The 86900-nt window shown below is 62.8% G+C and carries 73 protein-coding genes and 6 pseudogenes; 37 read left to right on the top strand and 42 right to left on the bottom strand.

Annotated elements, in window-relative coordinates; translation table 11 throughout:
• Positions 1-76 precede the first annotated feature (76 nt).
• From EXZ48_RS25845 to EXZ48_RS25835, 3 genes and pseudogenes are all read left to right on the top strand, one after another.
• A pseudogene (locus EXZ48_RS25845) lies at positions 77-718 on the top strand (hypothetical protein); the annotation flags it as partial.
• Between the two features lie 58 nt (positions 719-776).
• Positions 777-1136, top strand: coding sequence for a type II toxin-antitoxin system RelE/ParE family toxin (locus EXZ48_RS25840; protein ID WP_024270704.1), 360 nt, complete (start codon positions 777-779; stop codon positions 1134-1136).
• On the top strand, positions 1126-1449 hold the full coding sequence (locus EXZ48_RS25835; protein WP_024270705.1) for a DNA-binding transcriptional regulator: 324 nt from the start codon (positions 1126-1128) through the stop codon (positions 1447-1449). The genes EXZ48_RS25840 and EXZ48_RS25835 overlap by 11 nt, the downstream gene beginning before the upstream one ends.
• A gap of 169 nt (positions 1450-1618) precedes the next feature.
• On the opposite strand, the gene EXZ48_RS25830 is transcribed toward EXZ48_RS25835, so the two are convergent.
• Both EXZ48_RS25830 and EXZ48_RS25825 read right to left on the bottom strand, forming a co-directional pair.
• Entirely contained in the window at positions 1619-2380 is a 762-nt protein-coding gene (locus EXZ48_RS25830) for an NYN domain-containing protein (RefSeq protein ID WP_130519322.1), read from the bottom strand.
• Between the two features lie 238 nt (positions 2381-2618).
• Positions 2619-3500: a TetR/AcrR family transcriptional regulator gene (locus EXZ48_RS25825; RefSeq protein ID WP_245462359.1), complete on the bottom strand. Its 882-nt coding sequence runs from the start codon at positions 3498-3500 to the stop codon at positions 2619-2621.
• On the opposite strand from EXZ48_RS25825, the gene EXZ48_RS25820 reads away from it, so the two are divergent.
• A complete protein-coding gene (locus EXZ48_RS25820) occupies positions 3499-3996 on the top strand; it encodes a hypothetical protein (RefSeq protein ID WP_024270708.1) in 498 nt (165 codons plus the stop codon). The genes EXZ48_RS25825 and EXZ48_RS25820 overlap by 2 nt on opposite strands.
• Before the next feature lie 33 nt (positions 3997-4029).
• On the opposite strand, the pseudogene EXZ48_RS25815 reads toward EXZ48_RS25820, so the two are convergent.
• The 14 genes and pseudogenes from EXZ48_RS25815 to EXZ48_RS25750 form a co-directional block, all read right to left on the bottom strand.
• A pseudogene (locus EXZ48_RS25815) lies at positions 4030-4685 on the bottom strand (SMC-Scp complex subunit ScpB).
• Between the two features lie 34 nt (positions 4686-4719).
• Positions 4720-4921, bottom strand: a pseudogene (locus EXZ48_RS35970) (DUF1403 family protein).
• Positions 4854-5111 (bottom strand): DUF1403 family protein, encoded by a 258-nt coding sequence (locus tag EXZ48_RS35965; protein ID WP_371687679.1) that lies wholly within the window; start codon positions 5109-5111, stop codon positions 4854-4856. Before EXZ48_RS35965 ends, EXZ48_RS35970 begins: the two are co-directional and overlap by 68 nt.
• Positions 5072-5629, bottom strand: a pseudogene (locus EXZ48_RS35960) (DUF1403 family protein). The gene EXZ48_RS35965 and the pseudogene EXZ48_RS35960 overlap by 40 nt, the downstream one beginning before the upstream one ends.
• 250 nt (positions 5630-5879) lie before the next feature.
• Positions 5880-6443: a hypothetical protein gene (locus EXZ48_RS25795; RefSeq protein ID WP_024270710.1), complete on the bottom strand. Its 564-nt coding sequence runs from the start codon at positions 6441-6443 to the stop codon at positions 5880-5882.
• A 178-nt stretch (positions 6444-6621) separates the two neighbouring features.
• Positions 6622-7572 carry an omptin family outer membrane protease gene (locus EXZ48_RS25790; RefSeq protein ID WP_165909422.1) on the bottom strand — a complete coding sequence of 317 codons (951 nt, stop codon included), beginning with the start codon at positions 7570-7572 and terminating at the stop codon, positions 6622-6624.
• A gap of 150 nt (positions 7573-7722) precedes the next feature.
• On the bottom strand, positions 7723-8940 hold the full coding sequence (gene repC / locus EXZ48_RS25785; RefSeq protein ID WP_037407691.1) for a plasmid replication protein RepC: 1218 nt from the start codon (positions 8938-8940) through the stop codon (positions 7723-7725).
• Positions 8941-9141: 201 nt separating this feature from the next.
• The gene (gene repB / locus EXZ48_RS25780; RefSeq protein WP_024270712.1) at positions 9142-10143 is read right to left on the bottom strand and encodes a plasmid partitioning protein RepB; all 1002 of its coding nucleotides are present in this window, start codon (positions 10141-10143) and stop codon (positions 9142-9144) included.
• Positions 10140-11354 (bottom strand): plasmid partitioning protein RepA, encoded by a 1215-nt coding sequence (gene repA / locus EXZ48_RS25775; protein ID WP_024270713.1) that lies wholly within the window; start codon positions 11352-11354, stop codon positions 10140-10142. Before repA ends, repB begins: the two co-directional genes overlap by 4 nt.
• A 742-nt stretch (positions 11355-12096) precedes the next feature.
• Complete coding sequence (locus EXZ48_RS25770; protein WP_130519314.1) at positions 12097-12534, bottom strand: pseudoazurin; 438 nt, start codon at positions 12532-12534, stop codon at positions 12097-12099.
• Positions 12535-12608: 74 nt separating this feature from the next.
• Positions 12609-14798, bottom strand: a complete 2190-nt coding sequence (locus EXZ48_RS25765) for a PAS-domain containing protein (RefSeq protein WP_130519313.1) — start codon at positions 14796-14798, stop codon at positions 12609-12611.
• Positions 14795-15946 carry an FIST N-terminal domain-containing protein gene (locus EXZ48_RS25760; protein WP_207900497.1) on the bottom strand — a complete coding sequence of 384 codons (1152 nt, stop codon included), beginning with the start codon at positions 15944-15946 and terminating at the stop codon, positions 14795-14797. Before EXZ48_RS25760 ends, EXZ48_RS25765 begins: the two co-directional genes overlap by 4 nt.
• A 187-nt stretch (positions 15947-16133) precedes the next feature.
• A complete protein-coding gene (locus EXZ48_RS25755; RefSeq protein WP_245462358.1) occupies positions 16134-16820 on the bottom strand; it encodes a response regulator transcription factor in 687 nt (228 codons plus the stop codon).
• Between the two features lie 113 nt (positions 16821-16933).
• Positions 16934-18700 (bottom strand): PQQ-dependent methanol/ethanol family dehydrogenase, encoded by a 1767-nt coding sequence (locus EXZ48_RS25750; RefSeq protein ID WP_130519307.1) that lies wholly within the window; start codon positions 18698-18700, stop codon positions 16934-16936.
• 203 nt (positions 18701-18903) lie between these two features.
• Between EXZ48_RS25750 and EXZ48_RS25745 the strand changes: the two genes are divergently transcribed.
• On the top strand, positions 18904-19878 hold the full coding sequence (locus EXZ48_RS25745; RefSeq protein ID WP_130519305.1) for an ABC transporter substrate-binding protein: 975 nt from the start codon (positions 18904-18906) through the stop codon (positions 19876-19878).
• Positions 19850-20530, top strand: coding sequence for an ABC transporter ATP-binding protein (locus EXZ48_RS25740; RefSeq protein ID WP_130519303.1), 681 nt, complete (start codon positions 19850-19852; stop codon positions 20528-20530). The genes EXZ48_RS25745 and EXZ48_RS25740 overlap by 29 nt, the downstream gene beginning before the upstream one ends.
• On the opposite strand, the gene EXZ48_RS25735 is transcribed toward EXZ48_RS25740, so the two are convergent.
• The 6 genes from EXZ48_RS25735 to EXZ48_RS25710 are packed head-to-tail and all read right to left on the bottom strand — an operon-like array spanning position 20470 to position 25226.
• On the bottom strand, positions 20470-21018 hold the full coding sequence (locus EXZ48_RS25735) for a tetratricopeptide repeat protein (protein WP_130519301.1): 549 nt from the start codon (positions 21016-21018) through the stop codon (positions 20470-20472). The genes EXZ48_RS25740 and EXZ48_RS25735 overlap by 61 nt on opposite strands.
• A 14-nt stretch (positions 21019-21032) precedes the next feature.
• Positions 21033-21875, bottom strand: coding sequence for an ABC transporter permease (locus tag EXZ48_RS25730; RefSeq protein ID WP_130519299.1), 843 nt, complete (start codon positions 21873-21875; stop codon positions 21033-21035).
• Positions 21872-22585, bottom strand: a complete 714-nt coding sequence (locus EXZ48_RS25725) for an ABC transporter ATP-binding protein (protein WP_130519296.1) — start codon at positions 22583-22585, stop codon at positions 21872-21874. Before EXZ48_RS25725 ends, EXZ48_RS25730 begins: the two co-directional genes overlap by 4 nt.
• A 6-nt stretch (positions 22586-22591) precedes the next feature.
• Positions 22592-23050 (bottom strand): hypothetical protein, encoded by a 459-nt coding sequence (locus EXZ48_RS25720; protein WP_023512726.1) that lies wholly within the window; start codon positions 23048-23050, stop codon positions 22592-22594.
• A 21-nt stretch (positions 23051-23071) separates the two neighbouring features.
• The gene (locus EXZ48_RS25715) at positions 23072-24037 is read right to left on the bottom strand and encodes a YVTN family beta-propeller repeat protein (RefSeq protein ID WP_024270717.1); all 966 of its coding nucleotides are present in this window, start codon (positions 24035-24037) and stop codon (positions 23072-23074) included.
• A gap of 1 nt (position 24038) precedes the next feature.
• The gene (locus EXZ48_RS25710; protein WP_023513586.1) at positions 24039-25226 is read right to left on the bottom strand and encodes an ABC transporter substrate-binding protein; all 1188 of its coding nucleotides are present in this window, start codon (positions 25224-25226) and stop codon (positions 24039-24041) included.
• 150 nt (positions 25227-25376) lie between these two features.
• Between EXZ48_RS25710 and pedF the strand changes: the two genes are divergently transcribed.
• Together pedF and EXZ48_RS25700 are read left to right on the top strand one after the other, a co-directional pair.
• Complete coding sequence (gene pedF, locus EXZ48_RS25705) at positions 25377-26063, top strand: cytochrome c-550 PedF (RefSeq protein WP_023513585.1); 687 nt, start codon at positions 25377-25379, stop codon at positions 26061-26063.
• A 5-nt stretch (positions 26064-26068) separates the two neighbouring features.
• Positions 26069-26965: an ABC transporter substrate-binding protein gene (locus EXZ48_RS25700; protein ID WP_130519294.1), complete on the top strand. Its 897-nt coding sequence runs from the start codon at positions 26069-26071 to the stop codon at positions 26963-26965.
• 3 nt (positions 26966-26968) lie between these two features.
• On the opposite strand, the gene EXZ48_RS25695 is transcribed toward EXZ48_RS25700, so the two are convergent.
• Both EXZ48_RS25695 and EXZ48_RS25690 read right to left on the bottom strand, forming a co-directional pair.
• Entirely contained in the window at positions 26969-27847 is an 879-nt protein-coding gene (locus tag EXZ48_RS25695) for an FAD:protein FMN transferase (RefSeq protein ID WP_130519292.1), read from the bottom strand.
• A complete protein-coding gene (locus EXZ48_RS25690; protein ID WP_130519290.1) occupies positions 27844-29940 on the bottom strand; it encodes a 4Fe-4S binding protein in 2097 nt (698 codons plus the stop codon). The genes EXZ48_RS25695 and EXZ48_RS25690 overlap by 4 nt, the downstream gene beginning before the upstream one ends.
• Positions 29941-30052: 112 nt before the next feature.
• Between EXZ48_RS25690 and EXZ48_RS25685 the strand changes: the two genes are divergently transcribed.
• From EXZ48_RS25685 to EXZ48_RS25675, 3 genes are all read left to right on the top strand, one after another.
• Positions 30053-30823, top strand: coding sequence for an ABC transporter permease (locus EXZ48_RS25685; protein WP_130519288.1), 771 nt, complete (start codon positions 30053-30055; stop codon positions 30821-30823).
• 135 nt (positions 30824-30958) lie between these two features.
• Positions 30959-31624, top strand: a complete 666-nt coding sequence (locus tag EXZ48_RS25680; protein WP_130519286.1) for a DUF2161 domain-containing phosphodiesterase — start codon at positions 30959-30961, stop codon at positions 31622-31624.
• Positions 31625-32161: 537 nt separating this feature from the next.
• Complete coding sequence (locus tag EXZ48_RS25675) at positions 32162-34951, top strand: bifunctional aconitate hydratase 2/2-methylisocitrate dehydratase (protein ID WP_130519283.1); 2790 nt, start codon at positions 32162-32164, stop codon at positions 34949-34951.
• Between the two features lie 239 nt (positions 34952-35190).
• On the opposite strand, the gene EXZ48_RS25670 is transcribed toward EXZ48_RS25675, so the two are convergent.
• Together EXZ48_RS25670 and EXZ48_RS25665 are read right to left on the bottom strand one after the other, a co-directional pair.
• Positions 35191-36939, bottom strand: coding sequence for a sulfite reductase subunit alpha (locus EXZ48_RS25670; protein WP_130519281.1), 1749 nt, complete (start codon positions 36937-36939; stop codon positions 35191-35193).
• Between the two features lie 10 nt (positions 36940-36949).
• Positions 36950-42433, bottom strand: coding sequence for a glutamate synthase-related protein (locus EXZ48_RS25665; RefSeq protein ID WP_130519279.1), 5484 nt, complete (start codon positions 42431-42433; stop codon positions 36950-36952).
• Between the two features lie 179 nt (positions 42434-42612).
• Between EXZ48_RS25665 and EXZ48_RS35955 the strand changes: the two are divergent.
• The 6 genes and pseudogenes from EXZ48_RS35955 to bioB all read left to right on the top strand — a co-directional run.
• Positions 42613-43491, top strand: a pseudogene (locus EXZ48_RS35955) (prolyl oligopeptidase family serine peptidase); the annotation flags it as partial.
• Between the two features lie 40 nt (positions 43492-43531).
• A complete protein-coding gene (locus EXZ48_RS35535) occupies positions 43532-43834 on the top strand; it encodes a hypothetical protein (protein ID WP_245462357.1) in 303 nt (100 codons plus the stop codon).
• Positions 43835-43973: 139 nt separating this feature from the next.
• Positions 43974-44408, top strand: a complete 435-nt coding sequence (locus EXZ48_RS35530) for a hypothetical protein (protein WP_245462356.1) — start codon at positions 43974-43976, stop codon at positions 44406-44408.
• A gap of 69 nt (positions 44409-44477) precedes the next feature.
• On the top strand, positions 44478-45146 hold the full coding sequence (locus EXZ48_RS25655; protein ID WP_130519275.1) for a GntR family transcriptional regulator: 669 nt from the start codon (positions 44478-44480) through the stop codon (positions 45144-45146).
• Positions 45147-45229: 83 nt separating this feature from the next.
• The gene (locus EXZ48_RS25650) at positions 45230-45784 is read left to right on the top strand and encodes a biotin transporter BioY (protein WP_130519274.1); all 555 of its coding nucleotides are present in this window, start codon (positions 45230-45232) and stop codon (positions 45782-45784) included.
• Positions 45784-46773 carry a biotin synthase BioB gene (gene bioB, locus EXZ48_RS25645; RefSeq protein ID WP_130519272.1) on the top strand — a complete coding sequence of 330 codons (990 nt, stop codon included), beginning with the start codon at positions 45784-45786 and terminating at the stop codon, positions 46771-46773. Before EXZ48_RS25650 ends, bioB begins: the two co-directional genes overlap by 1 nt.
• Positions 46774-46899: 126 nt before the next feature.
• Here bioB and EXZ48_RS25640 read toward each other — a convergent pair whose 3' ends face one another.
• A complete protein-coding gene (locus EXZ48_RS25640; RefSeq protein ID WP_130519270.1) occupies positions 46900-47091 on the bottom strand; it encodes a cupin domain-containing protein in 192 nt (63 codons plus the stop codon).
• A 164-nt stretch (positions 47092-47255) separates the two neighbouring features.
• Here EXZ48_RS25640 and EXZ48_RS25635 point away from each other — a divergent pair, with 164 nt between their 5' ends.
• Positions 47256-48872 (top strand): GMC family oxidoreductase, encoded by a 1617-nt coding sequence (locus tag EXZ48_RS25635; RefSeq protein WP_130519267.1) that lies wholly within the window; start codon positions 47256-47258, stop codon positions 48870-48872.
• Between the two features lie 15 nt (positions 48873-48887).
• On the opposite strand, the gene EXZ48_RS25630 is transcribed toward EXZ48_RS25635, so the two are convergent.
• The gene (locus EXZ48_RS25630) at positions 48888-50408 is read right to left on the bottom strand and encodes a PLP-dependent aminotransferase family protein (protein ID WP_130519265.1); all 1521 of its coding nucleotides are present in this window, start codon (positions 50406-50408) and stop codon (positions 48888-48890) included.
• 161 nt (positions 50409-50569) lie between these two features.
• On the opposite strand from EXZ48_RS25630, the gene EXZ48_RS25625 reads away from it, so the two are divergent.
• From EXZ48_RS25625 to EXZ48_RS25600, 6 genes are all read left to right on the top strand, one after another.
• Entirely contained in the window at positions 50570-51673 is a 1104-nt protein-coding gene (locus EXZ48_RS25625; RefSeq protein ID WP_130519263.1) for a mandelate racemase/muconate lactonizing enzyme family protein, read from the top strand.
• 1 nt (position 51674) lies between these two features.
• The gene (locus tag EXZ48_RS25620) at positions 51675-53162 is read left to right on the top strand and encodes an aldehyde dehydrogenase family protein (protein ID WP_130519261.1); all 1488 of its coding nucleotides are present in this window, start codon (positions 51675-51677) and stop codon (positions 53160-53162) included.
• Positions 53163-53344: 182 nt separating this feature from the next.
• Positions 53345-54418, top strand: coding sequence for an extracellular solute-binding protein (locus EXZ48_RS25615; protein WP_130519259.1), 1074 nt, complete (start codon positions 53345-53347; stop codon positions 54416-54418).
• A gap of 93 nt (positions 54419-54511) precedes the next feature.
• On the top strand, positions 54512-55585 hold the full coding sequence (locus EXZ48_RS25610) for an ABC transporter ATP-binding protein (RefSeq protein ID WP_130519257.1): 1074 nt from the start codon (positions 54512-54514) through the stop codon (positions 55583-55585).
• A 5-nt stretch (positions 55586-55590) separates the two neighbouring features.
• Positions 55591-56460, top strand: a complete 870-nt coding sequence (locus EXZ48_RS25605) for an ABC transporter permease (protein WP_130519254.1) — start codon at positions 55591-55593, stop codon at positions 56458-56460.
• 2 nt (positions 56461-56462) lie between these two features.
• Entirely contained in the window at positions 56463-57320 is an 858-nt protein-coding gene (locus tag EXZ48_RS25600; RefSeq protein ID WP_023513130.1) for an ABC transporter permease, read from the top strand.
• A 5-nt stretch (positions 57321-57325) separates the two neighbouring features.
• On the opposite strand, the gene EXZ48_RS25595 is transcribed toward EXZ48_RS25600, so the two are convergent.
• The 6 genes from EXZ48_RS25595 to EXZ48_RS25570 all read right to left on the bottom strand — a co-directional run bounded on the left by EXZ48_RS25595 (position 57326) and on the right by EXZ48_RS25570 (position 64024).
• On the bottom strand, positions 57326-58222 hold the full coding sequence (locus EXZ48_RS25595; protein WP_130519252.1) for a sugar phosphate isomerase/epimerase: 897 nt from the start codon (positions 58220-58222) through the stop codon (positions 57326-57328).
• Between the two features lie 85 nt (positions 58223-58307).
• On the bottom strand, positions 58308-59246 hold the full coding sequence (locus tag EXZ48_RS25590) for an ABC transporter substrate-binding protein (protein ID WP_130519250.1): 939 nt from the start codon (positions 59244-59246) through the stop codon (positions 58308-58310).
• Between the two features lie 65 nt (positions 59247-59311).
• Positions 59312-60295: a ribose ABC transporter permease gene (locus EXZ48_RS25585; RefSeq protein WP_130519248.1), complete on the bottom strand. Its 984-nt coding sequence runs from the start codon at positions 60293-60295 to the stop codon at positions 59312-59314.
• Between the two features lie 35 nt (positions 60296-60330).
• Positions 60331-61857, bottom strand: a complete 1527-nt coding sequence (locus EXZ48_RS25580; protein WP_130519246.1) for a sugar ABC transporter ATP-binding protein — start codon at positions 61855-61857, stop codon at positions 60331-60333.
• Positions 61854-63248 carry a carbohydrate kinase gene (locus EXZ48_RS25575; RefSeq protein WP_130519244.1) on the bottom strand — a complete coding sequence of 465 codons (1395 nt, stop codon included), beginning with the start codon at positions 63246-63248 and terminating at the stop codon, positions 61854-61856. The genes EXZ48_RS25580 and EXZ48_RS25575 overlap by 4 nt, the downstream gene beginning before the upstream one ends.
• Complete coding sequence (locus tag EXZ48_RS25570) at positions 63245-64024, bottom strand: DeoR/GlpR family DNA-binding transcription regulator (protein WP_130519242.1); 780 nt, start codon at positions 64022-64024, stop codon at positions 63245-63247. Before EXZ48_RS25570 ends, EXZ48_RS25575 begins: the two co-directional genes overlap by 4 nt.
• Positions 64025-64214: 190 nt before the next feature.
• On the opposite strand from EXZ48_RS25570, the gene EXZ48_RS25565 reads away from it, so the two are divergent.
• Genes EXZ48_RS25565 through EXZ48_RS25555 form a run of 3 tightly spaced genes read left to right on the top strand, consistent with a single transcriptional unit; the run spans position 64215 to position 67410 of the window.
• Positions 64215-65297 carry a class II aldolase/adducin family protein gene (locus EXZ48_RS25565; RefSeq protein ID WP_130519241.1) on the top strand — a complete coding sequence of 361 codons (1083 nt, stop codon included), beginning with the start codon at positions 64215-64217 and terminating at the stop codon, positions 65295-65297.
• Complete coding sequence (locus EXZ48_RS25560) at positions 65294-66571, top strand: FGGY-family carbohydrate kinase (RefSeq protein ID WP_130519239.1); 1278 nt, start codon at positions 65294-65296, stop codon at positions 66569-66571. Before EXZ48_RS25565 ends, EXZ48_RS25560 begins: the two co-directional genes overlap by 4 nt.
• Positions 66568-67410 (top strand): TIGR01459 family HAD-type hydrolase, encoded by an 843-nt coding sequence (locus EXZ48_RS25555; RefSeq protein ID WP_130519237.1) that lies wholly within the window; start codon positions 66568-66570, stop codon positions 67408-67410. Before EXZ48_RS25560 ends, EXZ48_RS25555 begins: the two co-directional genes overlap by 4 nt.
• A 207-nt stretch (positions 67411-67617) precedes the next feature.
• Here the strand turns inward: EXZ48_RS25555 and EXZ48_RS25550 are convergent, their stop codons facing one another.
• The 5 genes from EXZ48_RS25550 to EXZ48_RS25530 all read right to left on the bottom strand — a co-directional run bounded on the left by EXZ48_RS25550 (position 67618) and on the right by EXZ48_RS25530 (position 74020).
• Positions 67618-67917: a CcdB family protein gene (locus EXZ48_RS25550; RefSeq protein WP_130519235.1), complete on the bottom strand. Its 300-nt coding sequence runs from the start codon at positions 67915-67917 to the stop codon at positions 67618-67620.
• The gene (locus EXZ48_RS25545; RefSeq protein ID WP_050745958.1) at positions 67917-68153 is read right to left on the bottom strand and encodes a type II toxin-antitoxin system CcdA family antitoxin; all 237 of its coding nucleotides are present in this window, start codon (positions 68151-68153) and stop codon (positions 67917-67919) included. Before EXZ48_RS25545 ends, EXZ48_RS25550 begins: the two co-directional genes overlap by 1 nt.
• A gap of 433 nt (positions 68154-68586) precedes the next feature.
• Positions 68587-69744 (bottom strand): sensor histidine kinase, encoded by a 1158-nt coding sequence (locus tag EXZ48_RS25540; RefSeq protein ID WP_130519233.1) that lies wholly within the window; start codon positions 69742-69744, stop codon positions 68587-68589.
• Between the two features lie 347 nt (positions 69745-70091).
• On the bottom strand, positions 70092-71621 hold the full coding sequence (adiC, locus tag EXZ48_RS25535) for an arginine/agmatine antiporter (protein WP_130519231.1): 1530 nt from the start codon (positions 71619-71621) through the stop codon (positions 70092-70094).
• Between the two features lie 14 nt (positions 71622-71635).
• A complete protein-coding gene (locus EXZ48_RS25530) occupies positions 71636-74020 on the bottom strand; it encodes an Orn/Lys/Arg decarboxylase N-terminal domain-containing protein (RefSeq protein WP_207900495.1) in 2385 nt (794 codons plus the stop codon).
• Positions 74021-74393: 373 nt separating this feature from the next.
• On the opposite strand from EXZ48_RS25530, the pseudogene EXZ48_RS25525 reads away from it, so the two are divergent.
• From EXZ48_RS25525 to EXZ48_RS25495, 7 genes and pseudogenes are all read left to right on the top strand, one after another.
• Positions 74394-74756, top strand: a pseudogene (locus tag EXZ48_RS25525) (4Fe-4S dicluster domain-containing protein); the annotation flags it as partial.
• Positions 74757-74943: 187 nt separating this feature from the next.
• Positions 74944-76335: a cache domain-containing protein gene (locus EXZ48_RS25520; RefSeq protein WP_130519229.1), complete on the top strand. Its 1392-nt coding sequence runs from the start codon at positions 74944-74946 to the stop codon at positions 76333-76335.
• Positions 76332-76976, top strand: a complete 645-nt coding sequence (locus EXZ48_RS25515) for a response regulator transcription factor (protein ID WP_130519227.1) — start codon at positions 76332-76334, stop codon at positions 76974-76976. The genes EXZ48_RS25520 and EXZ48_RS25515 overlap by 4 nt, the downstream gene beginning before the upstream one ends.
• A gap of 130 nt (positions 76977-77106) precedes the next feature.
• Positions 77107-77655 carry a TRAP transporter small permease subunit gene (locus tag EXZ48_RS25510; protein WP_130519225.1) on the top strand — a complete coding sequence of 183 codons (549 nt, stop codon included), beginning with the start codon at positions 77107-77109 and terminating at the stop codon, positions 77653-77655.
• Positions 77656-77673: 18 nt separating this feature from the next.
• Entirely contained in the window at positions 77674-79245 is a 1572-nt protein-coding gene (locus tag EXZ48_RS25505; protein WP_130519223.1) for a TRAP transporter large permease subunit, read from the top strand.
• 66 nt (positions 79246-79311) lie between these two features.
• On the top strand, positions 79312-80427 hold the full coding sequence (locus tag EXZ48_RS25500; RefSeq protein ID WP_130519221.1) for a TRAP transporter substrate-binding protein: 1116 nt from the start codon (positions 79312-79314) through the stop codon (positions 80425-80427).
• 403 nt (positions 80428-80830) lie between these two features.
• A complete protein-coding gene (locus EXZ48_RS25495; protein WP_130519219.1) occupies positions 80831-81700 on the top strand; it encodes a bile acid:sodium symporter family protein in 870 nt (289 codons plus the stop codon).
• 25 nt (positions 81701-81725) lie between these two features.
• Here EXZ48_RS25495 and EXZ48_RS25490 read toward each other — a convergent pair whose 3' ends face one another.
• A complete protein-coding gene (locus EXZ48_RS25490) occupies positions 81726-82547 on the bottom strand; it encodes a helix-turn-helix domain-containing protein (protein ID WP_130519217.1) in 822 nt (273 codons plus the stop codon).
• Between the two features lie 63 nt (positions 82548-82610).
• Between EXZ48_RS25490 and EXZ48_RS25485 the strand changes: the two genes are divergently transcribed.
• Genes EXZ48_RS25485 through EXZ48_RS25475 form a run of 3 tightly spaced genes read left to right on the top strand, consistent with a single transcriptional unit; the run spans position 82611 to position 85523 of the window.
• Positions 82611-83588, top strand: a complete 978-nt coding sequence (locus EXZ48_RS25485) for a DMT family transporter (protein ID WP_050745903.1) — start codon at positions 82611-82613, stop codon at positions 83586-83588.
• Positions 83585-83806, top strand: coding sequence for a hypothetical protein (locus tag EXZ48_RS25480; protein ID WP_130519215.1), 222 nt, complete (start codon positions 83585-83587; stop codon positions 83804-83806). Before EXZ48_RS25485 ends, EXZ48_RS25480 begins: the two co-directional genes overlap by 4 nt.
• Positions 83799-85523: an ABC transporter ATP-binding protein gene (locus EXZ48_RS25475; protein WP_130519213.1), complete on the top strand. Its 1725-nt coding sequence runs from the start codon at positions 83799-83801 to the stop codon at positions 85521-85523. The genes EXZ48_RS25480 and EXZ48_RS25475 overlap by 8 nt, the downstream gene beginning before the upstream one ends.
• Before the next feature lie 24 nt (positions 85524-85547).
• Here the strand turns inward: EXZ48_RS25475 and EXZ48_RS25470 are convergent, their stop codons facing one another.
• Both EXZ48_RS25470 and EXZ48_RS25465 read right to left on the bottom strand, forming a co-directional pair.
• Entirely contained in the window at positions 85548-86171 is a 624-nt protein-coding gene (locus tag EXZ48_RS25470; RefSeq protein WP_130519211.1) for a DoxX family protein, read from the bottom strand.
• An 82-nt stretch (positions 86172-86253) separates the two neighbouring features.
• Entirely contained in the window at positions 86254-86874 is a 621-nt protein-coding gene (locus tag EXZ48_RS25465) for an amidohydrolase family protein (protein ID WP_245462360.1), read from the bottom strand.
• Between the last annotated feature and the right edge of the window lie 26 nt (positions 86875-86900).

Genomic DNA, 86900 nt, shown 5'->3' with positions numbered 1-86900 from the left:
CGGCGGTCTCAGGCCGGCGCCGCAGTGGCCGACTTTTGCTCCGCCCCGTGGCCGGTTTTTACTCCGCCGTTGACACCTGTCCGGCGTCGTCGATGCGCCACCACGGCTCGCAATGGAAATGGCCGACTTGATCCGGTTCAAGACCTCGACACTGACGGCGATCGGTTTCCAGCGGAACGGGGTCTGGGGCGAGGAAACCGCCTCGCAGAAGATCGAGCATCTCGGCCTGATGTTCGGCGCACTGGCCGCCTCCCCCGCCGGCGTCGTCAAAGGCCGCGGCGTGCCGCTTAGCCAATTGACTTTCGGCCTTCTAATCTTCCCCGGCGTCTGGGACTGATATCTGCAATGGCGAGAGCAGCGTCGTGGCTTCTACACCAAATGGGAAGAAGACATGCTGATGGTCGCCCAGGCCCTCACCCGCTCCGAGGTTGGCTGGATCCGCCAGCATCCCGAGCTCTTGAAGAATGTGCGACCGATCGAAGGGCTCATTGCACCGGAGGAGATCGAGTTTGCTGCTCGCGATTGGCATGGCGCCTGCAATGCGTTTCATCGGCATGCCGCCAACCGCTCGAAGGAGATCCAGCGGGTGATGCGTGTGCATCGCGACCCCTTCGAACCGATCATCTGTGTTCTGGAGGCCGACAGTCCGCTGGCGGAATATCGCAAGATCACCGACGAGATCTTGAACCGCATGCCGGATGAGGACCGCTATGGGAGGCGGCATAGATCTCCTATTAAAATCTTGATGGATGTAGCACCTAGTGCTATATAGACCGATGTCAGAACGAGTGTTCAAAACAGCGTGGTTTGCCAAGGCGGCAAAGAAAGCGCGCATCTCCGACAAGGCTTTGTCGAAGGCAATCGATCAGGTTGCCCTTGGACAGGCCGACGATCTTGGCGGTGGCGTCTTCAAGAAGCGCCTCAACGACAACATGCATCGTTCAATTGTTCTGGCGAAGGCCGGGGAGTTCTGGGTGTTCGCCTATCTCTTCGCCAAGAAGGATCGGGCGAACATCGACGACGACGAGCTTCTAGCGTTCCGGAAACTCGCAGACCTCTACCGTGCCAAGTCGAAAGCCGACCTCGAAGCGGAACTCGAGATTGGCGCCTTACTGGAGATTGATCATGGCGACTAAACGCAAGTTCAAGAGCGATGCGTTCGAGGCAATCCATAGCGCTGTCGAAGGCATGCTTGCGGCTGGGACTATCGACAAGGAAACGATGCGGACCTTCGATGAGGATTGCCTTGTGATCCCGCAGGAACTGTCACCTGGCGAGATCAAGGCGCTCCGCGAGGACAACCATGTCAGCCAGCCGGTCTTTGCCCGTTATCTGAACACGAGCCAGTCGACGGTTCAAAAGTGGGAAACCGGTGCCAAGCGCCCAAGCGGGCCAGCGCTCAAGCTCCTGTCGCTCGTGCAAAAGCACGGGCTGCAGATGCTCGCGTAACCCGATCTCCCCTGCATGGGTAGCATTCGAACGTTGAGAAAGTCCGAATAGACCTATACCGTCCGCATCATTCGAGTTTCCTGGGCTTCCAGATGACAAAGCGCCTTGGCCACCAGAGCGTGCGTGAACGAGACGCACAAAGCTGCCGTGTTCGCGCGATTAAACCAAGTCAACTCGTCGACGCAGCCGCATTCGGTTTCTTGCTGGGCTGCGGTTTGATGCGGATTTTGAGCACACCACCTTGAGGATGGTCGATATCGAAGGCGTTCGTTTTTCGCACGAGATCACTCAGTTTGCGGAAACCATAGGTGCGCGGGTCAAAGTCGGAGGCAATATTCGCAAGGTTTGCACCGATGGCGCCGAGCGGAACCCAGCCATCTTCGCTCTCTATCTGCATGATGACTGTCCGGATAATGGGAATAGCGGCTGATGGCGGCTGCAGCGGTATTGCATTGAGTGTTGTTTCCGGCGCGTTACCGGGCGCGCCGGGCAACAGATTTTCTGTGTAGACGAACCGTCGGCATGCCTGACGGAAACTCTCGGGCGTCTTCTGTTCGCCAAACCCGAACACATCGATGCCCTGCTCGCGGATTCGGGCAGCAAGTCTCGTAAAATCGCTATCGGACGACACCAGGCAGAAACCATCGAAACGTCCGCTGTGGAGCAGATCCATGGCATCGATCACAAGCGTGATATCGGATGCGTTTTTGCCCGTCGTATAGGCAAACTGTTGCTGAGGGATGATAGCGTGCTTCGAAAGCACATCAGCCCATCCCTTGGATCGAACGCTGGAGAAGTCACCGTAGATGCGACGAACACTCGCTTCACCTATCCTCGCGATTTCCTCAAAAAGACCATCCGCGATCTTCGCCGACGCGTTATCGGCATCAATGAGAACGGCTAAGCGGGGTGAGCGAGGCTCCGATGGCATGTGTCATCCCTCATCAGACTGTCCTGGACCCGAGGATACAGTAGGTATCTCAATTGCGACCTACCGGCCCTTGGTACCTTCGTCGAGTTCGAGCACAACATGCCCAAATACGCTTTTTGCAATGCCTAAATGCTAGCATTCTACCCGGCTTCTTCCTCCATAGGTTTACGGAGCTCCAAGACGGAATTCAACAACTTGACGTTCACTATCCAGCCTCTCTCAAACCCGACAATGACCGTCAAGGCGTGGCTTGGCGACTACCAATCATGTCGATGAACAGGTCTACCGCCTCTGACATTGCATCCTGGGCCGGCTTCTCGACGCGCCATTCGGTAAAATGACCATCGATCCACATGCGGCACAGACCGTAGATGAAGGCGCGCGCTGAGAGCATCAGCGCGTCCGGGGCGATCGCCGATGCAATCTGTCCATCTGCCTGTCCGCGGGCGATCAGGTCGAGCATGATCAGCCGGATCGCCTCTGTTTCGCCTGTCAGCTTGAGCGAGCCGTGAAAGTCGATCAGCGTGCGCGAGGCGATCACGTTGAAGTGCGTCGGATTGGCGAGCGCCCAGCCGAGATAGCCACGTGCGATGGCGCGAAGCGCTTCCACCGGATCGGCGTCACCAGTCGATGTGAGTTCGGCCTGCACTCGCTCGGTGAGCCGCCCCATCGCCTGTTCGGCCACGGCCGTCATCAAGGCCGTCTTATTGGCGAAATGACGGAAGGGTGCAGCCGGAGAGACCCCGGCCCGCTTGGCTGCCTCGCGCACCGAAACGGCATCGACCCCCTTCTCCTCGATCAGGGCGATCGTAGCGGTGACAAGCTCCTCGACGAGGTTGCCGTGATGATAAGGCGTGCGTGATGTCGATGATTTTGCCATCGCCTTTGATAGCGGCTCCCGCGCTTCGATGTAAGCGGCGTAAACATTCACTTGACAGTTTTCCCAAGATGCATGTAAACACCGCTTACATTGGAGGGAAATCACGCAGCAAACCCTGAGAAACCGATCTACCCGATCTCTCGAAAGCTGGGCGGTGACGGGCTGGCTATGCGCCGCAGTCGCTGTAGCCTGCTTTAGCGTGACGGCATTCGCTACAGATCCGACCGAGGCAGCACGCATGGCGATCCGCTTGACGGCTCGCACATCGCTATTGCTGTTCCTGTTGGCCTTTTGCGCCTCAAGTCTGGATTTTCTCTGGCCGTCAGCAGCAACGCGCTGGATAAAGGCGAACAGGCGGAGCTTTGGACTGGCGTTTGCCTTTTCGCACCTGCTGCATGCAGTTGCGATCGTGGCGCTCTCGCAGTTCAATCCGGTTCTGTTCGACGAGTTGACCGCACCGGCGGCCTTTGTTGCTGGCGGAACGGCCTATTTCGTCATCATCTTGATGACCTTGACGTCGTTCGACCGCGTCTCGGAAATCGTTGGGGCTAGGATTCGCGGTATCATCCACAGTGGTGGTATCTGGTTTCTTCTGCTGTCTTTCGTCATCAATTTCGGCCGCCGCGCCGTGATGACCCCGGAAATGTACTGGCCCTACATGGCGCTGCTTGCCGCCGCGATTGTTGTCCGGATCGCCGCCCACGTCCTGAGGCGAACGGCGCGAACGTTGGCTTGAACCGTCGTAGTTTAACCCCGAGCCTGGCCAGGTTTACTCCGCCTCCTCACCATCCACATCGGCCAAGAGTTGCTCTTTCTGAACCGCCTGCCGGCTGAGCAGCCCCGCATCCTGCAACGCATCGATATCCGGCAGATCACGCAGCGTCTGCAGGCCGAAGGCCGAAAGGAACTGCTTTGTCGTGACCTAGGTATACGGCGCCCCGGCGTCGGGCTGCGCGGGCCGGAGGCGAGGAAGTTGGCGTTGCGCAGGGTGGCGGTCGTGTCTCGGCTGATCTCCTTGCCGAAGGTCTTTGACAGGTCGCTGCGGGTGATCGGTTGGAAGTAGGCGATGACCATCAGGATCATGGCCTCGAATTCGGGCACCGCAGGTGCCCCTCCCCGTGTCGGGGCCTTTGACGCCCGGATCGCGGATGCGAAAGCCGAACGGCTTCGGTGCTGCCAGCCGCCGGCGACGGCGACGATCTCGTAGAGGCGGGAACGAAGTTCTTTCTGCGGGTCGTCGATCAAGAGGTCGATACTGCAATCCCTACCGACGACGCGCGCGAGCGTCTCGCGGCTGACCGGCTCGGCCGAGGCAAAGATTACGACGTCGACCCGCAGCATCCATCCGCGCCAGCGCAGCTCCGGCGGCAGATCCCCCAGCTCCCGATCCAACAAGCGTTCGCTTGCGTCCATCGTCCGAGACATCCGTGTTTTGCCGGGGCATCCGGTTCCGCCATCGTCACAATCCATAGATCCGAAAGGCGCTGCGGCCGGACAACTCGCGTACCGCATCAAATGCCTCCAGCCGGTCGAACAGCCGGATCGCTGCCCAGCGAGAGAGAGGTGCCGGGCGCCGAGGCAGCCACCGCATCCTCATTTAGCAGGGCCTGGATGACAGCGCCGGCGCCTTTCGTCCGAACCTTTGGCACCGCAGCGCGCAGCGCGCAGCGTCTCGGCGCGGCGCGCGATCTCGCCGGCGGTGCGCAGGGCCGCGCCCCTTCCCTCGATGAGGGCAAGGCAGACAGCGCGGGCAAAGGCTGGCTCGCCAGGGCGCACACGGCCCCTGCCACAAGCGTCTTGAAGGCCGGCCCTTAGCGTTCCGCCATCAGCAGCGGCACGGCATAATCCCATTTCAGCTGCGCGGCGATCAGCAGGTCGCCCAGCATCCAGGCGAGCGATTCGGCGTCCGGGCGCGCCGCCTGGATGGACGTGACCAGGTCCGCCGCAGCCAGCGGCTCCGAGCGGCCGGACTGCAGTACATCATTGGCATGGTCGACCGCCGTCGCCATCCAATCGTCCAAGGCCAGCCCCAACAGATCGGCAAGCTCGGCCACCGCTTTCGACGAGAAGGCGGGTTTTCAGGTGGAAAGCCTTTTGGTCGCCAAAAACACCTTTCCAGCCAGGCTGGGATCGCCGCCCGCGGCCGTCAGAAGAACGGCGTCGCGCAGTGCTACCTCGTCCTCGCTGCGGCCCATCAGTCGGACGGCGACGGCAGCACATTTGAGGGCTGGCACGCGCGCCAGCAGCCGGCACCAGATGGGTGCGGAGCGGACAAGATCGTCCGGCTCGCGGCCGCGCGGCAGGGCCCAGCCGGGCAAGCCGGCCGGGAGTACCGGCGAGGCGACGAGAGGGGTGACGGGCGAATCCATGGCCGCCATCCTATAGTGAGTGTGCGGTTTATGCTATAGATTCATATAATAATCGCACGGCCTGCCATTCTCGTTAAAATGGCGGATAAGATTGCCTTATCGGTCATTCTATCAAATTTAAGGCAGATACGGCAAAATCGGTGTTGAAGCTTCCCTCGCAGCTGCCGATGTTAAACATCGGCTCGCCCATATAACGTTAATCGGCTGACCGGAGAAAGAAGTATTTCTCAAGCCGAGAGCCGAGTGCGGCTCATGCAAAGATCGCCGTTGCGCCAAGGACGAAGGCTATTGCGGTGCCGAGCGCGCATCCGACGACCGTCTTGCTTCTCGCCAGGGCGGCCGTGCAAAGCAGCGTATAATAGGTCAGGTTCAGGCTGGCCCAGAGGGCGATATCCACCGGGGGCCACGGCGTCGTGAAGGCCAAGGTGGCGGGCGGGATCTGGGTTAGCAGGTTGCTCGCCAGGACGCAGAAGGCGACCTCCCGTCGGTGCGCCATGATATGGGCATCAAGCGTGTCCGTCTCCGTGGCCTTCGGGAAAACCTGCGTGGCAGCAAAGTAGTAAAGCAGTGCGACGAGAGTTACGGCGAACGCTACCGGATAGCTGATTTCAGGGAGCTGACGGTATGCCCAGGCATTCATCCAGAACGTAATCAGATCGACGAGAAGAAGGATCCCGAACAAGGGAGCAACGAAACCAAGCTTGCGGGTGTGGCGTTCGTCATAGGCCCGCGAGAAGCCTGATACCACTTCGGCGACCGCAAAGCCGAGCAACAGTCCGTAGAAACCGAACATGAAACCGAAAGCGTCGCTCATTCAATGTTCCCCGGTGGCCTGGAAAAGTCGTGTTGGCGCCCTCTAAGGGCATTCTGAAACAGTTTTGCCATGCTGCTGGGCCGTATGCTTGTCTTGCTACCTGACAAAGAAGCCCCTCCTCCAGGTGCTCCTTACGAGAGCAAGGCAATTCCGTTGAACTGGCCTCCGCTCGGCCACTCTAGAAGCGGGCGCGAAGCCCCATCTGGAACGACATGGTTCTCAACGAGGCACCGGCGGCATTCCTGTAGAGGGTTGCGGTTCCGCTCGCTGTTTCCGTCGAATTCAAGTCCCCCTTCCTGCGAAAAAAGTTCTCGAAATTGCCAGCGATATAGAAGGACGCCGTATCCGTGAGCTGATAATCGACTGCGACATTGAGCATCAGGACCGGCGCCACCTTCATATCACCGAAGAATCGGGTCCCGGTCAGCCAGTGATCATCCTGATCGTTGATGCCTGTCGTCAGGCCACCCTTGATACTACCCGCAAGGGTCAGACGGTCGAAGCGTGTTGAACCGTCGATTCCGACAAAGACTGTCGGGATTTCTTGTTTGTAGGAAATGGCGTTTACGCCTGCGGGAAGGTCGCCAATGTCGTTGCGCAGACCACCGTCGCTGTAGATATACGAACCGCCAAAGGCTTCCCAGCGGACCTCGGTATACTTGAAACCGCCGCCAAGGCTGACATTGGTGCTTTCATCCGCGAAGATATCCCGGCCGATTTCGAGCGTACCGCTGAAATAGTAGTCGAGACGGGTATCAGGGTGAACGGAACGATCACTCCAACCGTTCATGCTCTGGTCAATGGCAAAGCCCGGGACCCAGTCGTAGTCGACCATGTGGCCGTCACCGCCAAAACCAAGGTCTACCCTCCCCTTGACGTGCCAATTTCCCTCAAGTTCAGCCCCGGCAGCTGCCGTATAGACCACCACTCCGTCCGTATCCCAGTCCAGCTGGCTGGCCTTGTCGTTCCCGAGATAGACATATTCACGCGCTTCGATCGACATGAGGCCGACACTCCCGGACAGCCAGAAGGTTCCGTCTGTAGCGCGGGCGATCAGATCGTTGGCTCGTGCACTGGATATGCCGAACACCAGGGCAATCAAGGCGTATTGAAGTGTTTGAATTTTCATCAACGATCCCTCCGGCATGGCCGGTCTACTACTGGCGACAGACGAACTCTTTCTCAACGACTTCGTCTCACGAACCTCAAGAAGACGAAGCAGCGTTGCAGATTTGCACAGGATTTTCGGCGCCACCCTCTCGAACAGAGGCGATACTTGTCATGCTCTCAGCCTTTCATCGGCGGTATTTGCCTTGAGCGCCGCCATGACCATTGGGCCAAGACCGAACTCGCCGCGTGCCGCCTTTTTCGTCAAGTCTCGAAGATAACCCCCGGCAGAGTTGATGTGCTCTGCTCGCTCAAGGATACAGGCCATGGCGATAGCTGCATTTTCCGCCCCCATCACCTGACATGCCGCTTGATAGGCAGATGGGCTGACGCCCAGCATGGAGCGAACGACGACTGCTGCCGCCATCAGATCCCGCCAATGGGCTATCTGGCCGGTCGGGGTGTAGTTGGCCAGTTGGGGGCAGGCCTTTAGCACCAATGCCAAAGGAAACGTCCTCAACGGCTCGGCAGACCGTTGCGGTTTGCGCGCTGTGATTTCGTCCAGCTCTTTTCCAAAGCGTGGTTCAAGTTCATGAGTAGAGTCAGGATCTGAATTCTGTATGTGGCATCCATTATGGATATCATTGGCGTCTATATTTCCTACATTTAGCTGTATTTCCAACCGGTTGACGATTTCCTCGCGAAGTTTTTCCATCTTGTCGAGAACGGCTTGGATCTGTTCATGGCGAGGCGAGCGTGGAAGGCTTGCTACGAGCCCGAGGAAGATGTTCTCCATTGTGGCCCAATCGCCATCGGCCCCCTCCTCCATGGCAGCCGATATGAGCTTGCGGATGTCGCGCCGGCAAAGCGTCAGCGCCTCCCTGGTGCGCTTGAACCGGAGACGTTCTGCGGCGACCCGTTGAGCATAGGCAGCGAGCTCGGCGGTGCGCGCGAGCAGGGGCGCAAGGCTGAAACCGAACGCGGCTTCGATCTCCCCTCCTCTGCCCCTGTGGGCGTAGCGTTTGCCATTTGGGCTGTCCCGGCGCTCGATCAAGCCGGCATTAACGAGCGCGGAAAGATGCCTGCGCAGCGTCGTCCCCGCGATTCCATGGGCACGGATGGATAGCTGGGCGTTTGATGGGAACACCACCAGTCCGCTTCCCTCATTGGAGAGGGTAGAACCCGGATAGAAGCTGAGCAATGCATGGAGCACGGCTAGCGACCGGTCTTGGAGGTCGAAGATATCCTTCGCCTCGCAGACGTCCCGGAAGATTTTCCACTTATCAGCCGTCTTGTTGGGGCTGCATTCGGCTGTCGCAAGCTGGTTTTTCACCAGGGCAAGCGTCATCGACCGCCGCCCGAAAGGCGTCGTCACATGTCCACTCTGCATTTCCTTCACCTTTCTACAGGCAAAAGGAAACCGCTCGCCAAAACGGCGCCAAAAACTCTTGACTGTGATTCGTGGAAATGCGATTCTCAGGATGCTACTACTGAGGAGGGCTTCCACGACGGCAACGTTTGGGGGCCTTTTCCTTTTGTGCTGGTCTCTCCTTTTCGACCGTTTTGGTCTGGTTGCTCCTTCCGCGCCCTCTTACGAAGGGTCGGAAAATTCTCCGTATTCATGCATCAGCGCCGGCATTCGTTTGGCCAACCAATGCGCAAATGCCTTCTCCTTTTTGGGGATCGTGAGCGTCATTCCCGACGCTGCATTCTTCATCCGGCCAAAAACCCGTGCGCCAAGGGTGAAATCGATCGTTTCGTCCGCTTCCACCACATCAGGCGTCACCGGCATGCTGCTTGCAGCACGCATCGCCTGGGCAATTCGCTCTAGGTTGTCCGCCTTGCGGAACTCGGGAGCCCGAACCACCTTCCGTACGGCTTCAAGCCGTCCCGGTTCCTTCAGAAGCTCCGCAAACGCCGTCCATTTTGGACGGCCAACACCCCTTGCCCTGCCGATTGCAAGGATGACATCGTCCGGTACAACGGCTGTAACCCGGAAGAGATGGGATACAGCCGCTTCGGAAAGACCCAAGATTGGGCATATCGCTCGATGCGAGAGACCGGCGCCTTTCAGCTGGACGGCCCACATCGCCTGTTCGATCCAGGTGAGGTTCTCGCGCACGCCATTTTCGAGGGACTGTTCCTCGATCAGCTGGCGATCGGTCAGATCACGCACATAGGCCTTTATCTTGATCGTCTCCGGTCGTTCGGCATCTCCCATGATCGCTTTGATTGCCGCCCATCGACGATATCCGTAGGCCAGCTGATACTGGCCGGGCTTTGTCGGATGTGGCCGGACAAGAACCGGTATCTTCTGACCTTCGCTGGCGATCGATATCTTGAGAGCCTCAAGCGCCTGATCGGCCTCCTCGTCATTGTCGAAGCGATCCTTGAACGGGGACCGCTCAACCTTGTCGGGGTCGAGCGAGATGATGCTGTCCTCGGTCAATTGGGTGAGGACCCGGCCGACATTGGAAATGACGGGCGACGAATGTCGGCGGGATGGCAACATCTTCTCCTGCGCGTCCGACGCCGGTACCGCATCTCCGCGGTTTTCGGCATCGGTCATTCGTTGAAGAATGCTCTTCTTCATGCGCTACGCCCCCATACCTTTTGGACCAGACCGAGGATTTCAAAGTTCACGCGGTCAGCGCTCTCGATGGCGCGCTTGAGCGCCTCGCGACCCACCTCCCCCGCCTCGAGTTCGTACAGTGTTTTCTTGGCAACTGCCGCGCCGGCGATTGCGGTCGATTCCAATGCTTCGGCGACAAGCACGTCGTCCCCGAACAGCCTGCGCATCACGCCGGACATGTATTTCTGTGGCCCGTCGTTGGGGTTCACACGGGTCAGCAGGAAGCGGAAGAAGTCATGCTCGAACCGTGCACCGAACTGCCCGAGAACTTCGGAGAGATCGGAGATCATGATGAGGAACTGGTTGCAGGACGCCACATCGAGCATGGCAGGATGAACGGTGATGATCAGTGAGGTGGCTGCATAGAGGGCCGCAAGCGTTGAATAGCCCAATGATGGCGGCGTATCGAGAATGACGATGTCGTAGCGATTTTCGACATGCGAGAGGGCATTGCTCATGCGCTCGAAAAAGAGGCCAAGATCATCACGGTTCCGCGAGGTCAGGTAGGACGGTGTGTCAAACTCAAAATCCATGAGCTCGAGGTTGCCCGGGACGAGATCGACACCCGGGAAATAGGTCGGGCGGATGACATCGGCCAGCGAACGGCGCTCGTTGTCATATCGAATGGCGGCGTAGGCCGTTTCGTTTTCACCCAGATCAAATTCGGGCTGGATACCGAAGAGTGCGGTCATCGATGCCTGGGGGTCCAGATCGATGCATAGGACCCGATAGCCCTGAAGACCCAGGAAGTGCGCCAAGTGGATCGACGTGGTGGTCTTCGAGCTGCCGCCCTTGAAATTCGCAGTGGCGATGACTTGCAGCTTTTCCCCGTTGCGCCGCTGGGGAAGAAGCTCCTTGGCCTCATCCGGACGAAGTGCGGCGAGAAACGTGCGGAGCTCCTTCACCTGTTCCACGGTGTAGGTCCGCCTGTTGTTTTCGGCTCTTTCCGGCTGGGGCCCCTTTCCTTCGATCGTCAGCTGTCGGAGAGTGCTCTCCGGAACTTTGAGAAGGCGAGCGAGGTCGGTGGTTGAGAATGTCCGCGCGAAGGTCTTTCTTGCCGTTGGAAAATAGGCGGTCTCGCGCATATCATGCAGTTCGGCCGAAAGCTTTGCTGTGTAGCCCTCGATCTTCGATGCGGTATCTCTGACGTTGTGAGAAGCCGAGTGAAGCATTCAATCCTCTTGACGGTTGTGGGCGCTGTGCGGACCCATTTCCGTCACGATAGGCAGAGACTTGCCGATTCTACAAGGCGTTTTTCCTTAACGAGACGTTAGTGTTCCGGCTCGGAGCTCAAGCTTTACAGTTGTAAAGTCCGCCGTGCCGGGCAGAGGACTTTACAATTGTAAAGTTCCAATTTGCCTGATCGCCGCCGGCGTCGGGAATGCGAAGGCTGCGACGGAGAAATGATGCGTGGTGTATTTCATCGACCGTGTCAGTGCGGGTGGTCGGTTGGTGGCGGCTTATTGGCCGTTCGAGTGCTGCTGTCGGTCGCTAGAGGAGCGCCGCGCAGAGCGTGCGGGAAGGGATGCCCGCTCCGTCGCCTGACCCGGATTGATGGAGTGAGATCCGAGTGGGTGCGCTGGCTATAGGGGCCAGGCAACCGTAGCTCAACGCATTCTGTCGCGCCTCCGCCAGGGGTGGTAGCCTAGGTGGAGCCCTGCGGGAGGTCGCGCCCCACGAATATGCGGGGCATTTCCTTCAGTCGATAGCGCGCCCGATGCGTGCGGCGACGCGCCATGGAATGGATCCGGCGCTTGGCGGCAGGAGATGTGGTCCTTGCACATTCAAACGCGCCGACCAGCCGCCTCGAGATCATTCCCCGAGGGCGGTCCGGTGGAGTTAGGCTATGGCGCATTTGAGAATGCCGGCGATCGTCGGCTCCAAGAGCCGGCTTGTGGCCCAGCTTTTCGCGGACTACTGCGCCGCCAGCGTCTCAAAGGCGACCTTCATTCGTTCGCCGGCCTTCGCGGGAAGCTTGACCGATTTTGCGGTGTCGAGATTGGCGGATCCGTCGCCCACGCGAATGAGGGCGACCATGCCCATGCTGTAGTGCGGCGAGCACTTGATGCCGTAGTAGCCGGGCTCGGCGACCGTCAGTACATACTCTTCGTTGACTTTGCTCCTGAAGGGTTTGACGTCTTCGGGAAGCATGCCTTTGATACCTTCGACATTGTGGCTCTTGTCGGAGGGGATGAAGCGAACCGTGTCGCCTGGCTCTGCAGCGATGGCGGCGGGCTCGAAAACCATGGCGCCACTTTCGCCCTTGTTCAGCATCTTGACTGCATGCTCTGCGGCTTGGGCTGCGCCGCCTGCAAGAACCATCAGGGCCGTCATGGCCAAAAGTCTCGTCATTACATCCTCCTCCAGATCGGATGGAGGGATGTCCCATGGTGTGAGTAGTGTCGCAATGCGACCTTGGTGCCGGATCAGCCGGCAAGCACGAAGGCTTCCAGCGCATCGGCAGCAATCGGCTTGTACATGATCTCGATGCCGGCAGCTTCTGCTGCCAGCCGCGTTTGCGGCTTGCGATCGGCCGTCAGGATGCGGGTAGGGCGCGCACCATGTTGGGCGTGCAAAGCCTCTACCGTCTCGATGCCGGTAAGCGCGCCATCGAGTTGCTGGTCGATGAGGTAGAGGTCGGGCACGATGCCGATTTCGTCGAGCAGCGAAAGCGCCTCCTCGCCACTGGCCGCCTCCAGCACGCTGACACCGCGCCGTTCCAGGAGCAAGGCAATGGCCCTGCGCAAACCCACATCGTTTTCGACGAGAAGTGCGATCCGGTCGCTGTTGTCGCCGGGTTCTTCCGGTATGACAGGCGTTGCTTCGCGGTAGATGGGGTTAGCCCGGGATGCCATGCGGGCGAGGTCGACGGAAAAACAGGTGCCGCGACCGGGTGTGGAGCGCAGATCAAGGCGGTGGCCGAGAAGAGCGCAAGCCCTCTCCACGATGGCGAGGCCAAGCCCCATGCCTTCGGAGGCTGAGGCTGATCCCTGAACCCTGTGGAATTCACGAAAGATCGCCTGCTGCTGGTCCGCCGCGATGCCCGGTCCCGTATCGTGGACCTCGACACGCACATGACCGTTCACACGACGCGGGCCAACGAGGATGCGGCCGCTCGCGGTGTACCGTATCGCATTGCTGATCAGATTCTGCAGGATGCGGCGTAGATACGTCGGGTCGCTCGAAACCGTAAGGCCACAAGGCAGGATATCGAGCCTCAGTCCCTTGCGGGCCGCGATCGGGGCGAATTCGTCTGTAAGCTGCCGAAGAAGCAGGGAGAGGGGAACCGGCCCTATATCGACCGCCGTCCCGCCAGCCTCCAGCCGGGAGATATCGAGCAGGGCGCCGAGAATACCCTCTACGCTGACGAGGGCGTTGTGCGCTTTTTCGAGTGTCCCACGCATCGGGGTCGCTTCCGCGTCATCCCTTGCGGCGGCAACGAAAAGCTTCGCGGCGGAAAGCGGCTGCAGGAGGTCATGGCTTGCCGCGGCGACGAAGCGCACGCGGGCTGAGTTGGCACGCTCGGCTTCGGCTAGGGCGGCCGCAAGGTCGCCGGTGCGTGCTGCCACGCGCGCTTCCAACGAGTTGTTGGCGCGGATCATGGCGTGGATGGCGAGCCGCTCGCGCGTGACATCGGCAAAGGACATGACAAAGCCGCGCCCCGGCACTTCCTGCGCGAAGACATCGAGGATGATGCCGGAGGCATGAGTGATCTCAAAGGATAGAGGCCCGCGCGGTAGCCGGCCATCGATCCACTGACGCAAGGTGTCACCGGAAAAACCATCGCCAAGGGTGATGGCGTCGGCGATGTAGTCTGCCAGCAGCTCGAAGGGTATTCCTCGCCGTAGGAGGCGTGGCGGAATGTCGAACAGCTGCGCGACCCGGCTGTTCCATCCCACCAGTCGGCGGTTGGCGTCGAAAATGCCGACGCCCTGATTTATGTGCTCCAGCGTGGCCCGGATCATACGGGCCTGGTCATCGAGCAGCTTGCCACGTTCGGAGCGCTCCATGCGGATCAGGTCAGTAATGTCGGTCTGGAGAATGACAGTGCCGCCATCGGCTGTTCGTTGCTCGCTGACCTGAAGCCAGCGGTCACCACTAAGCCCGACATTGAAGACCTGCCGTGCCCGGTGCAGGCGCATGCGCTCGGCTACCCAGGATTTGGGGGTCACGCCGCGGGGGAGGGCGAGGTACGTGGAGCGGCTGGCGGTTTCCACATAGTCGGCAAAGGTAATGCCGGGAGCAAGTTTCTCGTGAATGTCCACGAGGTCCCGACAGAAGCGGGAATTGCAGAGCACGAGCACTTCAGCCGGATCGAAGAGCGCAAACCCTTCCTCGATGGCCTCGATCGCCTGGGACAGGTCACGGCGCGCGCGCTCCGTGGCGCTGTTGGCCTCGTTGAGCAGTTTCAGCGTCGCTTCGAGATCCCGCGTACGTTGACGAACCCTTTCTTCGAGCATGGCCGCACGCCGGAACTGCTCGAAGGCGGCGCCACGGTCGCCGGTATTCTGCTCGACATGGCGCATCAGCGCGTCAGCGATGACAAGCATTTTCTCGAGGTTGCGGCTATCGCCATCGGCCGGATCAAACAGGCCGTCGGAAATCCGGGTGCTCATGAGCCACCTTCCGAAACGACGGTGCCGGGTGGGTAGAAGGCGAAGCCGGTCATCGTATGGTTTATGTGCATGGGGCCGATCTGCTCACCGTAGGTGGAAAAGCCAATGACGCCGTGCTGGCGCAGAAGTTCGGAGACAGGACCTGTCATCTGCCGCTCCTGTGCCTCGATGCGCCGCAGAATGCAGTCGAAGGCGAGAACTGCGACGGGATCGGCCGGATCCTTCAACGCCTGCAGCTCTGTTGAAAGATGCCCTACCAGATCGTGCGGCTCGGCGATGGTAAGCACCATGCCCTCGTCGATCGCTGAGAAGAACAGCAGCTCGCCGGATGGCAGTACCCGCTGAATGGCGCGGACGTGGTGACGGTCTCCCATCCGCACGGTCAGCGGATGAATGGCGAAGGTGAGGGTGTTGACGCTCTCCGGCTCCATGCCGATCAGGCGGGCATATTCCCGTACCGCCGGCTCGCCATTGATACACCGCACGATGCGGGCTGCGGGATTTGCCTCGGTTACGACCATCCGTCGCTCCGTCGGCTTGATGTGATCCATCTTGAACGGGCGCAACGGACAGTCGCCACGGATCACCGAGATGACCGCAGCATTGGGGAGAAGCCGCTCGCCCTCAAAGACGAGCGTTTCCCGGAAATGGACGCCGTCTCCCGCCGAACCGCCGATCAAAGGCATCGCACCCGTAGCGGCGGCGAGTGCGGAGGCGAGTTCGTCTTCGCGCGCTGAAAGCCCGTCGACGAGGAGGAGGGCGAACTCTTGCGCCAAATGGCCGTGATCGCGGGCAAGGGTCTGGCGGATGTGTAGCAGAGTATTGGACAGCGTGTCGGCGGCAAGCGTGGAGAGGTTCTGGATCAAAAATGTTTCGGCAGCGAAATGATTTGCACGAAACCCGACTGCGACAATGCTCTCCTCCTCATAGCCCGCCCCGGAAATTTCTCCGGCCGTGGTGCAGCCGGCGATCCTGGCACCCGGCCAAGCTCTGGAGCTCTCCGAAACGACGGCCGCGACATCGGCTTCGGGTGAAACAAAGAGCAGGACAAGCGCAAACGGGCCGGGGCCAAGACCCGCAGCCAGGCGCGCAACCGGACAGCTCTCATGCGCCGATACGAGCGCACGGGTAACGAAGTGTTCATCCACGGGCGATGGCCTCCTCCGCCGTTCCCCCGTCTCTATCTTAAGCATCCGCCGCGGGGCCGCGCCAGCGGGGAATGAAGCCGTTAGCCGATGGTCTTAGTATCCGCCAGAAAATCCCGACGAATTGGCCGATCGACACGTTCACGCACCGCCATGCCCGAAGTCCCGCACTGGCCTTCCAAAATCACCTTCAGGTGTCAGTAACCATGATTGCAAAGCTTGCTTCCTGCGCGAACAGCACCGCCTGCATGCGTGTCTGCACACCGAGCTTGCGCATAATGGCGGTGACATGCGCTTTCACCGTCGTCTCGGCGATGGAAAGCTCGTAGGCGATCTGCTTGTTCATGCGGCCAGCACAGACAAGCTGCAGGATGCGGGCCTGCTGGCGCGTCAGCAATGCAAGCCGCTTGACCGCCTCTTCCGAGGGGCTCGGTACGGATCCTTCCAGTGCCAGACGGCTTGCGTGGATCTCCCCGCGTGCGATGACGGCGAAGGCTTCGCGGAATTCTTCGCGCGAAGCATGTTTTGGCACGAAGGCATTGATGCCGGCCTTCAGGGCCGCCCGCACGATACGAACCTCATCGAGCGACGAGACGACGACGATCGGCGTCTTCGGCGCTGCCTGGCGCAGGCGCACCACGCCATCGAGGCCGTTGACGTCGGGCAGGTTGAGATCGAGCACGACAACGTCCGGCGACGGCCCGCTGGCAAGCCGCGTCAGCGCCGCTTCCAGCGTGCCGACGGCTTCGACATCCGGAATGCCCACCGGTCCCGTCAGCGTCATCGACAATGCATCGCAGAACAACGGATGATCGTCGACAATCAGCGCCGACCGCAGCATGCGAAGAGGTTTTTCCGGCACTAGAACTGGTATCATGCGAAATTCCCGATAGGGCTGGCGGTAGCTTAGCATCAAATTCGTCCGTCTTCATCGGCCTTTCGGCCAGCGCCAAAGCAACAAAGCCGGGCGTTTCCGCCCGGCTCTTCATCTCAGTCCAGCGAGGCCAGTTGTTTTGGCAGGCGGAAGGTCCAGACTGTGCCGCCCTGATTGAGGTAGTTGACCTTCTTCGCGACCTCTCCGCCCCACAGCGGAACGGCGCCGCCCCAACCCGAAATCACGGACACATACTGCTCGCCGTCCTGCTCCCAGGTCACTGGTTGGCCGACGATGCCCGAGCCCGTCTGGAATTTCCACAATTCCTCGCCGGTCTCGTTGTTAAGCGCGACGAAGTCGCCTTCCGGAGTACCGAAGAACACGAGGCCGCCGGCCGTTGCCATCGCGCCACCCCATAGCGGAGCACTGTTCTTGTATTCCCACTTGATTTCGCCGGTGCTCGGGTCGATTGCCTTGAGGCTGCCGATATGGTCCTCGAAGAGCGGTTTGATGGTAAAACCGGCACCGAGGTAAGCCGCGCCCTTCTTGTAGCTGATGGGCTCATTCCAGATGTCCATGCCCCATTCGTTGGAAGGCACGTAGAACAGGCCCGTCTTCGGGCTGTAGGCCATTGGCATCCAGTTCTTGCCGCCGAGGAACGAGGGCACGGCAAAGACCTGCTGGCCTTTCGCGCCGTCAGCGGCCGCGGCCGCATCGCCCGGACGGTTGTCCTCGTTGTAGATCGGCCTGCCGGTCTCATCGATACCCTTGGCCCACGTGATGTTCTTCACGAAGGGATGGGCGGCGACGAATTTCCCGTCCTTGCGGTTCAGCACGTAGAAGAAGCCGTTACGGTCGGCAGTGGCGAAGCGCTTGTTCCCGTCCTTGTCGACGAAAGGAACGACCTCGTTCACGCCGTCGAAATCCCAGCCTTCGCGGGGTGTCGTCTGGAAGTGCCACTTGATCTCGCCGTTTTCGGGGTCGATACCGAGGCGCGAGGCGGCATAAAGGTTGTCGCCCTTGTTGCCTTCCACAGGCTTGCCAGCATTGCGCAGATGGCTGTTCCACGGAGCCGGATTGCCCGCGCCGAAGATCAATGTCTTGGTGTCCTCGTCATAGGAACCGCCAAGCCAGGTCGCTCCCCCGCCCGTCTTCCACAGGTCGCCCGGCCAGGTCGCGTTGAGCGTCCCGGTCATCGTGCTTTCCTTGCCCTTGAAGGTTCCCATATGCCCTTCGATGACGGGACGGGTCCAGACGAGTTCGCCGGTCTCGGCATTGCGCGCCTGCACCTCGCCGACGACGCCGAACTCACCGCCCGAATTGCCCGTCACGACGAGACCGTTCACGATCAGCGGGGCGGCGGTGTAGCTGTAGCCTTCCTTGTAGTCTGCAATCTTCTTGTTCCAGACCACGTCGCCTGTCTTGCGGTTCAGCGCGACGATGCGCGCGTCGAGCGTGCCGAAATAGATGTTGTCACCGAAGATCGCCGCGCCACGGTTGACCACGTCGCAGCAGGGGAGGATACCCTCGGGCAAGCGCGCGTCATACTGCCAGACTTCCTTGCCTGTCTTGATGTCGATGGCATAGAGTCGGCTGTAGGAGCCGGTAATGTACATCATGCCGTCATAGATGATCGGCTGGCTTTCCTGGCCGCGTTGCTTCTCACCGCCAAGCGAGAAGGCCCAGGCCGGCACGAGATTCTTGACGTTCTTGGTGTTCAGCGTCTCCATCGGCGAAAACCGTTGCAGGCCGCGGCCCATGCCGTTGGTCAAGACGTCGCCGACGGTTTCGGCGTCTTTGGCAAGATCGTCCTCGGTCACGCCGGCATAAGCGGCGCTCGAACAGGCGATGGCCGCAATCGCGGCCAATACGAGTTTCCTCATGGCATCCTCCCACTCCATGCCCGCAGCAGGACGCGGGCTCCACGAGGGGGATCATCGGTGCTGTTCGGGAAGGGTTGAATTGGACCTTGGTCGTAAAATGCCCGTTGCGGCGGGTTTCCGGCCTCTTTGCCCCCCGTCAATAGGTCGTATATCGAGCGATAGGGCAGGGGGGTAGCATCTCGGGACCAAGGGGAGGAGAGCCCATGACGATCCTGAAATCGCTTGCCGGCGCGGTTGCGGCCGCGCTCCTGTCATTTACGCCGGCACTCGCCGAGACGCCCGTCGTGCGCGCCGCGCTGCAGCTTTCGGGCACGGTGAACTGGGAAGCCGACACGATCCGTCACTACGGCTTCGACAAGGCAAATGGCTTTGCCCTCGATGTGAGTGATGTTGCCGGTGCGCCGGCGGCGCAAATCGCGCTCGTCGCCGGCGAAGTGGACATGATCGTTTCCGACTGGCTCTGGGTGGCGCGCGAGCGCGCTGCCGGTCGCGATCTTGTCTTCATCCCCTATTCGCGCGCCGTCGGCGCCCTTATGGTCGCGGCCGACAGTCCGGCCAAAACGCTTGCGGATCTCAAAGGCCAGAAGATCGGTGTTGCGGGAAGCCCCATCGACAAGAGCTGGCTGATCCTGCGCGCCTATGCGCAGAAAGTGGAGGGCTTCGATATTTCCGGGACGACCGAGCAGATCTTTGGCGCTCCACCACTCGTCTACAAGGCAGCGCTCGACGGCGAAGTACAGGGTGCGCTGAATTTCTGGAATTTCGGCGCCCGCATGCAGGCGGCGGGCATGCGTCCGCTGATGACCGTCGATAAGGCAGCCGAGGCGCTCGGCCTCGACCCGCAAACACCGCTCGTCGGCTATGTGGTGCGCGGTGAACTGTTGAAGGCCAATCCGGGTCTTGGTGGAGCGATCGCCGCGGCCTCACATGCCGCCAAGACAAAGCTGACGTCCGATCCGGCTGCCTGGGCGCGTATCCGCCCGATGATGAAGGCGGCGAACGATGCCGAATTCGAGGCGCTGAAGGCGGGCTTCCTTGCTGGTACGCCGAAGGCGGGTGCCGTTGACGAAAAGGCTGCCGCCCGCATGCTTGCCCTCATGACCGAGCTCGGCGGCGCCGACCTCGTGGGCGACCTGAAAGAACTGCCCGATGGCGTTTTCCATCATCCCGGCAGCTGAGCCGGTCCTGCGGCTCGATCTGGAGAAAGGCGGGCCGGGCCGTGTGCTTGGCCCGATTGCGCTTTCGCTCGTGCCGGGTGAAACCGTCGCGCTGACCGGCCCCTCAGGCGCCGGCAAGACGTCGCTGCTGCGCATCGTTGCCGGGCTCGACAGGCGTTTCGAAGGACGACTGGAAGCAACGGAACGCGTCGCGATGGTCTTCCAGGAGCCGGTTCTCCTGCCCTGGCGCACGGCTCTGCAGAACCTCACCATCGTCGCGCGTGTCAGCGAAATCGAGGCACGGCACTGGATGGAGGAGGTTGGGCTAGCAGGGCTTGGCGGGCGCTTTCCGGGCATGCTTTCACTGGGCCAGCAGCGGCGCCTCTCGCTGGCACGGGCCTTCGCTTCCAGACCGGATCTCCTGCTGATGGATGAGCCGTTCGTCAGCCTCGACCCGGTGCTGGCCGATGAAATGATGAGCCTGTTCGAGCGACTGATTACCGCGCGGCCCTGTGCGACGCTGCTCGTCACCCATGTCCGGGCCGAGGCTCAGCGGCTTGCCGGCCGTATCCTTCGCCTGGAGGGCCGGCCGGCACGGCTTGTCGAGGAGGATCAGAAAGCCGGAGCGTATTTCCAGTTGTCGGCGTCGGGCGTCACGACGTCGAGGTCATAGCCGGCCCCCTTGAGGCGCCTTGCTGACGGAAGGCCGTTGTCGGCCGCCTCGTCGATGTAGCGGCGGCCGAGTGCCTTGTTTTCCACGACGCCGCGCCCGCGCATGAGGTCGAGTCCATAGTTGAACTTGCCGACAGGATCGCCGGCTTCGGCCGCACGGCGGTCCCATTCTGCAGCGGCATCGGGGTTTTCAGGACCGCCGAGGCCATTGTCATCGAGCTGCGACATCCAGGTCATTGCTCCAGTCCAGCCGGCCTCGGCACAGCGCTCGAAGAGTTCGCGCGCCATCTCATGCCGGCCGGACTTGGTGATGTAGTAGCCGGTCGCGCAGATTGTCATGCTGGTGCGCCCCTCGGCGATATCCTTCATGACGCGGTTCAGCGTCAGTTCCTCCGGATTGAGCGTGCCGCCGGCGCCGGCATCCGCCTGCGACAGGGTCGTGTTGGCAGAAAGGAACAACAGGCTCGCGGTAACGATGACAAGACGCATGGTGGGTCTCCAGTTCAGGCCTTTCGCGCCGTCAGGCCACGGGCGGGGTCGTAACCCCAGATGGCGATGAGGCCGAACACGGCGAAGGCGGCGAGGGTGACGGCGAGCGCCGTAAGATTGCCCTTGGCGTAGAGGGAAAAGCGGATCAGCTCGACGGCATGGGTAAAGGGATTGAGCGCACACAGGTCCCGCAGGCGCGGCGAGGCTTCGGCCATCTTCCAGAGCGGATAGAGCGCCGAGGAGAGGAAGAACATCGGAAAGATCACGAAGTTCATCACACCTGCGAAATTCTCCAGCTGTCGGATGAAGGAGGAGAGCAGGAGACCGAGCGCGCCGAGCATCATCGCGGCGACCGCCATGGCTGGGGCGGCGGCAAGATAACCCAGCAAGGGAAAGCGAATCCCGTAAAGCGCGGCGATGGCGAGGAAGGTATAGGCCTGCAGCACGGCGATCAGGCTGCCGGCCAGCAACCGGCAGAACAGCAGCCACCAGCGTGGCAGCGGCGCGGTCAGGAGAAGCCGCATCGATCCCATCTCCCGATCATAGACGAGGCTGAGGGACGATTGCATCCCGCTGAACAGCAGGATCATGCCAACCAGCCCCGGTACGATGTAGATTTCGTAGGTGATGTAGGTCTGGTAAGGCGGCGTGATGGAAAGGCCAAGCGCCGCGCGAAAGCCGGTGGCGAAGACGAAGAGCCAGACCAACGGTCGTACCAGCGCCGCGACAAGCCGCCCGCGCTGGCCGAGAAACCGCAACGCTTCCCGATAGAGGATTGCCCGAAGCGCGGTGAGGGGACGGGAACGCCGTACGCCGCCAGTTTGCGGTTCAGCTCCGTCCAGAGCCTCCGTCGTCATGCCCGTTCTCCCGTCAGTGCAAGGAAGCGGGCCGTGAGATCCGCACCGCCGATTTCTCCAGCCTCGCCGTCGGCAAGCACGCTGCCACGATGGAGGATGACAAGCCGATCGGTCTTGCGCACCTCGTCCACCAGGTGGGTCGCCCAAAGCACGGTCAGCCCGTCCGCCGAGAGGTCGTGCACGTGGGCGGTGATGGCAGTGCGTGCGGCCGCGTCGAGGCCGACCGTCGGCTCATCCAGCAGCAGCACCTGCGGCCTATGCAGGAGGGCGCGGGCGATTTCCATCCGCCTGCGGTGGCCGCCGTTGAGTTTTGCGACTTTCTCCCCTGCACGCTCTGCCATGCCGAGCCGCTCAAGTGCTGCAATCGTGCGCATCTCCGCCTCGCGCCCCGAAAGGCCATGCAGCGCGGCGAAGTAGAGGAGGTTGTGCCGGACGGTGAGATCCGGATCGAGCGTGGAGGCCTGGAAGACGGCGCCCATGCGGGCGAGGGCGGCGCGTGGCGCGCGCGCCATGTCAAAACCCGCCATCACGATCCGGCCGGCACGCGGCGTGAAAAGCCGCGTGAGCATTCCGAACAGTGTCGACTTCCCGGCACCGTTCGGCCCGAGCAGGGCGCAAAAGCGGCCGGGTTCGACGGAAAACGACACGTCATCGAGCGCGCGGCGCGCGCCCCAATCATGACTGATGCCCTCCACCGTCAAACCGCCCATGGTCGACTACTCTATGGTGATTGCGACCTGTTGGCTGTCGCCTGTGCTACCGGGAACCTTCAGGTGGTAGCTGCCCGGCTTGATCGCAACGAAGCTGATTTCCGCCTCGCCCGCCTCGTCGAATTCGATGGAATCGATGCCGAGGGGACGGATCTCGATACCCTCAATGACGATCTCGTTGATCCACACTGCCCTGAAGAACCCGGCTCCTTCCAGCGCCAGCTCCTGGCTGCCATCCGCTTCGATCTTCACCGTGTAGTACTTCCCCGATTTCAGCGTCAGCGGCGCCTTGGAAACCGGCTGCCCAGCCGAGAGCGTGATGTTTGGCAGGCTCTGGCGGTTGGATTTCGACAAGAGGCCGGCGAGCCCCAGGCCCGCCTCGGGTTTGGCGTCGTCTTCGTCATCCGCCTGCGCGGCGAAGGGTATGGCGGCGAGTATGATTGCGGCCAGAATTGCTTTCTTCATCTTATCCTCCCTCTCAAAAAGTCATGGACGGGTCGCCGCACCCCAGGGGAAACGGCCGACCTTGATGGATTTCACGGGTTCCAGCGTGGCGACATCGACCACGGTGACGTCCCCTGAAACACCGTTGGTGGTGAAGAGCTGCGTGTGGTCGGGCGAAAACGCGAGGTGCCAGACACGACGGCCGACAAGCACGTATTTCTGGACCACAAACGTATCGGCATCGATCACCGCCACGTGATTGGACGGTCCGAGCGCGACGAACGCCGTCTTGCCATCGGGCGTGAACTCGAAGCCGACGGGCTGGATGAGGTCGGCGTTGACACCCGTGATCTCGAAGCGGATCTTCGCCTTTTCCGCCTGTGTGGCGACATCGAAAACGGTAATCGTTCCGCCAATCTCCGAGGAGACCCACAGTTCCGCACCTTCCCTGGCGAATTCGGCATGACGCGGGCGGGAATCCACCAGTGTGTTGGCGAAGATCGCCTTCTTCTCCGTGTCGATCCAATGGGCCATATTCGTCGTTTCCGAGGTGGTGATGACGATCTTGCCGTCCGGTGAGACAGCCATGCCCTCGGGCTCGATGCCGACATTGATCTGGCCTACGACCTTGCGCGTCTCGACATCGACGACGGTCGTCACCGCGTCGTCCTCATTGGCGATCCACAGATGCCTGTCGTCCGGCGCGAGAACGAATTGCTCGGGATCCTCCCCGGAGGGAAGGTCATGCAGGATCTCGCCGGTTGCCGGATCCATCACCTGGACCGTGTCGCTGTCGGACGCACAAATGTAGACGCGGCTGTGGTCGGAATTGAACGTGATGCCGCGGGGTCGCTCACCGGTCTTGATAGTACGCACGACCTCGAGGGTCGCCGTGTCGATTACGGAGATCGTATCGTCCTTCTCATTCGTCACCCAAATCTCGCCGGCCAGAGCCTGGAGCGGGGCAGCGACCAGAAGCGGGGCGATCAACAGGACCGGAAATCTCATTTCATCCTCCAAAGGCAGTGCAGGCGCTTTCGGGCCGGTCGAGGCCCAGCGTGTCCATTTCGTTGGTCTGGTGCAGATAGCCGTCGAGCGGTGTCAACTCGACCAAGGCGCGGGCATTGACGACCGCCATGGGTTGGCGGAGTTGCCCGTTCCAGGCGCGATAACTGAGGCTGCGGCCCTTGAAGCCGTCGAGGGCGAATTTGTCCGAGAGGATGAAGCCGCGGATCACCGCGGGATCCGCGGTGTTGGTGCGTGTCACCGCTTCGCCGATGCTGCGCAGCGCCGTCCAGGCCGCGTAGTCGCGGGAGCCCATCTCGCGCCCGGCAGCCTTCTCGAACCGGTTCTGCAACTGCACGGCCGCCCATTGCTCGAGCACCGGTGCCCAGCCTTCGCCGCGAAGTCCGTCCGAGCCTGCGACGGGACGGGGCAGCCAGGTGTTGTCAGCGACATAGCGGGCAAAATCATCTGCCTCGTCGGCGATCAAAAGCACGTCGTGATCGGGAAAATCCTGGGTGAAGAGCGGAATTTCCTGCCCGGCAGCGCGACGCAGGTCCGTATCGAAGGACCACTCCTTCGAGGCGAGGATTTCGACGCCGAATTTTTGCGCCGAGGCGCGCAGGGTCTCGGCGAAGGCGCGATCCTCCGGTTTCGGGCCGGCGATCATCACCGTCCGTGTCCACCGGCGGGCTTTCAGCACCTGCATAAGGGCGTCGCTACGCATGGCATCTTCGGTCATGGTATGCAGCAGGTTGGGGCGGCACTCGACATCGCGCAGTCGCCGTTCGCCCGAGGCGACGTTGAAGAGAAGGGCGTTCCGGGCCTCCGGCAAGTCCGCGACTGCAAGAATGCCTTCCGGCGTGGCATCGAGGAACAGGATTTTGGAGGCCGAAAGTGCCTTGCGAGCCGCGTCGAGAAAATCGCCGCCGGGTTCCACAGAGATGACGGAGAGGCTGTAGTCGTGACCCATGAAGCTGCCGGTCGTCTTCGTATCGGTCAGAGCAACCTGCGCGCCCGCAATGCCACGATCCTCCGGGATGGGGTCGAGATTGGAGAGCACCGGCGGTGCCGCCACCTCCTGCCGAAGATAGGTCATCGGTATGGCGATCGTGGCTGCAGCCGACGAAGCGCAAAAGACGAACGCGGCCGCAAGGCAAAGCCCCTCGCGGCGCAGCATGAAGCGTACCGGCATGTCTCATCCTCCTGAAGGCGAGCATGGCGGCAGCGCATGAACCCCGAAATACGACCTTGGTGCCATGGGGCGGGGCGACCTAGGTCGCATATCGCCGCGGCCGGGGCTTACCGTAGAAAAATGGCAGTAAGAAATGCGAGGGAGGACCGCATGTCGGCCAATATCATTCGCGGCGGGATCGCTGCTTTCATCCTCTTGGCGACGACGAGCATCGTGATCGCCCATGGCGACGTGGCGCCGCAGCCGGTCAACACGGATGCCCTGCCTGACGTGGGCGAGGAATGGCTGACCGAGAATCCCTATCGCGAGGCGGCGATCGGTCACGAGGCCTGGCTGAAGGCGGTGGAGATCGGCGCTTCGGGCTTCAACCAGAACTGTGCACGCTGTCATGGCCTCGGCGCGGTTTCGGGCGGGCTTGCGCCGGACCTGCGCTTCCTTGAGGCCGAGGAAGCCGGCGACGAGTGGTTCATGGAACGCTTCCGCCACGGCTACACCCAGGACGGCACGACGAAGATGCCGGCTTTCGGCGACATTCTTGGCCAGAAAGCAGCCTGGGCGATCCGCACCTATGTGGAAACCCGGCCAGAGGATGGGGCGCTCGACAACCATGCCCAGCGCCTGCATGAGATCCGCGACGAACTGGGCAGCGGCAAGGTGGCTGATACGGCAGCGCTCAGGAAGGAACTGGAGACGATCGCGTCCGAAGTAAAGACCGCGTCCGGCGCTCCCGTGGCCGACAGCGTGACCTACGAGGCAGCACGCATTCTTTCCGAAACGCCGGAAAGCTGGAAGAAGGCGGCGGAAGTGCTGACGGTCGGCCTTTCCGCCACGCAGTAACGCACATGCTCCGCCGTGCTCTTCTGGCCCTTGTCCTCGGCGTTGCCCTCCCGGGCGGCGCTTTTGCGCGTTGCGAGGACTACAAGCCTCAACCCAAACCGCATAACACTTTCGCGCAGGATGTCGGTCGCGATTTCGACCGGATTCTTGAAGAAGGCTGGATAGAATTCGCCGTCTATGCGGACTATGCGCCTTGGTCCTATGAGGAAAAGGGCAAAGCAGTCGGTGTCGACGTCGAGATCGGGCGGCTGATCGCCAAGGGCCTTGGTGTCGAGGCGAAATTCCGCCTCGTTGCCGCCGGGGAAAACCTGGAGGCGGACCTCCTGAACTATGTCTGGAAGGGCGCGACCGTCGGCGGCCGCGTCAGCGACGTGATGCTGCATGTGCCCTATGACAGTGCCCTCGTCTGCCGTATCGAGCAGGTTACCTTCACCGGACAATATGCCACGGAAAGCATCGCGATCGCCTATCGTGCGGCTGACTATGCGGAGAAAGGGCCGACGCCGCCCTTCTTCCGCTTCGATCCGGTTGCCGTCGAGAACGATTCCATCGCCGATTTCTACCTCACTTCCCTGATTGGCCCCGTCGACAAGATCCATCGGTACCGGTCGGTGGCTGCGGCAATGGATGGGCTGGCGGAGGGCGTAACCAAGGCTGCGATGGGTCCGCGTGCGGAGCTGGAAGCCGGGCTCGTGCGCCATCCGGAAAGCGGGTTGACGGTGCACGCCCCACCGCTTGTCGGCTTTGCCCGGGGAAGCTGGACGGTCGGCATCGGCATCAACTTCCAGCACAAGGACCTCGCCTATGCCGTCGACGAAGCTATCGCGGCGGCGCTCGCCGACGGTGAGATCGCGCGTATCTTTGCGGCCCACGGCCTGACCTTCACCCCGCCCACGCGCTAAGGTTCAGAACGTCGAAACATCGCCGGCGAAATCCACTGCCGTTACCCGCGTCACCGCAGGGCAGCGGTGGAGCGCGGCGCGTATCGCCTCGCGGGGCATCAGGCAAAAGGCCGTTGAGAAGCCATCGGCCAGTGCGGCGTTCTCTGCCTCCACCGAAACTGTCGACCAGCCCGGCGTTTCACCACGTGGGCCGAGGATATGGAAGCCGCCCCCGATCCGCATCGCCGTCGGGCTTGACGTGGCAACGGCATTGCCCGAAAGGCGGCGGGTGGCGATTCCGCCGAGGGCTGGATCTTCGATGGAAATGTGGAACGGCCCACCGAGTGCCGCGAACTCCCCCATATCGACGAGCGCATCGCGATAGCCTGCCTCCTGCAGCAATCCACGCACCTGGTCGGCGGCATAGCCCTGCGCGATACCGTTGAAGGTCAATGCCTGTCCCTTGTCGAGCCGGATCGGCGGGCCGACCTGTACCCGTGCCAGGCCGATCGCGGCGTGCGCGGGCGCGGGGTCGCGCCCTTCCGCCAGAGCACGCCAAAGTGGCTGGACCGTCGGATCGAAACGTCCGTCCGTCATCGCATGCATCTCCCCGGAAAGGCGCATCAGGTCGAGAAGGATAGGGGGCGGATCGTCGAGCCGTCCTGCGGCATTTAAGCGGCTGAGGGCGGAATCGGAATTGAAGAGGCTTGCTGCAGCCTCCACCTCCGCGATTGCCGCGCCGATCCGGGTGGCGACATCCTGCGCAAGATCACGCGGGCCCCGCAGATCGACGCGCACCGTGCCGCCGAGCATGTCTGCCTGCCAGCGCGTGAACCCGGCGCGGGCGGCGCCGGGAAAGGCGGCCACCGCGGCGGTTATCAGGAGAAAGCGGCGTCGGTTCATGCCCGTGCCGCCCGCGGGCTTGGTGCACTCTTCCGGCGGGCCAGCACGAGCGGCACGCATTGCGCGCCGTCATCGTGGATCGAGACGCAGTCGAGGCATTGGAAACATTGCGAATAGGCGATCTCGCCTGTCTTGCGGATGGCGCCATAGGGGCAGCGTACGCGGCAAAGCTGGCAGGGCGAACCGCATTCTGCACGGCGGGGAATCCATCGGCGCAGCCGCAGCAGGCCACCGATGGCCATGAGCGCCCCCAGCGGACAGACATAACGGCAGAAGCCTTTGAAGGTGACCATGGCAAGCAGCAGCCAGAATCCGGCATAGGCGACATAGTACCATTCACGTTGGAACAAGGTGGTGATTGCCGTCTTGAAGGGTTCGATCTCGGCGGCCGTCTCAGCCTTTTCCGGCGCGAGCACCGCGACCGCGAGGAGGCCGGCAAGCGCAAGCCACGCGCCGGCCTTCAACCGGCTGTCCCAGACAGGGGAGGGGTTCCACTGCGGCAGCCGCAGCAGCCTGCCAACATGGTGGGCGAATTCCTGCATGGCACCGAAGGGGCAGAGCCAGCCGCAGAAAAGGCCGCGCCCCCACAGCACGAAACCAAGAATGGCAGCCCCCCAGATCAGCAGCGAGAAGGGATCGTAGAGCAACACGGTGAGACTGCCGCCATCGACCGCCGTCCGCAGCACGGCGAGCGGCGTGACGATCGAAAGCTGGCCTTGCCCCCACCAGCCGACGAACACGACGACAAGCGCCAGGAGGGCGAGCCGTGCCGGACGCAGCGTGGCGGGTTGAGCGAGACGATGCATGCCGGGGCCGACCGCCGCCAGCAGCCCTGTCAGAAGCACGCCGAGCGCGGCGAGATCCCATTTCCGATCGGCCAGTGCCGCCTGCCATGGCGCCAACGCAGCCGCAACCACCGGACGGCTGAAGAAGGCGGGGTCAGCCCTGAGGACGAGCGGGAAATGGACGGAGCCGACCTCCGGCTTCAGCATGCCATGCATGCGCACGGCCTGTGCGGAGAGCGTCCAGTCCCGCGTCGGGTCGAAGCCAAGGCGACGGTCGATACGCAGAAGCATCGTCGTGCCCAGCGGCACGCCCGTCCGTGTCTCTACCGCAAGGTCGGCATCGCGCAGCGCGACGGGCAGGCCGTCCTGCTCTGCCGCCAGGCGGTCCGGTGCCGTGTTGCGCACGAAATCCGGCGACACGAGGCCATGGCGCCCAGCTTCGATGAGGAGGATGGGCTCGTCATCGGGAGAGATGCGCGCAAGGCGCTGGAGGTCGGCAAGGCTTTCATCATCCAGCACAGCGCGCGCGATGGCCGGCGGACCGATGTCGACCGCCCAGAGATCAAGGAAAAGCCCCTCTGGATCCGCTGCTGCCTCCGGGTCGTCATGCGCCCAGATCGTCTTGCCGAACGCCGCATCGAGCGCAGCGTTGGTAACCGTGAGGTTCCGGACGAGGCCGCGCTCGACCAGCGTCGGCCAGTCAAGCACCTCGTCGACTGCCGGATCGGGGTGTACCGGCGGGCCGCTCACCACGCCCTGCATCTTCTCGCGCACCACGTCGAGCGTTGCGGCGAGGATCGATTCATGGGCGATGCGCACCGACGCCGTCGCCTTGGTTACGCCGTCGAGATAGACGAGATCGGAGCCATTGCCGGCCTCGCCATAGGGTGTGCCGACGACCAGCGGCTCGCGGATCGAATGCCCGCGATACTGTTCGAGAAAGGCGCGCAAGGGCGCCTCTCCCAGGCCGGAAACGAAGATGGGCTCGTTGTGCGAAAGGAGCCTGATGTCAAGAAAGCGGCCATCCCGGTCGATTGTCACAAGCATGTTGATCGGCGCGCCTGAAAAGCCGGGCAGCGGTGCGAGCGGCCCCGTCTCGAAGACGTAGCCGGCCTCCGCCCCACCGGAGTTGAGCAGCGTCCAGACGCCCTTGTCGTTGATCGGCTCTCCCAGCGCATAGGGTGGCACGATCATGCCGGCTAGCGCCTGGTGGTCGAGCACGGCCGCCGGCGCGTTCCGGCCACACAGAAGAAGGCCGAGGATAAAAATGCTCAGCAGCAGGCCGCATCGCGCCAAGCCTCTTTCCATCGCCGGATCCTCCCGTCCCGATTTCTATGCACCTGTCGGAAGGCCGCCATACGACCAAGGTCGCGGATCGGCGGCATGGTTCGGCGGCTATAGTCGGGGTGGGAGATTTCCGATGACGCAGATCCATGCCGAAGACCGCCCGTCGGTTGGCGTCTTCTTTCTATCCCTCGGCCTCTTTGGCCTGTTCTGGGCGGCGCTTGCCGGCCTGAAGGCCGACCCGACGGTCTTGCCGGGGCCTGTCGACGTGGCGCGGGTCTTCTGGTCGGAAACCATCGCAGGGCGCCTGCCGCGCGAGCTTTTTGCAACGCTGCTGCGCGTTGTCGTTTCCTTCACGCTCGCCATGGCGGCCGGCAGCCTGCTCGGCTTCCTTCTCGGACGCTATCGGGCCCTCAACCGCTGGGCCGACCCCTGGGTCACGATCTTCATGAACCTGCCGGCGCTCGTGCTGATCGTGCTTTGCTATCTCTGGATCGGGCTCAACGAACTGGCAGCTATCGTCGCGGTGACCCTCAACAAGACGGCCATGGTGATGATCACCGTGCGGCAGGGCGTGCGTACCTTCGATCCGGCGCTGGAGGACCTTGCCGCCGTCGCCCGCCTGTCCGGTCGCGAGCGCCTTCGCCATCTTGTGCTGCCGCAGCTTGCACCCTGGCTCGCGGTCGCCGCGCGCAACGGCATCGCCGTGATCTGGAAGATTGTTCTCGTCGTCGAATTCCTCGGCCGGTCGAATGGCATAGGCTTTCGCATCCACCTCTATTTCCAGCAGTTCGAGACCACCCATGTGCTGGTCTATTCCCTCGCATTCGTCGCCGTCATGCTGGTCGTCGAACACGGGATCATCCAGCGCTGGGAAGCCCGTGCAGCTCATTGGAAAAACCGATAGAAAGCGAGCGACGGTCACTCCATCGGGAAGAGGGGTAGACATATCGTGCGGTGCGTAGGAGACGGGGTGTCCCATCCCGGCGGTTCAATGTAGCCTGCTGGGCGATTCTCCGCTTCGTCACCGCTCCGCAGGCCTATGGAAACCTCACTCTATCTGCCCGTCAAAGACTTCCTCGAAAAGGCCGGCTATGTCGTCAAGGGGGAAATCGGCGGCTGCGATCTCGTCGGGCTGAGCAACGACGATCCGCCCGTCATCGTGATCTGCGAGCTGAAGCTGACCTTCAACCTGGAGCTCATCCTCCAGGCCGTAGACCGGGCTGCCGTCTCGGACGAGGTCTGGATCGCCGCAAGGGTCTCGGCGAGGGGCAGGGGGCGGGAATCCGACAAGCGCTACCGCGACCTCTGCCGCCGGCTCGGCATCGGCATGCTCGGCGTTTCCGATGCCGATGACGTCAGCGTCATCGTCGGTTCCATATCCCCCATGCCGCGAACCAATCCGAAGCGCCGGTCGCGGCTGATGCGGGAGCACCAGAAGCGGCGCGGCGATCCGGCCCGCGGCGGCAGCACCCGTGCACCGGTCATGACAGCCTACCGCCAGCAGGCGCTCGGCTGCGCCGCGGCGCTTGCCGGTGGGCCGCTGCCCGTACGCGCTGTGCGCGCCAATGTGCCGGACGCCGGTAAAATCCTGCTTTCCAATGTCTACGGCTGGTTCGAGCGCCTCGACAGGGGCGTCTATGGCCTGACGGATACCGGGCGAGACGCGCTGCAGCGGTGGCCGCAGCCGGACACCTTGTCGCCTTAACGGCGACGGTTATCGCGTTTCAATGATCGCTACATAGAAAACGGAACGGCGGCTTCACGCACCACGACCCTCATCAAATTGCGCGCTATGCTTGAAATGACGTTCGTACCAAAAGCCATGATAGCCGAGGCACGGGTTCTGTTGCACGCTGAGGATGACGACAACCTGTCGTCCGCCTTTCGATCTTTAGCCCGGAGAGGTGATCATAGCCAGATCGCGTCATCTGCTATTGGAATGTTTGACACATGGTTTTGAGAAGGTGCTGAGCGAACCGCGTTAGCTGAGGCAATGCGTCGCCAGTTGTCTGATGAGAACAGCCGGGTGGGGTAAAACGGTCTTTCCATTCGGCACGCTCGCTACGAGCATCTTTATTCAGATAAACATGAATTGAAAGCACCACTTTTTTACTAAAATACGGCATCTTGCCAGCCGGCGTTGGTTGACCTACTCGTGGCGCATAAGAAGCTGGGCCGGCGAACATGCGGTTCGGTGGCGCTGCCTTTCAGCAGCCGTGTACCTCTAGACGTTGGGATTGCGATGAACCTGTACCTGGACTATCTGGCCGAGATCAAAAGCAGAGAAACGCAAGGGCTCGCTCCCAAGCCGATTGATGATGGCGCGCTTGTCGGCGAAATCATTGCATTGATTGAAGATGCCGGTAGCGAGCATCGCAAGGACGCCCTAAACTTCTTCATCTACAATACGCTGCCGGGCACGACGAGTGCTGCCGGGGTCAAGGCTGCTTTCCTCAAGAAGATCATCCTCGGCGAAACTGTCGTCCCGGAGATCACCCCCGAGTTCGCCCTCGAACTCCTGTCGCACATGAAGGGCGGGCCCTCGGTCGAAGTGCTGCTCGACATCGCGCTTGGCGAGGATGCTGCAATTTCCGGGCAGGCCGGTGAGGTGCTGAAGACGCAGGTCTTCCTCTACGACGCCGACATGTTCCGTCTGCGAGACGCCTTCAAGGCTGGCAATGCGGTCGCGAAGGGCATTCTCGAAAGCTATGCCAAGGCCGAGTTCTTCACCAAGCTCCCGGATGTTGAGGACGAGATCAAGGTCGTGACCTTCATCGCCGCCGAAGGCGATATCTCGACCGACCTTCTGTCGCCCGGCAACCAGGCGCATTCGCGTTCGGACCGTCAGCTGCACGGCCAATGCATGATTACGCCCGAAGCGCAGCAGGAAATCGTCGCGCTGCAGAAGCAGCACCCGGACAAGCGCGTGATGATGATTGCCGAGAAGGGCACGATGGGCGTCGGTTCGTCGCGCATGTCGGGCGTCAACAACGTGGCGCTCTGGACCGGCAAGCAGGCCAGCCCCTATGTGCCCTTCGTCAACTTCGCACCGGTCGTCGCGGGCACCAACGGCATTTCGCCGATCTTCGCGACCACGGTCGACGTGACCGGCGGTATCGGCATTAACCTGAAGAACTGGACCAAGAAGACCGGTGAAGACGGCAAGCCGATCCTCAACAACGACGGTAACCCGGTCCTTGAGCAGAAGTTCTCGGTCGAGACTGGCACGGTCCTGAAGATCGACGTGAAGAACAAGAAGCTCCGTGGCGAGGACGGCGCGGAACTGGTCGATGTCGCTGCTGCTTTCACACCGCAGAAGATGGAGTTCATGAAGGCCGGCAGCTCCTATGCTATCGTCTTCGGCAAGAAGCTCCAGACATTTGCTGCCCAGACCCTCGGTGTGGAGCAGACCCCGGTCTTTGCCCCGAACAAGGAAATCACCGTCGAGGGTCAGGGCCTGACCGCGGTCGAGAAGATCTTCAACCGCAATGCCGTCGGTGTGACGCCGGGCAAGGTCCTGCATGCAGGATCCGACGTTCGCGTGAAGGTGAACATTGTCGGGTCGCAGGACACCACCGGTCTGATGACCGCGCAGGAGCTCGAGGCGATGGCGGCGACCGTCATCTCGCCGCTCGTGGACGGCGCCTATCAGTCGGGCTGCCATACGGCGTCCGTCTGGGACAAGAAGGCACAGGCGAACATTCCGAAGCTCATGTCCTTCATGAACAATTTCGGCCTGATCACCGCGCGGGACCCGAAGGGTGTCTATCACGCGATGACGGACGTCATCCACAAGGTGCTGAACGACATCACCGTGGACGACTGGGCGATCATCATCGGCGGCGACAGCCACACCCGCATGTCCAAGGGCGTGGCCTTTGGCGCGGACTCCGGCACCGTGGCACTTGCCCTGGCCACCGGCGAGGCGACCATGCCGATCCCACAATCGGTCAAGGTGACCTTCAAGGGCACGATGCAGCCGCACATGGACTTCCGTGACGTGGTGCATGCGACCCAGGCACAGATGCTCAAGCAATGCGGTGATAACGTCTTCCAGGGCCGCATCATCGAAGTCCATATCGGCACGCTGCTCGCCGACCAGGCCTTCACCTTCACCGACTGGACGGCCGAGATGAAGGCCAAGGCCTCGATCTGCATTTCGCAGGACGAGACGCTGATCGAGTCGCTGGAAATCGCCAAGTCGCGCATCCAGATCATGATCGACAAGGGCATGGAAAATACTGCAGGCACGCTGAAGGGCCTGATTGCCAAGGCGGATGCACGCATTGCCGAGATTCGCTCGGGCGAAAAGCCAGCGCTTGCGCCGGATGACAATGCGAAGTACTTCGCGGAAGTCGTCGTGGATCTGGACGTGATCGATGAGCCGATGATCGCCGACCCGGACGTGAACAACGCCGATGTTTCGAAGCGCTACACCCATGATACGATCCGTCCGGTTTCGTACTACGGCGGCAACAAGAAGGTCGATCTCGGCTTCGTGGGCTCCTGCATGGTACACAAGGGCGACGTGAAGATCGTGGCTCAGATGCTGAAGAACATCGAGAAGGCCGAAGGTAAGGTCGAGTTCAAGGCCCCGCTCGTGGTGGCCGCGCCGACTTACAACATCATCGACGAACTGAAGGCCGAAGGGGATTGGGAAATCCTGCAGAAGTATTCGGGCTTCGAGTTCGATGATCTGCAGCCGAAGACCAGCAACCGGACCGAATACGAAAACATCCTCTACCTCGAGCGCCCGGGTTGTAACCTCTGCATGGGCAACCAGGAGAAGGCCGAGAAGGGCGACACCGTTCTGGCAACCTCGACCCGTCTGTTCCAGGGCCGCGTGGTGGAAGACACTGCCGAAAAGAAGGGTGAGTCGCTGCTCGCCTCGACCCCGGTGGTCGTGCTTTCGGCGATCCTGGGCCGGACGCCAAGTGCGGAAGAGTACAAGGCTGCGGTCGAAGGGATCGATCTGACGAAGTTCGCGCCGCCGAAAGCGGCTCCGATCGATCCCCGTTCGGTCCAGTACTGAGGGTTTCCGCTAGAGGATGGCATCGGAAACCTGATGCCGATAACGTGAAGGCCGGCGGGTATGCCCGCCGGCAGAGCACGCGGTCGAGCGCAAGCTCATCCGCCGCCGCTACCAGATAGAGAATGTCGTCCTTCCATCTACAGCGTGAACTGGATGGAAGGTGGCAGGCTGGCTCTATACGCGGCAGGTGTTTGAAACCACCGCGGTGCTATCCTTCCCCTGCCAGCCTGACGATATCGTCAATAGACATCGCGCAGGTACCTTTTTTCCCGCTTCAGCCGGGCCACATAATCGGCGGCGCGGTCGTCCGGGAGACTGCCATGGGTGGCGATGATTTCGATCAGCGCCGTATCGACGTCGCGCGCCATGCGGCTGGCATCGCCGCAGACATAGAAGGCGGCGCCCTCCTCCAGCCAGGCGAAGAGCGCCTTGCCGTTTTCGCGCATGCGGGTCTGCACATAGATCTTTTCCTGCTGGTCGCGGGAAAAGGCGAGGTCGAGGCGCGTCAAGAGCCCGTCGCGGCTCATCTCGGACAGTTCGTCGGCGTAGATGAAATCGCTGTCGCGGTGCTGGTCGCCGAAGAACAGCCAGTTGCGGCCCTTCGCGCCCCGGGCGCGGCGCTCCTGAAGGAAGGCGCGGAAGGGGGCGACACCGGTGCCCGGGCCGACCATGATGACGGGCGCGTCATTGTCGGCGGGCAGGCGGAAGGATTTGTTCTGCGAGACGAAGATGCCGGCGTTTGAGCCTTCGGCCACGCGGTCGGCGAGGAAGGTCGAGCACACGCCACCGCGGTCGCGGCCATCGGCGTGATAGCGCACGCTGGCGATGGTGAGGTGCACGCTGCCGGCGGCGGCATGCGGGCTGGAGGAAATGGAATAGGCGCGGTGCTGGAGTGGCTTCAGCAGGGTAACGATATCCGTAGCCGGGAAGGCTGATGGCGGAGCCAGCGCCAGAAGATCGCAGATATCCTTACCCCAGAGGAAGGCGTCCAGTGCTTCCTTGTCACCGTTGCGCAGCACATGGGTCAGTTCCTCGTTGCCGGCGCGGCGCTCCACCTCGGCGATCAGGTCGCGCGAGGGGGTGGATATCTCGAATTTTTGCGTCAGTGCGGTTTCAAGGCTGGTTTCGCCGGCCGGCGTTTGCGGATCGGCCCCGAGATGCGCGAGGAGAAGCGAGACGAGAGCGGGATCGTTGACCGGGATCACGCCGAGCGCATCGCCGGCTTCATACTCCAGCCCGCTATCGCCGAGATCGAATTCGTAGTGGCGGATTTCCTTGGCCGAGGCGCTGCCGGAAAGGCGGCGGTTGACGGCGAGACGGGACGGGTAGGGGTTCTTGCGGCTCCAGCCGGCCACCTTCGGGACTGCGGCGGTGACCGGCGCGCCGGAGAGGGCGCCGCCGCCGGCATTTTCTGCGGCGAGCGGCAGGGCTTGCCCGACCCAGGAGGCCGCCGGGTCCTCGTAATCGATATCGCAGTCCTGCCGGGCGAGGATGCGGGTCGCGCCGAGCTGTTCGAGGCGCATGTCGATGAGTTTGCCGGCCTGGCAGAATCCGTCATAGCCGGTATCGCCCAAGGCGAGGACACCGAAGCGCAGGTTTTCCAGACGTGGCGCGGTGGAGGCGGAAATCGCCTCCCAGAAGAGCTGCGCATTGTCGGGCATCTCGCCTTCGCCATAGGTGGAGGTGACGACGATCAGCCGCTCCATGGCGGCGAGCTCATCCATGGTGATTTCGTCGAGGCCAGCGACTTCAGGAGCAAGACCCAGCGATCGGGCACTCGCCGCCGCTTCCATCGCGACGCGCTCGGCGTTGCCCGTCTGGGTGCCATAGAGGATGTGGAGGCTGGCGGCCTTGGTGGGCGTGGCCGCAGCAGCGACGGCGGGTGTTTCAATGGCGAGGCGGGAATGCAGGCCCGCGAGGAAGCCGGAGAGCCAGGCCCGCTGGTCGGTGTTGAAGGGAGCATCTTCGGGGATGTAGGGGATTTTCATCGTCTTTGCCTCACTGTCTTGCCGGCGCGAAGCCGGAAATCGCCTGGCGCGCGAACAGCTCCTCGAAGCTGGGGATGCGGCCGATGCGCTCGATGTTGCGGGCGGACTGGTGGAGGATCCAGCCGTAGGTGCCGGGGCTGTCGATGGCGCGCGTGTTGCGGCCTTTCAGTGCCTGCCGGTAGTCGTCGAGGCGTTTTGCTGCGACCATCACGGCCAGCGCCTCGTCGTCGTGGTCGGCGACCGCGTCGCGCGCGTAGCGGGCGAGTTTCTGCATCAGGGAGAAATCTTCCGTCAGCAAGAGGTTGCGCACGGCCTTCTCCACCGCGGGATCGGACGGCCCGCGCGCGCCAGGCACGCGGGCAAGGGCGATCGATTGCGCCATGCTGAGCACCGTGTAGTTGTTGAGGAGGACGAACATGCCTTCCGTATCGGTCTCGCCGTAGCCGGGCACATTGCCGTTGAGGACCGCCTTGCGGTCACGATAGGCGAGCTTGAACTTGCGCACCTGATGGCCGGCAAGTGCCGTCGAGAGTTCCTCGACAAGATCCTTGCGGCTCTTCGCCTTCAGGATGGCGTCGCTATCTTGGTAGAGCAGCAAAGCGCGCGGCAGGCCGTAGACGAAATTGTGCTTCTCGCTCTCCCAGTTTTCGAGAAGCCATTGCGCCTTTTTCGAGTCGGTCGCCGCGAGATGCCATTCGAGCAGCAGGCGCACGGTATCCGCATGGACGACCGCCATCGCGTCGCCCTCGTCGCCGATCGCGCCGAGCAGGATGGAATCGTGGCTCATCTTCTTCGGCAGGTCGCCATAGGGATCGTACTGGTAGACGAAGCCGCCACTCATGCCGTTGCCGAACCCTTTGCCGAAGGTGCCGAGGTTCAGCACCGCGCCGTTCGTCATGTATTCGCAGCAGAAATCGCCGACGCCTTCGACCACGGCCGTCGCGCCGGAATTGCGCACGGCAAAACGGTCGCCGGCCTGGCCTTCGACGAAGAGCCGCCCGCCCGTCGCGCCGAAGAGCGCGAAATTGCCGACCAGCACATTGCCGCCCGCCTCGTCAGAGCCGCCGCCCGGCGAGCGCACGGCGATGACGCCGCCATTGGCGCTTTTGCCGACGCCGTCATTGCAGGTGCCGGTATGGGTCAGCGCCATGCCATCGTTGCAGAAGGCGCCGAAAGACTGGCCGGCCGAGCCCGAGGTGGATATGCGTACACTGCCGGCGTCGAGGAAGCGGCGGCCGCGGTCGTCCTGACGGACGGAGGGAAGGGCGTGCATCTGTTCCTCCGTCAGGTCGTAGTTGAGCAGGCGCTCGATATCGACGGCGAGCTGGCCGCCGACCGTCTTGTTGCAATTGTTGAGAGGGCGATTGCCGCCAAGCTCCACGTCGACACGCCGGCCCTCGATGAGGGCGGAGCGCACAAGCTCGATGAAACCGTCGTCGACGGCGAAATCCTTTTCCATGTAGACGGGGTCGGCGATCGTCACCTCCGCGACGACGGCGAGCATGGCGCGCAGGTCAAGCTGCCCGACGCTCGTGGGATGATCGAGAAGGTGCAGCAGATCGCTGCGGCCGCGCGCTTCGCGCAGCGAGGAGAGGCCGAGCGCGGCGAGGATTTCCCGCGTTTCATGGGCGATGTTGAGGAGATATTGCGCCAGCGCCCGCGGATCGCCGTCGAAGACCTCCGGATTGGTGGTGAGGCCGGCGGGGCACTTGATGTTGCAGTTCTTTGCCATGACGCATTTCAGCATCATCAGCGCGGTCGTGCCGAACTCGAAACTGTCGCCGCCGAGCAGCGCCGACTTGACGACGTCGCTCGCCGTCTGGTGCGCGCCGGAGCAGCGCAGCAGCACCTTCTGGCGCAGGCCGTTGGCGCAGAGCGCCTGATGCACTTCGGCGATGCCGATTTCGGCGGCGCGGCCGGTGTATTTTAGGCTGGTGACGGCGGCGGCCCCCGTGCCGCCGGTGTTGCCGGCGACGTTGATGACATCGGCACCCGCCTTGGCGACGCCGACGGCGATGGTGCCGATGCCCTCCGAGGAGACCAGCTTGACGATGACGCGTACGCGCGCGGCCTTGCAGTCGTGGATGAGCTGGGCAAGATCCTCGATCGAGTAGGTGTCGTGGTGCGGCGGCGGGGAGACGAGCTCGACGCCGGGCGTGCCGCCGCGGGCCGCGGCGATCTCGACCGTCACTTTCTGGGCGGGCAACTGGCCGCCTTCGCCGGGTTTTGCGCCCTGGCCGATCTTGATCTCCAGCTCCTCCAGCATGGGATCGGCGAGATAACCGGCCCAGATGCCGAAGCGGCCGGAGGCGAACTGCTTGATGCGCGAGGCGCGGATGGTGCCGTAGCGCGAGATATGTTCGCCGCCCTCGCCGGAATTCGACATGCCGCCGACCATGTTGGTGCCGTGCGCGACCGCCTCATGGGCGTTCGCGACAAGCGCGCCGTGGCTCATCGCCCCGGAGGCAAGCAGCGGGGTGATCTCGCTCGCCGCCTGCACGGTTTCGAGCGGAATGCTCTGCGGCGCCGTGCGGATCAGCGAGAGATAGTCCAGCGCCTCGCCGGCCGCCTGCACCATCAATGCGCCGCCCTCCAGCCAGTGGCCGAGGATATCGCCGCTGAAGCGCATGACGAGCGACTGGCCGAGCGCCGCCAGCCGCGCCAGTTCGCCGCTGGTGAGGGTGAGGCGGAACGCGTCCTCGCCGAAGGTTTCACACGCAAGGCCGCGCACCAAAAAACTGTTGTTGCCCTTGCGTAAGAAGCGGCCCATCTCCTTGCGAAAATCTTCGGCGGAGGAGAGGTAGGTGACGTCGGCCGGCAGCGCGAGGACGTCGCGCAGCGCGGCGGGGCGACGCGCGCGCTCATCCGTCATCTGGCGGATGAAGGCGCGGTAGCCAGGGGTGATGGCGAAGCGGTCGATCGCTTCGGGCGTCAGTTTCTCAAAACCGTTGTTGCGATAGGCGGCGTCATCGAGGCCGAAGGCGTCGTCGAGCCGGTTGAGCGTCAGAAGGCGCAGGAATGGATCGTCCTCCTCCGGCCTCTCGAAACCGATCTTCTCCTCCGTCATGTTGATGAAGCCGCGCACGGCGGCGGTGCCGAAGGAGTGGCCGGCGCCTTCCGCACGCTCCTTGAAGAGGCCGAGCAGGGGAATGTCGTCCTCGCGCTGCACCGTCAGCGCCTTGGCATGCCAGTCGGCGACGGCAGCGGCGATCACCTTGAAATTCACGCCGCCGACGGGCGTCTTAACGTTCGGGAAGTAGCGCTTGAGCACGCGGTCGTTGGTGTCGAGGAAGTTCGGCTCGAAGAACTCGCCGCCGATATAACTTTCGGCGGTGCATAGGCCGACCTTGCCCATGGTCTTCATCAACGACTTTTCGGCCGCCTTGGCAAAGCGCTTGAAGGCCTTGTCGGCCTCTCCGCCGAACTTTTCCTCGGCGCGGAACTGCACGCCGAGCGGATAGACCGCCGAAGCGCCGAAGCCGAGCACGGCCGCGACATGGTGCGAGGATGCGATCTGCCCGCTCTCGACCACCAGCGACAGCCGGAGACGAAGGCCCTCCTCGATGAGCTTCTGGTTGACGGCGGAGATGACGAGGATCATCGGCAAGGCGGCGCGGGCGCGGGCGACATGCCGGTCGGTGACGACGGCGATGCCACCCTCTTCCCGCGCAAAACCTGCAATGGCGGTGCAGAGGGCGTCGATCGCCTGTTCCAACGCGGCTTCGTTGGCCTCGGCATCCTCAAGATCAGGCGTATAGAGCATCTCGAAACGCTTGACCGGCGTTTCCGCCTGTTCGCGGATGCGCAGCATATCGAGATGGGTGAGGATCGGCGAGGGCACGACGATCTGGCGCGCCGCCTTCGCGCCGATATTCGGCTTGGCGCCGAGCGCCACGCGCAAGGTCATGCCATCGGCCTCGCGGATCGAATCGAGCGGCGGGTTCGTCACCTGGGCGAAGCGTTGCGAGAAATACTTCGCGACGCCGCCCTCCTGGTCGGAGAGGGCGTTGATGGCGTTGCCATAGCCCATGGCGGAGATCTTTTCCGCTCCGGTCGCCAGCATCGGATCCATCAGGAACTTGAAGCTTTCCTGGTTGAAGGAGTAGGCGACGTAGCGCTGGTGGCGTTCGAGGTCGCCGTTGTAGCGTAGCGGAGAGCCCTGCGCTTCGGCCGGGATTTCCGGCAGGTCGGCGAGATTGACGCGCGCCTCGCGGAGGAGGTCGCGATAGGGGCGCCGGGCGGCGAGCATTTCCAGCGCCTCGTTCGTGCCGAAGGCGCGCTTTTCCGTGTGGTCGTAGCAGAGCATGCCGCCAGCTTCGATGCGGCCGCGGCGCAGCACGCTTTCCGGCGGAAAGGCGATCTGGCCGGCTTCCGACATGACGCAGAGATAGTCGGCGGTCTCGACGGTGCGCAGCGGCCGCAGCCCCAGACGATCGAGCCGTGCGCCGATCATGTCACCGTCGCCGAAGATCAGCGCGGCGGGGCCGTCATTCTTCTCCTCGTAGAGCGAGAAATATTCGAGCATTGCCACGACATCTGATGACAGCGTGTCGTCGTTCTCCCAGGCCGGCGGCATCATCGAGACGACGGCGGTGACGAGATCGAGGCCGTCTTCCAAGACACGCGTCTGAAGCGTCTGGTCGAGACGGCAGCTATCCGACTGGCCCTTCGGGCGGATGATCGAGGCGTTTTTGGCGAGCGCGATTGCGGCCTCGGAGAGCCGGTTCTTGCGGTCGGTGTTGAGTTCGCCGTTATGCGCCATCAGCCGGAAAGGCTGGGCCATGGAGGGATGCGGGTCGGTGTTTGTGGAAAACCGCGTGTGGAAATACATGGTGTTGACGGTGTGATCCGGGTCCACGAGGTCGCGGAAATAGGGCATGACTTCGTTGGAGTTGAGTCGCCCCTTCAGCACCTGCGTCCTAGCGCTCAGCGAGAGCGGATAGAGCCCGGCAAGCTGCGGCTCGGTATAGGCGCGCGCCTCGATCGCCAGCAGCGCCTTGTGGATGCGGACATCGAACTCCGCCTGGCTCGCCTTTTCGTCGTGACACGCAAAGACCCATTGACGGATCGGGAGCTGGTGGCGGATCGCCGCCGGGCGGATGGCACTGTCATCGACAGGCACGTCGCGCGTCAGAAGCAGGGAGAGACCCTGTTTGGCAAGCGCGCCCTCGATGATGTTTTCGGCCTCCAGCCGGAAGGCCGGATCGTTCGGCAGGAAGAAATTGCCGACGCCGAATCGGCGTGCCTCAAGATCGTCCCGGCCGGTCAGCTTGCGAAAGAAGCCAAGCGAGATATCGACCGAAACTCCCGCGCCGTCGCCGACGCCCTCCGCCGACATGCCGCCGCGATGGGGCACGGCGCAGAGCGCTTCGTGGCCTTTTTTCAGGACGTCATGTGTCTGTTTGCCGTCTTTTCGCGTGATGAAACCAACGCCGCAGCTGCTCTTCTCATGAGCGTGATCGTAAAGGCCGAAGGTTTCTTCGCGATGATCCAACGTGCGTCCTCCTGTCAAGATGCGTCAGTCATGCTGACCTATATTAACAGGAGTTATCGAGTCAAGTTTTTGTTCGAAAAATTCGCATGGTGTGAACAATGCGTAATTTTCTGATCAAATGAGAGCCGAGTTTGGCGCAAACTTGCGCCGCTCCCTTTTCGAGTTCGGGCAGCGCTCTCATGATAGAATCCAATCCGCTGATAGCGGTGCCGACAAGCCAGCCTCCGATTTGCCACAGAGCAGCAACGGCGCGGCTGAACGCCCATGACCCGGCAACGGCGAGCGTCGAGCAACTGTGGGAGCAGCCGGGCGCCGGTTTTGAAGCAAGTCGCTACGACACGTTGATATCCTATGCCGAGGCCTCGGATGGCGTCCGTGTGCCGATTTCCCTCCTCAAGTTGCGCGCGACGCCTTGCAACGGGTCCGCGCCGCTGCTGCTCTACGGCTACGGCGCGTACGGCCATTGCTGCGAACCATCCTTTGATCCGGCAGTCCTGTCCCTTGTCGATCGCGGCTGGGTCTATGCCATCGCGCATGTGCGCGGCGGTGGGGAAAACGGGCGAGGCTGGCATGAGGCGGGCAGGGGGCGTTCGAAACCGAACAGCTTCTCCGATTTCGCTGCCTGTGCGAACGGCCTTGTTCAGGAAGGATACACCGCTGCAGGCCGCATTGTGGCCCAAGGCGCTTCTGCGGGCGGGCTCTTGGTTGGGGCGGCAGTCGACTTGGCTCCGGGGTTGTTTGGCGGTGTCATAGCGGAAGTTCCCTTCGTCGATGTTCTCAACAGCCAGAGCGACTATACGTTGCCGCTCACCCAACCCGAGTGCGCCGAATGGGGTGACCCGACAAACGTCCCAGCGGACCATGCCGTCATCGCTGCTTATGCGCCTTACGAGACCATTGGTGCAAAACCCTATCCGCCCGTTCTGGCGACGACCGGCATTTCGGACGGACGGGTTCCCTACTGGGAGGCGGCAAAATGGATCGCGCGCCTGCGCACCCGTTCGACGGGCACCTCTCCTTTCCTCCTTGAGACACTGATGGAATGCGGCGGCCATGGCGGTGCCTCCGGGCGCCTTTCAGAGTTCCGGCATATAGCGCATGTCTACGCCTTCGCGGAATGGGCGCCGGCTGATGCGGCTTCTGGCATTGATGCTTGCTGTCTTTCTGCAGCTCTTTGCCGGCGTTTCGGCGGCGGAGCGCATCACCGATATCCTGGGGCGTTCCATCGACCTTGCCGGCCCGCCGCAAAGAGTGGTGCTGGGGGACAGCCTCGATTTCATCTTTCTCTCGCTGCTGCTCGACGATCCGGCTGCGCCGATCGTCGGCTGGGCGGGGCCGACCGCATCGCCGCAAGCCTCCTTCCTCTGGACCGCCGGCGTTTTCCCGAGCTCGACCGCATAGCGAGCCTCGGCGATCCCAATGCCGGTGGCTTCTCCGTGGAGGCGGCGCTTGCTCTGGAACCGGACGTCGCGGTGCTTGGTCCAGGCTATACGCCGACGACAGCGTCGTCCGCCAGCTCGAAAAAGCGGGTGTCGCGGTCGTGTTCATCGGCGCGGCCTCCGATACGGTCAGCCGCGGGCGACGAGAGATCACCGGCTCGATGCGCACCCTCGGCGAGATGTTCGGCAAAGCGGACCGCGCGGGCGCCTTCACCCGATTCTATGACGAGCGCATGGATCGCATCGAAGGGCTAGTCGCCGATCGCGCGTCCAGCCCTTCCGTCCTGGTGGAGGCACATGCCAACAGCGCGGACTGCTGCTGGTCGCCGGGTTCCACGTCGAACTATGTGGCGTTCGCCGGAGGTCGGAACATTGCGGACGGCAACACAAGGCGCCTGGCACGGCCGCATTTCGGCCTGTTGGCCAAATGTAAAAGGTTCGCGGTGTTGGAAGATGCCAGGGGCAGGCTCTGTGAGCGGCAAGCAGTCAGGCCACAAACCGCTTTTTTGAGGTCGGCCTTTGCCGTTGAATTCTAAGACTGAGGCAGCGCAACGCGCCTATGCGAAGGGATCGACAGGCCTGGCCTCTCAGATTATCTATGATTCATGTCAACCACTGCAGACGAAACTCTTTCCGAACGCATTGCCCGTATTCTTGCCGGCCGGATCATCACGGGCGAGATTCCCCCGGGCGCGCGGCTGCGGCAGGACCATATCGCCGCCGAATTCGGGGCCAGTCATGTGCCGGTGCGCGAGGCTTTCCGGGCATTGCAAACGCAGGGGTTGGCGGAGAATGAGCCCTGGCGGGGGTTTCGTGTCACGGATTTCGACGTCGCCGAATTGCGCGAGGTTGCCGAGATGCGGGCGAGCCTGGAGATATTGGCGCTGCGCCACGCCGCACCCAACCTGACGCGCTTTATTATCGAGGAAGCAGAAGAGGTTAACCGGCTCGGGGATTGCGCAACGAATGTGCGGGACTGGGAGCTTGCAAACCGTCGGTTCCACCATCTTATCCTTGCGCCCTGCCGTATGCCGCGCTTGCTTCGAACGATCGATGACCTGCAGGCGGCCAGCGCGCGGTTTCTGTTTGCCGCCTGGCGTCGGGACTGGGAAGCTCGCACCGATCACGACCATCGTGCGATTTTGAATGCGCTGCGGGAAGGACGGATTGATGTCGCTTGCTCGACATTGGCGCGCCATGTCGGCTGGATCGGCAAGCGGAAGCCGTCTGTAAAAAATGCTGATCCCAGAGAGACTTACGAGATTCCAGGATAATTATCTATAATCCTGATTGCTCACCCGTCGCCCTTCCCCAAGATTATAGATAGATTCGAAACCTATCCTTGGAGGACGCCTCGATGGCATTGTTCAACTCCTCGTTAGAACGCTCGGTATCGCTTTGGCGCGAGGCGGCAATCGCCCTTTGCGGTGCGGCGATCATCACACTCGGCGCCAAGATACAGGTCCCATTCTGGCCTGTCCCGATGACGCTGCATACCCTTGCAGTGTTCTTCCTGGCCGCGGCCCTCGGCCCAAGGCTCGGCTTCCTGGCCATGGCCACCTATCTGGCCGCTGGGGCGACGGGCCTGCCCGTCTTTTCGGGCTCGCCGGAACGTGGGATCGGATTGGCCTATATGGCTGGGCCAACCGGTGGCTACCTGGCCGGCTATCTGGCTTCGACCGTGGTGATCGGGCGATTGGCACAGGGACGGGGCTGGATGGGACAGGCTCTGGCAATGCTCGCGGGCCTTTCCGTTGTCTATGCTGCCGGTCTTCTCTGGCTGGCGATCTTCGTGCCAGCATCCGAATTGATCGCGGCCGGTTTTGCGCCCTTCATCCTTGGAGACCTGATCAAGAGTGCGTTGGCAATAGCGTGCGTGACGGGCCTGAGCCGGCTGAAGGGACGGATGTGATGAGCTGCTCCGAGGTCAGGTCCAACTGGACCGTGGAGGAGGCACGAACGATCCACGCGATGCCGCTTCCGGATCTGCTGTACCGGGCACAGGGTCTCCACCGGCTGTATTTCGATCCAACGGCGATCGAGACGGCCAGTCTGCTCAGCATCAAGACCGGTGGCTGCCCTGAGGATTGCGGCTACTGCTCGCAATCCGCCCACCACCAGACCGGCGTGAAGGCAACGAAGCTGATGGACGTGGATGCGGTCCTGGCGGCCGCCGGGCGCGCCAAGGCCGCCGGTGCACAACGCTTCTGCATGGGGGCGGCCTGGCGCAGCCCCAAGGACCGCGACATGGACAAGCTCTGCGACATGGTGCGTGGCGTCTCGAAACTGGGGCTGGAGACCTGCATGACGCTCGGGATGCTCAGTCCCGAGCAGGTTACACGCCTGAAGGTGGCGGGGCTGGATTTTTACAACCACAACGTCGATACGTCGCCAGACTATTACCGGCAGATCGCCACGACACGGACGATGGAAGACCGTCTGGAGACCGTCGAGCATGTCCGGAAGGGCGGGATCAAGGTCTGTTGTGGCGGGATCCTCGGCATGGGCGAGACGGAAGAAGATCGCATCGCCATGCTGGTTACACTGGCCACCCTGCCGGCCCACCCCGATAGCGTGCCGATCAACCTGTGGAATGAGATCGAGGGCGTGCCGGTGCAGCGCGCGGCAAGGCCGGTCGACCCGTTTGCACTTGTCCGCCTTGTGGCCTTGGCGCGCGTGCTTATGCCAGCTTCGGTGGTCCGCCTGTCGGCCGGCCGCACAGGAATGAGCGACGAATTGCAGGCATTGTGCTTCCTTGCGGGGGCGAACTCCATTTTTGTCGGCGATCAGCTGCTGACAACCGGCAATCCGGCGGCTTGGAAGGATCGGGATCTGCTGGCGCGACTGGGCATGCATGTGGCCCCGGCCGTGAGGCCCGCTTCTATGCTCGCGGGAGAATAAACTTGCCTAACCAGCTTCGGGGCAAGGTGCACGCCGTTCCGGCGAGCGCCTTGCCCATGAAAGGGCCTCCCTGCGACTGGTTGCGTGAGCGTTTCAGAAACCTGTCCGTGTCTGGGTTGTGAGGTTTTACATCCTGCCGATCAGCACGAGCCGACCCGGTTCGATGACGCGGATGGCGTGCTCGACGCCGGCTTCCACGACAAGGTGGTCACCGGGATTGCAGGGTCGCGTCATGCCTTCCATGACCAGTTCGAAACGGCCGGAAACGACGATGGCGAATTCTTCGGTCTCGCCGGCATGGGACCCCTTGGCCTGCATCCATCCATTTGCCGTTCGCGTGCTGACCTTCGATCTCGCCGGGCCGGAGGTGCGGACTGGTATGTCAATCGGATCGAAATGGACACTGCCCTGCAATCCGGTTCACGATAGGAAGGGGCGTCAAGGCACGGGGAGCCTTGAAGGGTCCGGGAGTGAAGCGGCAAATGGACGAGTTCGATTATGTGATCGTCGGTGCGGGCTCGGCGGGCTGCGTGCTGGCGAACCGCCTTTCCGACGGCGGGCGCAATCGCGTGGCACTGCTGGAGGCCGGCGGCAGCGATCTGAATTTCTGGGTGCGCATGCCGATCGGCTACGGCAAGGCCTTCTATCACAAGACGCTGAACTGGAAGTACCTGACGGAGCCGGTGCCCGGTTTCGACGGCCGCCAGTCCTACTGGCCGCGGGGCAAGGTCATCGGTGGGTCCAGCTCGATCAACGCGATGGTGTTCATCCGCGGGCAGGCCGAAGATTTCGACTGCTGGCGCGCGCTTGGCAATCCGGGATGGGGTTATGCGGATGTCCTGCCACTCTTCCGGCGCATGGAGGACAATCTTGCGGGTGCCGACGCGTGGCGCGGCAAGGACGGGCCGCTGACCGTTACCAATATAGAGGGGGTCGTGCACCCGCTCTGCGGGAACTATCTTGCCGGCGGCGTCGAGGCTGGCCTGTCGCGCAATTTGGATTTCAACGGCGCGACCCAGGAGGGCGTCGGCATCTACCAGATCACGACGCGTGACGGTCTCCGCTGCTCGACGGCGACGGCTTATCTCGCTCCCGCCCGCAGGCGGTCGAACCTGCGGGTGATCAAGGCTGCGCATGCGACCCGTGTGCTTTTTGAGGGAAAGCGGGCGGTCGGTGTGGAATACCGGCAGGGTGGGGCGGTTCGGCAGGTTCGCGCGCGGCGCGAGGTCATCCTGTCGGCCGGTGCGGTCAACACGCCCCAGCTGCTCCAGCTTTCCGGCGTCGGCGATCCGGCCCTCTTGAAGCGCCACGGCATCGATGTCGTTCACGCGGCGCCCTTCGTGGGGCGGAACCTGCAGGACCATATCGGCTTCGACCATCTCTACAGGAGCCGGCAGCCGACGCTCAACGACGTACTACGGCCGTGGTGGGGACGGCTGCGGGTGGGGCTGCGCTACGTGCTGACGCGCAGCGGCCCGCTCTCGCTCAGCGTGAACCAGGGCGGCGGGTTCTTTCGCACAAGCCCGGAGCGCGCGCGCCCGAACATGCAGCTCTATTTCTCGCCCGTCAGCTATACCCGTGCCATTCCCGGTCGGCGCGCATTGATGAGCCCCGATCCTTTCCCCGGCTTCCTCGTCGGCGTGTCGAACTGCCATCCGACAAGTCGTGGCCAACTCGCCATCCGTTCCGCTGACCCCTTCGCCGCGCCGGAAATCCAGCCGAACTATCTTTCGACGGAAGAGGATGTGCAGGAGCTGCTGGAGGCCGCGCATTTCCTGCGGCGCCTTTCACGGACCGGCCCGATGCGGGAGATCATCGAAAAGGAGATCCGCCCGGGTGCCGGGGTCCTGGATGATGGGGGCCTGATTGCCGACATCCGCACGCGCTCCGGTTCGGTGTTCCATCCTTGCGGCACCTGCGCCATGGGGCCGGATGCGCCGACGTCCGTTGTCGATCCGCGCCTGCGCGTCCATGGCCTGGAGGCGCTGCGTATCGTCGACGCCTCGGTGTTCCCGCGCATCACCTCGGGAAACCTCAATGCACCGACCATCATGGTGGGCGAAAAAGGGTCTGACCTTATCCTCGCCGACGCCCGCTGAGCCGCCAGGCGCGTCTCACGCACTGATACGGTTCGGGCCATCCGCCTTGCGCATGTCCTTCAAGACCGCGCCGAGCGTTTCCGCCGCGCTGGCGATCATGCGCGGTGGCGCGGAGCTGAAGCCGAGGATGAGGCCGCGCTGGCGGACGGGCGTTATGGCGAAGCGACCGATCGGTGAGACGAGGATGTTGTGCTCGGCCGCCCGGCGCGCGACGGCGATTTCATCGAAATCCTCCGCAAGACGCCCGACGGTGTGAAAGCCCGTTTCGGTGGGCGCGACTTCCAGAACACCCTGCATATGCGTCGCCGCACCGTCGAGCAGAGCCTGGAGCCGTTCGGCATAAACCCGCCGCATGCGCCTGATATGGCTGGCGAAATGGCCACACTCGATAAAGCTCGCGACGACGGATTGCAGGCTGGCGGCCGAGCCTTGCAAGGTCGCTCCGGCGATGCGGTAAAAGACATCGACCAGACCGGGCGGCGCGACGACGTAGCCGAGGCGGAGCGCGGCGAACAGCGTTTTCGAAAAGCTGCCGACATAGATGACGCGGCCCGACGTATCGACGCTCTTCAGCGTCGGCGGCGGATGGCCGGCATAGTGGAACTCGCCGACATAGTCGTCCTCGATGATCCAGGCGCCGGCCCTTTCGGCCGCGCGCAACAGCTCGAAGCGGCGTTGCAGGCTCATCGTCACGCCGAGCGGATGCTGGTGGGCGGGCGTCACGAAGGCGAGGCGGAAATCCGGCGCGACCTCCAGCCCCTCGGCGACGTTGATGCCTTCCTCGTCGATGCTGAGCGGCACCAGCCGCGCGCCTGAGGAGATCAGGCTGTTGCGTGCGCCGATCGCGCCGGGATTCTCGATCCAGACCGTATCGCCGGGGTCGAGTAGGGTGTTGCCGATGCGGTTGAAGGCGTCCTGCGCGCCGTTGAAGATGAAAACCTGTTCGGGTTCGCAGGTGATGCCGCGGTTGGCGCGCAGATGCATCGCGACGGCCCGGCGCAATTCCATCAGCCCTTCGGCCGGTGGGTAGCCGAGCAGGAGGTTGCGCGGCTGGCGCCAGTAACGTGCCACCATGCTCGCCCAGAGCGCCATCGGGAACTCGTCGAAGGCCGGAATGCCGGTGATGAAGGGCCGTGGGTTTTCCGGGTGCGCGAGGCGGGGAAAGTAGTGTTCGGAGGCGTCCGCGCTGAGCTGCGCGAGGCGCGGCGGGCTGCGGATCTCGTCTCCGGCCGGGCTTGCCGCGGTGGCGGCGGGCCGGCCGTCGCGCAACGTTTCGGCGACATAGGCCCCGGCACCGATGCTCGACCGGATCAGCCCTTCCGCAGCAAGCTGTTCGTAGACGCTGATCGCCGTGGTGCGGGAAACGCCGTGATCTTTCGCCAGCGTGCGGCTGGAGGGCAGGCGTTCGCCGGGCTGGAGTTCGCCCGAGAGAATCATCTCGCGTAGTGCCGTGCAGAGCTGGGCACTGATCGGCGTTCGGGAGGTGCGGTCGAATTGCAGCGTGGGCAGCAGCGCGCCGCCCGGATATTTTACCATCTCGCCCTCCCGGTCTGTCGTGTCACCGCAATAATGGTCCGCTACGAAAAGCAAAGTGGACCTTCTCGCCCGAAGTTTTTCCGAAGATTGTCGGACCAGTTCGCGGCGTCAAGAGCCCATCGCTTGCAAGACGCTTTCGCCCAACAGCAGACCGGACCGCCATGAAGATCAAACGCATCGAGACCTTCTCAAACCGCTATGTCGGCTTTGTCCGCATCACCGACGAGACCGGCGCGACCGGCTGGGGCCAGGTCTCGACCTACAATGCCGACATCACGTCAGAGGTGCTGCACCGCCAGGTCGCGCCCTATTCGCTCGGCACCGAGATCGTCGATCTCGACGATCATCTCGACCGCATTTTCGAGCGTGAGCACAAGTTTCCGGGTTCCTATCTCTGCCGCGCCATGTGCGGTCTCGACACGGCGATCTGGGACCTGCGCGGCAAAAAGGCTGGCAAGCCGGTCGCGGCACTGCTCGGCGGGTCGGCCGGCCCGCTGCGCGCCTACGCTTCCTCGATGAAGCGCGACATCACGCCGGCCGACGAGGCCGAACGCTTCAAGCGCCTGCGCGGCGAATACGGTTTTGACGCCTTCAAGTTCCGCGTCGGCGCAGAGTGCGGCCGCAACGAAGACGAATGGCCGGGCCGGACGGAGGAGATCATCCCGACGATCGCCAAGGCCGTCGGCGAAGGCGCCGATCTGCTCGCCGACGCCAATTCCTGCTATTCGCCCGCCCGTGCCATCGAGCTCGGCAGGATCATGCAGGACAACGGCCTCGTGCATTACGAGGAGCCCTGCCCCTATTGGGAGCTCGAACAGACCAGGCAGGTGAGCGAGGCGCTCGACATCGACGTCACCGGCGGCGAGCAGGATTGCGACCTGCCGACCTGGCGCCGCATGATCGAGATGCGCGCCGTCGACATCGTGCAGCCGGATATCTGCTATCTCGGCGGCATCAGCCGGACGCTGCGCGTGGTGCGCATGGCCGAGGCCGCCGGAATTCCGGTGACGCCGCACGCCGCCAACCTTTCCATGGTGACGCTCTTCACTATGCACCTGCTGCGCGCCATCCCGAATGCCGGCAAATATCTCGAATTCTCCATCGAGGGCGAAGACTATTACCCCTGGCAGGACGGCCTCTTCCGCAAATCGCCCTATGCCATCGTCGACGGCAAGGCGACGGTGACGGAAGAGCCCGGCTGGGGCGTCGAAATCGATCCGGAGTGGCTGGCGCGCGCCGGCTACCAGATGAGCGAGGCGAATTGAGATGAGCACGAACACCCTCGTCGGCGAATATTTCGCGAACGGCACGCTTGCCGGCCTGCCCAAAGGCCACTTCATCGACGGCGCCTTCGTCGCCGCCTCCGGCGGGCGCACGATGGAGACGTTCGATCCCGGCTCCGCCCGCGCCTACCATGCCTTCGCCGCCGGTGACGGCAGCGACGTGGACCGCGCCGTCGCCGCCGCCCGCCGCGCCCAGCGCGCCTGGGGCCGCACCAAGGCAAGCGCCCGCGGCGCGATCCTGCTGCGCGCCGCCGAACTCATCCGGGCGGAGGCCGCGCGGCTTGCCGTGGTGGAAAGCCTCGACAGCGGCAAGGCGCTGCAGGAGGCGGAAGGCGACGTCTCGGGTGCGGCGCGCTGCTTCGAATATTATGCCGGCGCGGCCGACAAGATCCAGGGCGACACCTTTCCGCTCGGCACCGACTATATCGGCTATTCCATCGAGGAGCCGGTCGGCGTCACCGGCCATATCATCCCCTGGAACTACCCGCTCTCGACGGCCGCCCGCAGCATCGCCCCGGCGCTCGCCGCTGGCTGCACCGTCGTCGCCAAGCCGGCCGAACAGACGCCGCTGACGGCGCTGATGCTGGCCGATATTCTCGCCCGCGCCGGGCTTCCGGCCGGTGTCTGCAACGTCGTCACCGGCACCGGTGCGGAGGCCGGCGGACCGCTGGTGTCGCATCCGGATGTGCGCCACGTCACCTTCACCGGCTCCGTGCCGACGGGCATCCGCGTGATGCAGTCGGCCGCCGCGAACGTCACCAGCGTTGTGCTCGAACTCGGTGGCAAGTCGCCTGTCATCGTCATGGCCGATGCGGACATGGACGCCGCCGTGGAGGGCGTGCTCGGCGCAATCTACGAGAATGCCGGGCAGATCTGCTCGGCGGGCTCGCGCCTCGTCGTCGAGTGCGGGGTGCATGCGGAACTCGTCGAACGCCTCGCCAGGCGCGCGACCGGTCTCAAGCTCGGCCATGGCCTTCGCCGCCCGCAGGTCGGACCACTCAGCTCGCTTGCCCATCTCGACAAGGTTGCCGGCTATGTCGAGGGCGCGCGCGACCGCGGCGTCACCATCGCCGCCGGCGGCGAGCGGACGGCGGACCCGGAAAGCGGCTCCGGCTGGTTCTTCAAACCGACGATCCTCGATGCGGTGCAGTCGGACGATCCCGTCATCCAGGAAGAGATTTTCGGACCGGTGCTCTCGGTACAGGTGGTCGAAAGCGAGGAGGAAGCTGTCGCTGTAGCGAACGGCACGGATTTCGGCCTCGTCGCTGGCATCTACACACGCGATTTCGGCCGCGCCCACCGCATGGCGCGCGATATCGACGCCGGCCAGGTCTACATCAACGAATATTTCGCCGGCGGCATCGAGGTGCCCTTCGGCGGCAACAAACTCTCCGGTTTCGGCCGAGAGAAGGGCTTTGCCGCGTTGCGCAGCTACACGCGCACGAAAAGCCTGACGGCGAAGATAAGCTGAGCGTCATAATGGTCTTACGGCAAGGAGATAATGGACCTTTCGGGCAAGCCAATCTCGTCCTTTGATGCCAGCGGCTCGAAATCGGGAATGAGAGCGTCATCGCCGGGAGTGAGATGGCCCTCAGCAGAAAAGAACGCCGGAAAAAGGCGATTTTCAACAGCCAAACGGAAGAGGAGAACAGCATGAAATCGACATTCGCGCTCGCCGCGACGACGGCGCTCGCCCTGTTCATGGCAGGCACCGCACAGGCCGAAACCCTGCGCCTGCTCACCTGGGGCGGTTATGCACCCGACAACGTCATCAAGCTCTTCGAGGAGGCGAACCCCGACATCACGGTCGAGGTGACGCTCTCCAACAACGAGGAGATGATCGCAAAGCTCCGGGCGACCGGCGGCGCCGGTTACGACCTTGCCCAGCCGAGCCATGACCGCATCTTCGCGGCCCAGCAGGAGTACAACATCTACAAGCCGCTCGACCTCTCGAAGATCGAGACGGCAAACCTTGCGCCCAACCTTCTTGAAGGCGTGAAGGCCAATGCCACCATCGACGGCCAGCTCTATGCCGTGCCGCACCAGTGGGGCACGTCCGGCATCGTCGCCGACGTTTCCAAGGCGCCTGGTGTCAAGGGCTGGGGCGACCTCTGCAATCCGGAATACAAGGGCCGCACCTCGATGCGCCTGCGCCGCACGATCCTGCTCGGCACGGCCTTCTCGCTCGGCAAGGACCCGTTCGCGCTCTATGCCGACAAGGCCGCCTACCAGACGATGCTCGACGAGGTGACGGAAAAGCTGATCGCCTGCAAGGACAACGTCAAGACTTACTGGAACGGCGGCGACGACCTGTCGACGCTGCTTCTCTCGGGCGAAGTCGTCGTCTCGGAAGCATGGGATTCCACGGCCTTCAAGCTCTTCGGCCAGAACAAGAACTTCGTCTACGTGCCGCCGGAAACCGGCGCGCTCGCCTGGATCGACACCTTCGTCATCCCGCGCAAGGGCGAGGCGGACGATGCCGCCTACAAGTGGATCAACTTCGTCATGAAGCCCGAGATCGTCAAACTGATGTCAGATTCGACAGGCGCCATCGCCGCCGTCAGCAACGGCATCGATCTCCTGCCGGACGACAAGAAGGCCGCCGTCAACGCCGCCTTCGACGAGAAGGACCTCGCCAACCTCAAGTTCTTCGCCAATATTCCGGCGGGGCTCGAGGACATGGAAGGCAAGGCGCTGGAGCGCATCAAGGCCGCGACGTCCAACTGATCGCCTCCAAGGCAAGTCTGGCCGGCCGGGGATGTCCTTGGCCGGCTGCTTTCCAGATGCCCGCGCACACGCGCGGCGAGCAACGAGCCCTCCATGCACGATCTTCAATGCGAAAGCCTGGTGAAGCGCTTCGGCGCCTATACCGCCGTCAACAGCGTGTCCTTCAACGTCCCGCGCGGATCCTTCTTCTCGATCCTCGGCCCGTCGGGCTGCGGCAAGACCACGCTGATGCGCATGATCGCCGGCTTCGAGACGCCGACGCGCGGCGATATCCGCATCAAGGGGCAATCCGTGCTTTCGACGCCGCCGAACAAGCGGCCCGTCAAGATGGTGTTCCAGCATCTCGCGCTCTTCCCGATGATGAATGTCGGCGAGAACATCGCCTACGGCCTGCGCTGCCGCGGCGAGAACAAGGCCGATATCGCCCGCAAGGTGGCGGCGGTGCTCGATCGCGTCGGCCTGCCCGGCACGGCGGAAAAGCAGGTCTCCCAGCTCTCCGGCGGCCAGAAGCAGCGCATCGCGATTGCCCGCTGCATGGTGCTGGAGCCGGATGCGCTGCTGCTCGATGAACCGCTCGGCGCGCTCGACCTGAAACTGCGTGAGCGCATGAAGATCGAGCTGAAACAGCTCCAGCACCAGTTCGAGACGACCTTCCTCTACATCACCCACGACCAGTCGGAAGCGCTTTTGATGTCCGACAACGTCGCCGTCATGAACGCCGGCCAGTTCGAGCAGATCGGTGCGCCGCAGGAACTCTACAACAACCCGAAGAGCGGCTTCGTTGCGGGCTTTGTCGGCGACAGCAACCGCTGGCCCGGCCGCGCGCTTTCGCTCGCCGACGGCAAGGTGCGCGTGGCGATCGACGGTGGCGGTGAGGCGATCGCCTTTGCCGGTGACGCGCGCATAGCGGCAGGAGGCCCGGTCGAGCTTTTCGTGCGCCCGGAGGTCATCTCGATCGGCGCGGGCAGCGAGAACACGCTTCAAGGCACCGTCGAAAGCCTGCTCTTCAACGGTGCGAGCAGCCGCATCCTCGTGCGCATGGCGAACGGTCATCTGGTCGAGGTCGGCCAGGCGGTGATGGACGGCTCGGTCAAGGTCGCGCCGGGCGAAACGGTCGGGATCGGCTGGAGCCAGAACCACGGCCGCGCCTTTTCCGTTGCGAGGTGAGAGCAATGGCGCGCACGGACATCGGAAAACTCTCCTTCATCCTGCTCTTCGCCCCCTTCGCGCTGTGGATCGCGCTTTTGATCATCCTGCCGCAGCTCGGCATCGGCTATATCTCGCTGCGTGAAAAGGTGGGGCCTGGCGAATACACGTTCGGCTTTGCGAACTACATCGCCTTCCTCTCGGAGCCGATCTACTGGAACACGCTGCTGCGCACGGCCTGGATGTCGATCCTCGTCACCGCCATGGCGCTCGTCGTCGGTTTTCCCGTCGCCTATTACATCGCGAAAATCGCCCAGCGCCGCTCGCGGGCCGCGCTGTTCCTGATGTGCCTCATCCCGCTTTGGGTGAGCGACCTCGTGCGCGCCTTCGGCTGGATCGTCATCCTGCGCGAGACCGGCCTTGTCTCCAGCTTCCTGCAGAAGATCGGCCTCGTCAGCGGCCCGGTGGAACTGCTCTACAACGACGCCACCGTCGTCATGGGCCTCGTCTACACGGTCGTGCTCTTCATGATCGTGCCGCTCGTCTCGACGCTCGACGGCATGGACAATTCGCTGATCGAGGCGGGCTACAATCTCGGCGGCAGCCGCTTCACCGTCTTCCGCCGCATCGTCGTGCCCTATGCCATGCCGGGCATCGTCGCCGGCTGCATCATCGTCTTCATGCTGACGGCGGGCAGCTATCTCACGCCCATCCTGCTCGGCGGCAAGAACAGCATGTGGTTCACCGAGCAGATCTACGAACAGTTCGTGACGCGCTACAACTGGGAATCCGGCGCGACCTTCGGCGTGCTGCTGCTCGTCTTCACCTCGTTCGTCGTCTGGCTCGGCCTGCGGCTGACGGGCCAGAGCCTCGCCTCCACCGTCGCAAAGGACTGACCATGAACGTCGCGGCCCCGCAATCGCCCCTGCTGCAATGGCTCTATCGCGGCTACATGCTGGCGTTCCTCGCCTACCTCGCCGCGCCGCTCTTTGCCGCCGGCATGTTCGCCTTCAACGATTCTATGTTCCCAGCATTGCCCTGGAACGGTTTCACGCTCGACTGGTTCTTCAGCAGCACCGAACCGAAGATCGGCATGTTCCACGACCGGCGCCTGCTGCGCGGTCTCGAAAACTCGCTCTATATCGGCGTCATCGTCTCGGCGCTCGCCGTCGCCGCCGGCACCTGCAACGCCTTCCTCTTCGAGAGAAAGCAGTTTCCGGCCAAGAATTTCTTCTACATCCTGATGATCGTGCCCCTGGTCATTCCCGGCGTCATCCTCGGCATCTCGATCCTCGTCTTCGCCAGCATGATCGCCAACGGCCTCGAAGAAACCTTTGGCATCGAATGGGATTTTCTGCGCCCCGGCCTGTTCCTCGTCATCCTCGGCCAGTTCTCGTTCCTGACGACCATCACGTCGCTGGTCATCGCCGCGCGCCTGCGAAAATTCGACATCTCGCTGGAGGAAGCCGCACTCAATCTCGGCGCGACACGCCTGCGCGTGCTGATGACGGTGACGCTGCCCTATCTGATGCCCGCGCTGTTCTCCGCCTTCGTCGTCGCCTTCCTCGTCTCCTTCGAGAATTTCAACACGACGCTGATGCTGGTCGGCTCCGATGCGCCGCTGACCATCACCATGTACGACCGCATGGTGAAGGTCGGTTCGACGCCGGTGCTGAACGCCGTCTCGTTCTTCCTGATGGTGGGGTCGGGGGCGCTGGCGCTGCTGAGCGTCGTGGTGCAGCGCGGCAAGGCGTGATCCGCCTAACCGGGCAGATGCGCCTCTTGGACGAGCGCCTGCTTGAGCCACGCCGTCTCCAGGCCGAGCTCGATGAAGCGGTGTGCATGGCGGGCGAGGGCGACATTGTCGTCCCACAGATTGCGCCAGATCGCCGTCTTCAGCGAAAGGTCCTTGTCGACGATCGTCGTGGAGAAGGATTCGAAGGTAACGTAGTCGTCCCAGCCGATGGCGGTGAGCGCATCGAAGATCGCCGCGAAGTCGATCGTGCCGGTGCCGAGATAGCCGCGATGGCTCTCGCCGATATGCAGGTAGCCGATCTTGTCCGCCGCGTGGCGGATGGCAAGGCCCACATCGGCTTCCTCGATGTTCATGTGGAACGTGTCGAGGTGCAGAAGGACATTCGAGGCGCCGGTATCGCGGATGTAGGCCATGCCCTGTGCGGCGGTGTTCAGCATGTTGCTCTCGAAGCGGTTGACGATTTCGAGATTGAGCGTGACGCCGGCTGCCTTGGCCCGCTCCGCCACCTTGGAGAGCGCGGCAACGCTCGTGTCCCAACCCTTTCTCGACAGGCTGTGCTCCTGCTTGCCGTGGGCGGAGCTGAGGATGCCGGCGAGTTTCGTGCCGCCGAGGTCGCGCACCAGCGCCACGGCCCGGTCGAGGATATCGACGCCATGGGTGACGATTGCCGGATCGGCGCTGGAAATGTCGCCCTCCGGCGGCAGGCCCATGCTGATCGCGACGTCGAGACCGAGTTCCCCAAGCCGGCCGGACAGCCATTTCACGTCGACCTGGCGAGGGTCCAGATAGGAGAACTCGATGAGCTTGTAGCCGAGCTGATGGGTGTACTCGAGCGCTTTCTCAAGCTCGCCCTGCGAAGAGCCAGCGCTCCAGACGAAGGAATGGACACCAATTTTCGACATAACCGGCCGCTCTCTGAAAGGAATGAAGCAAGGGGCGGCCGGGCACACCGCTTGCGCGAATGCGCCCGGCCTCTGGGAAGTGTGTTTAGCGAGCTGCGGTCCAGCCCTTGTAGTCCTTGATGTTGTCGGCCGTGATGAGCTGCGGGTCGAGCAGCACGACGGGTTCGGTCGGCTTGTTGCCCTTCAGCACCTCAACGCCGAGCTGCAGCGCCTGGCCAGCCATGACATAGGGATCCTGCGAGGCGGAGGCCTTGATCATGGAATTGCCGCTGGCAAGCGAGGTCTCGATGTCGGGCGCGCCGTCGACCGCGGTGAAGAAGAATTCGCTGCGGTTCAGCTGCTTGGCGGCGAGCTCGGCGCCGATCGCGGTCGGATCGTTGATGGCGAAGACGGCGTCGATCTTGTCGAAGCGGGTCAGCAGGCCCTGCATCACGGCAAGGCCGCCGTCACGCGAGCCCTGGCCGTTCTGGTCGTCGGACAGGATCTTGATGTCGGCATGCTTGCCGAGCGCGCCCTTGCAGCCCTCAACGCGCTCGAGGATCGAGGAAGAGGCCGGGCCGTTGATGATGACCACGTCGCCCTTGCCGCCGAGCTTGTCGGCGATGTAGTTGCAGGCCTCTTCACCCGCCTTGACGTTGTTGGTCATGACGGTGACGTCGGCGCCGGGCGCCGACACGTCGAAGGCGGCGACGACGACGCCGGCGGCCTGCGCCTTCTTTACGGCGGGGGCGATGGCCTTCGCATCGACGGCGTTCAGCATGATGATATCGACGCCGGCGGCGATGAAGCTGTCGACCTGGGAGACCTGCTTGTTGAGGTCATAGTCGGCCGAAACGGAGATCACTTCGACATTCGGGTTGATCTCCTTGGCCCGGTCCTCGATGCCCTTGATGGTGGCGACGAAGAACGGGTTGCCGAGCAGGCCGACCGAGATACCGATCTTGTTGAGGTCCTTGGCGGCTGCGGGCATGGCGATCGCGGCGGCCAGTGCGGTGCCGACGAGCAACTTTGGCATAAGACGCATGTTTTCCTCCTTTGGTGGCGTTTTTCGCCGTTGTTTCCGGTGACGACCGGTTCGTTCAGCCGGGCTCAGGTCCGGCTAATGCCCTTGAGCCTGTAGCGATCGAGGCCGACGGCGACGATGATGACAAGGCCCTTGATGATGTACTGCCAGATGTCGGAAACCCCGACGAGGATGAGGCCGTTGGAGAGCACGGCGATAATGAGCGCACCGATCAGCGTGCCCCAGATGGAGCCGACGCCGCCGACGAAGCTGGTGCCGCCGAGGATGACCGCCGCGATGGCGTCGAGCTCGTAGGCCTGGCCGAGCTGCAGGCCGTTGGCCGCATAGAGCCGGGCGGCCGACATGGCCCCGCCGAGGCCGGAGAGCAGGCCCGACATCGAATAGACGAAGAGCAGGACCAGCGGCACCTTGATGCCGGTGAGCCGAGCGGCCTCTGCATTGCCGCCGACGGCATAGATCCAGGTGCCGAGCACGGTGCGCTTGAGGATGAACCAGGAGGCGATGATGGTCGCGATGGCGATAATGGCAAGCCACGGTACGCCGAACAGCGTTCCGTTGCCGATGAAGTCGAAGGGCAGGTCCGGGTTGAAGACGGTCGTGTCGCTGCCGAGTAGGCGCGCGACGCCGCGGATCGCCGTTAGCGAGCCAAGCGTCACGATGAAAGGCGGGAGTTTCAGCCAGGCGATGATGGCGCCGTTGAGGAAGCCGCAGGCAAGGCCCGCAGCGATCGCCGCCGGAATGCCCAGCATGCCGAGGTCGGGCACCAGCGAGACGATCACCGCGATCATCGCCGAGGCGGCAAGGATCGAGCCGACGGAAAGGTCGATGCCGCCGGTCAGGATGACGAAGGTCATGCCGGCGGCCAGCACCGTGTTGATCGAGGCTTGCTGCATGACGATCGACAGGTTGCCCACCGACAGGAAGCGCCCGGAGAGCAGATGAAAGCCGATCGCCAGCAGCACGAGCACCGGCAGCATGCCGAGCGCCGTCAGCGTCGATCGCAGTTTCAGCCTTTCCATCCGGGCGTCTTCGGTTTCGCTTGCAGCCATGGTTCCGTCCCGTTCTTTGCGTTTCGCCTCGTTCGTCAGGCGGCTTGGCCGGCTGTGCCGGTCGCCAGCGCCATGATCGCTTCCTGCTCGATCGGCTGTGCCACTTCGCCGGCGATGCGCCCCTCGCGCATCACCAGGACGCGGTCGGCGATGCCGAGAATCTCCGGCAGGTCGCTGGAGATGACGACCACGGCAATGCCGTTCTCGGCGAGCGCGTCGATGATGCGGTAGATTTCCGATTTGGCGCCGACATCGACACCGCGCGTCGGCTCATCGAGAATGACTGCTCGCGGCTTCGTCTCTAGGAGGCGTGCCAGAAGCGCCTTCTGCTGGTTGCCGCCCGATAGGGCGCCGACATTGATCTGCGTGCTGGGGGTGCGGATTGACAGGGCCTTGACGGCCGCGAGCGCCCGGTCCCGTGCCCTGGCGAAGTTCAGGACGCCGCCGGCCTTCGCATCCTCAGCGATGACGCCGATATTGATGTTGTCGCTGATCGACATGTCGAGGAAGAGGCCCAGTGCCTTGCGGTCCTCCGTAAGATAGGCGATGCCGGCATCGAGCGCGTCGCGCGGCGTGGCGATCGCGAGCGCCTTGCCATTCAGCGTCACCGTCCCCGTCGTCCGGCGGTCCGCACCGTAGACAAGACGGGCAAGCTCCGTACGGCCTGAACCGACGAGGCCGGCGATACCGAGGACTTCGCCGGCCCGCACCTCGAAGGAGCAGTCGTGCACGCGCGCACCGTCGCCGACATTGTCCACCGACAGGACGGCGGCGCGCGCGCCCTCGGCCTGCCGGTGTTCCTTCTTGTAGAACGAGGAAAGGTCGCGGCCGACCATCATGGAAACCAGCGTGTTCGCGGAAAGGCCGGCCCGTTCCAGCGTGCCGACATAGGCCCCGTCGCGCAGCACGCTGACGCGGTCGGAGAGCTGGTAGATCTCCTCCATGCGGTGGCTGATATAGATGATGGCGATGCCATCGGCCTTGAGCCGGGCGATGACGTCGAACAGCCGGTCGGTCTCGCGCGTCGTCAGTGAGGTCGTCGGCTCATCCATGACGATGATGCGGGCCCTGGTCGTCAGCGCCCGTGCGATTTCCACCATCTGCCGCTCGCCGAGCGAGAGTTCCCCGACGCGGTGGGCGGGGGAAAAGCCGATGCCAAGCTGTTTCAGGATGGGCTCGGCCCGCCGGCGCATCTCGGCGCGGTCGGCAAGGCCGAAGCGTGCAGGCTCGTTGCCGAGGAACATGTTCTGCGCCACCGACAGGTTGGGGGCGAGCGAAAGCTCCTGGTAAATGACGGCGATGCCATGGGCCTTGGCCTTCAGCGGATCGCCGAGCGTCACCGGCTCCCCGCCGATCAGCACTGCGCCACCGGGATCGGCCGTATAGGCGCCCGACAGGATCTTCATCAGCGTCGACTTGCCCGCGCCGTTCTCGCCCATCAGCGCATGCACCTCGCCGGCATGCACGGTCAGGTTCACATGTGACAGGGCCTTCGATGCGCCGAACGTCTTGCTGATGTCGCGCATCTCCAGAAGGGCAGGGGCGTTCGTCCGTTCCGTCATGCGCGCTTCTCCTTTCGGGGCGCGGCCTGCATCGCTTCGACTTGCCGGCGCCATTCCCGCCTGTAGGCGTCGAGCTCGGCAAGGGCGGCCGGCGTGGCGACCGCGCAATCGTTGACGAAGGGGTTGTGGCCATGGTCCTCGAAGACGAGGGCCGCCGCGCCGAAGGCGCTGCCTTCCGGGTTGGCGCTGATGTGCACGGTCTGTGCGGGGCGCAGGGCCGCGAGGATGGCAGCATAGAGCCCCGTTTTTACCAGCCCGCCATCGATAACGATCGTATTGTCGGAGCCGATGAGATCGAGCGAAAGATCGGTCATCAACGCGACATAGAGCAGGGCCGCGGCCGCGCGCTCCTCGCCCCCGACGGTTGGTCCGGAAAAGTGCCCGGCGTGGCCCGGCACTGGGCCACCGGCAGCGAAGGAGGGCAAGGCGAAGGCGCGCTTTGCCATGACGGACGCCAGCGCCTCTTCGCGGACCGGCCGCGTCCAGCCGCCGCTCGCCAGGTCATATTCCCGCCCACCCATGAAGCGGATGGTTGCGATCGGTTGGCGATCGACCGTGACATTCGCCAGCATGTCGCGCGTCTGGTCGAGCCGTTCGAGCGGGCTTGCAGAATTGAAGACGATCACCCAGGTGCCGGTCGAGACCAGCGTGAAATCGGTAAAGCCGAGCGAGCGATAGAAATAGAGTGCCGCATTGCTGTCGTGCACGCCGTTGTGCACCGCGACCTCCACCTTGCGGCCGTCGCCGAGCGTGACGGCGTGTGTGCCGATCACGGCGCCGGCGCGGGCAAAGCCAGGCATCTTGCCACGCCAGCCCATCTTGTCGACGAGGCTGCTGAAATCGTCCTTCAGCGGTGCCCAGAGATTGGAATGGCAGCCGAGATAGGAGACTTCCGAGACCTTCCGGCCGGAAAACGTCCAGCTCCAGAATTGCGGATAGGCGAGGATTGCATCGGCCTTCTCAAGGAGGCCCGGTTTACGCGCGTCCAGCCAGAGGAGGTGGCGTCCATAGTTGAAGCCGAGGGGCAGCGGAGGCGAGAAGGTCTCGCGGAAATCCGGCGCCATGGCGTCGATGCGGGCGGCGATTTCGGTGGGCGGCTCCTGCTCGTAGTCGAGGATGGGGTGGGCAAGCGCGTCGTCGGCGGCCAGCGCGAAGGTGCAGCCGTGACCGGAAAAGGTGATGCGGTCGACACCATAGCCGGCGACGATGCGGGCAAGCTCCCCCTTCATCCAGGCAAGAAGCGCCGCATCATCCAGAACGTGTAGGCCATCCTCCTCCCGCCAGACCGGGCGGGTGCGTGCCTCGTCGATGACCTTTCCTTCGCTGGAAATGACGAAGAGCTTGGAATTTGTCTTGCCGAGATCGAAGACGGCGATGGGGGCGATGCTCAACTGGTCCCTCCCGTCCGTGCGATCAGGATGGTGACGCCGGCATCCTCCAGCATCCTGGCGGCGGCGTCCGTCAGGCCGTCATCGGTGATGATCGTGCCGATGCGCGAGAGCGGCAGCGCGACGTTGCGCGGCTGGATGGAGAACTTGCGGCTGTCGGCGAGCAGCACGATCTCGTCGGCGCAGGCCGACAGCTCGCCGATCACCTTGACCAGCAGCGGATGTGATTCCAGCAGCCCCTTGCTGCTGATGCCCTGCGTGCCGAGGAAGAAGCGCGAGGCGAAGAAGGCGGGCGAACCGGCGGCGCTGTCATGGATGATGCCCGGTTCGCGATAGAGTTCGCCGCCGGCAAGAGAGAGCTGGCAGGTGCCGTGCTCGCCGAGATGGGCGGCCAGCGGCATGGAATTGGTCCAGATGCGCAGGTTGCGCTGCGCGAGCAATATGCCGAGCTGATAGCAGGTCGAGCCCGCATGCACGATGATGGAATCCCCGTCGCGTACGAGATCGGCCGCCATTGCGGCGATGTCGCGCTTTGCCTCCACGGCGATGTCGCGGTTTTCGTCATAGGGTTTTGCCGAAAGGCGCCCACTGTCGGCCGCCTCGCTGGCGGAGATCCCGCCATAGACTTTCCGCGCCCGGCCGAGCTCGTGCAGCTTATCGATGTCGCGGCGGATGGTGGCGGGCGACACGCCGAGATGCTCCTGGAGATCCCGCACCGAAGCGAAGGGCGTCTCGCGCAGAAGATCGATGATGGCCTTGTGGCGCTCGGTGTCGTTCACGGCTGATCCTCCCGGCGTCTCCCTCGCCGATGAACAAAGATAATCACAATAATGTATGTCGATCAAGAATGGTGACGAAAATTCTTCACTGTTGACGATCTGCAATCACATAAATACGATCTTGAGAAAAGTTCGCTCAGATTCCGGTGAGCCGGAAAGCGGGTGGTGGACTGTCTAGAGGAGGGGCTGCATGGCTTCGGGCATTCGGGCGGAGGACAAGGCGGCCTTCGAAGCATTTCTCGCGCTCTCGAGGGAGATCGGCAGCGACATCCTGAAAACACAGGGTGCCGGTGGAAACACCTCGTTCAAGCGTGACGGCGTGATGTGGGTGAAGGCTTCCGGTACCTGGCTTGCCCATGCTGGCGAACAGGACATCATGGTGCCGGTCGAGGTTGCGCCGCTGGTGGCGGCGCTCAGGGCGCGGGACCCGAGCGCGGAAAAGGCGACGGATTTCGTTGTGACGGCGCTCAACGCTTCGGGCCTGCGCCCGTCGATCGAGACGAGCTTTCATGCGGTGCTGCCGCAGACCGTCGTCGCGCATTATCACTGTGTCAACGCTATCGCTCTTTCCGTGCTGGCCGGGCGGGAGCAAATCCTCGCCGAGCGCATGGCCGCGCTGCCTGATCTTGCCTGGGCGACCGTTCCCTACCGCCGCCCCGGCACGCCGCTCGCCTACGAGATCGATCCCGTCGCCGCGAACCGGCCGGACGTGTTGATCCTCTACAACCATGGCATCATCGTTGCCGGGGAGACGGTAGAGGAGGTGCGTACGCGCATCGCCTGCGTGACCGCGGCCCTCTCGGTGGATGAGCGGGCAACGGTGTCGGGGAACGCCGCGCATCTTCAAACCTTGATCGAAGGCGCCCCCTTTCACGTCGCCGAGGATGCCGGAAGCCACAAGACTGCGCTCCACCCCGCCAACATCGCAGTCGCCACGGGCGGTTCGCTCTATCCCGACCATGTCATCTTCCTCGGCACGGAGATCGGTGTGCTCGGCGCGGGCGAGAGCGTGATGGCCTATGCGCGGACGCGGGGCGCGCGCGGGCTCGATATTCCCAAGATGTTGCTTGTGCCCGATCAGGGTGTGCTGCTTGCCGACGCGCTTACCGATGGCGGTCGTGTCATGGCACGCTGCCTGGCGGAAGTTGTGTCGCGCGTGCCGGATGGGGCAGCTATCGTCCATCTTGGCAGCGACCAGGAATATGAACTGACCCATTGGGAGGCCGAACAGTACCGCCAGGCGCTGGACCGCAAGGCGAGCCAGCGGGCATGAGCGCGGCGCCCGGACCCGCCGTCGCGCTCGGCATCGATCTCGGCACGTCCGGCGTGCGCGCCGCGGCCCTTGCCGCCGACGGCACGCGTGTCGACATGGCGTCCTCGCCATTCCCGGATGCCGCGGCCGGCCGCTCGCCCACCGCGTGGCGGGCCGGTGTCCGCGCGTGTCTCGGTGAACTTGCCGCGCGCGGCTCGCTTGTCGCCATAACCGGCGTCGCGGTCGACGGCACCTCCGGTACGGTGCTCGCCATCGATGCCGACGGCACGCCGCTTGGCGACGCACTGATGTACAACGATCCCTGTCCCGACCGAGCCATCCTCGATCGGGTCGCGGCGTCAGCGCCGGCGGACAGCCCGGCGCGGGGTGTGACCTCGCCGCTCGCCCGGGCCATCCATCTTTCGCGCCAGGCCGGCGTCCACGCCGTCGTGCACCAGGCGGACTGGGTCCTCCTGCAGCTTGGGTTGGCCGCGCCTTCAAGCGACGAGAACAACGCCTTGAAGACGGGCTACGATCTCGCCGCGGAGCGCTGGCCGGACTGGATCGAAGCCTGCGGCATGGATGTCGGCCTCTTGCCGAAGGTGAAACGCGCAGGTGCGCCGCTGGCGACCGTCGGGGCGGCGGGCCGGGCCCTCGGTCTGCCGGATGGCTGCCGCTACCACGCCGGTACGACGGATGGCTGCGCCTCGTTCCTAGCAACGGGCGCCGCATCCATCGGCGACGGCGTGACCGCACTCGGTTCGACGCTGGTCGTCAAGCTTGCTTCGGCGGAGCCGATCGATGCGGCGGACTACGGTATCTATTCGCATCGCATCCTCGATTTCTGGCTCGCCGGAGGGGCCTCGAATTCCGGCGGTGCGGTCATCCGCAGCCTGTTTGACGACATGCAGGTGAAGGCGATGACCGCGCTGCTGCGGCCGGACAGGCCGACCGGCCTTGCCTACTACCCCTTGCTGCGGCCGGGCGAGCGTTTCCCCGTCAACGATCCTGCCCTTGTGCCGCAGCTGGAGCCGCGCCCGGTCGATGACGTCGTTTTCTTCCAGGCGATCCTCGAGGGTATCGCGGGGATCGAGGCGTCGGGCTATGCGCGGCTGGCCGCGCTCGGCGGCCCCCGCGTACGCTCGGTGCGCTCGGTCGGCGGCGGCGCGGCCAATCCGGCCTGGACCCGCATGCGGGAGGCGGCGCTTGGCGTCCCCTTCCTGCCGTCGAATTCGGCGGAAGCCGCTGTCGGCACGGCGGCGCTCGTCCTTGCCGGAAAGGACCGCTGGCCATGAGCCTTGCCCCGCAGATCGACCTTGCGGCGCTGGCCGCCCGCTACGATGCCTTCCTCGTCGATCAGTTCGGCGTGCTCCGGGACGAGGACGGCGCCTATCCCGGGGGCAATGATGCGTTGCTGCGCCTCAAGGCACTGGGCAAGACCGTCATCGTGCTGTCCAATTCCGGCCGCAGCGGCGACTACAATGCGGAGCGGCTCGTCAAGCTCGGTTTCGACCGGGCGGGCTTCGATCGTTTCCTCACCTCCGGCGATGTCGCCTACGACATCCTTGCCGGCGAGACGGCCGGTTCTGCGGTCGGGACGCGATGCCTGACGATTTCCAGCGGGGGGGACCGCAACCTTGCCGACCGTCTCGGTTTCAAGAGCGTCGTTGATGCGGCCTTGGCCGATATCGTGATTGTTTCCGGCAGCGAGGCTGATCGTGTCCCGATGGCGGACTACCGCCGCCGCCTCGCCCCCGCCGCCCGGCGCGGCGTGCCCTGCTACTGCACCAATCCCGACCGGCACAAGCTCGCAAGCGGCGGCACCACGGCGCCCGGCGCCGGCAGCATCGCGCTGGCGTACCAGGACCTCGGTGGGCCGGTGCGCTGGTTCGGCAAACCCCATCCGGCAATCTACCGGCAGGCGCAGGCGCTGCTCGACGGTCTTCCGGCCGACCGGATCGTCTGCATCGGCGACAGCCTGGAACACGACATTGCCGGCGCCGCCGGCGCGGGGCTCGCCTCCTGCCTCGTCCGGACGGGCATCCTCGCCGAAAGCACCGAGGCCGACCTCACCGCCCTTGCCGGCCTCCACGGCGCGCGCCCGGATTTCGTGATGGACCGCTTCGCCATTTGAAGCCGTGCGGTGGGGCTTGTTACATAAGCCAAGTGTCAGGACTTGCAGGATAGATAGATTCAACCGGTCGCCGCGACACCCGAAACCAGGAGGTGTGAATGGCTACGGGAAGGCTGTGACCGGAACGATTGCTTGAATTATACAGCAGCGGCCTCATCCGGCTAAACTAGGTTGATGTGACAAGCCCGTAATACAGGCGCAGGTGCCTCAAAACCCGACGAGCACCATGTCGAGGGCAAGCATGATTTCGGCGTCCTGCCCCGCAAGGCTGGTGACCGGGTTTCGCAACAATTTACGGGGAATGGCCGCCATGAACTGAGTGACCATGGTGTGGGGTTCGTCCCCGATAGCAAATACCGGATTGAGGCGTTTGGCTGGCAGCGGCGCCTGTGCCGAAGGCAACAGCGGCACCACGATCCGCGTGTTCAACTCCTGCAGAACATCCGCCTGAACATCGAGCACATAACCCGTTCCGCCCGGATTGGCATAGACATCAAAGCGTGCCATCAGAACTGTCGATACTGATCCAGGGGCAAGCCGTGCGCCTCGCTCCATGCGTTCGAGCTGGCCAGAGCGTCGGCGTTCTCGCGCTGCCATGCCCGGGCCTTCGCGTCCGCGACGGCGCGTCGCAAACCGGCCTCCGCCGCTTCCGACAGGTTTATTCCAAACGATCTTGCTTCCATCAGCAAAGATGGATCGAGTGTCAGGTTGGTCGGCTTTTTGGTGGTGGATTGGCCTTGCATGTGGTCCTCCGTTATGCGCATCTTATATGCGCACTGCAGGCCCGGCAAGGCTTGCGACCATAACCCGCCTGGTCCTAGCGATCTGGTGCGCCGCGGCGAAGAAATACGCCGACGTCTATGGGCGAGAAGGAAGATTTGTCATCCACGACAATCTACGGGACACCGCGTGCCCGGATGGCATGATGCAGATGTATGACTGCGCTTATCGCGTATTTCCGTTGCAGTGCCTTGGACGGTTCCAAATCTCCGAATCTGGAAATCAGGCGCCAGTCAAATGGCAGCGGATCTGTTGACTAGCATTGAGGGCTGATGGAGTGGATGCGGCTGACGCAGGGGCGATCGTTGAGGCGATGCCAAACGGGACTATACCAAACGGAAAAATACTGAAATCCTCGCGAAAATTAACGCGCAACCACTCCGTTGTCCGCTTTGATCAGGTCGATCTGGGCCGACCATCAAGATGCGGCCCCGCGAGATCCCCGCGTTTGGCTGTACGCAAGGGCATGGTCAGCAATGCGCGAAAATGTGTCGGGGAGACCGGACCGGCGATGAGCGACCCCATTTGCGGGAAGCGGGCGCGAATGCGCTGCTCGACATTGGCAAGACCAATCCCCAGGCCGGAACGAGCAGCTCCACCGAATTGCATCGGTGTCTGCGTAACATTGTCGACGGAGAGAGCCAGGGCTTCCCCATTTTGCGCGGCCGTGATTGTTATCTTCAAGAATCCGGTTGAACAGCGAAGCCCATGCTTGATCGCATTCTCGATCAAGGGCTGCAGGATGAGGCTGGGGACAAGCGCATCACCAAGATCCGGAGGTATCTGGAGCGAAACGCTCATCCGGTCCGAAAAGCGTTCTTGCTCAATCATGAGATACTCTGCTTCCAGCGCAAGCTCCTCGGATAAAGTGAGGTCGCGAAGCGGGTCGAGTTCAAGCATTTTGCGCAGGAACGACGAGAGCGATATGACCATGAGGCTGGCATGCTTCGAAGCGCCTTCTTCAATAAGGCCGACGATGGAATTGAGGGTATTGAACAGGAAATGCGGGTTGATCTGGTAATGCAAGGCTTGAACCTTGGCGTTCAAAGCCTCCTCGCGTGATATGGCGGACCGCTGCTGATGGGCGCGGGCTTCCAGGTTATACATATGGGCGATGAAGAAACAGGACCAGCCGAGGAACAACGATATTCCATAAAAGAGCGTATAGCAGAAATTTTCCCGGTCATACTCGACCGCGACTGCCGGATCGATTGCATGGAAGAGCGCGAAGTCCACGGATGTCGCCGCCAATGCCGCCAGGATGGACATTGGGAAGGATAGAAATATCTTGGATATGATACTGGACGTTCGAACGGACACGAGAATCCATGTCAAGACAAACGTCAACAGAAGCGATAGCAGCGACACGCCCACTTTTATCGGTAAGTAATTCAATGGATTGACGCCAAGAAGCACCCAGAGGGACGTGGACATCAAAAACTCCGTCGCCCAGAATCCCAGCATCAGCTTGATGACCACGGCAGAAGGTTCGGCACCGTTTCTGTCTGAGCCCATCATCTCAAATTGTTCGTAAGCGAGGTTCTTCAGCAACATTACTCGGCTCCACAGTCAACGGATCGCCAGTATTATAGGGGAAAGAATTTCGGCAAGCCATTGTGAGCGAAGGGAGGGCTTTTCTCGCTTCACAAGCTCTCGTCGCTTTCCCGGAATGGGAGCAGAGGTGGGTAAAGTCGTTTTGCCAGCGAGGCTCCTCTCGCCCTGCTTGAGCGGATGCCGGCGGCCTTGTGGCCGGCAGGTCATCCATCACGACGGCCTTCCCTTGTGCAAGGCTTGGAACCAGCATCTGCTCGGCATACGCACGGAACACGTTTTCGTTGATCGCGCCGTCATGGATGAAGGGCGCGGTTGTGCCTGGTTGACCGACCCAGGTGACGGCACGATCACGGTACGTCTTGTGTCCCCGTCTCTCCAACGGGCTGTTGGATTTCAGGGGTCTGTGGGGAGCGTGTGCGCAGGTCACCCTTCCTCTGCTCACCAATCGACAGCCAGAACATGGCGATCAATGCGATGATGGTCACGCCCAATGCAAGGTAGCGCACCCAGTATGGTGCACGGCCGCCGGGGTGGAGATGCTTTTCCTCGATGTCACGCTTGCGGGTGATGGATGCCGAAAAGAAGACGATCGTCGAAATAACGAACACCAGCGACCAACGTGTCTGCTCGCCGTCGGACCCGATCAGCGCAATCATGCAGTAGATTGCGCCAACCAGTCCCGCCCCGACGAAAAAGGTGTATTGGCCGTTCGACATCTTGCGATAGCCCAGCACCTTTATCGCGATCATCGAGTAGATGTACGGCAGCAATGTCATGATCACCGCCACCGACGCGATCTTGCCGAACTGCTCGCTCGCCGTGGGCGACATGGTGGCGATCACCTGTATGCTCATCAGCGCGGCCACGATGACGAGGCCGAGTGACGGCACGCCCCGCTTGTTGACGCGGGCGAAGATGCCGGGAAAAAGTCCGTCATCCGCAGCGGCCTTGGCGGATTGCCCGACCAGCAATGTCCAGCCGGCCAGTGAACCCAGGCACCCGACCGCCGCGCATAGGGCAACTGCACTGCCCGCGAAATCGCCCAGGGCGATACGTGCCGCATCGGCAAATGGCGCGGAAGACGCCAGCAGCTCCTTGTTCGGGATCATTCCCATGATGACCGATGAGCTGAGGATATAGGCGACCGAGGCCAGAACCACGCCACCTACCGTGGCAATTGGCACGTTGCGTGACGGGTTTTCGACGACACCCGCTGAAACGGACGCGCTTTCGACGCCGATAAATGCCCACAAGGTGAAGGTCAACGTTGCCATCACCGCACTCGCATCGCTCTTGCCAGAAACGTTCCATGCCGAGGCGTAGATGTCACCGCTGAACCAGAACCAGCCGAATACCGCCATGCCGAAGATCGGCACCAGTGCGAAGATGGTGGTGAAGGATTGCAGTTGGCCGACCAGTTTGGGTCCAAGGATGTTGGCATAGGCGAAGAACCAGATGATCGCTATCGCGCCGAACGCCATCACAACCGGTTCACGTAGGACAGGGAAGAAATGCGTCAAATAGCCCAACCCCGCCACTGCCAGTGCGACGTTGCCGATCACATTGGCCAGCCAGTAGATCAGGTTGGACTGATAGCCCATATAGTCGCCAAACGCCTTGCGGGTGTAGGCATAGGGGCCGCCCGCGGCAGGATCGATTGCGGCAAGCTTGGCAAACACAAGCGCCAGCGTCACGGCGCCAACGATCGTGAAGATCCATCCGATCAGCGCGATGCTGCCAATGGCCGACAGATTGGCCGGCAACATGAAGACGCCCGACCCCATCATGTTGCCCGCAACCATCAAGGTTGCGGGAACGACACCCATCTTGCTGCTTGCGCCTGTGGCGGCATCGGTGGTTGCGGTTGCATCAGTCATGTCGATCTTCCCCTTCAGTGCCGCACGACGAGGACGTTGTAGACGCCGTCTTCCACCTCCACCCCGTGGGTGTCATGGCCGAAGCCTGGAAAGCGCAGGTCATAGGCCTCAAGCGCCTTCAGATAGCCGATCAGCGCGCCATCGGCGGGGCCGGCATTTTCGCCCGGCATCATCAGCGGAATGCCCGGCGGGTAGGGGACGATCCCTGTGGCCAGCGTCCGCCCGGCCAGTTCGTTCAGCGATACCTTTTCGGTATGGCCGCGCACCAGATTTTCATATGCAGAAACGGGGCTCATTTCGGGCTTCGGCAATATGCTGAACGCTTCGGACATGGTTCGCGTCGTCGCCAGATCGCCCATGGCGGCAAACATCAGATCGGCCAGCTCGCGCAGACCCATTCCACCATATCTATCGCCATGGCTGGCGATGAGGCTGGGAATCGCTCGCTCCAGCGGCGCGTTCGCATCGTAGTCCTTGCGGAAATCGAGTAGCGCGTTGACCAGCGTGCCCCATTTCCCCTTGGTCACGCCCAGCGAGAAGAGGAACAGGATCGTGAAGTCGGTGGTTTTTTCGACGATGATCCCGCGGGCGGCGAGATAGGCGGTGACGACACTTGCGGGGATGCCTACAGCGCGCAGATCGCCGCTCGGGTCCATTCCCGGGGTCAGGACCGAGACCTTGATCGGATCAAGCATGCAATAGCCTGGCTCTATATTGCCAAAGCCATGCCATTCGGCTTCCGGGGCGAGATGCCAGCAGGTCGGTTCGGTCGCCAGATATTCAGGATCGGCCTCATGAAACGGCACGGTCCGCCCGCGCGCGTCCACCACCTTCGGCGGCTGCCAGATATCGAAGAACCAGCCGTTTTCGTCGGAAATCTCGGCATTCAGCCGTGAAACCGTCTGACGGAAGGCAATCGCCTCACGGATCGACATGCCCGTAAGTTTCTCTCCCGATGAATCCATCATCGCCGCCGACACGTCGTTCGATGCGATGATCGCGTAGTTGGGCGATGTGGAAGCGTGCATCATGAACGCCTCGTTGAAGCGCGCATGATCAATCGGGTTCCGCCCGTCGCGGACGTGGATCAGTGAGGCCTGCGACAACGCGGCCAGCAATTTGTGGGTCGAATGCGTGGTGAACACGCTGGGCTTGTTGCGATCGCGGATGCTCGGCTCGCCATGCATGCCCAAACGCTCCCGGTAGAGCGGATTGAACCGGGCGTAGGCATACCAGGCTTCATCGAAATGGAGCCGGTCGACGCTCTCTCCCAGCAACTCCTCCAGCCGTGCAACATTGTAGCAGAGCCCGTCATAGGTCGAATTGGTGATCACTGCATGGACGGGTGTCTCATCCACCTCATCCGTCACGAGCGGATTGTCCTTCACCAGCAATCGCAGTGCCGCCGGGGTGAGTCGTTCGGGTGGAATCGGGCCGATAATTCCATAGGCATTGCGTGTCGGCATCAGATAGCAGGGGATTGCTCCGGACAGCGTCATCGCATGCTCAACCGATTTGTGGCAATTCCGGTCGCACAGCGCCACCTGGTTGCGTGTCACGCTCGCCATCAGGATTACGCGGTTCGATGTCGACGAACCGTTGGTCACATAGTAGCTTCGATCCGATCCGAAGACCTTGGCAGTGTAGCGCTCGCCGGCCCCGATCGGCCCGGTGTGATCCAGCAGCGACCCCAAATCGCCCACAGAGATCGACAGGTCGGACCGGAAGAGGCTCTCGCCGAAAAATTCGAAAAAGGCGCGGCCGACCGGTGACGTCAGGAATGCGGTGCCGCCGGTGTGCCCAGGGGTGTGCCACGAATACTCGTACGTGTTGGCAAACTGCACCAACCCTGCAAACATCGGCGGAAGCACCGTCGCGCGATACCGTTGTAGTGCAGCCAGAACGCGGCCACCGATAAAATCGGCTGTATCCTCCAACAGCCAGATAAAATCGTCCGCCTTGGTCATCGCGTCCATCGGGATTGCCGATGCAGCACTGCGGTCCGCCAAGAGGAAAATCGGCACATCGGCATTGAACGCCCGCATCGCATCCAGCACCGCGCGCGCGGACTGATGGTCCCCACTGTCATCGAGATCCCAGTCAAGCAGCATGCACTGGATCGAAGGATCAGTCGAAACGACGGCTACCGCATCATTGACGTCGGATGAGATCACCACGTCGATCTCACGTCGTTCCAGTTCGTCGATGAGGTGGTCCACCGCGCGCCCCGCGGCGGTATCCGGACCGAACGTTTCGCGTACCAACAATGCTCTCATGGCCAGCCTGAGGCTCGATCGCGATGACATGGCGAACTCCTTTTTGTCGGGACAACAACTCGCCGTCGCACTGCCGGCGTCGTTAGAGGGGCTCGGATTGATGCATCTGGCATCGCCGAACATTTCTGAGCTCGTCAGTAAATGCGGAACTTCGGCAGAAGTCTTTTCTTGCAAGCCTTACGGAGAGAATTGACAAACGCCAAGCATCCGAAAAAGCTGTGTCTTCGATAGCAAAATGGTCGCCGATAATCTGGCTTCCATGAACAGGGAGATATCCAAATCTTGGTGGATTATCATCCGCACTGTTGTGAGCTCGATACAGGATGCAGATTAGAGATTTTTCAGCTGAACTCAACTGAAATAATCATGGTTTTTCTGCTGTGATGCGATCGAGCGTATGTTCAAGGGGTGTAGAGTTAACCAATGATAAAGCAACTGTTTGGGTGATGTGAGGTTAACTTGACGAAAGACAGTTTTGGCGTGCCGGCGTTGACCGGCTGGCCTGGTCAACGTTCCCCGCATCAAGGGCAGCCACAATGCGGTGCTGTCGGGCATCCTCGCCGCCGAAAAGCTGGCGGATGCGATTGCGGCCGGCCGCGCCAATGACGAGCCGATCCATCTGCGGGTGAAGAACCCGCAGCTGCAGAAGACATCCGAGCTCGACATCTATGCCGGCCCGTCCACCCGCTACTGTCCCGCCGGGGTCTGCGAATGGGTGGAGAAGGACGGCAAGGACGTGTTCGTCATCAACGCGCAGAACTGCGTGCACTGCAAGACCTGCGACATCAAGGACCCCAACCAGAACATCAACTGGGTGCCCCCACAGGGCGGCGAAGGGCCGGTCTATCCCAATATGTGAGGCGGAAGTGCATTGCGCGCGCGAACGGAAGCCAGTCAATGGCTCGCGTCCGTTCCATAGCGAACGTGAGCACACCAGCTAAAGACACGCGCGCCGTTCACGAGTAACGATGGCCAGAGAGGCGAGGGCTGGCGCGATGCCGCTGGCCACCTTAGCTGTATCGTCTCATAACGACATGGGGAGTGCCGTGAACCTTCGCCATCAGATCGTCGCGCTTGCGGTTGCTCCGCTCGTCATCGCGATCCTCACCATCACCGCCTTCATCACCTGGCAGGCCACAAGCCTTGCCCAGAGCAGCATCGACACGTTCGAGCGCAACATGCTGAAGGCGAAGGAAACCGAACTGCTCAACCTTACCAATCTCGCCCGCTCGGCGATCGAGGAGGTCTATGCGTCGGCGGGTGCCAATGACGAGGCCGCCAAGGATCGCGTGCGCACCATTCTGACGTCGTTGGACTACGGTCAGGACGGCTACTTTTTCGTCTATGACTACGATGGCAACAACGTCGTCCACCCGCGCCAGACCTTCCGGCCCGGGCACAACTGGCTGGACCTGACCGACCCCGATGGCAACCAGGTGATCGCCAGCCTGATCCAGAAGGCGAAGGAGGGGGGCGGATTGTACCAGTACAAGTGGGAAAAGCCCTCGTCAGGAACGATGGCCGACAAGCTGTCCTTTGCCATGGGGCTCGACAAGTGGCAGTGGATGCTGGGAACAGGCGTCTATCTCGATGATGTCTTCGCTCAGACGGCGGCAGCGAAAGCGGACCTTCGCGAAAAGATCGGCCACACCTTCCTCGTTGTCGCATTCATCGCTGTACCGGCCGTGATGGTGGTGTTCGCCACGTGCATGCTCGTCACGCTGCGCGAGCGGCGCATGGCGGACGGCAAGCTCAAGGCGCTGACGCAGCGTATCATCGACACGCAGGAAGAAGAGCGCGCGCGGCTCGCCCGTGAACTGCATGACGGCATATCGCAGAACCTCGTCGGTGTACGCTATGCCATCGACCTTGCGGGCCGAAAGGTCCGCAACCACACCGACGATGCGTCCGGTGCCATTGAAAAAGGGGTGGAGGCCCTGAACGGCGCCATCAAGGAGGTTCGTCGGCTGTCGCACGATCTGAGACCCCCTGCGCTGGACGACCTTGGCCTGACGGCGGCCCTGACGGCGCTCAGCAACCATTTTTCCGAACGGACCGGCATCCACACCGTGCTGGAGGCTGATGCCGGCAAGGACAGGCTGAAGCCCGAGGCGAGCACCGCGCTCTACCGCGTGGCGCAGGAAGCGCTGAACAATATCGAGCGCCATTCCGGCGCCGGGAAAGTCCAGATCAAGCTCTGGAGCGCCCGTGGCCGCATGCGCATGACGGTCGCCGATGACGGCAACGGTTTTGAAGAAGCCGCCGGCGGAATCCGGGACGGCCACCAGGGTGGTCTCGGCCTTCGCAACATGCAGGAGCGCATGGCGCATTTCGGTGGCATCCTGATGGTCAGGAGCACGTCGGATGGAACGGTGCTGACCGCGATGATGCCGCTTTCGGCCAATGCCAGTGCGGAAAAACGGGTGGAGGCCGCATGAGCGGGATCAAACCGATCAAGGTTGTCCTCATCGACAACCACCCGCTGGTTCTCGACGGTCTTCGCGCCGTGCTCGAAACCTTCCCGCACATAGAGGTCGTCGGCACGGCGGGGCTGGCGCTGACGGGGTTGGAAGTCGCGATCAGGACCAATCCGGCGGTGGTGCTGATCGATATCAACATGCCGAAACTCAGCGGCATCGAAGCCATCGAGCTGTTCAAGGCGAAGCTGCCGGACTGCCGCATCGTGATGCTGTCCATGCATGACAGCCGCGAATACATATCGGCGTCGGTGCTGCACGGTGCGTCCGGCTATATCCTCAAGGACGTTTCCACGGACGAGATCGTTACGGCGATCGAGACCGTTGCCGCAGGGCGGACCTATTTTTCGTCCGGCGTTTCCGACGTTCTTCTCGAACGCCGGCCGAACGAGCCGGCCAATCCGCTGACCACCCGCGAGCACGACGTGCTGATGCTTTTGGCATCCGGCAAGAGCAACCGCGAGATCGCCCAGTCGCTTTCCCTTTCCGAGGCGACGGTCGAAACACATCGCAAGAACATCAAGAAGAAGCTCGGAATTTCCACGACCGCCGGCCTCATTCGCTACGCGATCGACAGCGGTTTTAGTCTCCCAGACAGCTGATGCCGGCGCCTACCCACTACTGGGTAGGCGCTTTTATTTGGCGATCCTGCCTATCTTGTTCCCCTCACAAGGACGCCATACGACTCCCCGCGACGGTCGGCGGAGGGTGCCGGCTGGGGAGGAATTCATCATGTCCGGCCTATTGTCGCTGTCGCGCGCTGTCGACGCGCTCAACACGTTTATTGGAAAGTCGGTGTCGTGGCTGTTGCTTGTTGCGGTGCTGATCAGTGCCGTCAATGCCGTCACACGCAAACTGTTCAACCTGAGTTCCAACGCCTGGTTGGAAGCGCAGTGGTATCTGTTTTCCGCTGTCTTCCTGATCGCGGCCGCCTATACGCTGCTGAGCAGCGAGCACGTCAAGGTCGATCTGGTTTACGGCCATATGCCGCGCAAGGTCCAGCTCTGGGTCGAGATCCTCGGCACGCTCTTCTTCCTGTTTCCCTTCTGCCTGATCACCATCTACCTCTCCTGGCCGATCGTGATCTCGAAGTTTCTGAGCGGCGAGGTGTCGAACAACACCGGTGGCCTGCTGCTCTGGCCGGTCTGGGCGCTGATCCCCCTCGGCTTCGGCCTGCTGGCGCTGCAAGGCGTCTCAGAGCTGATCAAGCGCATCGCGATCCTGCGGGGCGACATGCCCGATGCGACGGCCCTTGCCGACGCCGACGCCCAGACGCTCTAACGCCAGGAGCCCGTATCCATGTTTGCTTTCTTCGCGGAAAATCTCGCGCCCATCATGTTCCTGTCGCTGATCGTCGTGCTGCTGATGGGCTATCCCGTCGCCTTTGCACTGGCCTTCGTCGGCTTCGGCTTCGGCTTCATCGGCATCGAAATGGGCCTTTTGCCGATCAACCTCTTCGGCGCCATACCGGACCGGATCTTCGGCCAGATGTCGAACGAAACATTGCTGGCCATTCCCTTCTTCACCTTCATGGGGCTGATCCTGGAGAGAAGCGGCATGGCGGAGGATCTGCTTGATACGATCGGGCAGCTGTTCGGCCCGATCCGTGGCGGGCTTGCCTTCGCGGTAATCTTCGTTGGCGCCATTCTTGCGGCCACCACCGGCGTTGTCGCGGCCTCGGTCATCTCGATGGGGCTGATCTCGCTGCCGATCATGCTGCGTTACGGCTACGACCGGCGCGTGGCAGCCGGTACGATCGCGGCGTCCGGGACCCTGGCGCAGATCATCCCGCCGAGCCTGGTGCTGATCATCCTTGCCGATCAGCTCGGCCGCTCGGTCGGTGACATGTACAAGGGCGCACTGGTGCCCGGCTTGCTGCTGGTCGCGATCTATGCGGGCTATATCATTTTCATGTCCTATCTGCAGCCTTCGAGTGTCCCGGCGCTGCCGCCGGAGGCCCGCACGCTGCGTGGATGGAAGCTCGCCCGCAAGGTGGTCACATCGCTGGTGCCGCCGCTCGTGCTGATCTTCCTGGTGCTTGGCACGATTTTCATCGGCCTTGCGACGCCCACCGAAGGCGGCGCCATGGGTGCGGTCGGCGCGCTCATTCTGGCTGCCAGCAACCGCCGACTCGATCTCGCCATGATAAAGTCGGCGCTCTACGCCACCGCAAAACTGTCGTCCTTCGTGATCTTTATCCTGCTCGGCGCACGCGTCTTCTCGCTCACATTCTATGGCGTCGACGGCCATATCTGGGTCGAGCACTTGATGACCTCGATTCCCGGCGGGGAAATCGGCTTCCTCATCGTCGCTAACCTGCTGGTCTTCTTCCTGGCCTTCTTCCTCGACTATTTCGAGCTGGCCTTCATCATCATTCCGCTTCTGGCGCCGGTTGCCGATGCGCTCGGCATCGATCTCATCTGGTTCGGCGTGATGCTGGCGATCAACATGCAGACGTCTTTCATGCACCCGCCCTTCGGCTTTTCGCTGTTCTATCTGCGTTCCGTGGCCCCCAGTCGCGCCTATAAGGACAGGGTGACCGGAGCGACCATCCAGCCGGTGACGTCGGGCCAGATCTACATGGGGGCCTTGCCGTTCCTCGGGATCCAGCTGTTCATGGTTGCCGTCGTCGTCGCATTCCCGGGTCTTGTCACTCACTACAAGTCCGGCCAGGCAGCCGTCGATCCTGCGGCGATCAAGCTGAACGTGCCGATGCCCGGTGCAGAGGGCGAAAATCCTTTCGGAACACCGACGCAGCCCTTTGGCGCCCCCGAAACGTCCGGCGACAGTTCGACGCCGTCCTTTGGAACGGAGACGCCTGAATTCGGGTCGCCGCAGCCCAGCTTCGGCCAACCCGCACAGTCCAACTGACCCCAACCAACAATCCGGACGCACATCCGTGCCGGCCGGACCACGCAGCCACCTGAGGAGGAAACGATGACTGATATCTTGAACCGCCGCAATTTTTTGACCAAGGGCGCACTCGGCGGCGCAGCAGCGGTCGCCGGCGCGTCACTCGCTGCACCCGCAGTCGCCCAGGATCTTCCGACCCTGAAATGGCGCCTGACCTCTGGATTTCCGAACAACCTCGACACCATCTACGGCGGGGCCGTCGTCATGGCCGAAGCGCTGTCGAAGATGACCGAGGGCAAATTCCAGATCCAGGTCTTCCAGGCGGGTGAACTGGTGCCCGGTCCGCAGGCGATCGACGCGGTGCAGAGCAACACCGTGGAAATCGCCCACACCTGCGGCTACTACTTCACCGGCAAGAATCCGACCTTCGCGATCGGGTCGACGATCCCCTTCGGCCTCAACGCTCGTCAGCAGAACGCCTGGCTCTACCACGGCGGCGGCAACGAACTGTACGACGAGTTCCTGTCGGAATACGGCATCGTCGGCAAGCCGGGCGGTGGCACCGGTGCGCAGATGGGGGGCTGGTTCCGCAATGAAATCAAGTCGGTCGACGACCTCAAGGGGACCAAGATGCGCATTGCCGGCGTCGCTGGCGAAGTCATGTCGCGCCTCGGTGTCGTGCCGCAGCAACTTCCCGGTGGCGACATCTATCCGGCGCTGGAGCGCGGCACGATCGATGCTGCCGAATGGGTCGGCCCCTATGACGACGAGCGCCTGGGCTTCTATCAGATCGCGCCTTACTACTACTATCCGGCCTATTGGGAAGGCGGACTGACGATCCACTTCTTCATCAACAAGGCTCAGTACGAGGCATTGCCGGAAGCCTACAAGGTCGCGCTCGACACCGCCTGCAAAGCCGCCAACATCAACATGCAGGCGCTGTACGACGTGAAGAACACGGCGGCGATCCGGTCGCTGGTCGGCAAGGGCGTCAATTTGCGTCCAATGCCACGCGATGTGTTGGACGCGGCCTATAAGGCGACCTTCGAGCTCTACGCCGAATACAGCGAGAAGCATCCGGCTTGGGCGAAGATCTATCCGGCCTGGAAGAAATTCCGGGACGAGTCCTTCGAATGGTTCCGCGTCGCGGAATACAGCTATGACAGCTACCTTTACGCGGCTCAGGCCGCTGGAAAATGATCGTGGATAAAGTTGTGTGGCGCAAACTGCGCCACACAATTTCTGGACTCTACCTGTTTCTGGGTGGCGGACCTATTTAAAATTCCTCTGAAGTTTGGATGGGTTTGTTTCGGAGTTGAGTTCTCGGTACGGAGCAGCGGTACGTAATCTATTATCGTCACCGGATAAGCCAGGGCTGCATTTGCCAAAGAACCACCCCGGCATGTTCCGGGTAGATGATCGGAAATGCTCCATCTTTTTGTTTTTCCGCATTGTCAGATGCCGAGCAATCCCGCTTCGGTTGGAAATGCTCTGGATGCAAGGAAGGCAGGTTCCCATCACGCCGGTTGCATTCGGAAGACGGATGCAGCAAAGCTAGGCGGCCAGGCCGGACCGCCGCGCCTCTGTTGGAAAGAGCCGTTGCATGGAACAGTCCGCCCTCATTGACATCGGCCTACCGATCGCCGTGTTTATCATCATGACCGGCATCGGCATGACGCTCGCTCCGGTCGATTTCCAGCGTGTGGCCACGCAGCCGAAGGCCCTGGTCTGGGGTATCGTCGCCGCGCTCCTGGTGATGCCGCTGGTGGCCCTTGTGCTCGCCACGGTCATGGGCCTGCCGCCGGAAATCGCCGTCGGGCTCGTCGTCGTCGCTGCCTGCCCGATCGGCACCACGTCCAGCCTGTTCTCCTATCTTGCAAGGGGAGACCTGGCCCTGTCGATTGCCCTGAGCGCCGTCGGCAGCCTGGTGGCCATCGCGACGCTGCCGCTTTTCGCCAATTTCGCGATCGAGCGCTTCAGCCAGGGCGATGCCCGGGTTTACCTTCCGGTGTTGCGCACGATCGGGGTGATGATCGCCATCATCCTGTTTCCGGTGATGGTCGGCATGGGCATCCGGCACAAGGCCCCCGGTTTTGCCGCGCGTGCCGAAAAACTGGTCGGCGCATTCGGCCTCCTGGTGCTCGTGGCCCTGATCGTCGGTATCGGCATTGCGGTCTATCAACGATGGGTGGAGATCCTCGTCAGCGCAGGGCCGGCCGTCATTGCCCTCGTTATCTGCGCCGTCGCCGTCGGCCTCCTGGGATCGCGCGCCCTCGGCCTTTCGGCTGCCGAGGCGGTCACGGTGACCCTTTCCATCAGTATTCGAAACGCGGCGATCGGCATGGTCCTTGCGATCACGATGATGCATTCGCCGGAAATCGCCGTACCGCCCGCCCTGTTCGGCCTCTTGATGTACGCGACCGGCTTCAGCCTCGTCGCCTATGGTCGCAGGACCATAAAAGCCCCGGCCTGAAGGCCGTGCAGCATGCCGGTCCGCCTCACCGCGCCGAGACGCGGTAGTCGTCCGGCGTTACGCCCGTCATGCGCTTGAACATCGCGATGAAGGACGAGGCGTTGCTGTAGCCGAGGACGGCGGAAATGTGCTCGACGGTGTCGTTCGCCTCCAGCATCGACATGGCCTGCACCACTCGCAGACGCTGCTTCCATTCGGTGAACGGCATGCCGAGATCGCGCAGGCAGCGGCGGATGAGGGTCCGCTCTGCCAGTCCTGCCAGCCGCGCATGCTCGGCAAGGGAGCGGTTGTCGGCGGGGTTGTCCTGAAGGCGGGCGAGCACGGCTTCAAGCGCGGGGTCTGTCGACCAGGGCAGGTAGGTTCCCACACGCGGCGCGGCCGCAACGAGATCGATGACGACCTGGAGAAAGCGCAGGTGCTCCGCCGCGCCCGGGTCTGCACCATCGCCGGCGCGCAGATGCTCGAGCATGGCCCTCAGAAGCCGGCTGACTTCGAGAGCGGTGGTTTCCTGCGGCAGGCGTCCGCACAGCGAGGGATCGACATAGAGCGAGCAGTGCACCGCGGCATGCCGGTTCAGCCCCCGGTGCTCGATGTCCGGCGGCAGCCAGACGGCATATTGCGGCGGCGCGAGATAGTGCCCGTCCTTCAGGCTCACCTCCATCATGCCGCTGTAGGAATAGACGAATTCGCCCCAGGGATGGCTGTGCTGCGGATAGGTGGCATTCTGCGGCATCTGCGCGGAGCGGAAGTAGAGCGGGTGGGGCAGGGCACTGCGAAAGGGCACGTCGCGGAAATGTGCACCGCGGTCAGCCCGGTTGCCTGTCAGGGTCTCGATACCGACTGTCATAAACTCATTATATCCGCCTTATCTGCCAAATGCTATCCCAGCCGCATCATCGGAGCACGCATCTTGGACAGCCGCAAATCTATCGACGTCACCGCGGTCGGCATCATGGTCGCCGTCTGCCTCATCTGGGCCTTCCAGCAGATCGGCCTGAAGTCCACGGCCGTCTTTGCCGCGCCGGTCCTGCAGATCGGCCTGCGATCGGGGATCGCCGCCATGCTCGTCTTTGCGCTTGTTTGCGCGCGCCGGCAGCGCCTGGAATTCTGGGGCAGAACGGCCGGGCTGGGCATTCTCGCAGGCCTGCTGTTCGCGGTGGAGTTCTTTCTGGTCGGGGAAGCGCTGAAGCATACGTCTGCCTCCCATGTCGTGGTCTTCCTCTATACCGCGCCGATCTTCGCGGCGCTCGGCCTGCACGGAAAGCTCCCTTCGGAGCGCCTTTCCGCGGTGCAGTGGGGCGGCATAGCCGTGGCGACGGCCGGTATCGCCTTCGCCTTCCTCGCGCCGCAGGGCAGCGGGCAGGGCCCCGCCGATCTCGGCGCCATGCTGTGGGGCGACGGTCTGGCGCTGTTGGCGGGCGCGGCCTGGGGGCTGACGACGGTCCTGATCCGGACGACGCGGCTGAGCACGGCGCCGGCCACCCACGTGCTGTTCTACCAGCTCGCCACCGCCTTCCTTGCCCTGACGGGGGCGGCGGTGCTGGCGGGCGAGGCGGGCATCGTGCCGTCAGGGCCGCTGCTTTTGAACATCGCCTTTCAGGCGGTCGTCGTCTCCTTCCTCAGCTTCCTCACCTGGTTCTGGCTGCTGACCCAGTATCGTGCCTCGCAACTCGGTGTCTTTTCCTTCATGACGCCCGTCTTCGGCGTCCTGCTGGGCGTTCTCCTGCTGGGCGAACCGCTGACGCCAGAATTCGCGATCGGCACGGCTGGCGTCGTGGCCGGGATTGTCATCGTCAGCGCCTATCCCTGGCTCGAGACCATGCTGGCCGGCATACGGTCCCGCCGCACGCCGGCAAACCTTGCCGCTGTCCGGCGCCGGAGAGATTGAACGGCCGCCACGGCGCGCTGTTGCGCTTCGGCAATGCAGGGTGCGAAACAGCGCGCCGATGCGCGGGCATGGACGCTACGGCGAGTGTCGACGGTGGTGCCAAAGGGGTGCCGTCGGCGACCGGCCAACAAAAAGAAGTGGCTTGTGTGGTAGAAGCGGCGCCGTCGATCGTCTTATCCGATGAGCACCACAACGAAAGCCCGCCTGCCTATGCCTGATCTCCTTAAGCGTTTTGCGTCCTACTACCGCCCGCACCGTGGCCTGTTCGCGTTGGATTTCTCCTCGGCGGTGGCGGCGGGCCTGCTGGAACTGGCTTTTCCCGTCGCGGTGACGCTGTTCATCGACCGCCTGCTGCCGACCGGCCGGCTCGATCTCGTCGCGCTCGCCGCCGTCGGCCTCTTCCTCATCTATCTCTTCAATGCCGGCCTGCAGGTCATCGTCACCTATTGGGGCCACATGCTCGGTATCCGCATCGAGGCGGAGATGCGCCGCAAGGCTTTCGATCACCTGCAAAAACTCTCCTTCGGCTATTTCGACAACCAGAAGACCGGCCATCTCGTGGCAAGGCTGACGAAGGATCTCGAAGAGATCGGCGAGGTTGCCCATCACGGACCGGAGGATCTCTTTATCGCGGTCATGACGCTGATCGGCGCCTTCGCCCTCATGCTCTGGGTTCATGTGCCGCTCGCCCTCATCACCGCCGTTGTCGTGCCGCTGACCGCCTTCGTCACCGCCCATTACGGTGCGCGCATGACCGCCAACTGGCATGCGCTCTACGGCCGCGTCGCCGACTTCAACGCCCGCATCGAGGAGAATGTCGGCGGCATCCGCGTCGTGCAGGCCTTCGCCAACGAGGACCACGAGCGCCAGCTCTTTGCCGAGAGCAATCGCAACTATCTCGTCACCAAGCTTCAGGCCTACAAGGTGATGGCGGCGTCCCTGTCGCTCTCCTATCTTTCCATGCGCTTCGTGCAGGTGGTGGTGATGCTGGCGGGCGCCTGGTTCGTCACGCGCGGCGAACTGTCGGCCGGCGGCTTCGTCGGCTTCCTGCTGCTGGTCGGCGTGTTCTTCCGGCCGATCGACAAGATCAATTCGATCATCGAGACCTATCCGAAGGGCATTGCCGGCTTCACGCGCTACACGCAGTTCCTCGACACCGAGCCCGACATCACCGACCGGCCCGGCGCGATGGCGGTCAGCCGCCTTCGCGGCGATATCGACTATCGCGGCGTCGGCTTCGGCTATGCTGCCGGGCGGCCGCTCTTTTCCGGGCTCGACCTTTCGGTGAAGGCGGGTGAGACGGTGGCCTTCGTCGGTCCTTCGGGTGCCGGCAAGACGACGATCTGCTCGCTGCTGCCACGCTTCTATGAGGTGACCGGCGGGGTCGTCAGTATCGACGGCACCGACATCAGGGACATGACGCTGAAGTCGCTACGCTCGAACATCGGCATCGTGCAGCAGGACGTCTTCCTGTTCGCCGGCACGGTACGTGAGAATATCGCTTATGGCCGGCTGGGAGCGGGCGAGGCGGAGATCATCGAGGCTGCCAGGCGCGCGCGCCTCGACGACGTGATCGCCAATCTTCCTGACGGTCTCGACACCGTCATCGGCGAGCGCGGCGTCAAGCTCTCCGGCGGGCAGAAGCAGCGGCTTGCGATCGCTCGCATCTTCCTGAAGAACCCGCCGATCCTGATCCTCGACGAGGCGACCTCGGCGCTGGATACGCAGACGGAGCGCGCGATCCAGCAATCGCTGGCCGAACTTTCGGCCGGACGCACGACGCTGGTCATCGCGCATCGCCTGGCGACCATCGCCAATGCCGACCGCATCCTCGTCGTCGATGACGGCCACATCGTCGAAAGCGGAAGCCATGCGGACCTCATCGCCCGCAGGAACGGACGATACCGGAACCTTCATGTCGCGCAGTCAGCCTAGGCCCGCGCATAGAGACGGAAAGTATCAGGTCGCCTCCACCATAGTTCGTATCGGGCGCCTGACGATGTATGAAGCAAGATTTTCTATACCTGGTCGGCTCAGTGGCCTGTGTCGTTCCGATGGGCAGGATGTGTCTATAGATAACCGGGTGCGTCCATCGCGACCAGATCGCCAGGGTGCTGACCGGCTGTCGATGGCGCGCGGTCGGAGTTCGCGGCCTATCAGCCGGTCGAGTGACATCCCGCCGCCACCCCTCAGAGCGATATAGAAAAAGGCGGCAAACCACAGGGCGAACAACTGATAGTTCACACCCCGAGGGATCATGACGGTGATGAGGATCACGCCAAACAGTCCGACGAACATCGCCGCAAAAGGACGGGTCAGTAAGCCGATCGCAATCGCAATGCCGCCTAGAAATTCAAGCCAGATGACGAAGGAGGCCCAGATCTCAGCTGGCTCGAAGCCGATTTGCCGGATGATGTCGATATCCATCTGCGCGCCGTCTTCGGTGAATAGCTTTGAGGCGCCGAAGGTGGCAATCATAGCGCCTGCAATCGTGCGCAGCACCGTGTAGCCGAGCGGCGTCAGGTTGCGGTAAGGTGTTGCGAGCGGTTGAATGATCAGCGGAGTCTTTGAATCTTCGAGCATGGTCTCTCATATGTGTTTCGATTGAGGTCCGAGGACTTTGATAAGGGGTCCCATCGACCAATCTGCCGCTCGTCAGTTCCAGTTATCGAGCGTCCGCCGGCGAGGCGGCGAGGCGGTCGTGTACGACCTTGCCATCGACGATGGTCAGCAGAGAGCGGATGGTGTCGATCTCCTCCGCCGGCATGCCGAGGAACGGTTTGTCGAGCACCGCAAGATCTGCCAACTTTGCCTCGGCAAGCACGCCCCTTTGCTGTTCTGCAAAGCCGATCCAAGCCGCGTTCCGCGTGTAGAGCTGCAGGGCCTCCTCCCGCGAGAGACGCTGGCGCTCCGGTTTCTGGATGGCGCCGCCCAGCGACCGGCCGGTCACGTGATATTCGATGGCCTGCCAGACGCCGAAGACGCCGATGCGTGTTGAATCCGTACCGCCGGCGACGAGGAGCCCCGATCGAGAGCCCCGCGTGTCGGTGGCGAGCTGGCCGCGACCGCTTCGCCATTCGCCTCCCGGATGGCCGGGCCCTCGAAATAGGGTCCCATCTGGACCGTGAAGGACAGACCGAGCGCCTTCATTCGGTCCAGCGTACGCTCCGAGCCGGTGTTCAGGTGGGCTATGGCCCAGCGCAGGTCCTTCAGCGGATGGTTTTTGCCGACACCCTGTCAACGGCGGAGTAAAAACCGGCCACGGGGCGGAGCAAAAGTCGGCCACTGCGGCGCCGGCCTGAGACCGCCGGG

It is taken from the genome of Shinella sp. JR1-6, assembly GCF_004284735.1.
GTDB lineage: Bacteria > Pseudomonadota > Alphaproteobacteria > Rhizobiales > Rhizobiaceae > Shinella.
The sequence above is the reverse complement of the archived record's forward strand: the minus strand, read 5'-3'. Positions and strand labels throughout refer to the sequence as shown.

Excerpts from the sequence above, each read along its gene's own strand:
- EXZ48_RS25730 (WP_130519299.1), bottom strand. The coding sequence starts at position 21,875 with ATGACGACGGAGGCTCTGGACGGAGCTGAACCGCAAACTGGCGGCGTA.
- repA (WP_024270713.1), bottom strand. The coding sequence starts at position 11,354 with ATGCTTCACTCGGCTTCTCACAACGTCAGAGATACCGCATCGAAGATC.
- EXZ48_RS25745 (WP_130519305.1), top strand. The coding sequence starts at position 18,904 with ATGACGATCCTGAAATCGCTTGCCGGCGCGGTTGCGGCCGCGCTCCTG.
- EXZ48_RS25655 (WP_130519275.1), top strand. The coding sequence starts at position 44,478 with ATGTCAACCACTGCAGACGAAACTCTTTCCGAACGCATTGCCCGTATT.
- EXZ48_RS25710 (WP_023513586.1), bottom strand. The coding sequence starts at position 25,226 with ATGCCGGTACGCTTCATGCTGCGCCGCGAGGGGCTTTGCCTTGCGGCC.
- EXZ48_RS25635 (WP_130519267.1), top strand. The coding sequence starts at position 47,256 with ATGGACGAGTTCGATTATGTGATCGTCGGTGCGGGCTCGGCGGGCTGC.
- EXZ48_RS25560 (WP_130519239.1), top strand. The coding sequence starts at position 65,294 with ATGAGCGCGGCGCCCGGACCCGCCGTCGCGCTCGGCATCGATCTCGGC.
- EXZ48_RS25825 (WP_245462359.1), bottom strand. The coding sequence starts at position 3,500 with ATGCGTGCTGCCTCGGTCGGATCTGTAGCGAATGCCGTCACGCTAAAG.
- adiC (WP_130519231.1), bottom strand. The coding sequence starts at position 71,621 with ATGACTGATGCAACCGCAACCACCGATGCCGCCACAGGCGCAAGCAGC.
- EXZ48_RS25540 (WP_130519233.1), bottom strand. The coding sequence starts at position 69,744 with ATGTTGCTGAAGAACCTCGCTTACGAACAATTTGAGATGATGGGCTCA.
- EXZ48_RS25755 (WP_245462358.1), bottom strand. The coding sequence starts at position 16,820 with ATGATACCAGTTCTAGTGCCGGAAAAACCTCTTCGCATGCTGCGGTCG.
- EXZ48_RS25790 (WP_165909422.1), bottom strand. The coding sequence starts at position 7,572 with ATGAAAATTCAAACACTTCAATACGCCTTGATTGCCCTGGTGTTCGGC.
- EXZ48_RS25630 (WP_130519265.1), bottom strand. The coding sequence starts at position 50,408 with ATGGTAAAATATCCGGGCGGCGCGCTGCTGCCCACGCTGCAATTCGAC.
- EXZ48_RS25835 (WP_024270705.1), top strand. The coding sequence starts at position 1,126 with ATGGCGACTAAACGCAAGTTCAAGAGCGATGCGTTCGAGGCAATCCAT.
- EXZ48_RS25675 (WP_130519283.1), top strand. The coding sequence starts at position 32,162 with ATGAACCTGTACCTGGACTATCTGGCCGAGATCAAAAGCAGAGAAACG.
- EXZ48_RS25765 (WP_130519313.1), bottom strand. The coding sequence starts at position 14,798 with ATGAGCACCCGGATTTCCGACGGCCTGTTTGATCCGGCCGATGGCGAT.
- EXZ48_RS25510 (WP_130519225.1), top strand. The coding sequence starts at position 77,107 with ATGTCCGGCCTATTGTCGCTGTCGCGCGCTGTCGACGCGCTCAACACG.
- EXZ48_RS25640 (WP_130519270.1), bottom strand. The coding sequence starts at position 47,091 with ATGCAGGCCAAGGGGTCCCATGCCGGCGAGACCGAAGAATTCGCCATC.
- EXZ48_RS25680 (WP_130519286.1), top strand. The coding sequence starts at position 30,959 with ATGGAAACCTCACTCTATCTGCCCGTCAAAGACTTCCTCGAAAAGGCC.
- EXZ48_RS25580 (WP_130519246.1), bottom strand. The coding sequence starts at position 61,857 with ATGACGGAACGGACGAACGCCCCTGCCCTTCTGGAGATGCGCGACATC.
- EXZ48_RS25795 (WP_024270710.1), bottom strand. The coding sequence starts at position 6,443 with ATGAGCGACGCTTTCGGTTTCATGTTCGGTTTCTACGGACTGTTGCTC.
- EXZ48_RS25505 (WP_130519223.1), top strand. The coding sequence starts at position 77,674 with ATGTTTGCTTTCTTCGCGGAAAATCTCGCGCCCATCATGTTCCTGTCG.
- EXZ48_RS25600 (WP_023513130.1), top strand. The coding sequence starts at position 56,463 with ATGAACGTCGCGGCCCCGCAATCGCCCCTGCTGCAATGGCTCTATCGC.
- EXZ48_RS25670 (WP_130519281.1), bottom strand. The coding sequence starts at position 36,939 with ATGAAAATCCCCTACATCCCCGAAGATGCTCCCTTCAACACCGACCAG.
- EXZ48_RS25470 (WP_130519211.1), bottom strand. The coding sequence starts at position 86,171 with ATGCTCGAAGATTCAAAGACTCCGCTGATCATTCAACCGCTCGCAACA.
- EXZ48_RS25605 (WP_130519254.1), top strand. The coding sequence starts at position 55,591 with ATGGCGCGCACGGACATCGGAAAACTCTCCTTCATCCTGCTCTTCGCC.
- EXZ48_RS25585 (WP_130519248.1), bottom strand. The coding sequence starts at position 60,295 with ATGGCTGCAAGCGAAACCGAAGACGCCCGGATGGAAAGGCTGAAACTG.
- EXZ48_RS25590 (WP_130519250.1), bottom strand. The coding sequence starts at position 59,246 with ATGCGTCTTATGCCAAAGTTGCTCGTCGGCACCGCACTGGCCGCCGCG.
- EXZ48_RS25715 (WP_024270717.1), bottom strand. The coding sequence starts at position 24,037 with ATGAGATTTCCGGTCCTGTTGATCGCCCCGCTTCTGGTCGCTGCCCCG.
- EXZ48_RS25650 (WP_130519274.1), top strand. The coding sequence starts at position 45,230 with ATGGCATTGTTCAACTCCTCGTTAGAACGCTCGGTATCGCTTTGGCGC.
- EXZ48_RS25625 (WP_130519263.1), top strand. The coding sequence starts at position 50,570 with ATGAAGATCAAACGCATCGAGACCTTCTCAAACCGCTATGTCGGCTTT.
- EXZ48_RS25615 (WP_130519259.1), top strand. The coding sequence starts at position 53,345 with ATGAAATCGACATTCGCGCTCGCCGCGACGACGGCGCTCGCCCTGTTC.
- EXZ48_RS25830 (WP_130519322.1), bottom strand. The coding sequence starts at position 2,380 with ATGCCATCGGAGCCTCGCTCACCCCGCTTAGCCGTTCTCATTGATGCC.
- EXZ48_RS25740 (WP_130519303.1), top strand. The coding sequence starts at position 19,850 with ATGGCGTTTTCCATCATCCCGGCAGCTGAGCCGGTCCTGCGGCTCGAT.
- EXZ48_RS25495 (WP_130519219.1), top strand. The coding sequence starts at position 80,831 with ATGGAACAGTCCGCCCTCATTGACATCGGCCTACCGATCGCCGTGTTT.
- EXZ48_RS25840 (WP_024270704.1), top strand. The coding sequence starts at position 777 with ATGTCAGAACGAGTGTTCAAAACAGCGTGGTTTGCCAAGGCGGCAAAG.
- EXZ48_RS25555 (WP_130519237.1), top strand. The coding sequence starts at position 66,568 with ATGAGCCTTGCCCCGCAGATCGACCTTGCGGCGCTGGCCGCCCGCTAC.
- EXZ48_RS25545 (WP_050745958.1), bottom strand. The coding sequence starts at position 68,153 with ATGCAAGGCCAATCCACCACCAAAAAGCCGACCAACCTGACACTCGAT.
- EXZ48_RS25720 (WP_023512726.1), bottom strand. The coding sequence starts at position 23,050 with ATGAAGAAAGCAATTCTGGCCGCAATCATACTCGCCGCCATACCCTTC.
- EXZ48_RS25500 (WP_130519221.1), top strand. The coding sequence starts at position 79,312 with ATGACTGATATCTTGAACCGCCGCAATTTTTTGACCAAGGGCGCACTC.
- EXZ48_RS25690 (WP_130519290.1), bottom strand. The coding sequence starts at position 29,940 with ATGGAAAGAGGCTTGGCGCGATGCGGCCTGCTGCTGAGCATTTTTATC.
- EXZ48_RS25820 (WP_024270708.1), top strand. The coding sequence starts at position 3,499 with ATGGCGATCCGCTTGACGGCTCGCACATCGCTATTGCTGTTCCTGTTG.
- EXZ48_RS25725 (WP_130519296.1), bottom strand. The coding sequence starts at position 22,585 with ATGGGCGGTTTGACGGTGGAGGGCATCAGTCATGATTGGGGCGCGCGC.
- EXZ48_RS25565 (WP_130519241.1), top strand. The coding sequence starts at position 64,215 with ATGGCTTCGGGCATTCGGGCGGAGGACAAGGCGGCCTTCGAAGCATTT.
- EXZ48_RS25550 (WP_130519235.1), bottom strand. The coding sequence starts at position 67,917 with ATGGCACGCTTTGATGTCTATGCCAATCCGGGCGGAACGGGTTATGTG.
- EXZ48_RS25700 (WP_130519294.1), top strand. The coding sequence starts at position 26,069 with ATGCTCCGCCGTGCTCTTCTGGCCCTTGTCCTCGGCGTTGCCCTCCCG.
- EXZ48_RS35535 (WP_245462357.1), top strand. The coding sequence starts at position 43,532 with ATGTCTACGCCTTCGCGGAATGGGCGCCGGCTGATGCGGCTTCTGGCA.
- repB (WP_024270712.1), bottom strand. The coding sequence starts at position 10,143 with ATGAAGAAGAGCATTCTTCAACGAATGACCGATGCCGAAAACCGCGGA.
- EXZ48_RS25770 (WP_130519314.1), bottom strand. The coding sequence starts at position 12,534 with ATGACGAGACTTTTGGCCATGACGGCCCTGATGGTTCTTGCAGGCGGC.
- EXZ48_RS25475 (WP_130519213.1), top strand. The coding sequence starts at position 83,799 with ATGCCTGATCTCCTTAAGCGTTTTGCGTCCTACTACCGCCCGCACCGT.
- pedF (WP_023513585.1), top strand. The coding sequence starts at position 25,377 with ATGTCGGCCAATATCATTCGCGGCGGGATCGCTGCTTTCATCCTCTTG.
- EXZ48_RS25515 (WP_130519227.1), top strand. The coding sequence starts at position 76,332 with ATGAGCGGGATCAAACCGATCAAGGTTGTCCTCATCGACAACCACCCG.
- EXZ48_RS25620 (WP_130519261.1), top strand. The coding sequence starts at position 51,675 with ATGAGCACGAACACCCTCGTCGGCGAATATTTCGCGAACGGCACGCTT.
- EXZ48_RS25750 (WP_130519307.1), bottom strand. The coding sequence starts at position 18,700 with ATGAGGAAACTCGTATTGGCCGCGATTGCGGCCATCGCCTGTTCGAGC.
- EXZ48_RS35965 (WP_371687679.1), bottom strand. The coding sequence starts at position 5,111 with ATGGGATTATGCCGTGCCGCTGCTGATGGCGGAACGCTAAGGGCCGGC.
- EXZ48_RS25595 (WP_130519252.1), bottom strand. The coding sequence starts at position 58,222 with ATGTCGAAAATTGGTGTCCATTCCTTCGTCTGGAGCGCTGGCTCTTCG.
- EXZ48_RS25735 (WP_130519301.1), bottom strand. The coding sequence starts at position 21,018 with ATGCGTCTTGTCATCGTTACCGCGAGCCTGTTGTTCCTTTCTGCCAAC.
- EXZ48_RS25490 (WP_130519217.1), bottom strand. The coding sequence starts at position 82,547 with ATGACAGTCGGTATCGAGACCCTGACAGGCAACCGGGCTGACCGCGGT.
- bioB (WP_130519272.1), top strand. The coding sequence starts at position 45,784 with ATGAGCTGCTCCGAGGTCAGGTCCAACTGGACCGTGGAGGAGGCACGA.
- EXZ48_RS25610 (WP_130519257.1), top strand. The coding sequence starts at position 54,512 with ATGCACGATCTTCAATGCGAAAGCCTGGTGAAGCGCTTCGGCGCCTAT.
- EXZ48_RS25695 (WP_130519292.1), bottom strand. The coding sequence starts at position 27,847 with ATGAACCGACGCCGCTTTCTCCTGATAACCGCCGCGGTGGCCGCCTTT.
- repC (WP_037407691.1), bottom strand. The coding sequence starts at position 8,940 with ATGCAGAGTGGACATGTGACGACGCCTTTCGGGCGGCGGTCGATGACG.
- EXZ48_RS25530 (WP_207900495.1), bottom strand. The coding sequence starts at position 74,020 with ATGTTCGGCGATGCCAGATGCATCAATCCGAGCCCCTCTAACGACGCC.
- EXZ48_RS25685 (WP_130519288.1), top strand. The coding sequence starts at position 30,053 with ATGACGCAGATCCATGCCGAAGACCGCCCGTCGGTTGGCGTCTTCTTT.